This is a genomic window from Micromonospora sp. C28SCA-DRY-2 (assembly GCF_030519475.1).
Classification (GTDB): Bacteria; Actinomycetota; Actinomycetes; order Mycobacteriales; family Micromonosporaceae; genus Micromonospora.
This window is the reverse complement of the sequence record NZ_JAUMKD010000002.1, coordinates 761,066-874,492: the sequence shown is the minus strand read 5'-3', so window position 1 is coordinate 874,492 and position 113,427 is coordinate 761,066. Positions and strand designations below refer to the sequence as shown.

At 73.4% G+C, this 113,427-nt stretch carries 100 protein-coding genes and 3 pseudogenes (2 of these 103 only partly in view); 56 read left to right on the top strand and 47 right to left on the bottom strand.

Annotation, left to right across the window (positions count from 1 at the left end):
* Both Q3W71_RS12500 and guaA read left to right on the top strand, forming a co-directional pair.
* Nucleotides 1-1,147: the 3' portion of an FAD-dependent oxidoreductase gene (locus Q3W71_RS12500; RefSeq protein ID WP_302919449.1), read on the top strand. 551 nt of this gene lie to the left of the window's left edge; only the last 1,147 of its 1,698 coding nucleotides appear in the window; its start codon lies off the left edge, out of view; it ends in the stop codon at nt 1,145-1,147.
* Nucleotides 1,148-1,329: 182 nt separating this feature from the next.
* Entirely contained in the window at nt 1,330-2,883 is a 1,554-nt protein-coding gene (gene guaA, locus Q3W71_RS12495) for a glutamine-hydrolyzing GMP synthase (RefSeq protein WP_302919448.1), read from the top strand.
* 7 nt (nt 2,884-2,890) lie between these two features.
* Here the strand turns inward: guaA and Q3W71_RS12490 are convergent, their stop codons facing one another.
* The gene (locus tag Q3W71_RS12490; RefSeq protein ID WP_302919447.1) at nt 2,891-3,226 is read right to left on the bottom strand and encodes a PspC domain-containing protein; all 336 of its coding nucleotides are present in this window, start codon (nt 3,224-3,226) and stop codon (nt 2,891-2,893) included.
* Between the two features lie 144 nt (nt 3,227-3,370).
* Between Q3W71_RS12490 and Q3W71_RS12485 the strand changes: the two genes are divergently transcribed.
* The 3 genes from Q3W71_RS12485 to Q3W71_RS12475 all read left to right on the top strand — a co-directional run bounded on the left by Q3W71_RS12485 (nt 3,371) and on the right by Q3W71_RS12475 (nt 6,748).
* Nucleotides 3,371-4,318 (top strand): NUDIX domain-containing protein, encoded by a 948-nt coding sequence (locus Q3W71_RS12485; protein ID WP_302919446.1) that lies wholly within the window; start codon nt 3,371-3,373, stop codon nt 4,316-4,318.
* A 111-nt stretch (nt 4,319-4,429) separates the two neighbouring features.
* Nucleotides 4,430-5,341, top strand: coding sequence for an NUDIX hydrolase (locus Q3W71_RS12480; protein ID WP_302919689.1), 912 nt, complete (start codon nt 4,430-4,432; stop codon nt 5,339-5,341).
* Nucleotides 5,342-5,827: 486 nt separating this feature from the next.
* Nucleotides 5,828-6,748, top strand: coding sequence for a phosphatidylcholine/phosphatidylserine synthase (locus Q3W71_RS12475; RefSeq protein WP_302919445.1), 921 nt, complete (start codon nt 5,828-5,830; stop codon nt 6,746-6,748).
* A 56-nt stretch (nt 6,749-6,804) separates the two neighbouring features.
* Here the strand turns inward: Q3W71_RS12475 and Q3W71_RS12470 are convergent, their stop codons facing one another.
* From Q3W71_RS12470 to Q3W71_RS12460, 3 genes and pseudogenes are all read right to left on the bottom strand, one after another.
* Nucleotides 6,805-8,052, bottom strand: coding sequence for a phosphatidylserine decarboxylase (locus Q3W71_RS12470; protein ID WP_302919444.1), 1,248 nt, complete (start codon nt 8,050-8,052; stop codon nt 6,805-6,807).
* 592 nt (nt 8,053-8,644) lie between these two features.
* Nucleotides 8,645-8,836: pseudogene (locus Q3W71_RS12465) on the bottom strand (hypothetical protein); the annotation flags it as partial.
* Complete coding sequence (locus tag Q3W71_RS12460; protein ID WP_302919443.1) at nt 8,833-10,494, bottom strand: PspC domain-containing protein; 1,662 nt, start codon at nt 10,492-10,494, stop codon at nt 8,833-8,835. The pseudogene Q3W71_RS12465 and the gene Q3W71_RS12460, both read right to left, overlap by 4 nt.
* 195 nt (nt 10,495-10,689) lie before the next feature.
* Here Q3W71_RS12460 and Q3W71_RS12455 point away from each other — a divergent pair, with 195 nt between their 5' ends.
* The 3 genes from Q3W71_RS12455 (at nt 10,690) to Q3W71_RS12445 (ending at nt 13,953) form a co-directional block, all read left to right on the top strand.
* The gene (locus Q3W71_RS12455; RefSeq protein ID WP_302919688.1) at nt 10,690-11,931 is read left to right on the top strand and encodes an ATP-binding protein; all 1,242 of its coding nucleotides are present in this window, start codon (nt 10,690-10,692) and stop codon (nt 11,929-11,931) included.
* A complete protein-coding gene (locus tag Q3W71_RS12450) occupies nt 11,931-12,617 on the top strand; it encodes a response regulator transcription factor (RefSeq protein ID WP_302919442.1) in 687 nt (228 codons plus the stop codon). Before Q3W71_RS12455 ends, Q3W71_RS12450 begins: the two co-directional genes overlap by 1 nt.
* Before the next feature lie 187 nt (nt 12,618-12,804).
* On the top strand, nt 12,805-13,953 hold the full coding sequence (locus tag Q3W71_RS12445; protein ID WP_302919441.1) for a thioester domain-containing protein: 1,149 nt from the start codon (nt 12,805-12,807) through the stop codon (nt 13,951-13,953).
* 125 nt (nt 13,954-14,078) lie between these two features.
* Here the strand turns inward: Q3W71_RS12445 and Q3W71_RS12440 are convergent, their stop codons facing one another.
* Nucleotides 14,079-14,276, bottom strand: coding sequence for a PIG-L deacetylase family protein (locus tag Q3W71_RS12440; protein ID WP_302919440.1), 198 nt, complete (start codon nt 14,274-14,276; stop codon nt 14,079-14,081).
* Between the two features lie 428 nt (nt 14,277-14,704).
* On the opposite strand from Q3W71_RS12440, the gene Q3W71_RS12435 reads away from it, so the two are divergent.
* The 5 genes from Q3W71_RS12435 (at nt 14,705) to Q3W71_RS12415 (ending at nt 20,446) form a co-directional block, all read left to right on the top strand.
* Complete coding sequence (locus Q3W71_RS12435; RefSeq protein WP_302919439.1) at nt 14,705-16,348, top strand: ABC transporter substrate-binding protein; 1,644 nt, start codon at nt 14,705-14,707, stop codon at nt 16,346-16,348.
* 146 nt (nt 16,349-16,494) lie between these two features.
* Complete coding sequence (locus tag Q3W71_RS12430; RefSeq protein ID WP_088991976.1) at nt 16,495-17,421, top strand: ABC transporter permease; 927 nt, start codon at nt 16,495-16,497, stop codon at nt 17,419-17,421.
* On the top strand, nt 17,414-18,391 hold the full coding sequence (locus Q3W71_RS12425; RefSeq protein WP_302919438.1) for an ABC transporter permease: 978 nt from the start codon (nt 17,414-17,416) through the stop codon (nt 18,389-18,391). Before Q3W71_RS12430 ends, Q3W71_RS12425 begins: the two co-directional genes overlap by 8 nt.
* Before the next feature lie 26 nt (nt 18,392-18,417).
* Nucleotides 18,418-19,440 carry an ABC transporter ATP-binding protein gene (locus tag Q3W71_RS12420; RefSeq protein ID WP_302919687.1) on the top strand — a complete coding sequence of 341 codons (1,023 nt, stop codon included), beginning with the start codon at nt 18,418-18,420 and terminating at the stop codon, nt 19,438-19,440.
* The gene (locus Q3W71_RS12415) at nt 19,433-20,446 is read left to right on the top strand and encodes an ABC transporter ATP-binding protein (RefSeq protein ID WP_302919437.1); all 1,014 of its coding nucleotides are present in this window, start codon (nt 19,433-19,435) and stop codon (nt 20,444-20,446) included. Before Q3W71_RS12420 ends, Q3W71_RS12415 begins: the two co-directional genes overlap by 8 nt.
* A 78-nt stretch (nt 20,447-20,524) precedes the next feature.
* On the opposite strand, the gene Q3W71_RS12410 is transcribed toward Q3W71_RS12415, so the two are convergent.
* Nucleotides 20,525-20,935: a chorismate mutase gene (locus tag Q3W71_RS12410; RefSeq protein ID WP_302919436.1), complete on the bottom strand. Its 411-nt coding sequence runs from the start codon at nt 20,933-20,935 to the stop codon at nt 20,525-20,527.
* 287 nt (nt 20,936-21,222) lie between these two features.
* Here Q3W71_RS12410 and pcrA point away from each other — a divergent pair, with 287 nt between their 5' ends.
* A complete protein-coding gene (pcrA, locus tag Q3W71_RS12405) occupies nt 21,223-23,628 on the top strand; it encodes a DNA helicase PcrA (protein WP_302919435.1) in 2,406 nt (801 codons plus the stop codon).
* Nucleotides 23,629-23,708: 80 nt separating this feature from the next.
* On the opposite strand, the gene Q3W71_RS12400 is transcribed toward pcrA, so the two are convergent.
* Both Q3W71_RS12400 and Q3W71_RS12395 read right to left on the bottom strand, forming a co-directional pair.
* Entirely contained in the window at nt 23,709-24,404 is a 696-nt protein-coding gene (locus tag Q3W71_RS12400) for a M23 family metallopeptidase (RefSeq protein ID WP_302919686.1), read from the bottom strand.
* A gap of 337 nt (nt 24,405-24,741) precedes the next feature.
* The gene (locus Q3W71_RS12395; RefSeq protein WP_302919434.1) at nt 24,742-25,449 is read right to left on the bottom strand and encodes a M23 family metallopeptidase; all 708 of its coding nucleotides are present in this window, start codon (nt 25,447-25,449) and stop codon (nt 24,742-24,744) included.
* Between the two features lie 457 nt (nt 25,450-25,906).
* Between Q3W71_RS12395 and Q3W71_RS12390 the strand changes: the two genes are divergently transcribed.
* From Q3W71_RS12390 to sucD, 3 genes are all read left to right on the top strand, one after another.
* Nucleotides 25,907-26,311, top strand: coding sequence for a cobalamin B12-binding domain-containing protein (locus Q3W71_RS12390; protein WP_302919433.1), 405 nt, complete (start codon nt 25,907-25,909; stop codon nt 26,309-26,311).
* A gap of 469 nt (nt 26,312-26,780) precedes the next feature.
* On the top strand, nt 26,781-27,959 hold the full coding sequence (gene sucC, locus Q3W71_RS12385; RefSeq protein WP_302919432.1) for an ADP-forming succinate--CoA ligase subunit beta: 1,179 nt from the start codon (nt 26,781-26,783) through the stop codon (nt 27,957-27,959).
* 2 nt (nt 27,960-27,961) lie between these two features.
* Nucleotides 27,962-28,849 (top strand): succinate--CoA ligase subunit alpha, encoded by an 888-nt coding sequence (sucD, locus tag Q3W71_RS12380; RefSeq protein ID WP_302919431.1) that lies wholly within the window; start codon nt 27,962-27,964, stop codon nt 28,847-28,849.
* Nucleotides 28,850-28,897: 48 nt separating this feature from the next.
* Here sucD and Q3W71_RS12375 read toward each other — a convergent pair whose 3' ends face one another.
* Nucleotides 28,898-29,155 carry a DUF4190 domain-containing protein gene (locus tag Q3W71_RS12375; protein ID WP_302919430.1) on the bottom strand — a complete coding sequence of 86 codons (258 nt, stop codon included), beginning with the start codon at nt 29,153-29,155 and terminating at the stop codon, nt 28,898-28,900.
* Nucleotides 29,156-29,311: 156 nt separating this feature from the next.
* Here Q3W71_RS12375 and Q3W71_RS12370 point away from each other — a divergent pair, with 156 nt between their 5' ends.
* Nucleotides 29,312-30,601 carry a DUF6350 family protein gene (locus Q3W71_RS12370; RefSeq protein WP_302919429.1) on the top strand — a complete coding sequence of 430 codons (1,290 nt, stop codon included), beginning with the start codon at nt 29,312-29,314 and terminating at the stop codon, nt 30,599-30,601.
* A gap of 107 nt (nt 30,602-30,708) precedes the next feature.
* Here Q3W71_RS12370 and Q3W71_RS12365 read toward each other — a convergent pair whose 3' ends face one another.
* Both Q3W71_RS12365 and Q3W71_RS12360 read right to left on the bottom strand, forming a co-directional pair.
* Nucleotides 30,709-31,284, bottom strand: a complete 576-nt coding sequence (locus Q3W71_RS12365) for a DUF4190 domain-containing protein (RefSeq protein ID WP_302919428.1) — start codon at nt 31,282-31,284, stop codon at nt 30,709-30,711.
* A 27-nt stretch (nt 31,285-31,311) separates the two neighbouring features.
* Entirely contained in the window at nt 31,312-31,611 is a 300-nt protein-coding gene (locus tag Q3W71_RS12360; RefSeq protein WP_302919427.1) for a CD225/dispanin family protein, read from the bottom strand.
* Between the two features lie 180 nt (nt 31,612-31,791).
* On the opposite strand from Q3W71_RS12360, the gene purN reads away from it, so the two are divergent.
* From purN to mdh, 4 genes are all read left to right on the top strand, one after another.
* Nucleotides 31,792-32,412: a phosphoribosylglycinamide formyltransferase gene (gene purN / locus Q3W71_RS12355; protein WP_302919426.1), complete on the top strand. Its 621-nt coding sequence runs from the start codon at nt 31,792-31,794 to the stop codon at nt 32,410-32,412.
* Nucleotides 32,409-33,980 (top strand): bifunctional phosphoribosylaminoimidazolecarboxamide formyltransferase/IMP cyclohydrolase, encoded by a 1,572-nt coding sequence (gene purH, locus Q3W71_RS12350; RefSeq protein ID WP_302919425.1) that lies wholly within the window; start codon nt 32,409-32,411, stop codon nt 33,978-33,980. The genes purN and purH overlap by 4 nt, the downstream gene beginning before the upstream one ends.
* Nucleotides 33,981-34,135: 155 nt before the next feature.
* Nucleotides 34,136-34,996, top strand: a complete 861-nt coding sequence (locus Q3W71_RS12345; RefSeq protein ID WP_302919424.1) for a bifunctional methylenetetrahydrofolate dehydrogenase/methenyltetrahydrofolate cyclohydrolase — start codon at nt 34,136-34,138, stop codon at nt 34,994-34,996.
* Between the two features lie 133 nt (nt 34,997-35,129).
* Entirely contained in the window at nt 35,130-36,080 is a 951-nt protein-coding gene (gene mdh, locus Q3W71_RS12340; protein ID WP_302919423.1) for a malate dehydrogenase, read from the top strand.
* A gap of 173 nt (nt 36,081-36,253) precedes the next feature.
* Here mdh and Q3W71_RS12335 read toward each other — a convergent pair whose 3' ends face one another.
* Entirely contained in the window at nt 36,254-37,060 is an 807-nt protein-coding gene (locus Q3W71_RS12335) for an MBL fold metallo-hydrolase (RefSeq protein WP_302919422.1), read from the bottom strand.
* A gap of 161 nt (nt 37,061-37,221) precedes the next feature.
* Between Q3W71_RS12335 and Q3W71_RS12330 the strand changes: the two genes are divergently transcribed.
* A complete protein-coding gene (locus tag Q3W71_RS12330) occupies nt 37,222-38,439 on the top strand; it encodes an NADP-dependent isocitrate dehydrogenase (RefSeq protein ID WP_167179712.1) in 1,218 nt (405 codons plus the stop codon).
* A gap of 670 nt (nt 38,440-39,109) precedes the next feature.
* Here the strand turns inward: Q3W71_RS12330 and galT are convergent.
* The 4 genes from galT to Q3W71_RS12310 form a co-directional block, all read right to left on the bottom strand.
* The gene (gene galT / locus Q3W71_RS12325) at nt 39,110-40,186 is read right to left on the bottom strand and encodes a galactose-1-phosphate uridylyltransferase (protein ID WP_302919421.1); all 1,077 of its coding nucleotides are present in this window, start codon (nt 40,184-40,186) and stop codon (nt 39,110-39,112) included.
* Nucleotides 40,183-41,004 (bottom strand): DeoR/GlpR family DNA-binding transcription regulator, encoded by an 822-nt coding sequence (locus Q3W71_RS12320; protein WP_302919420.1) that lies wholly within the window; start codon nt 41,002-41,004, stop codon nt 40,183-40,185. The genes galT and Q3W71_RS12320 overlap by 4 nt, the downstream gene beginning before the upstream one ends.
* Before the next feature lie 118 nt (nt 41,005-41,122).
* A complete protein-coding gene (cysC, locus tag Q3W71_RS12315) occupies nt 41,123-42,652 on the bottom strand; it encodes an adenylyl-sulfate kinase (protein WP_302919419.1) in 1,530 nt (509 codons plus the stop codon).
* 163 nt (nt 42,653-42,815) lie between these two features.
* The gene (locus Q3W71_RS12310) at nt 42,816-43,376 is read right to left on the bottom strand and encodes a DM13 domain-containing protein (RefSeq protein ID WP_302919418.1); all 561 of its coding nucleotides are present in this window, start codon (nt 43,374-43,376) and stop codon (nt 42,816-42,818) included.
* 194 nt (nt 43,377-43,570) lie between these two features.
* On the opposite strand from Q3W71_RS12310, the gene Q3W71_RS12305 reads away from it, so the two are divergent.
* Genes Q3W71_RS12305 through Q3W71_RS12295 form a run of 3 tightly spaced genes read left to right on the top strand, consistent with a single transcriptional unit; the run spans nt 43,571 to nt 47,028 of the window.
* Nucleotides 43,571-44,518, top strand: coding sequence for a polyphosphate polymerase domain-containing protein (locus Q3W71_RS12305; protein WP_302919417.1), 948 nt, complete (start codon nt 43,571-43,573; stop codon nt 44,516-44,518).
* 6 nt (nt 44,519-44,524) lie between these two features.
* Entirely contained in the window at nt 44,525-45,202 is a 678-nt protein-coding gene (locus tag Q3W71_RS12300; RefSeq protein ID WP_302919416.1) for a DUF4956 domain-containing protein, read from the top strand.
* On the top strand, nt 45,202-47,028 hold the full coding sequence (locus Q3W71_RS12295) for a CotH kinase family protein (protein WP_302919415.1): 1,827 nt from the start codon (nt 45,202-45,204) through the stop codon (nt 47,026-47,028). Before Q3W71_RS12300 ends, Q3W71_RS12295 begins: the two co-directional genes overlap by 1 nt.
* Here Q3W71_RS12295 and Q3W71_RS12290 read toward each other — a convergent pair.
* Entirely contained in the window at nt 47,006-48,520 is a 1,515-nt protein-coding gene (locus tag Q3W71_RS12290) for a glycosyltransferase family A protein (protein WP_302919414.1), read from the bottom strand. The two genes, Q3W71_RS12295 and Q3W71_RS12290, sit on opposite strands and share 23 nt — an antisense overlap.
* 243 nt (nt 48,521-48,763) lie before the next feature.
* On the opposite strand from Q3W71_RS12290, the gene Q3W71_RS12285 reads away from it, so the two are divergent.
* The 5 genes from Q3W71_RS12285 (at nt 48,764) to Q3W71_RS12265 (ending at nt 53,084) form a co-directional block, all read left to right on the top strand.
* Nucleotides 48,764-49,678, top strand: coding sequence for an ABC transporter ATP-binding protein (locus Q3W71_RS12285; protein WP_302919413.1), 915 nt, complete (start codon nt 48,764-48,766; stop codon nt 49,676-49,678).
* Nucleotides 49,671-50,561, top strand: a complete 891-nt coding sequence (locus Q3W71_RS12280) for an ABC transporter permease (protein WP_302919412.1) — start codon at nt 49,671-49,673, stop codon at nt 50,559-50,561. Before Q3W71_RS12285 ends, Q3W71_RS12280 begins: the two co-directional genes overlap by 8 nt.
* Nucleotides 50,558-51,529, top strand: coding sequence for an ABC transporter ATP-binding protein (locus tag Q3W71_RS12275; protein ID WP_302919411.1), 972 nt, complete (start codon nt 50,558-50,560; stop codon nt 51,527-51,529). Before Q3W71_RS12280 ends, Q3W71_RS12275 begins: the two co-directional genes overlap by 4 nt.
* A gap of 1 nt (nt 51,530) precedes the next feature.
* Entirely contained in the window at nt 51,531-52,241 is a 711-nt protein-coding gene (locus Q3W71_RS12270) for an ABC transporter permease (protein ID WP_302919410.1), read from the top strand.
* Nucleotides 52,242-52,439: 198 nt separating this feature from the next.
* Entirely contained in the window at nt 52,440-53,084 is a 645-nt protein-coding gene (locus tag Q3W71_RS12265; protein ID WP_302919409.1) for a hypothetical protein, read from the top strand.
* Between the two features lie 48 nt (nt 53,085-53,132).
* On the opposite strand, the gene valS is transcribed toward Q3W71_RS12265, so the two are convergent.
* The 8 genes from valS to Q3W71_RS12225 all read right to left on the bottom strand — a co-directional run bounded on the left by valS (nt 53,133) and on the right by Q3W71_RS12225 (nt 65,788).
* Nucleotides 53,133-55,697 carry a valine--tRNA ligase gene (gene valS / locus Q3W71_RS12260; RefSeq protein WP_302919408.1) on the bottom strand — a complete coding sequence of 855 codons (2,565 nt, stop codon included), beginning with the start codon at nt 55,695-55,697 and terminating at the stop codon, nt 53,133-53,135.
* Nucleotides 55,698-55,866: 169 nt separating this feature from the next.
* A complete protein-coding gene (locus Q3W71_RS12255) occupies nt 55,867-57,432 on the bottom strand; it encodes a S1 family peptidase (RefSeq protein ID WP_302919407.1) in 1,566 nt (521 codons plus the stop codon).
* A gap of 80 nt (nt 57,433-57,512) precedes the next feature.
* The gene (locus tag Q3W71_RS12250; RefSeq protein WP_302919406.1) at nt 57,513-59,393 is read right to left on the bottom strand and encodes an ABC transporter ATP-binding protein; all 1,881 of its coding nucleotides are present in this window, start codon (nt 59,391-59,393) and stop codon (nt 57,513-57,515) included.
* Nucleotides 59,390-61,219, bottom strand: coding sequence for an ABC transporter ATP-binding protein (locus tag Q3W71_RS12245; protein ID WP_302919405.1), 1,830 nt, complete (start codon nt 61,217-61,219; stop codon nt 59,390-59,392). The genes Q3W71_RS12250 and Q3W71_RS12245 overlap by 4 nt, the downstream gene beginning before the upstream one ends.
* Before the next feature lie 37 nt (nt 61,220-61,256).
* Nucleotides 61,257-61,772, bottom strand: coding sequence for a methylated-DNA--[protein]-cysteine S-methyltransferase (locus Q3W71_RS12240; RefSeq protein WP_302919404.1), 516 nt, complete (start codon nt 61,770-61,772; stop codon nt 61,257-61,259).
* A complete protein-coding gene (locus tag Q3W71_RS12235) occupies nt 61,769-63,274 on the bottom strand; it encodes a DNA-3-methyladenine glycosylase 2 family protein (RefSeq protein WP_302919403.1) in 1,506 nt (501 codons plus the stop codon). The genes Q3W71_RS12240 and Q3W71_RS12235 overlap by 4 nt, the downstream gene beginning before the upstream one ends.
* A gap of 253 nt (nt 63,275-63,527) precedes the next feature.
* Nucleotides 63,528-64,892 (bottom strand): FAD-binding oxidoreductase, encoded by a 1,365-nt coding sequence (locus Q3W71_RS12230; RefSeq protein WP_302919402.1) that lies wholly within the window; start codon nt 64,890-64,892, stop codon nt 63,528-63,530.
* Nucleotides 64,889-65,788, bottom strand: coding sequence for an LLM class flavin-dependent oxidoreductase (locus Q3W71_RS12225; RefSeq protein ID WP_302919401.1), 900 nt, complete (start codon nt 65,786-65,788; stop codon nt 64,889-64,891). Before Q3W71_RS12225 ends, Q3W71_RS12230 begins: the two co-directional genes overlap by 4 nt.
* A 65-nt stretch (nt 65,789-65,853) precedes the next feature.
* Here Q3W71_RS12225 and Q3W71_RS12220 point away from each other — a divergent pair, with 65 nt between their 5' ends.
* Nucleotides 65,854-66,231 carry a helix-turn-helix domain-containing protein gene (locus tag Q3W71_RS12220; RefSeq protein ID WP_302919400.1) on the top strand — a complete coding sequence of 126 codons (378 nt, stop codon included), beginning with the start codon at nt 65,854-65,856 and terminating at the stop codon, nt 66,229-66,231.
* Between the two features lie 100 nt (nt 66,232-66,331).
* Nucleotides 66,332-66,766: pseudogene (locus Q3W71_RS12215) on the top strand (hypothetical protein); the annotation flags it as partial.
* Between the two features lie 227 nt (nt 66,767-66,993).
* Here Q3W71_RS12215 and Q3W71_RS12210 read toward each other — a convergent pair.
* Nucleotides 66,994-67,812, bottom strand: a pseudogene (locus Q3W71_RS12210) (EamA family transporter); the annotation flags it as partial.
* Nucleotides 67,813-67,907: 95 nt separating this feature from the next.
* On the opposite strand from Q3W71_RS12210, the gene Q3W71_RS12205 reads away from it, so the two are divergent.
* From Q3W71_RS12205 to ychF, 3 genes are all read left to right on the top strand, one after another.
* The gene (locus Q3W71_RS12205) at nt 67,908-68,411 is read left to right on the top strand and encodes a MarR family winged helix-turn-helix transcriptional regulator (protein WP_302919399.1); all 504 of its coding nucleotides are present in this window, start codon (nt 67,908-67,910) and stop codon (nt 68,409-68,411) included.
* An 88-nt stretch (nt 68,412-68,499) separates the two neighbouring features.
* Complete coding sequence (locus tag Q3W71_RS12200) at nt 68,500-69,234, top strand: peptidase E (RefSeq protein WP_302919398.1); 735 nt, start codon at nt 68,500-68,502, stop codon at nt 69,232-69,234.
* Between the two features lie 126 nt (nt 69,235-69,360).
* Nucleotides 69,361-70,446 carry a redox-regulated ATPase YchF gene (ychF, locus tag Q3W71_RS12195; protein ID WP_302919397.1) on the top strand — a complete coding sequence of 362 codons (1,086 nt, stop codon included), beginning with the start codon at nt 69,361-69,363 and terminating at the stop codon, nt 70,444-70,446.
* Between the two features lie 239 nt (nt 70,447-70,685).
* On the opposite strand, the gene Q3W71_RS12190 is transcribed toward ychF, so the two are convergent.
* Nucleotides 70,686-71,336 (bottom strand): HAD family phosphatase, encoded by a 651-nt coding sequence (locus Q3W71_RS12190; RefSeq protein ID WP_302919396.1) that lies wholly within the window; start codon nt 71,334-71,336, stop codon nt 70,686-70,688.
* A gap of 535 nt (nt 71,337-71,871) precedes the next feature.
* Here Q3W71_RS12190 and Q3W71_RS12185 point away from each other — a divergent pair.
* Together Q3W71_RS12185 and Q3W71_RS12180 are read left to right on the top strand one after the other, a co-directional pair.
* Nucleotides 71,872-72,030, top strand: coding sequence for a hypothetical protein (locus tag Q3W71_RS12185; RefSeq protein ID WP_302919395.1), 159 nt, complete (start codon nt 71,872-71,874; stop codon nt 72,028-72,030).
* Nucleotides 72,031-72,154: 124 nt separating this feature from the next.
* A complete protein-coding gene (locus tag Q3W71_RS12180; RefSeq protein WP_302919394.1) occupies nt 72,155-72,649 on the top strand; it encodes a GNAT family N-acetyltransferase in 495 nt (164 codons plus the stop codon).
* Nucleotides 72,650-72,744: 95 nt separating this feature from the next.
* Here Q3W71_RS12180 and Q3W71_RS12175 read toward each other — a convergent pair whose 3' ends face one another.
* The 6 genes from Q3W71_RS12175 to Q3W71_RS12150 form a co-directional block, all read right to left on the bottom strand.
* Nucleotides 72,745-73,629, bottom strand: a complete 885-nt coding sequence (locus Q3W71_RS12175; RefSeq protein WP_302919393.1) for a fructosamine kinase family protein — start codon at nt 73,627-73,629, stop codon at nt 72,745-72,747.
* 74 nt (nt 73,630-73,703) lie between these two features.
* Nucleotides 73,704-74,132, bottom strand: coding sequence for a VOC family protein (locus Q3W71_RS12170; protein ID WP_302919392.1), 429 nt, complete (start codon nt 74,130-74,132; stop codon nt 73,704-73,706).
* 106 nt (nt 74,133-74,238) lie between these two features.
* The gene (locus tag Q3W71_RS12165) at nt 74,239-74,598 is read right to left on the bottom strand and encodes a hypothetical protein (protein ID WP_302919391.1); all 360 of its coding nucleotides are present in this window, start codon (nt 74,596-74,598) and stop codon (nt 74,239-74,241) included.
* Between the two features lie 131 nt (nt 74,599-74,729).
* On the bottom strand, nt 74,730-76,562 hold the full coding sequence (locus Q3W71_RS12160; RefSeq protein ID WP_302919390.1) for a glycoside hydrolase family 15 protein: 1,833 nt from the start codon (nt 76,560-76,562) through the stop codon (nt 74,730-74,732).
* Nucleotides 76,563-76,663: 101 nt separating this feature from the next.
* Entirely contained in the window at nt 76,664-77,026 is a 363-nt protein-coding gene (locus Q3W71_RS12155) for a PH domain-containing protein (RefSeq protein WP_167179686.1), read from the bottom strand.
* Nucleotides 77,027-77,065: 39 nt separating this feature from the next.
* Nucleotides 77,066-77,968, bottom strand: a complete 903-nt coding sequence (locus Q3W71_RS12150) for a LysR family transcriptional regulator (RefSeq protein ID WP_302919389.1) — start codon at nt 77,966-77,968, stop codon at nt 77,066-77,068.
* A 206-nt stretch (nt 77,969-78,174) separates the two neighbouring features.
* Between Q3W71_RS12150 and Q3W71_RS12145 the strand changes: the two genes are divergently transcribed.
* A complete protein-coding gene (locus Q3W71_RS12145; RefSeq protein ID WP_302919388.1) occupies nt 78,175-78,570 on the top strand; it encodes a VOC family protein in 396 nt (131 codons plus the stop codon).
* A 131-nt stretch (nt 78,571-78,701) separates the two neighbouring features.
* On the opposite strand, the gene Q3W71_RS12140 is transcribed toward Q3W71_RS12145, so the two are convergent.
* The 4 genes from Q3W71_RS12140 to Q3W71_RS12125 form a co-directional block, all read right to left on the bottom strand.
* Nucleotides 78,702-79,409: a hypothetical protein gene (locus Q3W71_RS12140; RefSeq protein WP_302919387.1), complete on the bottom strand. Its 708-nt coding sequence runs from the start codon at nt 79,407-79,409 to the stop codon at nt 78,702-78,704.
* 223 nt (nt 79,410-79,632) lie between these two features.
* Complete coding sequence (locus tag Q3W71_RS12135) at nt 79,633-79,974, bottom strand: hypothetical protein (RefSeq protein ID WP_302919386.1); 342 nt, start codon at nt 79,972-79,974, stop codon at nt 79,633-79,635.
* A 104-nt stretch (nt 79,975-80,078) separates the two neighbouring features.
* Nucleotides 80,079-80,687, bottom strand: a complete 609-nt coding sequence (locus Q3W71_RS12130; RefSeq protein ID WP_302919385.1) for an HAD family phosphatase — start codon at nt 80,685-80,687, stop codon at nt 80,079-80,081.
* A gap of 16 nt (nt 80,688-80,703) precedes the next feature.
* The gene (locus tag Q3W71_RS12125; RefSeq protein WP_302919384.1) at nt 80,704-81,009 is read right to left on the bottom strand and encodes a 4a-hydroxytetrahydrobiopterin dehydratase; all 306 of its coding nucleotides are present in this window, start codon (nt 81,007-81,009) and stop codon (nt 80,704-80,706) included.
* Between the two features lie 183 nt (nt 81,010-81,192).
* On the opposite strand from Q3W71_RS12125, the gene Q3W71_RS12120 reads away from it, so the two are divergent.
* Nucleotides 81,193-81,633 carry a (deoxy)nucleoside triphosphate pyrophosphohydrolase gene (locus Q3W71_RS12120; protein ID WP_302919383.1) on the top strand — a complete coding sequence of 147 codons (441 nt, stop codon included), beginning with the start codon at nt 81,193-81,195 and terminating at the stop codon, nt 81,631-81,633.
* Between the two features lie 136 nt (nt 81,634-81,769).
* Here the strand turns inward: Q3W71_RS12120 and Q3W71_RS12115 are convergent, their stop codons facing one another.
* From Q3W71_RS12115 to Q3W71_RS12095, 5 genes are all read right to left on the bottom strand, one after another.
* Nucleotides 81,770-82,864 carry a succinate dehydrogenase/fumarate reductase iron-sulfur subunit gene (locus Q3W71_RS12115; RefSeq protein WP_302919382.1) on the bottom strand — a complete coding sequence of 365 codons (1,095 nt, stop codon included), beginning with the start codon at nt 82,862-82,864 and terminating at the stop codon, nt 81,770-81,772.
* Nucleotides 82,864-84,795 (bottom strand): fumarate reductase/succinate dehydrogenase flavoprotein subunit, encoded by a 1,932-nt coding sequence (locus tag Q3W71_RS12110; protein ID WP_302919381.1) that lies wholly within the window; start codon nt 84,793-84,795, stop codon nt 82,864-82,866. Before Q3W71_RS12110 ends, Q3W71_RS12115 begins: the two co-directional genes overlap by 1 nt.
* A gap of 12 nt (nt 84,796-84,807) precedes the next feature.
* Entirely contained in the window at nt 84,808-85,614 is an 807-nt protein-coding gene (locus Q3W71_RS12105; RefSeq protein WP_302919380.1) for a hypothetical protein, read from the bottom strand.
* A gap of 278 nt (nt 85,615-85,892) precedes the next feature.
* A complete protein-coding gene (locus tag Q3W71_RS12100; RefSeq protein WP_302919379.1) occupies nt 85,893-87,335 on the bottom strand; it encodes a TldD/PmbA family protein in 1,443 nt (480 codons plus the stop codon).
* 189 nt (nt 87,336-87,524) lie between these two features.
* The gene (locus tag Q3W71_RS12095; protein ID WP_302919378.1) at nt 87,525-88,961 is read right to left on the bottom strand and encodes a TldD/PmbA family protein; all 1,437 of its coding nucleotides are present in this window, start codon (nt 88,959-88,961) and stop codon (nt 87,525-87,527) included.
* 224 nt (nt 88,962-89,185) lie between these two features.
* Here Q3W71_RS12095 and Q3W71_RS12090 point away from each other — a divergent pair, with 224 nt between their 5' ends.
* From Q3W71_RS12090 to Q3W71_RS12070, 5 genes are all read left to right on the top strand, one after another.
* Nucleotides 89,186-90,292 carry an ABC transporter ATP-binding protein gene (locus Q3W71_RS12090; protein ID WP_302919377.1) on the top strand — a complete coding sequence of 369 codons (1,107 nt, stop codon included), beginning with the start codon at nt 89,186-89,188 and terminating at the stop codon, nt 90,290-90,292.
* Nucleotides 90,289-91,392: an ABC transporter ATP-binding protein gene (locus Q3W71_RS12085; RefSeq protein ID WP_302919376.1), complete on the top strand. Its 1,104-nt coding sequence runs from the start codon at nt 90,289-90,291 to the stop codon at nt 91,390-91,392. The genes Q3W71_RS12090 and Q3W71_RS12085 overlap by 4 nt, the downstream gene beginning before the upstream one ends.
* A complete protein-coding gene (locus tag Q3W71_RS12080) occupies nt 91,389-92,399 on the top strand; it encodes an ABC transporter permease (protein ID WP_302919375.1) in 1,011 nt (336 codons plus the stop codon). The genes Q3W71_RS12085 and Q3W71_RS12080 overlap by 4 nt, the downstream gene beginning before the upstream one ends.
* A gap of 10 nt (nt 92,400-92,409) precedes the next feature.
* Nucleotides 92,410-93,396 carry an ABC transporter permease gene (locus tag Q3W71_RS12075; protein ID WP_302919374.1) on the top strand — a complete coding sequence of 329 codons (987 nt, stop codon included), beginning with the start codon at nt 92,410-92,412 and terminating at the stop codon, nt 93,394-93,396.
* A 157-nt stretch (nt 93,397-93,553) separates the two neighbouring features.
* Complete coding sequence (locus tag Q3W71_RS12070; protein WP_368050537.1) at nt 93,554-95,296, top strand: ABC transporter substrate-binding protein; 1,743 nt, start codon at nt 93,554-93,556, stop codon at nt 95,294-95,296.
* A gap of 114 nt (nt 95,297-95,410) precedes the next feature.
* Here Q3W71_RS12070 and Q3W71_RS12065 read toward each other — a convergent pair whose 3' ends face one another.
* Nucleotides 95,411-97,552 (bottom strand): prolyl oligopeptidase family serine peptidase, encoded by a 2,142-nt coding sequence (locus Q3W71_RS12065; protein WP_302919372.1) that lies wholly within the window; start codon nt 97,550-97,552, stop codon nt 95,411-95,413.
* 86 nt (nt 97,553-97,638) lie between these two features.
* On the opposite strand from Q3W71_RS12065, the gene mshB reads away from it, so the two are divergent.
* The 3 genes from mshB to Q3W71_RS12050 all read left to right on the top strand — a co-directional run bounded on the left by mshB (nt 97,639) and on the right by Q3W71_RS12050 (nt 99,575).
* A complete protein-coding gene (mshB, locus tag Q3W71_RS12060; protein ID WP_302919371.1) occupies nt 97,639-98,565 on the top strand; it encodes an N-acetyl-1-D-myo-inositol-2-amino-2-deoxy-alpha-D-glucopyranoside deacetylase in 927 nt (308 codons plus the stop codon).
* Nucleotides 98,566-98,582: 17 nt separating this feature from the next.
* On the top strand, nt 98,583-99,023 hold the full coding sequence (locus Q3W71_RS12055) for a hypothetical protein (protein WP_302919685.1): 441 nt from the start codon (nt 98,583-98,585) through the stop codon (nt 99,021-99,023).
* Between the two features lie 81 nt (nt 99,024-99,104).
* Nucleotides 99,105-99,575, top strand: a complete 471-nt coding sequence (locus tag Q3W71_RS12050; RefSeq protein ID WP_302919370.1) for a hypothetical protein — start codon at nt 99,105-99,107, stop codon at nt 99,573-99,575.
* Between the two features lie 87 nt (nt 99,576-99,662).
* On the opposite strand, the gene Q3W71_RS12045 is transcribed toward Q3W71_RS12050, so the two are convergent.
* Entirely contained in the window at nt 99,663-100,625 is a 963-nt protein-coding gene (locus tag Q3W71_RS12045; RefSeq protein ID WP_302919369.1) for a GNAT family N-acetyltransferase, read from the bottom strand.
* 79 nt (nt 100,626-100,704) lie between these two features.
* Here Q3W71_RS12045 and fdxA point away from each other — a divergent pair, with 79 nt between their 5' ends.
* The 7 genes from fdxA (at nt 100,705) to Q3W71_RS12010 (ending at nt 106,228) form a co-directional block, all read left to right on the top strand.
* On the top strand, nt 100,705-101,031 hold the full coding sequence (fdxA, locus tag Q3W71_RS12040) for a ferredoxin (protein WP_088992046.1): 327 nt from the start codon (nt 100,705-100,707) through the stop codon (nt 101,029-101,031).
* Entirely contained in the window at nt 101,028-102,134 is a 1,107-nt protein-coding gene (dapC, locus tag Q3W71_RS12035; protein ID WP_302919684.1) for a succinyldiaminopimelate transaminase, read from the top strand. The genes fdxA and dapC overlap by 4 nt, the downstream gene beginning before the upstream one ends.
* A gap of 110 nt (nt 102,135-102,244) precedes the next feature.
* Nucleotides 102,245-103,219, top strand: coding sequence for a prephenate dehydratase domain-containing protein (locus Q3W71_RS12030; RefSeq protein ID WP_302919368.1), 975 nt, complete (start codon nt 102,245-102,247; stop codon nt 103,217-103,219).
* 3 nt (nt 103,220-103,222) lie between these two features.
* Nucleotides 103,223-103,834, top strand: a complete 612-nt coding sequence (locus Q3W71_RS12025; RefSeq protein ID WP_302919367.1) for a hypothetical protein — start codon at nt 103,223-103,225, stop codon at nt 103,832-103,834.
* The gene (locus Q3W71_RS12020; protein WP_302919366.1) at nt 103,834-104,868 is read left to right on the top strand and encodes a prephenate dehydrogenase/arogenate dehydrogenase family protein; all 1,035 of its coding nucleotides are present in this window, start codon (nt 103,834-103,836) and stop codon (nt 104,866-104,868) included. Before Q3W71_RS12025 ends, Q3W71_RS12020 begins: the two co-directional genes overlap by 1 nt.
* Before the next feature lie 74 nt (nt 104,869-104,942).
* Entirely contained in the window at nt 104,943-105,581 is a 639-nt protein-coding gene (locus Q3W71_RS12015; RefSeq protein ID WP_302919365.1) for an SIMPL domain-containing protein, read from the top strand.
* Entirely contained in the window at nt 105,581-106,228 is a 648-nt protein-coding gene (locus tag Q3W71_RS12010; RefSeq protein ID WP_302919364.1) for a nucleoside/nucleotide kinase family protein, read from the top strand. Before Q3W71_RS12015 ends, Q3W71_RS12010 begins: the two co-directional genes overlap by 1 nt.
* Here Q3W71_RS12010 and Q3W71_RS12005 read toward each other — a convergent pair.
* The gene (locus Q3W71_RS12005; RefSeq protein ID WP_302919363.1) at nt 106,205-108,883 is read right to left on the bottom strand and encodes a hypothetical protein; all 2,679 of its coding nucleotides are present in this window, start codon (nt 108,881-108,883) and stop codon (nt 106,205-106,207) included. The genes Q3W71_RS12010 and Q3W71_RS12005 overlap by 24 nt on opposite strands.
* Before the next feature lie 69 nt (nt 108,884-108,952).
* A complete protein-coding gene (locus tag Q3W71_RS12000) occupies nt 108,953-109,510 on the bottom strand; it encodes a sugar O-acetyltransferase (RefSeq protein WP_302919362.1) in 558 nt (185 codons plus the stop codon).
* A gap of 139 nt (nt 109,511-109,649) precedes the next feature.
* Between Q3W71_RS12000 and Q3W71_RS11995 the strand changes: the two genes are divergently transcribed.
* Nucleotides 109,650-112,994: a S8 family serine peptidase gene (locus tag Q3W71_RS11995; protein WP_302919361.1), complete on the top strand. Its 3,345-nt coding sequence runs from the start codon at nt 109,650-109,652 to the stop codon at nt 112,992-112,994.
* 51 nt (nt 112,995-113,045) lie between these two features.
* Here the strand turns inward: Q3W71_RS11995 and dapD are convergent, their stop codons facing one another.
* Nucleotides 113,046-113,427 carry the end of a 2,3,4,5-tetrahydropyridine-2,6-dicarboxylate N-succinyltransferase gene (gene dapD, locus Q3W71_RS11990; protein WP_302919360.1) on the bottom strand. 578 nt of this gene lie beyond the right edge of the window, so the window shows 382 of its 960 coding nt (coding positions 579-960); its start codon lies beyond the right edge, outside the window; its stop codon occupies nt 113,046-113,048.

Here is a 113,427-nt window from a genome sequence, read left to right as displayed (position 1 = left end):
CGCCGGGCCGGAGCGCACCGGCTGCACGCACTGCGGCTCCTGCATGACCGGCTGCCGCCAGGGTGCGAAGAACACGCTGGTGAAGAACTACCTCTGGCTGGCCGAGCGGCTCGGCGTCCAGGTGCACCCGCTGACCACGGTGACCGCGGTCCGGCCGGCGGCGGACGGCGGCTACGCGGTGCAGACCGTCCGCACCGGGGCCTGGCTGCGCCGGCGCCGCCAGGTGATCCACGCCGACCAGGTGGTCTTCGCCGCCGGCGCGCTCGGCACCCAGCGGCTGCTGCACGAGATGAAGGCCACCGGCGCGCTGCCCGCGCTCTCGCCCCGGCTCGGCGAGCTGACCCGGACCAACTCGGAGGCGATCCTCGGCGCCTCGGTGTCCCGCCGGCAGGCCCGGGAGCGGGGGCTCGACTTCACCGAGGGGGTGGCGATCACCAGCTCGTTCCACCCCGACCCGCAGACCCACATCGAGCCGGTCCGCTACGGCCGGGGCTCCAACGCCATGGGACTGCTCCAGTCGCTGCTGGTCGACGGCGGGCCGCACCGGCTGCGCCGGTGGCTGGGCATCCTGCTGCGCCAGCCCGGCACGGCGGCCCGGATGCTGAGCGTGCGCGGCTGGTCGGAGCGTACGGTGATCGCCCTGGTCATGCAGTCCGCGGACAACTCGCTGACCACCCGGTTCCGGCGCGGCCCGTTCGGCCGGCGGCTGGTCTCCGGGCCCGGGCACGGCACCCCCAACCCGACCTGGATCCCGGCCGGCAACACCGCCGCCCGGCTGCTCGCCGAGGAGATCGGCGGGGTGCCCGGCGGCTCGCTCACCGAGCCGTTCGACATCCCGATGACCGCGCACATCCTGGGCGGGGCGGTGATCGGCGCCACCGCGGCCGACGGGGTGATCGACCCCTGGCACCGGGTCTACGGGCACCCCGGGCTGCACGTGGTGGACGGCGCGGCGATCTCGGCGAACCTCGGGGTGAACCCCTCGCTGACCATCACCGCCCAGGCCGAACGCGCCATGTCCTTCTGGCCCAACAAGGGCGAACCGGACCCCCGCCCCCCACTCGGCTCCCCCTACCGCCGCCTGGACCCGATCCCCCCGCGCCACCCCGCGGTCCCGGCCACCGCCCCCGGCGCCCTCCGCCCCTGACCCACCCCGGCCCCGACCGCCGCGATCTTGCACTTGCCGCCCGGGCAAAAGCCGCACGTGCCGCAGAACGGGGGCGGAAAGCGCAAGATCGCGGCGGGGTGGGGCGCGGGGCGGGACCGGGTGGGGGTGGTGCGGCGGGGTGTGGGCGGGAAGGGCCGTGACGGTGGGTAGGCTTTCTGCGCATGAGCACGCCTCGCCCCGTCCTCGTGGTGGACTTCGGAGCCCAGTACGCCCAGCTCATCGCGCGCCGGGTGCGCGAGGCCAACGTCTACTCGGAGATCGTGCCGCACTCGATGCCGGTCGCCGAGATGCTGGCGAAGAACCCGGCGGCGATCATCCTCTCCGGCGGCCCGGCCAGCGTCTACGCCCCGGACGCCCCGCAGATCGACGCCGGCATGTTCGACGCCGGGGTGCCGGTCTTCGGTATCTGCTACGGCTTCCAGGCGATGGCCCAGGCCCTCGGCGGCACGGTGGCCCGCACCGGCAACCGTGAGTACGGCGGCACCCCGCTGCGCGCCCGCCCCGAGGCCGGCGTGCTGCTCCGCGAGCTGCCGGACGACCTGCCGGTCTGGATGAGCCACGGCGACTGCGTGACCGAGGCCCCGGCCGGCTTCACGGTGACCGCCGAGTCGGCGGGGGCGCCGGTGGCCGCGTTCGAGGACCTGGCCGGCCGCCGGGCCGGTGTGCAGTTCCACCCGGAGGTCGGGCACACCGCGCACGGCCAGGAGATGCTCCGCCGCTTCCTCTACGACATCGCCGGCATCGAGCCCACCTGGACGGCGGAGAACATCATCGACGAGCAGGTGGCCCGGATCCGCGAGCAGGTCGGCGACAAGGAGGTCATCTGCGGCCTGAGCGGCGGGGTCGACTCGGCGGTCGCCGCCGCGCTCGTGCACAAGGCCGTCGGCGACCAGCTCACCTGTGTCTTCGTCGACCACGGTCTGCTGCGCGCCGGCGAGGCCGAGCAGGTGGAGAAGGACTACGTCGCCGCCACCGGCATCAAGCTCAAGGTGGTCGACGCCGCCGACCGGTTCCTCGGCGCGCTGGCCGGGGTGACCGACCCGGAGCAGAAGCGCAAGATCATCGGCCGGGAGTTCATCCGGGTCTTCGAGGCCGCCGCCCGCGAGGTCGCCGCGCACGGCGACGTCGAGTTCCTGGTGCAGGGCACCCTCTACCCGGACGTGGTGGAGTCCGGCGGCGGCACCGGCACCGCCAACATCAAGAGCCACCACAACGTCGGCGGCCTCCCGGAGGACCTGAAGTTCGCCCTGGTCGAGCCGCTGCGCACGCTCTTCAAGGACGAGGTCCGCACGCTCGGCCTCCAGCTCGGCCTGCCCGAGGCGATGGTCTGGCGGCACCCGTTCCCGGGGCCGGGCCTGGCCATCCGGATCATCGGCGCGGTGGACCGGGAGCGGCTGGACGTGCTGCGCCGGGCCGACCTGATCGCCCGCGAGGAGCTGAGCGCCGCCGGGCTGGACCGGGGCGTCTGGCAGTTCCCGGTGGTGCTCCTGGCCGACGTGCGCAGCGTCGGGGTGCAGGGCGACGGGCGCAGCTACGGGCATCCCGTGGTGCTGCGCCCGGTCTCCAGCGAGGACGCGATGACCGCCGACTGGTCCCGGCTGCCGTACGAGGTGGTCGCGAGGATCTCCACCCGGATCACCAACGAGGTCGCCGAGGTCAACCGGGTGGTGCTGGACGTGACCAGCAAGCCGCCGGGCACCATCGAGTGGGAGTGACCCCGGCTCACCCGGCCGGGGGCGCGGCCGGCGGGTAGGCCGGCGGCACCACGGTGGTCGGCGCGGCGGTGGGCTGCGGCACGGTGGGTGGCGCGGCCTCCGCCGGGTGCGGCCAGGCGGGCGCGTCGGCCGGCTCCTCGGGCATCAGGAACCACATGATCGGGTACGCGAGCAGCGCGAGCCCGCCGGTGAGCAGACCGGTGACGGCGAAGACGACCCGCACCAGGGTGGGGTCGACGGCGAAGTAGCGGCCGAGGCCGCTGGCCACCCCGGCCACCATCCGGTCGGTGGTCGGGCGGCGGAGCTGCTTGTACGGGGCCTGGGGAGGGCTGGTGTGTGTCATGCCTCAACCCTCCGCGCGGGCGGCCGGATCGACCTCGGTGACCGCCCGGAGCCTTACCCTGACCGGCCCCTGATTCGGGAGACTTGAGTCAGGAATCTGACTCTTTTCGATGCCGGTAACCGGCGCCGGGGAGAATTTCCTCCCGTGACCACCACGCTCACGCCGCTTCGCAGGATCGCGGCATACGCAGTCTGTGCCGACCCGCTCGACCGGGTGTTGCTGGTCCGCGCGTCGGAGCGGTCCGGCACACCGGGCACGTGGTCGCTGCCCGGTGGGGCGGTCGACCACGGCGAGGACCCGAACCACACGGTGGTCCGGGAGACGGCCGCCGAGACCGGCCTCTCGGTCACCGTCGACGGCCTCGACGACGTGCTGGCCGACATGCGGGCGCTGCCCGAGCGGGGCATCACGATCCACACCGACCGGCTGATCTACCGGGTCTCGGTCCGCGGCGGGACGCTCACCGACCGGGTCGGCCGGCCGACCGACCTGGCCCGCTGGTTTACCCGCGAGGAGGCCGCCGAGCTGCCGCTGCGCTCGTTCACCGCGCGCGCCCTCGGCCTGCCCGCCTCCTCGGCCGACGTGGTGCCGGACGAGCCGCCGGAGTTCCCCTCGTTCTACGCGGTGCCCGGCCCGGACGGGCTGCACCGGGCGCAGCGCTTCGCCGCGTACGCGGTCTGCACCGACCCGGAGGGGCGGGTGCTGCTCACCCGGGTGGCCGACGGCTACCCGGGCGCCGGCTGCTGGCACCTGCCGGGCGGCGGCACCGACTACGGCGAGCAGCCGGGCGCGGCGCTGATCCGGGAGCTGGTCGAGGAGACCGGGCAGACCGGCCGGCTGGTCGAGCTGCTCGGGGTGGCCAGTCACCGGGACGCCGCCTCGCTCGGCCCGGAGGGCTATCCGATCGACTGGCACGGCGTCCGCGCGTTCTACCGGGTGGTGGTCGACCAGCCCGCCCCGCCCACGGTCGCCGACGTCGGCGGCTCCACCTGCGAGGCCCGCTGGTTCGCCCCGGCCGAGCTGGGCGCCCTGCCCACCGACCGCCTCACCGAGGTCACCGCCGAAGCCGTCCAGGCCGCCCGCCTCGCCTGACCCGGGCCACCCCCGCCCGTTGATCATGAGGTTGACCGGCCGGCACGCCGCCCCCGGTGCCGCTAACCTCATGATCGACGGGGTGGAGCCGGTGTGGGGGAGCGGCGGGTGGTGCGGGAAGCGCGGCGGGTGGGGGCGTACGGGGTGTGCGAGGACGCCGGGCGGGTGGTGCTGGCGCGGGGGTCGGCCGCGGGCCCGTACCCGGGGGTCTGGCAGCTGCCGGGCGGCGGGGTGGAGCACGCGGAGCACCCGGCGCACGCCGTGGTCCGCGAGTTCGCCGAGGAGACCGGCCTCACCGTCGAGGTGACCGGGCTGCGAGCCGTCCTGGCGGACGTGACCACCTTCCCTGACGCCGGTGTCGCGGTGCACACCGACCGGCTGGTCTTCGACGTGGTGGTGCGGGGCGGCGAGGCCCGGCCGGAGCCGGCCGGCGGCAGCGACGAGATCGGCTGGTTCACCCCGGCCGAGGCGGCCGAGGTGCCCCTGATGCCGTTCACCGCCGAACTGCTCGGCCTGCCCGTGTCGCCCCTGCCGCCCGACCTGCCCCGATCACTGCCGGCCGAGCAGGCCGGCCCGCCACCGGCGGACCGGCGGCTGCGCTTCGGGGCGTACGGGCTGGTGACCGACCCGGCCGGGCGGGTGCTGCTCACGATGATCGCGGACGGCTACCCGGGGGCGGGCCGCTGGCACCTGCCCGGCGGTGGCACCGACCACGGCGAGCAGCCGGTCGCCGCGCTGCTGCGGGAACTGGTCGAGGAGGGCGGCCAGCTCGGCCGGGTGGTCGAGCTGATCGGGGTGGACAACCTGCACAACCCCGCCGCCCTCGGCCCGGAGGGCCGCCCGCTGGACTGGCACGGCGTCCGGGTGATCTACCGGGTGGCGGTGGACGCGCCCACCGAGGCGCGGGTGACCGAGCTGGCCGGCGGCTCCACCGCCCGGGCCGCCTGGTTCACCCCCGACCAGTTGGCCGGGCTGCCGCTCACCGAGATCGCCGCCAAGGTGGTCCCGCGCCCGGGTCGCTGACCGGCGCGGACCGGGGCGCGGACCGGCCCGGTCCGGGGCGCTGACCGGGCGCGGACCGGCGCGGCCGGGGGCGCCCGGCGCGGCCGGGGGCGCCCGGCGGATCGTCGCCGGGCTGCGGGAACCGGACAACCGGGTGGACAGCACCCGCTCGCCGAGCTGAGGTGGGCACGCTCCGGTACAGTCGGGGTGGGGTTGGTGGAGGAAACGGGCGATGGAGCCCGGGATGGGAATAAGAGAGCGGTTCGAGCGGTTTAAGGGAGATATAAGTACCGCCGGCAGCTATCGCCAATCCCCGTTCCCCTATGCGATGGTGTACTCCGCAAAACGGCTGCCGGGCCGAAGCGGTCCGGCAAGAGACAGCCGGACGCCCCCGCCCTCGCGGCGGCCAGCCGATCCGGTGATGGAGGAAACGTGCCGAGAGCCCCATGGCGCCGGCGTCGTACGACTGACAGTCCGCGCCCCGCAGGGCGTCGCTGGGCGGGCCCGTTGCGCCGCAGCAGCACGTTCGCCCGCCAGGTGCTGCTGGTCCGGGTGGGTCGCCGGGACGGCGGCCCCCAGTCCGCCACCGACGTCGCGCTACCGGAGCACCGTTACGCCGATCGACCCGGTCGCCGTTACGGCCTGAGCCGGATCCGTCGAGCCCAGGTCGAGGCGGTGATGCCGGTCAGCCCGGCCCTCGCGCCCGCCGCGCCGGTCGACGAGTCGCCCTCGATGTCGATCCCGCTGCTGCCCGGCGAGCGGACGGCCGCCCGCCGGATGAAGTTCGCGGTGGTCAACGCGTGCACCCTGGCCAGCCTCATGCTCGGCATGCTGGCGATCTTCCTCGCCATGCAGGGCGAGGTGCGGGTGGCCGCGCTCTGCCTGATCGCCTGCGTCGCCTTCGACGGGCTGGACGGCGCGCTGGCCCGCAAGCTCGGCGTGGCCAGCCCGTTCGGCGCGCAGATGGACTCGCTGGCCGACATGTGCTCGTTCGGCCTCGCCGCCCCGGTGGTGGTCTACGCCTCACTCGCCGGGTCGGTCTCCACGCCGGCCGCCGCGGTGGCCTGCGCGCTGGTCGCCGCGTGTGCGGCGATCCGGCTGGCCCGGTTCAACGTCTCGCCCAAGGACGGCCGGTTCTTCTGCGGGGTGCCCACCACCATGGCCGCCGCGGTGCTCGCGCTGACCGTCGCCATCGGGCTGCCCGTGCCGGGCCCGGTGCTGGTGGCCGGGGTGGCCGTGCTGGCCTTCACGATGGTCTCCAGCTTCCCGTACGCCAAGCTCGCCCGGCTGGTCAAGCTGCCGCCGTGGGTGTGGCTGGCCCCGGTGATCGGCGCGCTGGTCGACGTGCGGCTGACCTTCGCCCTGGTCGTGGTCGGCTACCTGGTCAGCGGCCCGGTGCTCTGGCTGCGCCAGCGCCGTACCGCCTGACCCCTGACAAGCGAGAAGGGGGCGCCGCCACCAGCGGCGCCCCCTTCGTCGTCTGCTCAGCGCCAGCGGGCGATGACCGTCGACCCGCCGACCACCTTGTCGCCCGGGCCGACCAGTGGCTCGGCGGCCTCGGCGGGCAGGTAGACGTCGGTCCGCGAGCCGAACCGGATCAGCCCGAAGCGCTCGCCCCGGGCCAGCAGCGTGCCGACCGGTGCCCGCTGCACGATCCGGCGGGCGATCAGCCCGGTCCGCTGCGCCACCACGACCGTGCCGCGGGTGGTGTCCAGCACCGTGTACGCCGCCACGTTGTGCTCGGCGTCCGGCTTCATCGCGTTGACGAAGCCGCCGTCGGCGACGAAGTAGTCGACCACCTTGCCGGCCACCGGCGACCGGTTGACGTGCACGTCCAGCACCGACAGGAAGACCGCGACGCGCAGCCACTCGCCGTCGCCGAAGCGCTCGTCGTGCAGCCGCTGCACCGACAGCACCTGGCCGTCCGCGCTGGCGACCACGGCCGACGGGTCCTCGGGCACGTCCCGCTCCGGATCGCGGAAGAACGCCGCCACCGGAGCGGCGGCCAGCGCCGGCAGCAGCCAGAGCTTCGACTTCGGCCGCGCGACGCGGGCCAGCGCGGCCAGCCCGAGGGTGATGCCGGCCGCGGCCACCCCGTTCGAGTCGATGTGCATGGTCCGGGTCAGCGGCACGCTGGACGGGCGGTACGCCGGGGCCAGCCGCTCCGCCGCCGCGACGTCGGCCGGGGTGAAGCGCAGCCGGTGCACCCGCACCGGCGGGTTGTTCCGCAGCACCAGGTCGGTGCCGACGCCGTACAGCGCGCTCTGCCGGTCGAGTTCGGCGGTCGCGCCCGCGGTGCGGCCCGGGGCGGTGGCCACGCTGAGCACCCCGCCGTCGGCGAGGTACTTCGTCAGGGACTCGATGCTGGTACGGGCCTCGTCGGCGGTGCCGACGAACGCCTCGCCCGCGACCACCACGGCGGCGGGCTCGGCCTCGGCGAGCGTGTCCACCACCCGGACCCGCTCGGCGACCCACCGGCCCTGGGCGGTGACGTGCTCCCGCAGCCCCGCGGAGTCGGCCGTGCCGGCCGGCACGAGGGTGAGCGTGTCACCGGGCAGCAGCGCCTCGATCGCGGCGGCCAGCACCGCGGACTCCGGGGCGGCGCCGACCAGCAGGGCGGCCTTGGGGTCGTTGATCCGGGCGAGCTCGGCGACGAGGGTACGGGCGGCTCGCTCGCCGATGCGGACCGGACCGGACCGGCCGGGGGTGCGCACGGCGGGGGACTGGGTCATGTCGGACGGGCTCCTGACGGGGTAGCGACGGGCATCGCGGCGGGACCGCCACGGCGGCGCGGGCCGGCCGGCGGAGGCGAAATCTCCACCGGCCAGCATAGGCGGCCCCGGACCGGGGCGGCACCGGGCGCGGTCAGCCGCGCGACCGCTCGTCGCCGGCCGGCGGCCCGGTGACCGGCGCCCCGGCGGGCCGCTCCTCGGTGACCGGGTTCTCCTCACCCGGCCGGTCCCGGTCGGCGCGGCGGTCCTCGGTGCCCTCGACCGGCCGGTCGGCGACCGAACCGGTCGGCCACTCGTCGGCGGGGCGGTCCTCGGTGCCCTCCACCGGCCGGTCGGCCACCGCCTCGGTCGGCCACTCGTCGGCCTCGTCCCGGCCGGCCCGGCCGGGGCCGGACACCGGGGCACCGGACATCGGGGCGGACACCTCCCACTCGGAGCGGCCGGTCGGCCAGGCCGATCCGCCCGCCTCCGGCCAGCTCGGCTCGCCCGCGTCCGAGGTCGGCCGGTCGGCGACCGCCGGCAGGTCCAGGACCGTCGCGTCGGTGCCGGTCGCCGGCTCGCCCGTGGCGGGCGTGCCCGGCGGCTCCTCCCGGTTGGCGGAGCGGCCCGAGCGCAGCGCGCCGACCAGGCCGAGCAGGCCGACGAGGATCAGCGCGCCGGCCAGGAACCACCCCACCGGCGGCAGCGCCAACCCGAGCAGCTGGGCGAGCAGCCACCAGGCGGCGAGCCCGACGAAGATCAGCCCGAAGGCGAACGAGACGACGTCCGTGCGGTGGGCCTTCACCGGGTCACCTCCAGGTTGCCGGCGTTGACGTGGATGTAGAGGCGCAGCTTCCCACCACCGGGTCCGTCAGCGCCCAGGTCCGTGGTCTCCCGCAGCGGGCCGTCCAGCCCGCCCGAGCGCCGGCCGAAGACGTTCGCGTCACCGGCGTTGACGTCGGCCACCGTGGTGACGTCCACGTTCGGCGGCACCACCACCGTCGCCTCCCCGAAGTTGATCGACACGGTGATCTCGGTGTCCTTCTTGTCGAAGTCGACCGCCCGCAGGTCGAGCACGGCGTCGCCGAAGCTGTTCTCGTACCGCACGGCGAGGTCGCGGTAGTCGGTGGGCGACCAGGTCACCGCGCCGTCCACGCCGCGCACCCGGTCGTACGACTCGGCGACGGTGGCCACGGCCAGCGCGGCGGCGGTGACCAGGCCGAGCGCGATCAGCCAGCGGGCCCGGCCGAACCAGGTGCCGACCAGCAGGCCGAGACCGATGGTGGCCAGCGCCGCCGCGAAGTACGCGGACGCGCCGACGGCGAAGACGTCCAGCAGGTCGAGCACCGCGACCACGCCCAGGGCGAGGAAGATCAGCGAGAACGTCACCGCGCCCAGCGGGGACCGCTCGCGCGGCCGCTTCGGTGGCTTCGGTGGCTTGGGCGGCTTCGGTGCCGGCACCGGCTTCCCGGCGTACGGGCCGTGCGGGGCGAACGGGGGCCGGTAGCCGGCCGGGGGCAGCGGCGCGGTGACCGGCTGCCCGCTGGTCGGCGCGGGCCAGCCGGAGGTGGGCGCGGCCGGCGGCCAGCCGGTGGCCGGGCCGGCCAGCGGTGGCCCGACCGTCGGGGCGGCCGGCGGGGCCGGCGGCCAGGCGGGCAGCTCGGCGGTGGCCTCGGCCGGCTGGCCGGAGACCGGCGGTGCCGGCGGAACGCCCGGCGCACCGCTCACCGGGGCGGGTGTCGCGGCCGGTGCCACCGGGCCGGCCGCCGGCGCCGGGTACGCGGCCGGGGCGGGGTAGCTGACCGGCGGGACCGGACCGGGCGGCGGCGCCGGAGTGGGCGGAACCGGTGCCGCGGCCGGCCGGCCCTGGTTCTCCCGGTTCAGCAGCAGCGCGCCGCCGATCAGGATGGCCGCGCCGAGCAGCACCGCGCGGAACGCGTCGGTGACGATGTAGCCGAAGCTGACCGCGACCAGGATGCTGAGCACGATCACGGTGACCGGGGACATGCTGGAGCGCCCCCGGCCCAGCATCGACTCGACCGGGGAGGCGCTGTCGCCCTCGCCGGGGATGATCAGCCACGCGGTGACGTAGACCAGGATGCCGATGCCGCCGAAGAAGCCGAGCACCGCGAGCAGCACCCGCCACAGCACCGGGTCGGTGTTGGTGGCCCGGCCGATCGCCGCGCAGACGCCGGCCAGGTAGCGGCCGTCGCGCGGGCGCACCAGCCCGTACCGCGTGGTGAAGCCGGCGGCGCCCGGCGGTGGCGGCGCGCCCGGCCCGGGTGGCGGCGTCCCCGCGCCCGGCGGTGGCGTCCCCGTGGTGCCACCGGCGTCGCCCGGCGCGGCCACCGGCGGCGGCGTCCCGAACGTGCCGGACGCGGTCCCGCCGGCGGGGGCAGCGGGTGGCGGTCCACCCGGCTGCGCCGCCCCGGGACGGGGGGACTGGGCAGCTTCCTCGGTCATGCCCTCGATCCTGCTGCGTCGACCGCCCGGACGGCCTCAGGACCCGACCCTGACCCCACCCTGAGATCCCGGCGCCCCGAATGTCGGGGGCGTCCCCGTGGCCGGGCGGCGGCGCAGCGTGTGACGATCGAACCGGCGCCGGCAGCGGCCTGCCGCCCGCCCCGTGCCCAGCCGACCAGGGAGCCTGCGATCAGCATCGTGACCCAGCCACCGCGCCTCTACCGCGCCCCGGAGCACCGGATGGCCGCCGGGGTGGCCGCGGGCATCGCCGACCATCTCGGCATCTCGGTGGTCCGGGTGCGGATCGCCTTCATGGTGCTGCTCGGGCTGAGCGGGCTCGGCCTGCTGCTCTACGCGGCGTTCTGGGCGGTGGTGCCGCTGCGGCCGGGCGACACCGCGGTGCCACCCCGGCGCGACGTCGCCCAGCTGCTGCCGTTCGTGGCGATCGGCCTCGGCGTGCTGCTGGTCCAGGTGATGGTCTTCGACTCGGTCGGCGCGGCCGGCACCGCCGGCTGGCTGGTCGCGATCATCGCGGTCGGCGCCGGGGTGATCTGGCACCAGTCCGCTCCCGAGCGGCGGCAGCGGTGGGGCGAGTCGATGCCGGTGCCGTGGCTGGGCGCGGTGGTGGAGGAGAGCGACCGGCGGGCGTTCGTGCTCCGCTTCATCGGCGGCGGGGTGCTGGTCGCGGTCGGCATCATCGGCGTCGCCGCTGTCTACTCCCCGGCGCAGAACTTCGACGCCGTGCTCAACGGCGTGATCTTCGCGCTGGTCGGCCTGGCCGGGGTCGGTGTGGTGGCGGCGCCGGTGCTCTGGCGGACGTACAACCAGCTCCGCTCCGAGCGCGAGGGGCGGATACGGGAGCAGGAGCGCGCCGAGCTGGCCGCCATGGTGCACGACCAGGTGCTGCACACCCTCGCCCTGATCCAGCGCAACGCCGGCGACGTGAAGACGGTGCAGCGGCTCGCCCGGGGCCAGGAACGCTCGCTGCGCAACTGGCTCTACAAGCCGACCGGTTCGCCGACCGAGCGCTTCGCCGCGGCGCTGGAGCAGGCCGCCGCCGAGGTGGAGGACACCTTCGCGATCACCGTCGAGGCGGTGGTGGTCGGTGACCGGGAGACCGACGAGCGGGTCGGCGCGCTGGTCGCGGCCGCCCGCGAGGCGCTGGTGAACGCGGCCCGGCACGCGGGCGTGCAGACCGTCTCCCTCTATGCGGAGGTCGAGCCGGATCAGGTCAGCGTCTTCGTCCGGGACCGGGGGAAGGGCTTCGACCCGGATACGGTGGAGGATCACCGGCACGGCGTCCGAGGCTCGATCATCGGGCGGATGAAGCGGCACGGCGGCCGGGCGGAGATCCGGTCCGAGCCGGGGGAGGGGACCGAGGTCCGGTTGATCCTGCCGATCTCCCGGGACTCGTCCACGGCGGAAAGGGACAAGTGATGACCGAGCAGTCGATGGAACCGGTCGAGGGAGCGGGTGCCGGCGCGGAGCGGCTGCGGGTCTTCCTCGTCGACGACCACGCCATGTTCCGCGCGGGGGTCCGCGCCGAGCTGGGCGCGCACGTCGAGGTGGTGGGCGAGGCGAGCACCGTGGCCGAGGCGGTCAGCCGGATCGCCGCCGCCCTGCCCGACGTGGTCCTGCTCGACGTGCACATGCCCGACGGCGGTGGCCGCGCGGTGCTGGACGCGATGCGGCGTACCCACCCGCAGGTGAAGTTCCTGGCGCTGAGCGTCTCCGACGCCGCCGAGGACGTGATCGGGCTGATCCGGGCCGGCGCCCGGGGCTACGTCACCAAGACCATCTCGCCGGACGAGCTGGCGGCGGCGATCCGCCGGGTGGCCGACGGCGACGCGGTGTTCAGCCCTCGGCTGGCCGGGTTCGTGCTGGACGCCTTCGCCGCCCGGCCGGACGCGCCGGTGGCCGACCCGGAGCTGGACCAGCTGACCAACCGGGAGCGCGAGGTGCTCCGGCTGCTCGCCCGGGGGTACGCGTACAAGGAGATCGCCAAGGAGCTCTACATCTCGATCAAGACGGTCGAGACGCACGTGTCGAACGTGCTCCGCAAGCTGCAGATGTCCAATCGGTACGAATTGTCCCGCTGGGCGGCCGATCGTCGTCTGGTGTGACCTATTCCTCTTCCCCGTCAATCCGGACAGATGCGACGGATCTGACCCGCAGGGGCTGACAAACGATCAATTCGCGTTTGATAATGCCCCGTCGCGTTCTCGCGCGCGGGTGGTGCGCATCCCGCGGGAACGGCGGCCCACGCAACCCGCCCGGAGCGGGTCATCCCTGGGGAGAGGTACACATCTCATGATCGGACAACGAGGACGGCGCTGGGCCCGGATCGCCCTGGGCGTCGTCGCCGGTGGTGCGCTGGCGCTCGGCTTCGCCGCGCCGGCCGCCGCCGAGCCGGCCACCGGCGTGGCCAAGTCGGTTCCGGGCAGCAAGGTCACCCTGCTGCTCAACGGCAAGGCAAAGCCGGTCAGCGCCCTGGCGCTGAAGATCGACGGGAAGACCCTGCCCGCGTTCTGCATCGACTACCACACCAACGTGGCGATCAACGGCAAGTACGCCGAGGGCACCTGGGACGAGTCCCAGGTGAAGAACCTCGGCAAGGTGCAGTGGGTGCTCACCCACGGCTACCCGAACGCCGACCCGGCCAAGCTGCTGGCGGCCGCCGGCGCCACCATGCCGGCGAACCTGGACGAGGTCAAGCGGAACAACCTGCTCTACTTCGGCACCCAGACCGCCGTCTGGCACTTCAGCGACGGCATCGAGCTGGGCGCCTGGGTCAAGGACAAGGGCCTGCTCGGCAAGCAGCAGTACGACGTGGTCAAGAAGGTGCACGACTACCTGGTGGCCAACGCCACCGACCAGCCCGAGCCGAAGGCCGAGCTGACCGTGGACCCGACCAGCGCCAAGGCGACCGTCGGTGAGAAGGCCGGCCCGTTCACGGTGAAGGGCCCGGCCGGCGAGATCACCCTCAAGGTCACCGGCGGCGTGGCCGTCGACGCCGAGGGCAAGCCGGTCACCGCCACCGCCAACGGCGGCAAGTTCTGGCTGACCGCCGAGGACGCCGGTGAGGTCGAGGTCACGCTGTCCGCCAAGGGTTCGGTCTCCTTCGGCCGGGTCTTCCTGTACACCGGCGGCAAGGCGCAGAAGCTGATCCTGGGCGGCAGCACCGACGAGACGGTGACCGCCAAGGCGGCCGCCACCTTCACCGCCGCCCCGTCGTCGCCGAGCCCGACGCCGACGCCGAGCACGCCGGCCGAATCGCCGTCGCCGTCGGCTCCGGCCGAGAGCCCGGCGCCGTCCACCTCGCCGGCCTCCAACGGCGGCGACCTGCCGCTGACCGGTTCCCCGATCGCCACCGCGATCACCGCCGGCCTGGTGCTGCTGGCCGCCGGCGCGGTCACCGTCCTGGTGGTCCGCCGCCGCAAGGTCCGCTTCACCGCCTGACCGGACCGCGGCTCGATCCCGGCCCCGGCACCCGCCCACCCAGGCGGGCGCCGGGGCCGTCGACGTGCTGGTCGTCCGAGCGGGGGTCTCGCCTGCCCCATGTCAGGCGATCGGGGGTAACTCGGTCACCGGACGGTGGCGGCCGTGGCCGGCCGGCGGCCCGTGCCGCCCCGGGTGGCCGTGAGGTACGCCACCTCGATGCCCTCGTCCACCCAGCTTGCTATTGTGCCCGCACAGCCGAAATCTGTATCGTCCGGATGGGCAAATACGGCCAGCGCGGAGCTGACTCCGGAGCGCGCCGGAGCCGGGGCGGGGAAGGTCACAACCGCTCAGCGCGCGCTCGTCGCAGCGCCCGGCGTGGGTGTATCTTCGCTGCTCAGGGCGGTGCCACCGAGCTGTTTCATGATCTTTTCTCAAGTATCGGCAACGTGGCGACCAACTAACGGCTTGATAACGGCACCTTCACGTAACGGGCAAGTGAGTGTCACAGTGGCAGCACCTCACCCCTCGCGTGAGGCACTCCGTACGACCTGCGACCACCCTCCGGCACCGCGAGCGGTGCGGTTGGTGGTCGTGACGTGTGCGCGTGCCGAGCTCGATGGATGAGGTGGCCCGGCGGATCGGTACCTCAGGGTGTCCCGATTTCTCTGCGGTAGGACCGGCGGCCCGCGTGCGGAGCCGACGGCGGCGTCACCCCCCAACGTGCGTGAAACCCACGACGAACCAGGTTAGAAAGAGGAGGCCCCTCGGAATGAGAGTCTCGAAGCGGGCAACGGGCGCGGTCGCGCTGGGCGCGGCTTTCGCGCTCGTCGCGTCCGGCTGCTCGGGCAGCGACAGCGACGGCGGCGACGCCGGCGCCAGCACCGACGGCGCGATCACCATCGAAGGCACCCAGCCGGAGAACCCCCTGGTGCCGTCGAACACCACCGAGACCGGTGGTGGCAAGATCATCGACTGGATGTGGACCGGCCTGGTCGAGTACCCCAACGACGGTGGTGCTCCGCGGAACGCTCTCGCCGAGTCGATCGAGACGACCGACTCCAAGGTCTACAAGATCAAGATCAAGGAGAACACGAAGTTCCACGACGGCACCCCCGTCAAGGCCAAGAACTTCGTGGACGCCTGGAACTGGGGCGCGTACTCCCCGAACGGTGCCCAGAACGGCAGCTTCTTCGCCGACATCGACGGCTTCACCGACGTCCACACCGAGGACCCGGACGGCGCCGAGGGCCCGCAGAAGGCCCCCGAGCCGACGGCCAAGGAGATGAAGGGCCTCAAGGTCCTGGACGACTGGAGCTTCGAGGTCACCCTCGCGGCCCCGACCGCCGTGTTCCCGACCAAGCTCGGCTACAGCACCTTCATGCCGCTGCCGGACGCCTTCTTCACCCAGAAGCCGGAAGAGTTCGGCCGCAAGCCGATCGGTAACGGCCCGGTGAAGTTCGTGTCGTGGGAAGACGACGTCATGATCAAGCTGACGCGCTTCGACGACTACCAGCTGCGCGACAAGATGAAGATCAAGGACGTCAACGTCAAGATCTACCAGGACGACACGGCCGCCTACAACGACCTGCTGTCCGGCAACATCGACTTCATGCAGCAGGTTCCGGTCTCCTCGCTCGCGGGCGACAAGTGGAAGACCGACCTGGGCGAGCGGGCGATCTCCTCGACCACCCCGTCGACCGGCATCATCGCCTTCCCGATCTACGACAAGCGCTTCCAGAACGCCAAGCTGCGCAAGGCGATCTCGCTGTCGATCAACCGCCAGGAGATCAGCGACAAGATCTTCTTCGGTAACCGGAAGCCGGCCGACAGCTGGGCCAACCCGCTGACCCCGGGTGCCGCTCCGGGCAACTGCACCTCCTGCCAGTTCAACCCGGAGGAGGCCAAGCGGCTCCTGGCCGAGGCTGGTGGCTTCTCGGGCAAGCTGACCCTGGCCTACAACGCGGACGCCAGCCACAAGGAGTGGATGGAGGCCGTCGCCCAGCAGATCAAGACCAACCTGCAGATCGACGCCGTCGCCGAGGGTGTGCCGACCTTCGCGGTGTTCCGCCAGAACATCAACGCCCACAAGATGACCGGCATGTACCGCGCCGGCTGGCAGCAGGACTACCCGGACGTGGAGAACTGGGTCAACCCGCTCTACGTGACCGGTGGTTCCTCGAACGACGGCCTGTACAGCAACAAGGAGGTCGACCGCCTGGCCAAGGAGGCCAGCAGCGCGCCGAGCCTCGAGGCCTCGCACGCCAAGTTCGCCGAGGCGGTCAAGCTCATCGACCAGGACGTTCCGTCGGTGCCGATCTACTTCGGTGGCCAGCAGTCCGGCCACTCGGAGAAGATCAAGAAGCTCGAGCTGACCAACGTCGGCGAGCTCGACATCACCTCGGTCGAGCTCTGATCCGAACGGTCTGACCCCGGGTCGGGCTCACCTACCGGTGGGCCCGACCCGGGCCGTTCCGTGAGGAGGTGTTACAACATCTCCCCGCAAGGTCTGTCATCCCCGTGTCGGCCGTCCGACGCGCCCCCTGTCTGGAGGACCACCCCATGGGCCGTTATCTGTTGAGACGGCTGCTCCAACTCATTCCGGTCTTCATCGGCACCACGTTCCTCATCTACTGGCTCGTGTGGTCGGTGCCGGGCGACCCGTTCGCCGGCAAGTGCGGTGAGCGCGCTTGCCCGGACGCGTACGTCAACATGATGACCGAGAAGTTCAAGCTGAACGAGAACATTTTCGTCCAGTACGGCAACTACATGCAGAACCTGTTCCAGGGCGACTTCGGCACCACCTTCGGTGGCCGGCCGATCGGCGACATCATCGCCACGTCGTACCCGAACACGCTGAAGCTGGCCGTGGTCGCCCTCGCCATCGAGGCCCTCATCGGTCTCACTGCGGGCGTGCTGACCGGCCTGCGTCGCAACGGGTTCCTGGACAACCTGGTTCTCGTCTCCACCCTGTTCCTGATCGCGCTGCCGGTCTTCGTCATCGGCTTCGTGCTCCAGTGGGTGCTGGGTGTGCAGTGGGGCATCGTCAAGCCGACCGTCTCCAACGAGATGCGGATCTCCGAGCTGATCGTGCCCGGCTTCGTACTGGGCAGCGCCTCCATGGCCTACATCGCGCGGGTGTCGCGGACGAGCATCGCCGAGAACCGGCGGGCCGACTACGTGCGCACGGCGATCGCCAAGGGCCTGCCGATGCGCCGGGTGGTCGGGGTGCACCTGCTGCGCAACTCCCTCATCCCGGTCGTCACGCTGCTCGGCACCGACCTCGGCGCCCTGATGGGCGGCGCCATCGTCACCGAGGGCATCTTCGGCATCAACGGGATCGGTCGCCAGGTCTTCCGAGCGATCGTCACCAAGGAGAGCGCTACCGTTGTCTCCATCGTGGTGGTCCTGGTGCTGGTCTACCTGCTGATGAACCTGCTGGTCGACCTGCTCTACGCCGCCCTGGACCCGAGGATCCGCTATGAGTGACCCGAGCACCGCATCGATCGTCAGCACCCCCCGTGCCGAGCAGCCGAGCCAGATCGGCGCGCCGGCCGACGCGGGGCTGCCGGAGAACGCCCGCAAGGAGAAGCCGCGGGGTCTGCTCGGCGACGCCTGGCAGGATCTGCGTCGCAAGCCGCTGTTCTGGATCTCGGCCACGTTCATCGTGATCTTCCTGGTGATGGCGGCGTTCCCGTCGCTGTTCACCAACGGCGACCCGGTCAACGGCGCGCTGTCGCGCAGCCGGGTGGAGCCGGGGGCCGACGGCTGGTTCGGCTACGACGTGCAGGGCCGCGACGTGTACGCCCGGGTCATCTACGGCGCCCGCGCCTCGATCGTGGTGGCGGTGCTCTCGGTGGCCGGTACGCTGCTGATCGGCGGCACCATGGGGATCATCGCCGGCTACCGCGGCGGCTGGGTGGACGGCCTGCTGTCCCGGATCGCCGATGTCTTCTTCGGCCTGCCGTTCGTGCTCGGCGCTATCGTCATCCTGACCACCTTCAACGGTTCGGGCACCGACAACAGCACCCCGGAGATCATGGGTCTGGTGATCCTCTCCCTGACGGTGCTGAGCTGGCCGGTGGTGATGCGGCTGATGCGCTCCTCGGTGCTGGCCACCAAGGAGGCGGACTACATCGTGGCCGCGCGGGCGCTGGGTGCCGGCACCGGCCGGATCATCCTGAAGCACCTGCTGCCGAACTGCCTGGCGCCGCTGCTGGTGTACGGCACGATCATGGTGGGTTCGTTCATCGGCGCCGAGGCGACGCTGTCCTTCCTGGGCGTCGGCCTGAAGACCCCGGTGGTGTCCTGGGGCATCATGATCAGTGAGGCGCAGCAGTACATCCGCGTCTCGCCGTTCCTGCTCTTCTTCCCCGCCGCGTTCCTCGTCACCGCCGTGCTGAGCTTCGTGATGCTCGGCGAGGCGGTCCGCGAGGCCCTCGATCCGAAACTCCGCTAGGGGCGATTCAGTTGTCCGACATTCTCGTGTCCGAGCAGTCCGCGGCAGGCGCCTCCGGGCGGCCCGCCGGCCGGCTGCTGGAGGTCGACGACCTGCGCGTGGAGTTCCGTACCCGGGACGGCGTCGCCAAGGTCATCAACGGGGTCACGTACCACGTCGACGCGGGGGAGACCCTCGCCGTGCTCGGCGAGTCCGGCTCCGGTAAGAGCGTCACCGCCCAGACGATCATGGGCATCCTGGACACGCCCCCCGGCTTCGTCACCGGTGGTCAGGTCCGTTTCCACGGCAAGGACATGCTGACCATGTCCGCCGAGGAGCGTCGCCGCATCCGCGGCGAGGGGATCGCCATGATCTTCCAGGACGCGCTCTCCGCGCTCAACCCGGTTTTCACCGTCGGCTTCCAGATCGCCGAGCAGTTCCGGGTTCGGCGCGGCCTGGGCCGCGCCGAGGCCAAGAAGCGCGCGATCGAGATGCTCGACCAGGTCAAGATCCCGAACGCCAAGGGCCGGTTCAACAACTACCCGCACCAGTTCTCCGGCGGTATGCGGCAGCGCGCCATGATCGCGATGTCGCTGGCGCTCGACCCGGAGGTGCTGATCGCGGACGAGCCGACCACGGCGCTGGACGTGACGGTGCAGGCCCAGATCATGGACCTGCTGGCCGAGCTCCAGCGGGAGCGGCAGATGGGCCTGATCCTGATCACCCACGACCTCGGCGTGGTCGCCGACGTCGCGGACCGGATCGCTGTCATGTACGCCGGCCGGATCGTCGAGGAAGCCAACGTGTACGACCTGTACGCCAAGCCGGCGCACCCGTACACCCTCGGCCTGCTCAACTCGATCCCCCGGCTGGACGAGAAGGGGCAGCAGCTCCGGACGATCAAGGGCCTCCCGCCGAACCTGATGAACATCCCGCCGGGCTGCCCGTTCAACCCGCGTTGCCCCATGGCGCAGCCGGTCTGCCGGGAGAAGATCCCGCCGCTGCTGCAGGTGGGTGCCGGCCGGGCCAGCGCCTGCCACTTCGCCGAGGAGCTGGTGAACCGTGACTGAGAACATCCTCGAGGTCCGTGACCTGGTCAAGCACTACCCCGTCACCCGCGGCGTGGTGTTCAAGAAGACCATCGGTCACGTCAAGGCCGTCGACGGGGTCTCCTTCGACCTGCGGGCCGGCGAGACCCTCGGCGTGGTGGGCGAGTCCGGTTGCGGCAAGTCGACGCTGGCCCGGGTGCTGATGAACCTGGAGCGGCCGACCGCCGGCAGCGTGCACTACAAGGGACAGGACATCTCCAAGCTCTCCGGCGGCGCGCTGCGGCGGCTGCGCCGGCAGATCCAGCTGGTGATGCAGGACCCGTACACCTCGCTGAACCCGCGGATGACGGTCGGTGACCTGATCGGCGAGCCGTTCGAGATCCACCCGGAGGTGGCGCCGAAGGGCAGCCGCCGGAACAAGGTCAAGGAACTGCTCGACCTGGTGGGCCTCAACCCGGAGCACATCAACCGGTACCCGCACCAGTTCTCCGGCGGTCAGCGGCAGCGCATCGGCATCGCCCGGGCGCTGGCCCTGCGGCCCGAGATCATCGTCTGCGACGAGCCGGTGTCGGCGCTGGACGTGTCGATCCAGGCCCAGGTGATGAACCTGCTCGAGCAGCTGCAGAGCGAGTTCAACCTGTCCTACGTGTTCATCGCGCACGACCTGTCGGTGGTGCGGCACCTCTCCGACCGGGTCGCGGTGATGTACCTCGGCAAGATCGTCGAGGTCGGCACCGAGGACGAGATCTACGAGCGGCCGACGCACCCGTACACCCAGGCGCTGCTGTCGGCGGTGCCGGTGCCGGACCCGACCGTGCGGGACAACAAGGCGATCATCCGCCTCACCGGTGACGTGCCGTCGCCGGTGAGCCCGCCCTCGGGCTGCCGGTTCCGCACCCGGTGCTGGAAGGCACAGGACGTCTGCGCCGAGCAGGTGCCGCTGCTGGAGATCCGGCGGGGCTCGGACCACCCGAGCGCCTGCCACTTCGCCGAGAAGCGGGAGATCGTCGCCACCCACGAGGCGTGACACCGCCGGAACCGCCTGCCCGCGTCGCCACGACGCCGGCAGGCGGTTCCGCGTCTGCGGGGCCCGCTGGCGGACGACTCAGAGCGGCCCGCGGCCGGCGCGGAGCAGCAGCAGCGCCAGCTGCGTGCCGTCCGCGCCGAGGGCGACCCGGAAACGCTCCAGGATCTCCCGCTCGCGGGCGAGCACCAGGCGGGTGCCGCCGGAGGCCATCCGGGTCGCCCCGACCTCCTGGGAGAGCCGGGCGCGCTCCTGCCACAGCTCGATGAGCGCCCGGTCGATCTCGTCGATCCGCTCGCGGATCTCCACGATCCGGGCGGCGGCGGACGGTTCCAGGGTGCCGGTGCCCGGCACGGCCGCACCGGCCGGGCCGGGTTGGGCCGCCGTGCCGTTGGCGGCCGCGCCGTCGGCCGGGCTGTCGGCGTCCGTGCCGGCGCCGCCCGCGCCGGGCCGGGCCGGTCCGCCGCTCTGCTCCACCACGTCTGTCATCATCGGGTACCCCTCGCGCTGTGGTGCCCTGGTGCCGGGATCCCGGGACGGAAAAAGCCCCGGGCTCCAGGAGCCCGGGGCTTTTCGTAGGTCTGGTTGATCAGGCGCGACCTACGGCTGCCGGACTCCCGGGGCCGTAGTAAAAGTAGAAGCGCTGACCGAACACGCCGTCGAGTATGCCGCCCGGCGCGCGTCCGGCGCAAGGAAACCGGCGACCCCGGTCGCCGGTGGCGGCCCGCCGGGCGTCCACGGCGGGAAGTGTCCGGCCGGCGGCATAGACTCGCCGTGCGATGCATCCTCTCTTCGACATCCCCGCGTCCCCGCCCGCGCCGACGCCCACGCCGACGCCCGCGCGGCGCCCCGGGGCCACCGCTGCCCGCCTGGACCCGCAGGCCCTGCTCACCGGCCTGAACGGGCCGCAGCGCGACGCGGTCACCCACGCCGGCTCGCCGCTGCTGATCGTGGCCGGCGCCGGCTCGGGGAAGACCCGGGTGCTCACCCACCGGATCGCCTACCTGCTCGCCGCGCGCGACGTGCACCCGGGCGAGATCATCGCGATCACCTTCACCAACAAGGCCGCCGGCGAGATGAAGGAACGGGTGGCCGCCCTGGTCGGGCCGCGCGCCCGGCTGATGTGGGTGTCGACCTTCCACTCCGCGTGCGTCCGCATCCTGCGCGCCGAGCACGAGCACGCCGGGCTGAAGTCGACCTTCTCCATCTACGACGCCGACGACTCGCGCCGGTTGATGCAACTGGTCGCCCGCGAGCTGGATCTCGACCCGAAGCGCTACCCGGCGCGCGGGCTGGCGGCCCAGGTCTCCAACCTGAAGAACGAGCTGGTCGACCCGGAGGAGTTCGCCGGCCGCGCCAAGGGCCCCAACGAGCGGGCGCTGGCCGAGGCATACACGCTCTACCAGCGGCGGCTGCGCGAGGCGCACGCGCTGGACTTCGACGACCTGATCATGACGACGGTGCACCTGCTCCAGTCGCACCCGCACGTGGCGGAGACCTACCGCCGGCGGTTCCGGCACGTGCTGGTCGACGAGTACCAGGACACCAACCACGCCCAGTACGTGCTGATCAAGGAGCTGGTCTCCGGCACCGAGGGGCTGGAGCCGGCCGAGCTCTGCGTGGTCGGCGACGCCGACCAGTCGATCTACGCGTTCCGCGGCGCGACGATCCGCAACATCCTGGAGTTCGAGCGGGACTTCACCGACGCCCGGACGATCCTGCTGGAGCAGAACTACCGCTCCACCCAGACCATCCTCAACGCGGCCAACGCGGTGATCGACCGGAACACCTCGCGCAAGCCGAAGCGGCTGTGGAGCGACGCCGGGGCCGGCGAGCAGATCGTCGGCTACGTCGCCGACACCGAGCACGCCGAGGCGGACTGGGTGGCCCGGGAGATCGACCGGCTGGTCGACGCGGGCGACACCCGCCCCGGCGACGTCGCGGTCTTCTACCGCACCAACGCCCAGTCCCGGGTCTTCGAAGAGGTGTTCATCCGGGTCGGCCTGCCCTACAAGGTGGTCGGCGGGGTGCGCTTCTACGAGCGCAAGGAGGTCCGCGACGCGCTGGCCTACCTGCGGGCCGTGGTCAACGACGACGACACGGTGAGCCTGCGCCGGATCCTGAACACCCCGCGCCGGGGCATCGGCGACCGCGCCGAGGCGTGCGTGGAGGCGCTCTCCAGCCGTGACCGGATCTCCTTCGGCGCCGCGCTGCGCCGGGCCAAGGACGCGCCCGGCATCTCCACCCGGGCGGCCAACGGCATCGCCGAGTTCGTCGCCCTGCTCGACGGCGCGCGCGAGCTGGCCGAGACCGGCACCCCCGAGGAGGTGCTGGAGGCGCTGCTGACCCGCTCGGGCTACCTCACCGAGCTGGAGGAGAGCCTCGATCCGCAGGATGCCGGCCGGGTCGACAACCTCCAGGAACTGGTCAGCGTCGCCCGGGAGTACACCGAGCGGGTCGAGGCGCTCGGCGCCGAGGGGGAACGGGCCACCGTGGCCGGGTTCCTGGAGCAGGTGGCGCTGGTCGCCGACGCCGACCAGGTGCCCACCGACGACCCCGACCACCAGGGCGTGGTCACCCTGATGACCCTGCACACCGCCAAGGGGCTGGAGTTCCCGGTGGTGTTCCTGACCGGGCTGGAGGACGGCGTCTTCCCGCACCTGCGCTCGCTGGGCGACACCCGCGAGCTGGAGGAGGAGCGCCGGCTGGCGTACGTCGGCATCACCCGGGCCCGGCAGCGGCTCTACCTCTCCCGGGCGGTGACCCGCTCGGCCTGGGGTGCGCCGGCCTACAACCCGCCCTCCCGGTTCGTCGAGGAGCTGCCGCCGGAGCTGGTGCGCTGGGAGCGCACCGAGGGGTCGTACACCTCGTGGGGCGGCGGGGGCGGCGGCGTCGGCGGCCGCGCGGACCGCACGCCCGGCGGACGCGGCGGCTTCACCGGCGGTACGCCCAAGGCGGCGCAACTGGCCAAGCGGCTCGGGGTCGACGGCAGCCGGCTCGCCACCGCGAGCGAGCTGCCACAGGGGCCGAAGGTGGCCGCGGGTGACCGGGTCAACCACCAGCGCTACGGGCTGGGCCGGGTGCTCGCGGTGGAGGGGCACGGCCCGAGCGCCCGGGCGCAGATCGACTTCGGCGACCAGACGATGTGGCTGGTGCTGCGGCACGCGCCGCTCGACAAGCTCTGAGCCGGCGTCGCCCGGCCCGGGCGGGTGCCGGGCCGGGCAACGCCTCGGGGGAGCGCAGCGACGGGACTGGATGCCGTGGGTCAGCAGGCCACGTCGATACCCCGGGCGCGCAGGAACGGCGCGGGGTCGATCTGGTTCCACATCTGCCCCTTGTGCACCTCGAAGTGCAGGTGCGGGCCGGTGGAGTCGCCGGTGGAGCCCTCGTAGCCGATGACCTCGCCGGCGCCGACCCTGTCACCCACGCCGACCGCCGTGCGGCTCTGGTGCGCGTAGTGGGTCAGGTAGCCGTTGCCGTGGTCGATGAAGACCGAGATGCCGTACCCGTCGCCGGCGTCGCCGGCCTTGACCACGGTGCCGCCGAAGGCGGCGCGGATGGGGGTGCCGGCGGGCATGGCGAAGTCGATGCCGGCGTGCAGGGTGCCCCACCGCTGGCCGTAGCAGGAGGTGATCTCGGCGCCCTTCATCGGGATGACCCAGGTCGGCTTCGGCTTGGCCTTCGGCTTCGGCTTGCCGGTGGTCGCCTTCGGGCTGGGCTTCGCGGACGGGCTGGCCGTCGACGGGCTGGGCGTGGGGGAGGCGGTCGGGGTGGCCGGTGCGGTGGACTCGCGGGCGGACCGGTCGGCGCGGGCGGCGGCCTCGGCGCGGGCCTGCGCGTCCAGGGAGACGGCGGCCGGGGTGCTGTCGTCGGCGCCGGTGGTCGCCACGGCGACGCCGCCGAGGCCGAGGGCGACCAGGACACCCGCCCCGATGGCCACCTGCCGGGTGCGCCCGCCCATCCGCCGCCGGTGCCGGGCTGGGGCGTTCGGGGTCTTCTCGTTCTGGATGGAGCTGTCTTCCTGCACGGTTGACCTTCACAGTCGAGGGGCACTTGACCTCGAAATACTGGTGTCGGCCGGATCCGCGCGGGGTACCGGGACGGTGGCGGCGGCCTCCGGCGCGGACGGGCACCGACGGCTATGTCCGCTTACAGCCGAGCTTGTCCGAATAAGTGATCATGCAGCTCCGTGCCCTGCGTCACATCCGCAACTGTGACCCGGGAGACTTTCCGGCTCGACCGGCAACGAAAACCGCCCGGATCGGCAGATCCGGGCGGTCATCGGTCGATACGCAGCGTCAGGAAGCGGCTACCTCGTTGTAGATCGCCTCGACCTGTAGCTGGATGTCCACTCCGCGGTCCTGGAGGTAGGGCACCGGATCCTGCGGCTCGCCCTTGACATGGATCTCCAGGTGCAGGTGCGAGCCGTAGGAGTGGCCGGTGTTGCCGACCAGGCCGAGCTGGTCGCCGGCCTTGACCTGCTGACCCTCCTGGACGCTCAGCGCGGAGGAGTGGCCGTAGATGGCCTCGCTGCCGTCGGCGTGCTGGACGATCACGGTGTAGCCGTAGCCGCCCCACCAGCCGGCCTTCGTGACGGTGCCGTCGTGGATGGCGACGTACGGGGTGCCCTCGGGGGCGACCAGGTCGACGCCGGTGTGCAGCTTGCCCCAGCGCATGCCGTAGGGGGACTTGAAGTCGTAGCCCTGCAGGGGCAGCAGCCAGACCTCAGGTTCCGCGGCCTCCTCGCGCCCGCTGTCGCGGGAGGCGCGCTCGGCGGAGTCGGCGCGGGCGGCCGCGTCCTGGCTCAGCGTGGAGGCCGCCTTGAGCTCGTCGAGGACCGACGGGTTGACGCTCTTCGCGTCCGGCATGGCTCCCGCGCCGAGAGCCACCACACCGGCTCCGACGAACGCGGTGGTGACGACGGCCGCGTAGCGGCTCCGCGGGGGGGTGGGTACGCGGCGGCGGCCGCGATATCGATCGGGCTCAGACGACAGGCGCTGGCGCACGCACACCCTCCGTTGTCGGGGTCTCGAAGCGGTCGTGCCGGCGTTCGTGAAGCGGTGGTGAACGTCTGCTGACCGCGTCGCCACCCGTCCGTGGACCTGATGACAACCGTGGACACGGTAGCCAACCACCAGACGAGTCACAAGCCGGAGCGCCGAATTGGTGCTGCGTTCTGTCCAAATGCGTCCGCGATTGTCATGCCTCGTACCCGTCGATCGGCGCCCCCGTTACTGCCCGTTCGTCGCGGAGCGTGACCGAACGGCGGAGTCGTCCGGCTTGACGGCCGGTCGCGTTCCGGGCATGGGGCGCGGGATCCCGCTTCCGTGGGCCGGCACGGCCGCCCGGCCCACCCGGCGCCGGCGGGCGCCGGCGGCTTCGCGGCCCGGATTTCCCGGCGCCGGCCCGGCGGGTTACCGTTCGTTCAGGTGAAGCCGCGAAGCCGGTGAAAGGGATGCGCAGATGAGCTCTCGTGTTCGGGTCGTCGTCGCCAAGCCGGGCCTGGACGGCCACGACCGCGGCGCCAAGGTCGTCGCGCGTGCCCTCCGGGACGCCGGTATGGAGGTCATCTACACCGGTCTGCACCAGACCCCGGAGCAGATCGTGGAGACCGCGATCCAGGAGGACGCCGACGCGGTCGGCCTCTCCGTGCTCTCCGGGGCGCACATGACGCTCTTCCGCCGGGTGCTGGAGCTGCTCGCCGAGCGGGACGCCCGGGACATCGTGGTGTTCGGCGGCGGCATCATCCCGGACGCCGACATCCCCGAGCTGGAGCAGCTCGGCGTCGCCAAGATCTTCACGCCGGGCGCGACCACGCAGTCCATCGTCGAGTGGGTGCGGGCGAACGTGGCGCAGCCGGTCGGCTGACCCGCCGCCGCATCGACCGTGGTCGTCGGGCGGGCGACTGACGGAGCCGGGTGCCGGGCGAACGGCCCGGCGGGCGCCGGAGACGGGGGAGGGGCCGGACGCACCCCTCACACGTCCGGCCCCTCTATGCACGATGCCCCGCCGCCACCCCTCGACCGACAGGGCATCGGCCGTCTCCCGTCTTCGCGCTTGAGCAGCGCTCCGACACCTGACTCAACGACGCCCCCGGCGGGGGGTTACGCACTCGGGTGAACATCCCCCGGACGATTGACGGCCGCGCCAACCGGGCCCGCCCGGCGGGCGGCTGTGCATTACCGCACACCGCGCACCCGCTCGGTTGCCGGCGGTGCCCACCTCGCTAGGCTGCGCCCAATGGCCTGCTTCAACTGATGACAGGCGTCAAACTGTTTTCCATAACGCTGGTGGCGGCGCGACGGCGCGCCGCGGAGACGGGACGGGACGCGCAAACGTGGACCTGTACGAGTACCAGGGGCGGGACCTGTTCGAGCGGCACGGCTTGCCCGTGCTCGCCGGCGGCGTCGCCACGACCCCGGAGGAGGCCCGCGCGATCGCCGAACGCCTCGGCGGTCGGGTGGTCGTCAAGGCGCAGGTGAAGGTCGGCGGCCGGGGCAAGGCCGGCGGCGTCAAGCTGGCCGAGGGCGCGGATGAGACGGTGGCCCGGGCCACCGACATCCTCGGCATGGACATCAAGGGCCACACCGTCCACAAGGTCATGATCACCGTGACCGCGGACGTGGCCGAGGAGTACTACTTCTCCTACCTGCTGGACCGGGCGAACCGCACCTTCCTCTGCATCGCCAGCGTCGCCGGCGGGATGGACATCGAGCAGGTCGCCGCGGAGACCCCGGAGAAGGTCGTCAAGGCCCCGATCGACGCGGTCGAGGGCGTGGACGAGGCCAAGGCGCGCGAGATCGTCACCGCCGCCGGCTTCCCGGCCGAGGTCGCCGACCAGGTCGTCGAGGTCGCCGTGGGGCTGTGGAAGGCCTTCGTCGCCGAGGACGCCACCCTGGTCGAGGTGAACCCGCTGGCCAAGACCGGCGACGGCAAGCTGCTGCTGCTCGACGCCAAGATCAGCCTGGACGAGAACGCCGCCTTCCGGCACCCGGACCACGAGGCGCTGGTCGACCAGGCCGCGGTGGACCCGCTGGAGCAGGCCGCCAAGGAGAAGGACCTCAACTACGTCAAGCTCGACGGCGAGGTCGGCATCATCGGCAACGGCGCGGGTCTGGTCATGTCGACCCTCGACGTGGTCGCGTACGCCGGTGAGCGGCACGGCGGCGTCAAGCCGGCCAACTTCCTCGACATCGGCGGCGGCGCGAGCGCCGCGGTGATGGCGAACGGGCTGGAGATCGTCCTCTCCGACCCGTCGGTCAAGAGCGTCTTCGTCAACGTCTTCGGCGGCATCACCGCCTGCGACGCGGTCGCCAACGGCATCGTGCAGGCGCTGGAGCTGCTGGAGCAGCGCGGCGAGCAGGTCACCAAGCCGCTCGTCGTCCGGCTCGACGGCAACAACGCCGAGGCCGGCCGGGCGATCCTCGACGGCGCGAACAACCCGCTGATCGAGCGGGTCGACACCATGGATGGCGCGGCCGAGCGGGCCGCCGAGCTGGCCGCTGCGGGGGTCTGACAATGGCTATCTGGCTGACCAAGGACTCGAAGGTCATCGTGCAGGGGATGACCGGCTCCGAGGGTTCCAAGCACACCCGGCGGATGCTGGCCGCCGGCACCACCATCGTCGGCGGCGTCAACCCGCGCAAGGCGGGTCAGACGGTCGACTTCGACGGCACCGAGCTGCCGGTCTTCGCCGGCGTGGCGGACGCGATGAAGGAGACCGGGGCGGACGTCACGGTCATCTTCGTGCCGCCGCAGTTCACCAAGGCCGCGGTGATCGAGGCGATCGACGCCGGCATCGACCTGGCCGTGGTGATCACCGAGGGCGTGCCGGTGCACGACACCGCCGCGTTCTGGGCGTACAACGTGGCCAAGGGCGGCAAGACCCGGATCATCGGCCCGAACTGCCCCGGCATCGCCTCGCCGGGCGCCTCCAACGCCGGCATCATCCCGGCCGACATCACCGGCTCCGGCCGGATCGGCCTGGTCAGCAAGAGCGGCACGCTGACCTACCAGATGATGTACGAGCTGCGCGACATCGGCTTCTCCACCTGCGTCGGCATCGGTGGCGACCCGATCATCGGCACCACGCACATCGACGCCCTCGCCGCGTTCGAGGCCGACCCGGACACCGACGCGATCGTCATGATCGGTGAGATCGGCGGCGACGCCGAGGAGCGGGCCGCCGAGTTCATCAAGGCGAACGTGACCAAGCCGGTGGTCGGCTACATCGCCGGCTTCACCGCCCCGCCCGGCAAGACCATGGGGCACGCCGGCGCCATCATCTCCGGCTCGGCGGGCACCGCCGAGGCGAAGAAGGAGGCCCTGGAGGCGGTCGGCGTCAAGGTCGGCAAGACGCCGACCGAGACCGCGAACCTGATGCGGGAGATCATGTCCGCCGGCTGACCGGACGGCAGACGGAGCGAGGGGGTCGACCGGGTCCGGTCGGCCCCCTCAGTCGTTCCAGCCCGGGTAGTTGCCGGTGGCCCGCAGGATCGCGCTGCCGATGATATTGATCACGCCGAAGGTGATGGCCAGGTAGCCGAGCACCGGCGACTGGCCGGACCGCTTCGCGTCCCGGATGGACAGCCAGCCGAAGACGATGCCCAGGATGCCGCAGCAGAGCAGGCCGGTGAGGATGCCCAGGATGCCCCAGAGGGTGGTGCGGTCCCGGCCCCGGGCGGGCGGGGGCGGTGGATACGGAGCGTTCACGGCTTTCCTCCGGACGGTCGGTGCCGCGACTGCGGTCGCGCCCTGGGCCGAGGCTAAACCGGATCCGGGGCCGGAGGCGGTGGATCACCGAACTCGCCGCCGGCACGGGGCGGTATCGGACTGCCGTCACCCGCGCGGCATGCCAGAGTAGACGTGATGTCCTCCGTCACCCCTGACCAGCCCAGCCGTCCCGTCGACGTCGACCCCGACGCCCGGCCGTCCGGCCGGGCCGCTGCGGGTCCGCGGGTGCCCGCCCCCCGGGGCGGGGAGCCGCCCCGCAGCCGGGCGCCGCTCGCCGTCGCCGCCGGGGTGGCCGCCGGGTGGGCGGCGATCACCTCGTGCCTGCCCGTCGTCGTGGTGCTCTGGCTGTTCCAACTCAGCGAGGACGCCGCGTCCCTGCTCGGCGCCGTGCGCGCCGGGCTGGCCGGCTGGCTGCTCGGGCACGGGGTCCCGCTGGAGACCAGCGCCGGCCCGGTCGGGCTGGCCCCGCTGGCGCTGACCGCGCTGGCGGCCTGGCGGCTCACCCGGGCCGGGGTGCACACCAGCCGGGCGATCGGCGCCCGCGGCAGCCGCTCGGCACCCCGGGCGGTCGCCGCGGCCGGCGCGGTCGGTGTCGCGTACGCCCTGCTCGGCGTGCTCGCCGCGGTGGCGGTCGGTACCGGCGGTCCCGACGTGTCGCCGGTACGGGCGGGGATCACGCTGGGGGTGTTCGGCGCGCTCGCCGCCCTGGTCGGCGCCGCCCGCACCACCGGGGTGGCCGGCCTGCTCGCCGCGCGCGCCCCGGCGCCGCTGCGCGACGGGCTGCGCACCGGTCTGGTCGCCGGGCTGCTGCTGCTCGCCGCGGGCGGCGGCGCGGCCGGGCTCGCCGTGGCGACCGGCGGCGGGGACGCCGCCGACATGATCGGCGCCTACCGCACCGGGGTGGCCGGGCAGGCCGGGATCACCCTGGTCAGCCTCGCCTACGCGCCGAACGCCACGGTCTGGTCGACCAGCTACCTGCTCGGCCCGGGCTTCGCGGTGGGCACCGACACGGCGGTACGCACCAGCGAGGTCTCGGTCGCCGCGCTGCCGGCCGTACCGCTGCTGGCCGGCCTGCCGCGCGGCCCGGTCGACGGGCTGGGCGCCGGGCTGCTCGCGGTGCCGGTGCTCGCCGGGATGGCGGCGGGCTGCCTGCTGGCCCGCCGGCTGGTCCGGCTGGCCGCCGAGGAGCGGGCGACGCTCGGCTGGGGCGGGGTGCTCGGGCCGGCGGCGCTCGCCGGTCCGGTGGCCGGCCTGCTGCTCGGCGCGGCGGCCGCCGCCTCCGCCGGTCCGCTCGGCGGCGGCCGGCTGGCCGAGATCGGCCCGGTCGGCTGGCAGGTGGCCGCCGTGGCGACCGCGGTGGTCGGGGTCGGCGCGCTGCTCGGCGCCGCCACCACCAAGGTGCTCGCCCGCCCCGCCATGCGCTGAGGCCACGCCGGCGGCGTGCGGTGCCGCCCGACGGGTGCCGGGCGACCCGGGAAACGGCGAGGGGCGCCCCGGACGGATCCGGGACGCCCCTGCGTCGTGCGGTGGGGTCAGGACTGGGTCGGCAGGGCGACGTTGGCCACGACCCCCAGGATGATGAGCAGGATGCCCAGTCCGGCGCCGACGGCGCCGCAGATCAGGCCGGCCTTGGCCTGGCCGGCGTTGGACGCCAGCCCCTGGGTCGCCTTCTGCTTGCCCAGGTAACCGGTCACCACGGCGGCGATGCCGACCGGGATGCCCAGGTAGAAGCAGCAGACCAGCGGGATCGACGCGATGCCGAGGATCAGCGACACCAGGCCGAGGGTGTTCTGCTGCCCCTGCGACTGTGGGTAGCCGGCGCTCGGGTAGGTCGGCGCGGCGCCGTACGGCTGCTGCTGCTGGGCGTACGGGTCCTGGTACGGCTGCTGCTGGCCGTAGGGCTGGCCGGAGGTGGGCTGCTGGCCGTACGGGGCGGCGGGCGGCTGGCCGTAGGGGTCGTTCGGCTGGCCGTAGGGCTGGCCGGAGGTCGGCTGCTGGCCGTACGGGGCGGCCGGCGGCTGGGCGTAGGGGTCGTTCGGCTGGCCGTAGGGCTGGCCCGAGGTGGGCTGCTGGCCGTACGGGTCCTGACCGGGCTGTCCGGGTTGCATGTCGAAGAAGCTCCTCGGCTAGGTGTGTCAGTTGGTGCTGCTGGTGTCGGCGCTGAGCAGCCCGGCGAGGCCGCCGAGCAGGCAGCACACCAGGACGATCACGTACCAGCCGATGCCGACGATCAGGGCCCACTTGGACCACTTCTTCGACTCGGCGGCGGCGGCCTGCGCGCCGGCGTAGTCACCCTGCTGGAGCAGCGGGTTGACCTTGGAGGCGTTGATGATGGCCGGGATGGCCAGCGGCCAGAACAGGAAGATCGCGACGATCGACATCGCCATGTTGTTGTTGATCTGCGGCGGCTGCTGGGGCTGGTATCCGGGCTGCATCGTGCGGGACTCCTCTTCCACCGACACGACTCGCGTGCCGGGTTCACTGACGGGGTGCGGACCGGACGTGCGCCCAGCCCGAGCGACGGGCAGCGTACCTGGTTCCGGCGGGCTTGGCTGTCAGCGAATGTCGCGCCGCCCAACGGATGGGCGCGCTGACCTGCCGGATAGGGTGACCGGGTGACCGAGCCCGCGTCCGCAGCCCGCATCGTCGTCCTGGTCTCCGGCTCCGGCAGCAACCTCCAGGCGCTGCTGGACGCCTGCGCCGATCCGGCGTACGGCGCGCGGGTGGTGGCCGTCGGCGCCGACCGGCCCGGCACGGGTGGCGTGCGGCGTGCGGCGGCGGCCGGCGTACCGACCTTCGTGGACGAGCTGAAGGCGTACCCCTCCCGCGAGGACTGGGACGCCGCGCTCACCGCGCACGTCGCCGAGCACCGGCCCGACCTGGTCATCTCCGCCGGTTTCCTCAAGCTGGTCGGCCCGCACTTCCTGGCCGCGTTCGGCGACCGCTACCTCAACACGCACAACACCCTGCTGCCGGCGTTCCCCGGCATCCACGGCCCGCGCGACGCCCTCGCCTACGGGGTGAAGATCACCGGGGCCACCCTCTTCTTCGTCGACGCCGGGATGGACACCGGCCCGATCGTCGCGCAGGTCGCCGTGCCGGTACTCGACGACGACGACGTGGAGACGCTCACCGAGCGCATCAAGGAAGCCGAGCGGCGCCAGCTCGTCGAGCAGGTGGGCCGCCTGGTCCGCGAAGGTTGGACGATCACCGGAAGAAAGGTCACGGTCCCGTGAGTTCCACTCAGGACGAGCGCCGCCCGATCAGGCGGGCGCTGGTCAGCGTCTACGACAAGACCGGCCTGGTCGAGCTGGCCCGAGCCCTGCACGCGGCCGGGGTGGAGCTCGTCTCGACCGGCAGCACGGCGGCCACCATCGCCGGCGCCGGGGTGCCGGTGACCCCGGTGGAGACGGTGACCGGCTTCCCGGAGATCCTCGACGGCCGGGTCAAGACCCTGCACCCGAAGATCCATGGTGGACTCCTGGCCGACCTGCGCAAGGAGTCGCACACCGCCCAGCTCGACGAGCACGGCATCGCGGGCATCGACCTGCTGGTGTCCAACCTCTACCCGTTCCAGGCCACTGTCGCCTCCGGCGCCTCCGCCGACGAGTGCGTGGAGCAGATCGACATCGGCGGCCCGGCGATGGTCCGGGCGGCGGCCAAGAACCACGCCTCGGTCGCCGTGGTCACCGATCCGGCGGCGTACCCGGCGCTGCTGGCCGCCCTCGACGAGGGCGGGTTCACGCTGGCCCAGCGCCGCGCCCTGGCCGCCCGTGCCTTCGCCGACATCGCCGAGTACGACGTGGCCGTCGCCGAGTGGTTCGCCACCACGCTGGCCCCGCCCGCCGACGGGTGGCCGCGCTTCGCCGGGCTGGCCCTGCGCCGCGAGGCGGTGCTGCGCTACGGCGAGAACCCGCACCAGGAGGCCGCCGTGTACGCCGACCCGGCGAGCCCGCCCGGGCTGGCCCAGGCCGAGCAGCTGCACGGCAAGGAGATGTCCTACAACAACTACGTCGACGCGGACGCCGCCTGGCGGGCCGCCAACGACTTCCCGGACCAGCCGGCGGTGGCGATCATCAAGCACGCCAACCCGTGCGGGATCGCGGTGGGCGCGGACGTGGCCGAGGCGCACCGCCGGGCGCACGCCTGCGACCCGGTCTCCGCGTACGGCGGGGTGATCGCGGTGAACCGCCCGGTGAGCGTGGCGATGGCCCGGCAGGTCGCCGAGATCTTCACCGAGGTCGTGGTGGCGCCTGGCTACGACGAGGGCGCGCTGGAGCTGCTCCGGGCCAAGAAGAACGTGCGGCTGCTGCGCGCGCCGGAGTACGACCCGCTGCCGGCGGAGTGGCGGCAGGTCACCGGCGGCGTGCTGGTGCAGCTGCGGGACCGGATCGACGCCGCCGGCGACGACCCGGCGAACTGGCGGCTCGCCACCGGCGAGGCGGCCGACGAGGCGACCCTGCGGGACCTGGTCTTCGCCTGGCGGGCGGTGCGCGCGGTGAAGAGCAACGCGATCCTGCTGGCCAGGGAGGGCGCCTCGGTCGGCGTCGGGATGGGCCAGGTCAACCGGGTCGACTCCGCGCAGCTCGCGGTCAGCCGGGCCGGCGCGGACCGGGCGCGGGGCTCGGTCGCCGCCTCCGACGCGTTCTTCCCGTTCGCCGACGGCCCGAAGATCCTCATCGAGGCCGGCGTACGGGCGATCGTGCAGCCGGGCGGCTCGATCCGCGACGAGGAGGTCATCGCCGCCTGCAAGCAGGCCGGCGTCACCATGTACCTGACCGGCACCCGCCACTTCTTCCACTGACGCCCGCCCTCCGGGGTCGCCTTGATCATGGAGTTGTCGACCGTCCCGCCGGCGTGTCGTGCCACCAACTTCATGATCAGCGGCCCCGGGCGGAAGTCGTGGTCCGTTGATCGAGGTCACCGTTCGGGAGCCGTCCGCCGTGAGACGATCTGGGCGTGACGGCGACGCTTCTGGACGGTAAGGCGACCGCGGCCGAGATCAAGGACGAGCTGCGCGTGCGGGTGAAGGCCCTGGCCGAACGCGGCATCACCCCGGGGCTGGGCACGGTGCTGGTCGGCGCCGATCCGGGCTCGCAGGCGTACGTCGACGGCAAGCACCGCGACTGCGCCGAGGTGGGGATCGCGTCCATCCGCCGGGAACTGCCCGCCGACGCGACCCAGCAGCAGGTCGACGAGGTGCTCGCCGAGCTGAACGCCGATCCGGCCTGCCACGGCTACATCGTCCAGCTGCCGCTGCCGGCCCAGCTCGACACCCAGCGGGTGCTCGAGCTGGTCGACCCGGAGAAGGACGCCGACGGTCTGCACCCGGTGAACCTGGGCCGGCTGGTGCTCGGCTACGACGCCCCGCTGCCGTGCACCCCGCGCGGCATCGTCGAGCTGCTCCGCCGGCACGACGTGGCGCTGCGCGGGGCGAAGGTGGCCGTGGTCGGCCGGGGCAACACGGTCGGCCGCCCGCTCGGCCTGCTGCTGACCCGGCGCAGCGAGAACGCCACCGTCACGCTCTGCCACACCGGCACCCTCGACCTGGCCGCGCACACCCGGGCCGCCGACATCGTGATCGTGGCGGCCGGGGTGCCCGGGCTGCTCACCGCGGACATGGTCACCCCGGGCGCGGTGGTGGTCGACGTCGGCATCACCCGGGTGATCGGTCCGGACGGCAAGGGCCGCTACACCGGGGACGTGGCCGCCGAGGTCGCCGAGGTGGCCGGGGCGCTGGTGCCGATGCCCGGCGGCGTCGGCCCGATGACCCGGGCGATGCTGCTCACCAACGTGGTCGAGCGCGCCGAGCGGGGCTGACCGGCCGCGCCCGCCGGCCCGGCGAAACCGCCTTCCGCCCATCGAGGTCATAACCGTCCGCCCCTGGCCGGATCGGTGCCAGGATGACTGATACGGTCCGGAAAACCGACTGGTATCAGGGAGTGGGACGACCATGGGTAAGAAGGTCACTGTCGTCGGCGCCGGTTTCTACGGCTCGACCACCGCGCAGCGCCTGGCCGAGTACGACGTCTTCGACACCGTCGTGATCACCGACATCGTGGAGGGCAAGCCCGCCGGTCTCGCCCTGGACCTCAACCAGTCGCGCGCGATCGAGGGCTTCGAGACCAAGGTCGTCGGCGTGACCACCGGCCCGAACGGCGAGGGCTACGAGGCGATCGAGGGCTCGGACGTCGTGGTGATCACCGCCGGTCTGCCGCGCAAGCCGGGCATGAGCCGGATGGACCTGCTCGAGACGAACGCCAAGATCGTCCGTCAGGTCTCCGAGAACGTCGCCAAGTACGCCCCGAACGCCGTGGTCATCGTGGTGTCCAACCCGCTGGACGAGATGACCGCGCTGGCCCAGCTCGCCACGCAGTTCCCGAAGAACCGGGTGCTCGGCCAGGCCGGCATGCTGGACACCGCGCGGTTCACCAACTTCGTGGCGGAGGCGCTGAACGTACCGGTGAAGTCGGTGAAGACGCTGACCCTCGGCTCGCACGGCGACACCATGGTGCCGGTGCCGTCGAAGAGCACGGTGAACGGCAAACCGCTGCGCGACGCGATGCCGGCCGAGCAGATCGAGGAGCTGGTCGTGAAGACCCGCAACGGTGGCGCCGAGGTGGTCGCGCTGCTCAAGACCGGCTCGGCGTACTACGCCCCGTCGGCCGCGGCCGCCCGGATGGCCAAGGCCGTCGCGGAGGACTCCGGCGAGGTCATGCCGGTCTGCGCCTGGGTCGACGGCCAGTACGGCATCTCCGGCGTCTACCTGGGCGTCGAGGCCGAGATCGGCGCCGAGGGCGTGAAGCGGGTCGTCGAGACCGACCTGGACGCCGACGAGCTGGCCAGCCTGAAGGAGGCCGCCGAGGCCGTCCGCGCCAAGCAGGCCGACGTCGCCAACATGTGACCTGAGCACCACCTCCGGATGGGGCACGCCGCACCCGGCGTGCCCCTTCCGCCGTCTCCGCCCCCACCCATGCGGTTGACCATGAAGTTGTTGTCGCCCGCGTCGGCGTGTCGCGGCAACACCTTCATGATCAACGCGGCGACCCCGGCCAGCGGGGGAGGGGGCGGTGGGGGTTAGAGGGGGAGGAACGGGGGGTTGAGGTGGGGAGTGGCGAGGATGGTGGGGGTCTGGGCGGCGAGGGTGCGTAGCAGGGTGGTGCGGGAGGCGCGGGCGGTCTCCGGGTCCATCTCGTGGGCGTACGCCAGGTCCGGGTCGACCAGTTGCACGGTGTGGACCAGCAGGTCTCCGGTGAGCAGCAGGCGCTCGTCGCCGCCGTCGAGCAGCACGCACTGGTGGCCGGGGGTGTGCCCGGGCGTCGGCAGCAGCCGTACGCCCGATCCGACGGTGGCCTCGCCGTCGACCACCCGGAGCTGGCCGGCGGCGCGCAACGGCGCGACCAGCCCGGCCCGCAACCCCGGGTTGATCGACCCCAACGCGTCCAGCTCGGCCCGCTGGACGAGGTAGTCGGCGTTCGGGAAGTACGGCGTGCCCGGCGAGCCGGTGACCGCCCAGCCGATGTGGTCGGTGTGCAGGTGGGTGAGCACCACGGTGCGGACGTCCGCCGGGTCGATGCCGGCGGCGGCCAGCTCGGCCGGGAGCCGGCCGGGCACCGGAGCCCAGCTCGCGGCGGGGGAGTCGGCCGGGCCGATGCCCGCGTCGACCAGGGTGACCGGCCCGTCCCCGGTGCGGATGGCGAAGCTGCGAAAGCGCAGCCACCAGCGCCCGTCGGCGGTGACCGCGGCCGGGTCCCGCTGGTCGGCCACGCGCCAGTGCTCCGCCGTGGCGTGCGGGAACGCCTCCTCGCGGGGCTGGAAGAACGGCCCCTCGCCGTCGGTGAGCGCGGTGACCGTGATAGACCCGAGGGTGCGGTTCGGCGGCATCGGGCGATGGTGCCACCGATCCCGTTGGTCGGGCATCCCCGTTTTCCCGAGCCCGCATCCGGGCTGGTCAGCGCGCTGACGGAGGCCGGGTGGGGAACGCCAGCCGGTTCCAGTACGCTCGTACTGCTTGAGCACGTGTCCCCCGAGAGGAGCGCCGGCCGATGGCGAAGATCAAGGTAAACAACCCGGTCGTGGAGCTCGACGGCGACGAGATGACCCGGATCATCTGGAAGCAGATCCGGGAGCAGCTGATCCTGCCCTACCTCGACGTCGACCTGCACTACTACGACCTGTCGATCCAGCACCGCGACGAGACCGACGACCAGGTCACCGTCGACGCCGCCAACGCCATCAAGGAGCACGGCGTGGGCGTCAAGTGCGCGACGATCACCCCGGACGAGGCCCGGGTGGAGGAGTTCGGCCTCAAGAAGATGTGGCGGTCGCCGAACGGCACCATCCGCAACATCCTCGGCGGCGTGGTGTTCCGCGAGCCGATCATCATGTCCAACGTGCCGCGGCTGGTCCCCGGCTGGACCAAGCCGATCATCATCGGCCGGCACGCCCACGGCGACCAGTACAAGGCCACCGACTTCGTCGTCCCCGGCCCGGGCACGGTGACCATCACCTACACCCCGGCCGACGGCTCCGCGCCGATGGAGATGGAGGTCGCCAACTTCCCCGGCGGCGGCGTCGCCATGGGCATGTACAACTTCGACGAGTCGATCCGCGACTTCGCCCGCGCCTCCATGCGCTACGGCCTGGACCGCGGCTACCCGGTCTACCTGTCCACCAAGAACACCATCCTCAAGGCGTACGACGGCCGGTTCAAGGACATCTTCGCCGAGGTGTTCGAGAACGAGTTCAAGGCCGAGTTCGAGGCCGCCGGCATCAGCTACGAGCACCGGCTGATCGACGACATGGTCGCCGCCGCGCTGAAGTGGGAGGGCGGCTTCGTCTGGGCCTGCAAGAACTACGACGGTGACGTGCAGTCCGACACCGTCGCGCAGGGCTTCGGCTCGCTGGGCCTGATGACCTCGGTGCTGATGACCCCGGACGGCCGTACGGTCGAGGCCGAGGCCGCGCACGGCACGGTCACCCGGCACTACCGGCAGTACCAGAAGGGCGAGAAGACCTCGACCAACCCGATCGCGTCGATCTACGCCTGGACCCGTGGCCTGGCCCACCGGGGCAAGCTCGACGGCACCCCGGCGGTCACCGAGTTCGCCAACACCCTGGAGCAGGTCATCGTGGACACCGTCGAGGGCGGCCAGATGACCAAGGACCTCGCGCTGCTCATCTCGCGGGACGCCCCGTGGCTGACCACCGACGAGTTCATGAACGCGCTCGACGAGAACCTGGCGCGCCGCCTCGCCGCCTGATCGGTCGAACCGCACCACCCCGGAAGCCCGCCGGCACCCGCCGGCGGGCTTCCGCCGTTCCCGGTCGGCTGATCGACTCCGGGTCGGCGATCCGGGGGCGTCCGGGGCGGGTGGACACCGCCACATCGGCGATCCGGCGTGCCGCCCGCCGTCGGCCCGGCCGCGCGTACGGCGTGTCGCGGGACGACACGCACGTAGCGTCACCTTCCCCGGCGCGCCTCGTTGACCTGGGTGGACGAGATGCCAGTCGCGTCCAGGAGGGTTGACGCGGGTCGCCTCGCGGCAGAGTGCCGATCAGCCAGCCTTCCCGGCTGTCGTGCACAGCCAGCCGTCCCTTCCCTGCGGGGGGCCCTGTCCCGGGCCCCCCGCGCCCTGTCCGGGCCTTCCAGACTCGGGAGCCGTGTCCGGGCATCCCGCCTCCGACGCCCTGTCCGGGGCATCCCGCCTCCGACGCCCTGTCCGGGCTTCCGGCTCCGTGCCCGTGCTGCCCCGGCGTCGTGCCCCGGTCCGGCCCCGCGCCGTCGTGACGCGGGTTCGGCCTCGCGCTGGCGGCGAGGGTCCGTCGGGTGGCGAGGGTGCGTCGGGTGGCGAGGGTGCGTCGGGCGGCGAGGGCGCGTCGGGCGGCGAGGGCGCGTCGGGCGGCGAGGGTCCGTCCGGCGGCGGGGGCGCGTCAGGCGGCGCGGAGCAGTTCGGCGGCCCGCTCCGGGGCGATGTCGTTGATGAACACACCCATCCCCGACTCCGATCCGGCCAGGTACTTCAGCTTGTCCTTCGCCCGCCGGATGCTGAACAGCTGCAGGTGCAGGTGGCCCAGCTCGCGGTCGACCCGGACCGGGGCCTGGTGCCAGGCCGCGATGTAGGGCATCGGCAGGTCGAACAGCGCGTCGAAGCGGCGCAGCAGGTCCAGGTAGAGCGGACCGAACGCGTCCCGCTCGGCGTCGTCCAGCGCCGGGATGTCCGGCACCGGCCGGTGCGGGGCGACGTGCACCTCGAACGGCCAGCGGGCGGCCGCCGGCACGTACGCCGTCCAGTGCTCGTTGGTGGCCACCACCCGCTCGCCGGCGGCCCGCTCGGCGGCGAGGACGTCGGCGTAGAGGTTGCCGCCGCCGGTGCGCTCGGCGTGCCGGCGGGCGGCGGCCAGCAGCGACCGGGTGCGCGGCGTCACGAAGGGGTACGCGTAGATCTGGCCGTGCGGGTGGTGCAGGGTGACGCCGATCTCCACGCCCCGGTTCTCGAAGCAGAACACCTGCTCCACCCCGGGCAGCTCGCCGAGCGCGGTGGTCCGGTCGGCGAGCGCGTCCAGCACGGTGCGCACCCGGCTCGGCGGCAGGCTGGCGAAGGAGGCGTCGTGGTCGGCCGTGAAGCAGACCACCTCGCAGCGCCCCAGCCCCGGCCGGACCGGGGTGAACGGGGTGATCTCACCCGGCTCGTCGGCCACCCGGCCGCTCAGCGACGGAAAGCGGTTCTCGAAGACCACCACGTCGTAGTCCGGCGCCGGGATCTCGGTGAGCCGGTCGCCGACGGACGGGTCCAGCGGGCACTCGTTCGCCGGCGGCAGGAACGTGCGGGTCTGCCGGTGCACGGCGACCGCCACCCACTCGTCGGTGAGCGGGTCGTAGCGCAGCTGCGAGGCGGCCGGCAGCGGGGGCAGCTCCCGACGGTCCGGCTGGTCGCGGACCGCGTCGTCGCGCTCGTCGAAGTAGATCAGCTCGCGGCCGTCGGCCAGCCGGATCGCCGTGCGCTTCACTGCGCCACCTCTCCACTCGTCGGGGCGGTCGTCCGTCCCCCGCCCGTCCCGGTCACCACCACCAGCTCACCCACCCGCTCGCCGAGTACCCGGCGGGCGTCGGCCGGCAACCGGTCGTCGGTGACCAGCACGTGGGCGGCGGCGAGCTCGACGATGGAGGAGATGCCGACCGTGCCCCACTTGGTGTGGTCGGCCAGCACCACCAGCCGGTCCGCCGCCGCCACCAGCGCCCGGTCGGTCTCGGCCTCCATCAGGTTGGGGGTGGTGAAGCCGGCCCGCTCGCTGATCCCGTGCACCCCGAGGAAGAGCAGGTCCAGGTGCAGCGACCGGATCGCGGCCACGGCCAGCGGCCCGACCAGCGCGTCCGACGGCGTACGCACCCCGCCGGTGAGCACCACCGTCTGGTCGGACCGGCCGCCGGCGTGCAGGATCTCGGCCACCGGCAGCGAGTTGGTCACCACTGTCAGGCCGGGCACGTCGACCAGCCGGCGGGCCAGCTCGGCGGTGGTGGTGCCGGCGGAGAGGGCGATCGCCGCACCGGGCCGGACCAGCTCGGCGGCCCGGCTGGCGATGGCGGCCTTCTCCGGCAGCTGCCGCACCGACTTGGCCCGGAAGCCGGGCTCGTCGGTGGAGCCGGGGCCGGCGGCGGTCGCCCCGCCGTGCACCTTGGCCAGCAGGCCACGATCGTGCAGCGCCTCCAGGTCGCGCCGGATGGTCATGTCCGAGACGCCGAACTCGGCGGCCAGCTCGGTGACCCGGACCCCGCCGGTGCTGCGCACCCGGTCGAGGATGGCCGCCTGCCGCTGCTGCGCGAGCATCCCGCCGCACCTCCCGCGCCAGCCGCGCACTCTCACGCGGTCGAACGTGTTCCAACAAGAATGAACACTAGCGCGTACGGCTCGACAGCGGGAAGGAACCCCGGGGCGACGCCGGTGATCAGGTGGACTGGAGGCGGGGCTCGACCCAGCCCGTCTCGGTCAGGTGGTGCAGCACTGCCTGCACCGCCTCCTCGACGGTCAGGTCGGTGGTGTCGATGACCAGGTCGGCGTCGGTCGGCTCCTCGTACGGGTCGTCGACGCCGGTCATCCCGGTGAGCAGGCCGGCCCGGGCCCGCGCGTACAGGCCCTTGCGGTCGCGCTGCTCGCACACCTCCAGCGGGGTGGCGACGTGCACCAGCAGGAAGCCGGCCCCGGCCGCCATCGCCATCTCCCGGGCGGTCGCCCGCGCCTGCGCGTACGGGGCGATCGGGCAGCAGATGCCGACGCCGCGATGCCGGGCGATCTCGGCGGCGACCCAGCCGATCCGGCGGACGTTGAGGTCCCGATCGGTCTTGCTGAAGCCCAGCCCGGCGGAGAGTTCCCGGCGCACCACGTCGCCGTCGAGCAGGCTGACCGTCCGGTCGCCCTGCTCGCGCAGCGCGTGGGCCAGCCCGCGGGCGATGGTCGACTTGCCGGAACCGGACAGGCCGGTCAGGAAGACCACCAGGCCCCGGTGCCGGCGGGGCGGCCGGGCCCGGGCCAGCTCCTTGGCGACCGCCGGCGGGGTGTGCCACTCCGGCAGCGGGAAGCCCCGGTCCAGCAGGTCGTCGATCTCGGCCTGGGTGAGCGCGAGGCGGCGGTTGCGCGGCGGGATGTCCTCCCGCCAGCGCCACTGCCCGTCCCGGTTGTCGTAGGCCAGCTCGCGCGGCACCAGCACCCGCAGCCCGGCCCCGGAGAGCATCTCGCCGGTGGAGAGCAGGTGGGTCACCCCGTACGCGGCGGAGACCCGGGCCCGCAGCAGCGCGTCGCTGATCTCGTCGCGGCGGCGGGACAGCGGCACCGCCACCAGCGTGGCCGGCGGCATCCGGTCGCGGGCGGCGAAGATGCTGCGCACCAGCGACTCCGGCGGCAGCCCGCCGGTGCCGTCCTCACCGACCGGGATCATCACCAGCAGGTGCGCGGCCAGGGTACGGGCGGCGTGCGCGATCTGGGCCAGCTGCGGCCGGTGCAGTGGCCGGTCGGCCACCACCCCGAGCACCCGGCCGGGAGGCAGCAGCGCGCGGATCTCCTCCGGGGTGCGGCGCAGCCGCTGGAACGGCCCGTGGCCGCCGTCGCCGAGCCGGCGCACCGTACCGCCGACCCCGGCCACCCCGTCGCGCACCTGCCAGGCGTCGGCCACGTCCAGCGCGGCCACCGGGGCGCCCTCGCCGTCGGTGAGCACCAGCACCCGGCGCGCCGGGTCCCGGGGGTCGAGCCCCTGGGCCAGTGCCGCGGGCACCTGGAGGGTCACCGCGACCTGCCACGGGGTGTCGTCGGCGAGCCGGCCGCGGCGGCTGACCGAGACCAGGTCGGCGCGGGTCATGAAACCGGTGAGCGGGGCGTACGCCCCGATCAGCAGCAGTTCCAGATCGGCCAGCTCACCGGGCCTCGGTGTGTACGCCGGCGCGTCCCGCAGCACCTCGTCGGACAGCACCCATCCGTTGCTCATCAGACCCCCAACCCGCTGACCGGCACACAGTTTCTCAGTCGACCGTGAATCGGTCGAGAGCGCCACTCCACTCCCGTCCGGTCGGCGGCGCGACCGGCGGTGGGAGGCGGCGACCCGGGTCGGCGGGGGTGCGGCGACCCGGGGCCGGCTGCGGTGCGCGGGGTCAGGCGGCGGGTGCCAGCGGCGCGGCGCCGAACGAGACGGCGAACCGCTTGCACCAGATGGAGACGCTGGTCAGCCCGGTCAGGTCGACTCCGGCCGGTATCTCGTAGCCCTGGTCGCCCCGGTTGCCCTTGAGCCGGCCCAACTCGACCCAGCGGCCGTCGTCGAAGACCCGCCAGCCCGCGGTGCCGGTGCGCACCGGCTGGTCGGTGAGCCAGACCCGCAGGTCCGGCCCGTTCGACGTGGCCAGTCCGACGAGTTCCAGCCGGTGCCGGCCGTCCACGCCCCGGACGATCCGGGCGGTGCCGGAGGTGTCGTGCTCGTGGGTGACGAAGGCGCCGCTGCGGATCACCGTCGGGCCGGCGGGCGGGGAGGGCGGGGCGGCGGTGCCGGTCGCCGGGCCGCTCGGCGCGGCGGTGGCCACCACCGACAGGTCCTCGTCGACCTCGGCGTCGGTGACCAGCTTCCACGGCTGGAACCACCAGAGGCCGAGCGCGGCTCCGGTGCCGACGGCGGCGACCACCAGCCAGGTCAGGGGTGTACGGAACAGGCGGCTGCGCATGGCATCCAGTCTCGCCGCCGGCCGGCGGGCGGTCACCGGGCCGGCCGGTTACGGGACCCTTACCGATCCCGCCGGGGCCAATGCGCGGGTCGCCCGCTGTCCATAGCTCGTCCACAGGTCGTTCACACGGTCTTCGCATGCTGGTCGGTTTCCCTTCCACCGGTCCGCACCGAGTGACCACCGGAGGAAGGCCCATGGGTCCACGGTTCACCCGCTCCACCCGTCCGCCCGACCGGGCCGCCGAGCCCGACACCGCCCCGGCGGTCGAGCCCGGCACCGCCCCGGCGGCCGGACGTCCGGCGACCCCCCGGCGCGCCGCCGACCAAGCCGGTCACGCGCTGCGCGCGCCGAGCAAGCTGCACGCGTTCAACCGGTACGAGATCAAGTACCTGGTCGACACGGCGCGGGTGGCGGCGCTGCGGGAGCAGCTCGCCGCGCGGTTGGCGCCGGACAGTCACGGCGCCGACGGCGGCTACGGCGTGTGGAGCGTCTACTACGACACCGCCGGGCTGCGGTTCTACTGGGAGAAGATCGAGGGCCTGCGGTTCCGCCGCAAGCTGCGGATCCGGCACTACGGCGACCGGTCCATGGTGGACGACGACAGCACCGTCTACGTCGAGATCAAACAGCGGGTCAACCGGGTCACCCAGAAGCGCCGGATCGCGCTGCCGTACCGGACCGCCCGCCGGCTCTGCGACGAGCGGGTGCTGATCGAACACGACCGGTCCCAGCGGGGCTTCGTCGCCGAGGTGCTCGGTCTGGTCTCCGGCCTGGACCTGCGCCCGGTCGCGATGACCGGCTACCAGCGCGAGGCGTTCGTCGGGCAGGACGCCGACCTCGGCCTGCGGGTCACCCTGGACCACCGGGTACGCGGCCGGGATCGCGACTTCCACCTGGGCGCGGACGCCGAGAACCGGCTGATCGTCCCGCCGTCCCGGTCGATCGTCGAGGTCAAGGCCAACGAGCGGGTGCCGTACTGGCTCACCGACCTCGCCGCCCGCGCCGAACTCCAGGTGGTGCGGGTCTCCAAGTACTGCCAGAGCGTCGAGGCGTTCGGCCGGGCGCCGCGCTCGATCTTCCACATCCACGACCACGACCCGGCCGCCGACCTGACGGCGGCCGTCCCGGGAAGCGAGGCCTGAACTTTCATGGACATCACGTTCCAGGACCTGTCCGGCACCTTCAGCGTCGGCGACATCGCCCTCGCACTGTTGCTGTCGTTCCTGCTGAGCACCATGATCGGCCTGGTCTACCGGGCCACTCACCGCAACGTGTCGTACAGCCAGTCGTACGTCCAGACGCTGATCATCCTCGGCATGCTGATCTCGCTGATCATGCTGGTGGTGGGCTCCAACATCGCGCGGGCCTTCGCCCTGGTCGGCGCGCTGTCGGTGGTCCGCTTCCGCAACGCGATCAAGGAGACCCGCGACGTCGGGTTCATCTTCCTGGTGATGGGCGTCGGCATGGCCTGCGGCACCCGGTTCTACACCCTGGCCGTGGTCGCCGCCTTCGCGATCAGCCTGGTCATCGTGGTGATGTACCGGTTCAACTGGTTTGCCCTCCAGGTGCAGCGGCAGGTGGTGAAGGTGCAGGTGCCCGCCGGCGGTGATCACACGGCGGACATCCAGGACGTGCTGGTCCGGCACACCAGCGAGTTCGAACTGGTCAGCCTGGAGTCGATCCGGGCCGGCGCGCTCACCGAGCTGATGTACACAGTCCGGCTGAAGAAGGGCAGCGAGCCGGGCGACCTGATCGCGGCGCTGAGCGAGCGGACCTCGGGGCAGCGGGTCACCGTGCTGACCGGCTACGACCAGACGGACCTGTGATGCAGCGGCTTCCCCGTCCGGCGCTGCCGCGCCGGCTCCGGCGCCGGATCCCGGTCCGGGTGCGGCAGAACTGGCGGCTGCTGACCACCTGCGTGGCCTTCCTCGCCGTCCTCACCCTGGTGCTCGGCACCGAACGGATCCGACCGTACGTGGCCGGCGCCGGCGCTGCCGGAGCGGAGACGGTGACCGTCGACCTCGCCGGCACCCGGGACCTCTTCGACGCCGGGGCGTCCCACTCGATCAGCCTCACCTTCCGGGACGCGGACTACCAGCGGATGCTGGAGACGTACTGGAAGGAGGGGGAGAAGGAGTACGTCGAGGCGGACCTGGTCGTCGACGGCACCTCGATCCCCAGCGTGGGCATCCGGCTCAAGGGCAACTCGACCCTCGGCGCGTTGACCTGGAATGGGGAGACCCGGCCGCGCCAGGGAGGGGAGGCGGGCGGGCCGGCCGGCGGTCAGCCGCCCGCCGGCCAGCGGCAGGGCGCCCGTCCGCAGGGGGTACGCCCACCGGGCGGCGCGGCCCCGGACGGCGCGGCTCCGGACGGTACGGCCCCGGGTGGGCCGGCCCTCGACGGCGCGGTCCCGGACGGGACGGCTCCGGATGGGGCCGCTCCCGGTGGCGCGGCTCCGGGCGTCAGCGGTCCCGGTGCCGGCGGTCCCGGTGCCGGCGGTCCCGGTGCCGGCGGTCCCGGTGCCGGCGGTCCCGGTGCCGGCGGTGCCGGGACGGGTCGGGTCGGCCTGAAGGCGGAGGAACCGGAGACGCTGCCCTGGTTGATCAGCTTCGACGAGTTCGTCGAGGGGCGCCGCTACCAGGGGCACCGGGAGGTCGCGGTCCGGGTCGGCGGCATGGGCGGTGGCTCGACAGTGCTGAACGAGGCGCTGTCACTGTCCCTACTGGACGGCGTCGGCGAGACGACCCAGCGGTACGCGTACTCGTCGTTCACCGTCAACGACCGGCCGACCACGGCCCGGCTGCTGGTCGAGCACCCGGACGAGCACTTCGCCGAGCGGCTGGCCGGCGACGGGGTGCTCTACAAGGCGCTGGCCGGCGGCAGCTTCACCGACCAGGGTGACGACCCGACCGAGTACCAGGACGACTTCAAGCAGATCACCATGCGCGGCAGCCAGGATCTGCAACCGGTGATCAACCTGATCCGGTGGGTGCACTCGGCCAGCGACGAGGAGTTCGCCGCCACCCTCGCCGAGAAGGTCGACGTGCGATCCTTCGCCCGCTACGTCGCGCTGCAGAACCTGCTGCTGAACTTCGACGACATGGCCGGCCCCGGGCGGAACTACTACCTCTGGTACGACCTCGGCACGAAGAAGTTCAGCGTGCTCAGCTGGGACCACAACCTGACCTTCAGCGGCAACGCCACCCAGGGTCCGCACGACAGCGGCGGCCCGGGCCTGCGGGGCCCCGGCCGTGCCCCGGGAGACGCCACGACCCCGGACGCCGCCGGCACGCCGGGCACCGCCGCCGCCTCGGGGACCGGTGCCGTCCCGGACGCGGCCGCCGCCGGTGCCGCGCCCGACGGCGGGCGGCGGGGTGGCGCGATGGGCGGCCACCGGCTGAAGGAACGGTTCCTGGCCAGCGCCGCGTTCACCCGGGTCTACGAGGACGCGTACCGCGAGTTGTTCCAGGAGATCTACGGCAGCGGCCGGGCTGGCGGAGCGCTGGACGCGATCACCACCGCGCTGAAGACGGTGGACGGGGTGGACGCCGCGGCGGTGGACCGGGACGCCGGTCAGTTGCGCACGCTCATCCAGCAGCGCACCGCGAGCCTGCGCGCCGACGAGGTGGTCACCGGGGGAGGCGGCGGCTGACCGCCCAGCGAGCCCGCCACCACAACCCCGCCCGGTCGCGCACCACCGGCCGGGCACCGTCGGACGAGAAGTGCAGGACGAGCGCCAGGGGGGTGTCCACGGTCCACCCGGCGCTGGTGATCCGGGCCTTCAGGAACCAGGTGCCCCTGGTCCGGCCGGAGTTGAGCCGGTCGAGGTGGACCGTGGCGGTGGCGTGGTGGACGAGGTGCAGCGTGCCGTCGTCCCCGGTCACCTTCTCGGTGTGGCAGGTGACCGGCAGGAAGACCTCCTCGTTGGTCTCCCGGCGCCGGGCGATCAGGTCGAGCCGGCTCTTGTCGAGCGTGCCGGTCGAGTCGCTCAGTGCGGGGTCGACGCCCGCCACCGGCAGCACCAGCACCTCCCGGTCGCCGTCGGCGGCGAAGGCCACCGGCCGGCCCCCGGACTCCAGCCGGGCGGAGACGGCGACGGTGAGGGTCGAGCCGCGCAGCTCGCGGCGGTCCACGGCCCCGGTGGCCGAGATGCCCGTCTCCCACTCGGCCAGCCGGCGCAGGTCCTCGACCCGCCCCTGCTCGGCGAGGTGGGCGGCCACCCGTTGCAGGGGCGGCAGCCCGGCGGCGACCCCGGGCGCGAAGCGCTCCCGGATGATCTGCCGCACCTCGTGGGCGACCTGGTCGGTCCACTCCGGCGGGGCCTCCAGCAGGCGCCGCCGGCGCAGCCGGTGGAGCATCTCGTGGCGCAGCCACCGCCGGTGCAGCCGGTCCCGCACGTCACCCGGCGGGACGTGCGCGTCGACGATGTCGAGCGCCTCGCGCAGGCCGGCGAAGTAGCTGACCGGATCGAAGAACTTGCGGGCCGTGACGTTGCCGGCGTCCTGGCGTCGCCGGTGGTGGTAGCAGGTGTAGTCGGCCAGGACGCAGGTCCGCCGGGAGAGCAGGTAGGCCCGCACGACCATCCGGTGGTCCTCCAGCCGCAGGTGCGGCCCCTCCGAGAAGCGCAGCCGGTGCTCGTCGAGGAAGGACCGCCGGAACAGCTTGTGGCAGGTCAGGCTGTCGATCAGCGGGGCGTTCGCGAGCGTGGCGTCGAAGCGGTTGCGGCGGAACAGCTCCCGCGGCACGCGGCGGCCGTGCCCGGCCATCTTGCCGACCACCAGGTCGGCGTCGTGCGTCGTCGCGCAGTCGTGGAGCCGTTCGAGCGCCTCGTCGCCGAACCAGTCGTCGTCGTCGGCGAAGAAGACGTACTCGCCGCGGGCCCGCTCGACGCCCAGGTTGCGGGGCCGCGACGGCCAGCCGGAGTTCGGGATGTGCAGCACGTCGAAGTGCGGGTGCGCGGCGGCCAGTTCGTCCAGCCGGGCCGGCGTGGCGTCGGTGGAGCCGTCGTCGACGAAGATCACCTCGAACTCGCCGGGCGGCAGCGACTGGCGCAGCAGCGAGGCGACCAGCTTCTCGATGTGCGGCCCGCTGTTGTGGACCGGAACCACGACACTGACCCGGGGCGTCCTGGTGTCGAGGGGCATACGTCCTCCGGTGGGCTCGCGCGACGGGTTCGGACAGTCGACGCCGAACGGCACCATTCTGGTGGCGACGCCGCCCGCTGTGGGGGCGGGCATGGCGGGGCCGGGTGGAGCTGGCCGGTGACCGGCCGGTGGCCCACCGCGGCGGCGGGCGGGCGGACCCTAGGGGGCCCCGGCGGCAGAATCAGGGGAGCGCCAGGGGTCCACCAGGCCCGCGGCGGGCCCGGAATGCCTACGCTGGGCGGCGTGACACTCATCGCGACCGAGTCGCTGACCAAGACGTACGGGGGTGGGGTCACCGCGCTGGCCGACCTGACCGTCGCGGTCGAGCCCGGGATCATCGGCCTGGTCGGCGCGAACGGCGCCGGCAAGTCGACGCTGATCAAGATCCTGCTCGGCCTGCTCGCCCCGACCAGCGGCCGGGTGCGGGTGCTTGGCCTCGACCCCACCACCGAATCCGCGGGAGTCCGCGCCCGGGTCGGCTACATGCCCGAGCACGACGCCCTGCCGCCCGACCTCACCGCCGCCGAGCTGGTCACCCACCTCGGCCGGATCAGCGGGCTGCCGCGTACGGTCGCCCGCGAGCGGGCCTCCGAGGCGCTGCGGCACGTCGGGCTCTACGAGGAGCGCTACCGCCCGGTGGGCGGCTACTCCACCGGCATGAAGCAGCGGGTGAAGCTCGCCCAGGCGCTGGTGCACGACCCCGACCTGCTGCTGCTCGACGAGCCGACCAACGGCCTGGACCCGGCCGGCCGGGACGCCATGCTGGCCCTGGTGCACCGGATCGGCACCGAGTTCGGCATCTCCGTCCTGGTCTGCTCGCACCTGCTCGGCGAGGTGGAGCGGATCTGCGACACCCTGGTCGCCATCGACGGCGGGCGGCTGCTGCGGGCCGACCACATCTCCGCCATGACCTCGGCCACCGACGTGCTCGCCGTCGAGGTCAGCGAGGGCACCGAGGAACTGGCCGCGCGGCTCGCCGCGCTGCGCCTGCCGGTGCGCCGGGACGGGCGGCTGCTGCTCGTCGAACTCGCCGACGACGACACCTACGACCTCATCCTCGGCGCGGTCGCCGAGCTGGACCTGCCGCTGCACCGGCTGGACCAGCGCCGGCACCGGGTGGCCGAGCTCTTCGCCACGAGGGAGCCCAGCCATGCCTGAGCCCACCGGCGTCATCCACGACATCGGATACCAGCGCTACACCGGCCCCCGGTTGGGGCGCCGACAGGTCTTCGGCGCGCTCTACCTGCACGGCCTGCGCACCGCCTTCGGCCTGGGCCGCAGCGCCAAGGCCAAGATCTTCCCCTGGCTGGTGGTCGGCATCGTCACCGTGGTGGCCGCCGGCGCCACAGCGGTACGCAGCCAGATCGGCGAGGTGGTGATGACCTACGCCCAGTTCGCCGACAACATGAGCTGGCTGGTCATCTTCTTCGTCGCGGTGGTCGCCCCGGAGCTGGTCTCCCGGGACCTGCGCAGCGGGGTGCTGCCGCTCTACTTCTCCCGGCCGCTGCCCCGGTCGGACTACCCGCTGGCCAAGCTGCTGGCGATGGCGACCGCGCTCTGGCTGCTGCTGGGCGCGCCGCAGCTGGTGATGTTCCTGGGCGCCGCGTTCACCACCGGCGACGGCATGCGCGGGGTCTGGAACGAGCTGCTCGACCTGCTGCCGGGGCTGCTCTACGCCGGGCTGTGGGCGGTGGTCTTCGCCTCGATCGGCCTGCTGGTCGCCTCGCTCACCGGCAAGCGGGCCTTCGCCGCCGGCGGCATCGTCGCGGTCTTCCTGATGACCACGCCGATCGTCGCCACCCTGTCGGTCATGCCGTCCCGGGCGGTGAACGAACTGGCCTTCCTCGCCTCGCCGTCGACGCTGGTGCAGGGCGTGGGGGTCTGGTCCCTCGGCGACCTGCTGATCACCGAGAACGGCGCCGGCCAGACCGAATCGCTGATCGGCGACTTCGGTCCGGTCTACGCGGTCGCCGCCGTGCTGCTGGTGGCCGCCTGCGTCACCCTGCTGCTGGCCCGGTACCGGAAGGTGGCCGCCCGATGAGCGCGACGAGTGCCGACACCCGGCCCACGACGGCCGGCGAGCCGTCCGCCCCGACCGTGAGCACCCTGGAGCTGGCCGGCGTCTCCCGCTGGTACGGCAACGTGGTGGCGGTCAACGACGTCAGCATGAGCCTCGGCCCGGGCGTCACCGGGCTGCTCGGCCCGAACGGTGCGGGCAAGACCACGCTGCTGCACATGATGGCCGGCTTCCTGGCCCCGTCGCGCGGCGCGGTCACCCTGGACGGCCGGCCCACCTGGCGCAACCCCGAGGTCTACCGGCGACTCGGCCTGGTCAGCGAGCGGGAGGCGGTGCACACCTTCCTCACCGCCCACGAGTTCGTGCTGGCCAGCGCGAAGCTGCACCGGCTGCCGGACCCGGCGGAGGCGGCCCGGCGGGCGATCGCGCTGGTCGAGCTGGAGAGCGCGCAGGACCGCCGGATCGGCACGTACTCCAAGGGCATGCGACAGCGCGCCCGGGTGGCGGCGGCGCTCGTGCACGACCCGCAGGTGCTGCTGCTCGACGAGCCGTTCAACGGAATGGACCCGCGCCAGCGGCTGCACATGATGGAGCTGCTGCACCGCCTCGGCGACGCCGGCCGGACGATCCTGTTCAGCTCGCACATCCTGGAGGAGGTCGAGCAGGTCTCCGGCACTGTCCAGGTGATGGTCGCCGGCCGGCTGGCCGCCTCCGGCGACTTCCGTACCATCCGGCGGCTGATGACCAACCGGCCGCACGTGTTCGCGGTGCGCTCCACCGACGACCGGGCGCTGGCGGTCGCGCTGATGGCCGAGGCGTCGGTGACCGGGGTCGAGCTGGACCGCACCGGCCTGACCGTCCGGGCCGGCGACTACGGCGCGTTCACCCGGGCGCTGCCGCGGATCGCGCTGGCGCACGGCATCCGGGTCCGGCAACTGGTGCCCGAGGACGAGTCCCTGGAGAGCGTCTTCTCCTACCTGGTGGAGGCCTGACATGTCGACCGTTTCCTGGATCACCGCGCGGGGACTGTTCGGCCGTCGCCGGTTCCTCCTGCTGCTGCCGCTCCCGGCGGTGCTGGTGGTGCTCGCCGTGCTCTCCCGCGCGCTCGGGGTGGACCCGGGCGAGTGGGGCCCGGCGGTGCTGGTCGGTCTCGGCCTGGCAGTGGTGCTACCGGTGGTGGCCCTGATCGTCGGCACCGGCGTGCTGGGCGCCGAGATCGACGACGGCACCGTGGTGCACATCCTGACCAAGCCGCTGCCGCGCTGGCAGATCGTGCTGCCGAAGCTCGCGGTGGCCACCGGCGTCAGCGCGGTCACCGTCGCGGTGCCGCTCTACGTCGCGGGCGTGCTGGCCGATTCGGTACGCCTCGGCCTGGCGCTGGCCGCCGCCGCGTCGGCCGGGGCGCTGGCCTACTCGGCCCTGTTCGTGGCGCTCAGCCTGGTCACCCGTCGGCCGGTGCTGCTCGGCCTGGTCTACGTGCTGATCTGGGAGGGGCTGCTGGGCAACTTCGTCAGCGGCACCAAGGTGCTCTCCATCCAGCAGTACGTGATCGCCCTCGCCGACCGGCTGGCCCCCACCGGGCTGCTGGAGGCCGACGTCTCGGTGCCGGTGGCGGCGGTGATGACCGCGCTGATCAGCGTCGGCTTCACCGTGCTGGCGATCGACCGGCTGCGCTCGTTCAGCGTGGCGGGCGAGACGAGCTGAGCGCCGCCGGCCGGGTGCCCGTCACCCGGCCGGGCGGCATCGTTCCACGAGCGTGCTGCCGCGGAGTCACCACGACGACTCCGCGGTGTCACGCTCGACGCGGTACGGGCCGGCCACCAGGGGTTTCCGGTACACCGGTGGGCGGATGGTAGGGCTGGCCGGATGGACCGGGCCGGCCCGGTCGGCGAGGCTGGACGCGTGAGTGCAGGAGCGGGACACGTCCTGCCGCGCCAGCCGTACCCGGCCGCGCGGCACTGGCTGGTGAGCCTCGCGGTGGCCGGGCTGGCCGCCGCGGTGACCACGACGGCGGCGCAGGGCAGCGGCCACTTCCACTGGTGGGCCGGGTTCGTACTGATCCCGGGCGCGCTGATCGCGGCCACCGGCGGGCCACTGCTGGCCCGTGGCGGTGGGCGGGCGTTCGCCGGCTACGTGGTCGCCTGCCTCGGCACGCTGGTCTTCGCGGTCGGCGCGCTGCTGATGTTCGGCGTGATGGGTCGGGGCTGGCCGGTCATGATCATCCTGCCCTGCCTGGCGGTCGCCGGCACCTACCTGTGGCGGCCGGCGCACCCGCTGGCCCGGGGGCTGCACCGGGCCGCCGCCCTGCTGGCCCTCGCCGGCGCCCTGCTCGGCGGCACCTTCCAGCTGATCCGGGCCGGCCTGGTCGACTTCGGCGACACCGGCTGGTGGGGCGCCTACCTCATGCTGGCCGGGGTGATCGTGCTCGGCAACGCCGTCGAGCTGACCCGGCACCGGATGCCGTACCGGCTCCAGGCCATCACCCTGCTGGTCGGCCCGGCCGTGATCTCGTTCCTGCTCGGTCTGCGCTTCCTCCGCGGCTGGTGACCCCACCGCGCCCAGCCCGCCGCGGGGCGGGGCGCGGCGGGGTCCCGGTCAGAACGCGCAGGCGATGACGAGTTCGGGCGTACGGTCGGGGAGCAGGTCGAGCTTGCCGATCCGGCCGGCGGCCCGCAGGTCGTCGGAGACCAGGCTGAGCTTCTCCAGCAGCGCGGCCGGGCCGAGCGCCTCGGCCAGCGGCACCTCCGCCTTCATCGACAGCTTCCGCTCCGACTTGGCCCGCCGCACCTGGCTGAGCGCGTCACCGGCGAGCCGCAGCAGCTCCGGCTCGCCCTCGCCCCGGATCGCGCGGCCCACCTCGTGGGTGGTCGGCCACGGCGCCCGGTGCACCGAGCCGTACCGCCACCAGGACCAGACCTCCTCGGTCACGAACGGCAACACCGGCGCGAAGAGTCGCAACTGCACCGACAGCGCGTTGGCCAGCCCGGCCCGCGCCGACTCGGCCCCCGGTCCGGAGCCGTAGGCGCGTTCCTTGACCAGTTCGATGTAGTCGTCGCAGAACCGCCAGAAGAACGCCTCGGTGGCCTGCAACGCCGCCGTGTGGTCGTACGCCTCGAGCGCGGACGTCGCGGTGGCGACCAGGCCGGAGAGTTCGGCGAGCAGCGCGCGGTCCAGCGGCTCGGTCGCCGGGGCGCGCAACGCGTCGGCGGCGCCCAGCCCGAGGGCGAACCGGGACGCGTTGAGCAGCTTGGTGGCGAGCCGCCGGCCCACCTTGATCTGCGCCGGGTCGAAGGCGAGGTCCATGCCCGGCTTGCCGTTCGCCGCCCAGTACCGGACCGCGTCGGAGCCGTGCTGCTCCAGCAGCGCCATCGGGGTGACCACGTTCCCCTTGGACTTCGACATCTTCTTCCGGTCCGGGTCGAGGATCCAGCCGGAGAGCACCGCGTCCCGCCAGGGCAGCGCCCCGTGCTCCAGGTGGGACCGGACCACGGTGGAGAAGAGCCAGGTCCGGATGATCTCCTGCCCCTGCGGGCGCAGGTCCATCGGGAAGACCCGGGCGAACAGGTCCGGGTCGGTCTCCCAGCCGCCGACGATCTGCGGGGTCAGCGACGAGGTGGCCCAGGTGTCCAGCACGTCCGGGTCGCCGACGAAGCCGCCCGGCTGCCCGCGCTGGGACTCCTCGAACCCGGGCGGGGCGTCGCTGGACGGATCGACCGGCAACGCGGACTCCTCCGGCGTGAGAGGCTGGGTCCAGTCCGGCTCGCCAGCGTCGTCGAGCCGGTACCACACCGGCACCGGCACGCCGAAGAAGCGCTGCCGGCTGACCAGCCAGTCGCCGGTCAGGCCGCTCACCCAGTGCTCGTAGCGGTGCCGCATGTGCTCCGGCACCCAGCGCAGGCCGCGGCCCCGGGCGAGCAGCGCGTCGCGCAGCGCGGTGTCCCGCCCGCCGTTGCGCAGGTACCACTGCCGGGTCGAGACGATCTCCAGCGGCCGGTCCCCGCGTTCGTAGAACTTCACCGGATGGGTGATCGGTCGCGGCTCGCCGACCAGGTCACCCGCGTCGGCCAGCAGCTCGACGATGGTCCGCCGGGCGCCGTTGACGGTCTGCCCGGCCAGCGCCGCGTACGGCTGCGCCGGCACGCCGGCCGGCGGTTCGGGCAGCAGCCGGCCGTCCCGGCCGATCACCACCCGGGTGTCCAGCTGGAGCTCGCGCCACCAGGTCACGTCCGCGAGGTCGCCGAAGGTGCAGACCATCGCGATGCCGGTGCCCTTGGCCGGGTCGGCCAGCGGATGCGCGCGCACCGGCACCTCGACCGCGAAGAGCGGGCTGCGCACGGTGGCGCCGACCAGGTCGGCGTAGCGCTCGTCGCCGGGGTGGCAGACCAGCGCCACGCAGGCCGGCAGCAGCTCCGGGCGGGTGGTGTCGATCAGCACCTCGCGCCCGCCCGGCCCGGCGAACCGCAGCCGGTGGTACGCGCCGGGGCGCTCCCGGTCCTCCAGCTCCGCCTGGGCGACAGCGGTGGCGAACCCAACGTCCCAGAGCGTCGGCGCCTCCGCCTGGTACGCCTCGCCCCGGGCCAGGTTGCGCAGGAACGCCCGCTGCGAGGTGGCCCGGGCCGCCCGGCCGATGGTGGTGTACGTCAGCGACCAGTCCACCGACAGGCCGAGCCGGCGCCAGAGCGCCTCGAAGACCTGCTCGTCGGCGACCGTCAGCCGCTCGCACAGCTCGATGAAGTTCTGCCGGGAGATCGGCGTCGGGTCCCGGCGGGCGGCGTCGCTGACCGGGGTGGCCGGCGGCCGCCAGCCCGGGTCGTACGGCAGGGCGGGATCGCAGCGCACCCCGTAGACGTTCTGCACCCGCCGCTCGGTGGGCAGGCCGTTGTCGTCCCAGCCCATCGGGTAGAAGACCGCCCGGCCGCGCATCCGCTGGAACCGGGCCACCAGGTCGGTGTGCGTGTAGGAGAAGACGTGCCCCATGTGCAGCTCGCCCGATACGGTCGGCGGCGGGGTGTCGATCGCGTACACGTCGGAGCGCTGCTTCGAGCGGTCGAACGCGTACGTGCCCTCCTCCTGCCAGCGGCGCGCCCAGGTCGCCTCGAGCCCGTCCAGGGTGGGACGCTCGGGGACGCCGGCGCGGGCCGTCCTCGCCGTGTCGGTCATCCGTCGATCGTAGGCAGCGGGCGGTGGCCGGACCACGCGTTAAGCCGCGCGTGCCGCGCCGGAATTCCGGTCGCTCGGCCCGCCGGCCGGCGCCGCACGTCGCCGGGCCGGCACCCTCCTGGCCGGGTCGCCCGTGGACCGGGCCGGGAGGGTCGGTCGGCAGGGCCGGTCAGGGTGCGATCGGGCCGAGCAGCGGGCCGCGGGTGGGCAGTTGGAAGCCGAGCCCGGTGCGCGCGTTCACCCGGTCGAGGATGGTGGCGACCGGGGCGTAGTAGTTGCGCTCGTTCGGGTTGGTGCAGGCGCCCTGCCCCGGGTCGCCGGTGGAGAGGATGCCCAGTGCCTTGCCGGTCGACTCGACGAAGAGCGGGCCGCCGCTGTCGCCCGGCCGGGCGCAGATCCGTACGTCGATGCCGCCGCTGCCCCTGCCGAAGACCTCCCCGCACCGGGTGCCCGGCACGTAGCCCGCGCCGGCGCCCGAGTCGACGTAGGTCTCGCCCGCCTTCGGGGTGTACGCCGACCCGGTGGCGCAGACGATCCAGCCGACCTGGACCGCGCTCGCCGCGACGTACCCGGTGATCGGCACGTCCCGGCTGCCCTCCTCGTCGGTGCAGTTCGGGTTGTCCGGCACGCACCAGTAGTTGACCAGGTTGACCGGGTCGGTGGTGGCGCGGCGCGGGTACGCCCACCGGTCCACCGCCCCCGGCTGGTACGGGATCACCGCGTAGTCGTTCGGGTAGGCGTTCTCGGCCAGCACCGGGCTGGTCGACTCGACCCCGACCGGCACCTTCGGCCCGAGGAACTGGTGCCAGGTGCGGTCCTGCTCCTGGTGCCGGCCACCGACCACGCAGTGCCCGGCGGTCAGCACGTAGTACGCCCCGGACCGGGCGCGGAGGTTGAAGCCGGAGGTACAGCCGCCCACCGTGTCGTCGTCGCGCGGCACGTCGAGCCGGATGCCGCCGCGCATCGGCGCCCGGGCGCAGTAGCGCGGGTCGCACGCCTTCTGCACGGTGCCGGCCGGCAGGCGGGTACGCGCCTGCGCCGGTACCCCGGCCGCGCCGAGCGCGTCGGCCAGCCGCCGGTCGTCGGTGGCCACCACGTCGCCGGTGAGCACCGCGACCTCGTTCGCCTGCACGTCGACCACCACGTCGCTGCCGGCGGTGGCGTCCAGGGCCGCGGCGAGCCGGGTCGCCCCGGCGGCGAGCTGGCGCAGCGAGTGGCGCACCGGCACCACCTTGACGTGTGCCGCGTCCGGCAGGCCGGCCACCGCCGCGCGCAGCGGCGCGGGGTCGGTGGCCGCGATGGTGAGCACGCCGCCGCCGGCCTGGTCCAGCCACATGCCGGCGTACTGGTCGGGAAAGCGGGTGGCCAGCTCCTCGGCGAGCGGCGCGGAGAGCTCCTGGAGGGCGAGCCGGCGGGCCGCCTCGTCGGCGCTGACCCGGTAGCGGTCCCGCAGGTAGGAGGTGGACGCCGGGCCGTCCTTGGCGACCGCGTCGGCCGGGCGGGCGGCCGCGGTGGCCGAGCCCGGGGCCGGGGATCGGGGGGCCGCGCCGAGGCCGGCCGTCCCGGCCGGATCGCCCGGATCCGCGCCGGTCGCGCCGGGCGTCGTCGCGGCGACCGGTGTGCCGGCCGGCTCCCGCTCCGCCCCGGATCCGGACGCCAGCACCACCGCTGTCGTCCCCAGCACGCAGGCGGCCGTGGCCAGCCCCGCGATGATCATGCGTCGTCGTGTCCGCACGTCCACACCTTCCCCCGTGTGTCCGGCGCCGCGCCCGCGATCCTGCCGCAGGCGGCAGCGCAGTGGCGGGCCGATTCTAGTCAGAGCAGGGATTCCCGCCACTGCCGGTGCAGATCGGCGTACCGGCCGCCGGCGGCGGCGAGCCGCGCGGGCGGGCCGTCCTCGACGATCCGGCCGCCGTCGAGGACCAGCACCCGGTCGGCGATCTCCACAGTGGAGAGCCGGTGTGCGATCACCAGCGCGGTGCGGTCGCGCAGGATGGTGCCGAGCGCGCGCTGCACCAGCCGCTCGGTGGGCACGTCCAGCGACGAGGTCGCCTCGTCCAGGATCAGCACTGTCGGGTCGGCCAGGAACGCCCGGGCGAACGCGACCAGCTGCCGCTGCCCGGCGGAGAGCCGGCCGCCGCGGCGGTGCACCTCGGTGGCGTACCCGTCGGGGAGGGCGGCGATGAAGTCGTGCGCGCCGATCGCCCGGGCGGCGGCCTCGACGGCGGCGTCGTCGGCGCCCGGCCGGCCGAAGCGGATGTTCTCCGCGACCGTGCCGCCGAACAGGTGGGTCTCCTGGGTGACCAGCACCACCGCCCGGCGCAGCTCGGCGTCGGCCACGTCCCGCAGGTCGACCCCGTCCAGGCGGACCGTGCCGGCGAGCGGGTCGTGGAACCGGGCGAGCAGCTTGGCGATGGTCGACTTGCCCGCCCCGGTCGGCCCGATCAGCGCGACGGTCTGCCCGGCCGGGACGGTCAGGTCCAGCTCGGTGAGGATCGGCGTCTCCGGCCGGTAGCCGAAGGTGACCGCCCGGAAGGCCACCGCCCCGCGCGGCGGCCCGGCGGGCAGCGGTACCGGCCGGGCCGGCTCGGCCACCGCCGGCCGCTCGTCGAGCACCCCGGCGAGCTTCTCCAAGGCGGCAGTGGCCGACTGCAACGAGTTGTAGAACTGGCTCAGCTCCTGCATCGGTTCGAAGAACCGCCGCAGGTAGAGCAGGAAGGCGGCGAGCACGCCGACGCCGGTGGCGCCGTCCAACACCCGCCAGCCGCCGTAGCAGAGCACCACCGCCACGGTGACGTTGCCGATCACCTTGATCCCCGGCGAGTACGTCGCGATCAGCCGGAACGCGTCCCGGCTGGCCCGCCGGTAGTCGTCGTTCACCGCGTCGAAGATGCGCTGGTTGCGCCGCTCCCGGCGGAACGCCTGGACCGCGCGGATGCCCCGGGTCGACTCGACGAAGTGGACGATCACCAGCGCCATCGCCTCCCGGGTGCGTCGGTACGCGCCGGCCGAGGCGCGGGCGAACCAGCGGGAGAGCCAGAACAGGAACGGGAAGGCCAGCAGCGTCACGGCGGCCAGCGGCGGGTCCAGCCAGAGCAGGATGGCGGCCACCGAGACGATCGACAGCACGGCGAGGACCAGGCTGTCGATGCCGCCGTCGACGAGTTCGGCGATCGAGTCGAGGTCGCTGGTGAGCCGGGAGACCATCCGCCCCGAGGTGTACCGCTCGTGGAACGCCACCGACAGGCGCAGGAAGTGCCCGTACACCCGCTGGCGGAGGTCGAGCAGGACGGCCTGGCCGATCTGCGCGGAGCGGATGAGGAAGCCGCGCCGGGCCAGGAACTCGACGGCGGTGGCCGCGCCGAACGCGCCGGCGACGGCGACCAGCGGCCCGGCGTCGCCGGCCCGCAGCGGCGGGATGGCCCGGTCGATGCCGAGCATCACCAGGTACGGCCCGGCCATCGCTGCCGCGTTCTGGCTCAGCAGCAGCCCGATCGCCGCGCCGAGCCGGCGCCGGTGCGGGCGGAGCAGGTCGCGCAGCAGCGCCCGGCTGCGGGCCCGCAGCCGGGCGACCGCCTCGGGCGTGGCCTCCTCGGCCTGGCTGCGGTCGGCGTCCGGGTCGGTGGCGATCCCGCGCCACCGGGTCAGGTCCGGCCCGTCGTCGGCGTCCTCGCCGCGACCGGCCGCGGCGGTCACGACCGCACCAGGCCGCGACCGCCGGGCGCCGGTTCGGTGGTCGCCGCCGGCGGCTCGGCGGAGAGCACCGCGCGGTACGCCGGCACCGTGGCGAGCAGGTCGGTGTGCCGGCCGACCGCGGCGATCCGGCCACCGTCGAGCAGGGCCACCCGGTCGGCGAGCGCGATGGTCGACGGCCGGTGCACCACCAGCAGCGCGGTGGTCTCCCGCAGCACCCGCTTCAGCGCCGCCTCCACCAGCGCCTCGGTCTGCACGTCGAGGGCGGAGAGCGGGTCGTCGAGGACGAGCAGCGCCGGCCGGCCGAGCACCGCCCGGGCCAACGCGAGCCGCTGCCGCTGCCCGCCGGAGAGGGAGAGCCCCTGCTCGCCGACCCGGGTGGCCAGCCCCCACGGCAGGTCGTACGCGAAGTCGGCCTGGGCCAGCGCGAGCGCGGCCCGGACCTCGTCCTCGCCGGCGTCCGGCCGGCCCAGGGTGAGGTTCTCCCAGACCGACATGGAGAACAGCGTCGGCTCCTCGAACGCCACCCCGACCAGCCGGCGCAGCGAGGCCAGCCGCACCTGCCGCAGGTCGTGCCCGTCCAGCGTGATCCGGCCACCGGTCACCTCGTGCAGCCGGGGCACCAGGGAGAGCAGCGTGCTCTTGCCGCACCCGGTCGCACCGACCAGCGCCAGCGTCTCGCCGGGCTCGACGGTCAGCTCCACGTCGCGCAGCACCGGCGCGCCGGCCCCGGGGTAGCGGAAGCAGACCCGCTCGAAGCGGAGCCGGCCCCGCACCTCGGCGCGGGGCAGCGTCACCGCCCCGGGAGCGTCCACGATGGCCGGCGGGGTGTCCAGCACCTCCTGCACCCGGTCGGCCGCGGTCGCCGCCTCCTGCCCGTTGGCGATGATCCAGCCGAGCGACTGCACCGGCCAGATCAGCATCAGCTGGAGGCTGACGAAGGCGACCAGCTCGCCGATGGTGAGCACCCCGGCGGCGGCCGCCGCGGCCCCGGCCACCAGCACGACGCCCAGGGTCAGGTTCGGCACCAGGTCGAGCCGGGCGGAGGTGCGGGCCAGCAGCCGCCCCTTGCCCACGCCGGTGTCGTGCAGCGCCCGCGCGCCGGTGGCGAACCGGGCCGCCAGTTCCGGCCCCCGGCCGTACGCCTTCATGGTGCGCAGGCCCTGCGCGGTCTCCTCGACCAGCGTGGCGACGTCGCCCTGCTGGTCCTGCATCCGCCGGGACGCGGTGTGGTACGCGCGGGCGAAGCGGCGGCTGACCAGCAGCAGCGGAACCGCGCTCGCCGCGACCAGCAGCCCGAGCGCGGCGTGCAGCCGGATCAGCAGCACCACCACGACCAGGTAGGTGACCAGGTTGAGCACCAGGAAGAACAGGCCGAAGGAGAGGAACCGGCGGATCACCGACAGGTCGCTGGTGATCCGGGAGAGCAGCTGGCCGGACTGCCACCGGTCGTGGAAGCTGGCCGGCAGGCGTTGCAGGTGGGCGTAGACGTCCGCCCGGATGGCCGCCTCCATGGCCACCGACGAGGACGACTGCACCCACCGCCGGACGAAGATCAGCAGCGCCTCGGCCAGGCCGAGCAGCAGGGCCAACCCGGCCAGCCGGAACAGGCCGGCCGGGTCCTGCCGGGCGACCGGCCCGTCCACCACCCGCTGCGCCATCAGCGGGATCGCGATGCTGGCCCCGGTGGCGCCCAGCGCGGCCAGCAGCAGCCAGCCGAACTCGACAGCGTACGGGCGCAGGTAGCGGCGCAGCCGCCAGAGGTTGTGCAGCGGATGTCGGCCAGCCGCGACCCCGGGAGCCGGGTTGCCGTCGCTCTCCGCAGGCACTACCCGACGGTATCGGCAAACATGAGATCGACAGGTGTCAGCTTGCCGTCAACCGCCGCTCATGACCGAGAAGCCACTTCTTCACGTCCAGCCCCCAGCGGTAGCCGCCGAGCGTGCCGTCGGTACGCAGCACCCGGTGGCAGGGGACGAAGAGGGCGGCCGCGTTGCGGGCGCAGGCCGCCGCGGCGGCGCGTACCGCCTGGGGGCGGCCGGCCAGCCCGGCGAACCCGGTGTAGGTCACCGGCTCGCCCGGCTTCACCTCGCGCAGCACGTCCCAGGCGTGCGCCAGGAAGACGCCGCCGCTGTGCTGCCGTACCGGCACCCCGTCGATCGCTGTCAGGTCGCCGTCCAGGTAGGCCGCCACGGCGGCGGTGACCGGGCCGAGGTCGGACCGGTCCCGCAGCGGCGCCCGCAGGCTCGGGTGCATCACCGGCAGCAACTGCCGCGGGTCGGCGGTGAAGCCGGCCGCCCGGACCGCGCCGTCGGCGTCGACGAGGATGCTCAGCGGACCGGTCGGGGTGGTGAGGACCGCGCTGTCGATGGTCGTGCTCATGCTGCTCTCCAGAGTCTGATCACCGCGTACGAGCGCCAGGGGCGCCAGCGTTCGGCGTACGCGTCGAGGGTCTTCGGGTCGGTGGGCAGGCCGAGGGCGGCGGCGCCGCGGCGTACGGCCAGGTCGGTGGGGAGCAGGACGTCCGGGTCGCCGAGGGCGCGCATGGCCACGTAGCCGGCGGTCCACGGCCCGATCCCGGGCAGCGCCAGCAGTCCGCGCGCGGCGGCCTCCCGGTCCCCACCCGGCGCCAGGTCGAGCTCCCCGCTGGCGACCGCACGGGCCAGCGCCCGGATCGTCTCCCGCCGCCCGCCCGGCATCCCGAACGCCCCATCCGGCAGCCCCAGCACCTCCTCCGCCCCCGGAAACCCCCGCAACCCCCCACCCCCACCCCCGCTCCCGCCGGGCTGATCATGAGGTTGGCGGCGGTTTCGGAGATCCGGTTCGCCGTCAACCTCATGATCAACGGTGTCGGCGGGGGTGTGGGTGAGGAGGCGGGTGAGGGTGGTGCGGGCGGAGGTGACCGAGACCTGCTGGCCGACGATGGCGCGCACGGCCATCTCGAAGCCGTCGACCGAGCGGGGGAGGCGGATCCCCGGCTCGGCGGCGACCAGCGGGGCCAGCGCCGGGTCGGCGGCCAGCGTCTGGTCGACGGCGGCGGGATCGGCGTCGAGGTCGAGCAGGCGGCGGCAGCGGGCCACCGCCGGGGCGAGGTCGCGCATGTCGGTCAGCCGCAGCGTCGCCGACACGTGCCCGTCCGCCGGGGTCAGCGCCACCTCGCCGGTGCCGTGCGGCAGCCGCAGGCCGCGCCGGTAGGTGCCGTCGCGCACCTCCTCCATGCCCGGCAGCGCGCGCAGCGCGAGGAAGTCCAGCAACGCGCGGGCGTGCAACGGCGGGCGGTACGCCAGCCGCAGCGTGATCGTGCCCGCCCCGCCCGGCGCCGGCCGCCGGGCGGCCCGCAACTCCGACGGGGGCGCCCCGTACACCTCGCGGACCGTGTCGTTGAACTGCCGTACGCTGCCGAACCCGGCCGCGAACGCGATCTCGGCCAGGCCGAGGCCGGTGGTCTCGATCAGGGTGCGGGCGGTCTGCGCGCGCTGCGCCCGGGCCAGCGCGAGCGGCCCGGCGCCCATCTCCGTCCGCAGCATCCGGTGCAGGTGCCGCTCGGTGTAGCCGAGCCGGGCGGCCAGCCCCGGCACGCCCTCCCGGTCCACCACGCCGTCGGCGATCAGCCGCATCGCCCGGCCCACCACGTCGGCGCGGACGTCCCACTGCGGCGAGCCGGGTGCCGCGTCGGGCCGGCACCGGCGGCAGGCGCGCAGCCCGGCGCCCTGGGCCGCCGCGGCGGACGGAAAGAACCGGACGTTCTGCCGCTTCGGCGTCATCGCCGGGCAGGACGGCCGGCAGTAGATCCCGGTCGAGGTCACGCCGGTGTAGAACCACCCGTCGAACCGCTGGTCGCGGCTGTCGACGGCTCGGTAGCACCGTTCGAAGTCCAACTCCACGACACCGATGATGCTCCTGCTCGCGGCCGGCGGCTCGCGGGAATCGGACGTGACCGTGCGGCGGGCGCGCGGCGCTCCGCGGGCGGGACCGGGTCAGCGCCGCCCGGCCCGGCCCGGGGCAGCGCGCCGCCAGGCCGGCCTGGTCAGCGTCCCCGACCAAGCCCGGCCCGGCCCGGTCAGCGCCGCCCGCCCGGCCCGGTCAGCGCCGCCCGCCCGCCCGGCCCGGTCAGCGCCGCCCGCCCGGCCGGCCCGGTCAGCGCCGCCCGGGCCGCTCGGGCTGACCGCGCCGCCCGGGTCGACCGGAGCGCTCGGCCAGCAGCGCCGGCCGGAACACGCCGTCCGGGTCGTAGCGCCGCCAGGCCCGGGCCACCCGGCGGCCGGTCCCGCCCGGGTAGATCCGGTCGAACGCGGCCCGGTCGGGCCGGGACTCGAAGTTCACGTACGCCCCGTCGGTGTGCCGGGCGACGTCCCGGAAGGCCGCGTCCAGCGCCGCCCCGCCCTGCGGCGGGAAGACCGAGGCGACCACCAGCGTGCTCTGGTGCCGGTGCGGGTACGCGGTCGCCTCCGGCGCGACGTCGTTGACCGCGCCGCCGACCGACCGCAGCTGCACCAGGGCCCGGTGCGGGCCGGTCACCGCCCGCATGACCGCCCGCGCGCTGCCCTCGTCCAGCTCGGGCAGCAGCCCGTTGGTGGTGAGCGACGGCTGCTGGCCCACGTTCGGGTGCAGGTGTGCCGGTGGCACCAGGGCGGCGTACGGCACCAGGTCGCTGCGGTGGTCCAGCAGCTTGCCGATCTCCAGCAGCGGCGCCACGGCCGGCCGGACGCGGCGCATGCTTCCCGCCGCGACCACGGCGGTGATCTGCATGACGGCCGACGACCCGTACGGGAACAGCACCGCCGCCGTGCTGAGTTCCCGGGGCGCCTCGGCCAGCCGGGCCCCCCACTCCCGCAGCGTGCCGCCGTCCGGGCTCGCCTCGACGGCGAGCTGGGCCACACCGACGTCGCGGATCTCGGCCGCCTCGATCTCGAAGGCCACCACGATGCCGAGGCCCGCGCCGGCGCCCCGGACCGCCCAGAACAGCTCCGGCTCGTGCTCCGCGTCCGCGCGCAGCACGGTCCCGTCGGCCAGCACCACCTCGACCGCGCGGACGTGGTCGATGGTGAGCCCGTACGAGCGCACCAGCCAGCCGACGCCGCCGCCGGTGGCCAGGCCGCCGACGCCGACGTTGCCGTGGTCGCCGGAGCTGATCGCCAGCCCGTACCGGGTCAGCGCCGAGGCGACCCGCGCCCAGCGTGCGCCGGCCTCGACCCGGACCAGCCGGGTACGCCGGTCGAGCACCTCGACCCGGTTCAGCGCGGACAGGTCGACGACCACCCCGCCGTCGTTGCTGGCGGAACCGGACAGGCCGTGGCCGCCGCTGCGGACCGCTACCGGCAGCCCCTGCTCCCGGGCGTAGCGGACGGCGGCGACCACCTCCGCCGTGTTCTCCGGCAGCAGCACGGCCGCCGGGTTGGCCCGGGTGGTGTACGTCGAGCGGAGCATGGCGTACCGCCGGTCGCCGGGCGTGACGAGCTTGCCGGTCAACTGTTCCGGCAGGTTGGCGCGCGACTGGTTCATCGTTTCCCCCTGAGCTGGCTCACCTGGGCGCGGACGGCCGGCACCACCTGCGAGGCGAACACCTCGAGCTGGGCCCGATGGGCCGTGACCGGCCAGAAGACGAACGTGTCGAAGCCGAGGTCGACCGCCCACCGGGTGAGCGTGTCGACCCAGACGCGGGCGTCGCCGACCAGGCCGGTGGCGCCGCGGTGGGCACCGATCGCGCCGATCACGTTGTAGATCCGCCGGATGGACGCCGGATCCCGGCCGGCCGCGCGGGCCGCAGCGTCGATGACCCGTTGCCGGCTCGGCACCTCGGCCGGCGGCACGTAGATGTTCAGCGGTGAGATCCACCCGTCGGCGTACCGGCCGGCGACGCCGAGCATGCGGGGCCGTTGGCCGCCCAGCCAGAGCGGCACCGGACCCGGTGGCACCGGCCCGGCCTGGTAGCCCTCGACGGTGTGCTGCTCGCCGCGGAAGCGCACCGCGTCGCCGGCCAGCGCGCGGCGCATGATCTGCAACGCCTCGGCGGTGTAGGTAACGGTCGCCGGGCCGTCGCGCCGGGGCCCGCCCATGGCGGCGATGGCGTCCGGGCTCGGGCCGCCGCCGACGCCGAGGACCACCCGGCCGCCGGTCAGCACGCTGAGCGAGGCGGCCGACTTGGCGAGCACGGCCGGCGGGCGCAGTTGCAGGTCGGCCACGTCGGTGAGGAAAGAGATCCGCTCGGTCTCGGCGGCCAGGTGGCTGATCAGGGTCCAGGTGTCGAAGTGGCTGGGCTGGTAGGCGTGGTCCTGGACGGCCAGGTAGTCCAGGCCGCCCGTGACCGCCGTCCGGGCCAGGTGTCGGGTTTCGTGAAGGTTGTCGACTGACGGATCGAGGCTCACCCCGAAGGTCAGCGGCTGGTGGTAATCGGTCACGACCACCAGGTTGCGCCGGTCCGATCGGGTTGCCAAAACCGAGGTTAGTTACTAATCTTTGGTAAGTGACTGATCGACGACCGCCCATCGGTTGGGCGTACCAGGACATCGACGACGCGGGCTGCCGGGTCTTCCAGGACGCGCTGGAACTCGTCGGCCGCCGGTGGACCGGGGCGATCATGTTGGCCGCCGCCCGCGGCGCCCGCCGGTTCGGGGAGTACCGGGCGGCGGTGGCCGGGATCTCCGACCGGCTGCTCGCCCAGCGGCTCAAGGAGTTGGAGGCGGACGGGCTCATCGAGCGCACCGTGATCCCGACCTCCCCGGTGCAGATCCGCTACGCCCCGACCCGCGACGGCGCGGAGCTGATGACGGTGCTCCAACCCCTGGTCGACTGGGGTCACCGGCACCGCCGGAGGTCGTCCGGCGGCGCCGGCGGGAGCTGACGACGGCGGCCGGCGGTGCCCGGCCCGGCGCCGCCGGCCGCCGAAACTGTCGGTTGTGGTCGGTACCGTCCCGGCACCAACTCAAGAAGGGGTGCGAGCGATGGCGAGCGTGGCGGGTCCGGAAGCGGCGTCGACACGGGACGGGCACCCCGCGCTGGACCGGGCGGTGGTGCAGGGCTTCTACGACCGGATGCGCGCGGTCGCCCCGGCAGCGGTCGGCGCCATCGAGCGGGACCGGGCCGGCGACCCGGGCCACCGCTTCGGCGACACCGCCTGCGGCCGGCTGGTCCGCTCGCTCGACGCCCCGGGGCTCCGCGCGCTCGGCATGTGGGTGCACCACTGGTGCATGCGGTTCTACGACGACGACACCCGGGTGGGGCTGCGCCTGCTCCGCGAGATCGCCGGCCGCTCGGGCCTGGGCTGGACGGCCGACGAGGTGCGCTGGATGCTCCGCGAGTCGTACGCGGCCGGCCCGGCCGCCGACGCCCGCTTCACGCTGCCGCTGGTCGCGGCCGGTGAGTTGCCGCCGGGCTCGCTCGCGGCCGAGGAGCTGCCGGCGGGCCGACCGGTGACCGGCAGGGCGCCCGCGGCCGAGCCGTTCGCGCCGGCCACCGGGGAGTCGGCGCCCACCGCGACCCCGTCCGGGCCGCGTCCGGCGGGGCGGGTCGCGGCGATGATCCCTCGCCAGCCCGGCCCGGCCCACCGCGACTGACGGGTTCGGTCGACGGGCCGGCCCGGCAGTTGCCCGACCACGGTGGCGCCCACCGCCACCGCGAAGCCGGACAGTTGCCAACCGGTCATCGCCTGGCCGAGCACCACCCAGCCGAGCACCGCCGCGGTGAGCGGGCTGAGCGCCCCGAGCAGCGAGACCTGGGTGACCGGCAGCCGGGCGGCGCCGCGGAACCACAGCGCGTAGGCCAGTGCCGTGCCGACCAGCGTCAGCCAGGCGTATCCGGCGAGGCCGGGCAGCCCGGGCGCCGGGGGTCGCCCCTCGACGGCCAGGGCCAGCGGCAGCACCATCAGCCCGCCGGCGGTGAGCTGCCAGCCGGTGGCGGTGAGTGTGCCGACCCCGGGCGGTCGGCCCCAGCGGCGGGTCAGCACCAGGCCGGTGCCCATCGCGGCGGTGCCGGTGAGTCCGGCCGCGATGCCGGCCGCGTCGAGCCCGGCGGTCGGACGCAGCACCACCAGGGTCACCCCGACCAGCGCCGCCACCGCGGCGGCCAGCGCCCGGGGCCGGGGCCGCTCACCGAGCAGCAGCACTGTCAACCCGGCGACCAGCAGCGGTTGGGTGGCGCCGAGCACCGCGGCGGTGCCGCCGGGCAGGTGGTAGGCGGCGTAGAAGAGCAGCGGGAAGAACGCCCCGATGTTCAGCGCGCCGAGCACCGCCGACCGCCACCACCACGCGCCGTGCGGGCGGTGCCGGGTGAGCGCGAGCAGCAGCAGCCCGGCCGGGAGGGCCCGGATCACGCCGGACCAGAGCGGTCGGCCCGGCGGCAGCAGCTCGCTGGTGACCAGGTACGTGGTGCCCCAGGTGATCGGCGTGACGGCGGTGAGCAGGGGGTCGGCCCAACGACGGTCCATCGGTGCTCCCGAAGTATCTTGACGGTAAATAGCTTAGAGCTAAGCTACTTGAGGGCAAGCGAAGGGGGAAGGGCGGCGTGCGGCACAATCCGGGAGTGGTGGAGCGGGATGACGTGGACGGCATCGTCGAGCAGTGGCGGCGCGAGCGGCCCGGGATGCGGCCCGAGCCGATGGCGGTCTTCGGTCGGATCTACCGGATCGCCCGGCTGGTCGGCGACGAGCAGGAACGCACCTACGCGCGCTGGTCGATCAGCCGGGGGGAGTTCGACGTGCTGGCCACGCTGCGGCGCTCCGGTGAGCCGTACACGCTGGCGCCGAAGCAGCTCACCGCCTCGATGATGCTGACCTCGGGCGGGATGACCGGCCGGCTCGACCGGCTGGAACGGGCCGGACTGGTCCGCCGCTCACCCGACCCGGCCGACCGGCGCGCGCTCCAGGTCACGCTCACCCCCGCCGGGCGGCAACTGGTCGAGGAGGCCGCCGAGGCGGGGCTGGCCGTGCAGCGCCGGTTGCTCGACGCGCTGTCCCCCGAGGACCAGGACCGTCTCGCCGACCTGCTGCGTACGCTGCTCGGCGCGATCACCGACCAGGAGCGGTGACCGGCGCGCGGACCGCGCGCCCGACGGCCGCCGGGGCCGCCGCCTCGGGCAGGATGGGCAGCGCCAACCCTCGACGGAAGGACGACCCGTGCCCGCCAGCGAACCGACCATCCTCGCCACCAGCATGGGCATCTACGCGCCGCGCCGGGACAGCGAGCCGCGCCGGGTCAACCCGGTCTTCGACCTCGCCGCCGAGCTGGCCGGCGCCGGGCCGCAGCCGAGGATCTGCTTCCTCAACCAGGCCGAGGGCGACCAGCCGACCACGCTGACCCGGGTCTACGAGGCGTTCGCCGGCAGCCGGTTCCGGATGTCGCACCTGGCGCTGTTCCCGATGCCGAACGTGGACGACATCCGCGCCCACCTGCTCGGCCAGGACGTGGTCTGGGTGGGCGGCGGCAGCGTCGCCAACCTCTGCGCGGTCTGGCGGGTGCACGGCCTCGGCGAGATCCTGCGCGAGTGCTGGGCGGCCGGGGTGGTGCTCGGTGGCGTCTCCGCCGGCTCGATCTGCTGGCACGTCGGCGGGGCCACCGACAGCTTCGGCACCGACCTGCGCGGCTTCACCGACGGCCTGGGCTGGCTGCCGTACGGCAACGGCGTGCACTACGACAGCGAGGAGCAGCGCCGGCCGCTGATGCACCGGCTGGTCGGCGACGGCACGCTGCCGACCGCGCACTGCACCGACGACGGCACCGGGCTGCTCTACCGGGGCGAGCGCCTGGTCGAGGCGGTCGCCGACCGCCCCGGCGTCTCGGCGTACGAGGTCACCCGCACCTCCGATGGCACCCCCCGGGAAACCCCGATCGCGCCCCGCCTGCTCACCTGACCCAGTAGATCTTGGAGCGGTGGTGCCCCGCCCGGTACGGTCTCCGGCCACGATCCGACCGATCGTGGCCCGCGACACCGCACCGCGTTCCGGTCGGCGGGAACCGGCGGCGTAAGCTGGCTCGTCGTGAGTCTCACCATCGGCATCGTCGGCCTGCCCAACGTCGGCAAGAGCACCCTGTTCAACGCGCTGACCAAGAACGACGTGCTCGCGGCGAACTACCCGTTCGCCACCATCGAGCCCAACGTCGGCGTCGTCGGGCTGCCGGACGAGCGGCTGCACAAGCTCGCCGAGATCTTCAGCTCGCAGAAGGTGCTGCCCGCGCCGGTGTCGTTCGTCGACATCGCCGGCCTGGTGCGCGGCGCCTCCAAGGGGCAGGGCCGGGGCAACGCGTTCCTGGCCAACATCCGCGACGCCTCGGCGATCTGCCAGGTGGTCCGAGCCTTCTCCGACCCGAACGTGGTGCACGTCGACGGCAAGGTCTCCCCGGCCGACGACATCGAGACGATCAACACCGAGCTGATCCTGGCCGACATCCAGACGCTGGAGAAGGCGGTGCCGCGGCTGGAGAAGGAGGCCAAGCTCCGCAAGGACCGGGCCGCCGCGCTGACCGCCGCCAAGCAGGCCGTCGAGCTGCTCGACACCGGCGTCACCCTGTACGCGGGCGCCAAGGACGCCGGTATCGAGCTGGAGCACCTGCGCGAGCTGCACCTGCTCACCACCAAGCCGTTCCTCTACGTCTTCAACGTCGACGAGGCCGAGCTGGGCAACGCCGAGTTCCTCGACGAGCTGCGCGCGCTGGTCGCCCCGGCCGAGGCGATCTTCATGGACGCCAAGATCGAGTCCGAGCTGGTGGACCTGCCCGAGGAGGAGGCCCGCGAGTTGCTGGAGTCGATCGGGCAGAACGAGCCCGGCCTGGACCAACTGGTCCGGGTGGGTTTCCGGACGCTCGGGCTCCAGACGTACCTCACCGCCGGGCCCAAGGAGGCGCGGGCCTGGACCATCCCGGTCGGCGCGACCGCGCCGGAGGCCGCCGGGGTGATCCACTCCGACTTCCAGCGCGGCTTCATCAAGGCCGAGGTGGTCTCCTACGACGACCTGGTCGCGGCCGGCAGCATGGCCGCCGCCAAGGCGGCCGGCAAGGTCCGGATCGAGGGCAAGGAGTACGTCATGCAGGACGGCGACGTGGTGGAGTTCCGCTTCAACGTCTGAATTGGGCCTGTTCCCGCAGCTTAGGAGGTTTGTTCCTCGCCCTGGGGCACGCCGGTGGCACAACCCCACGCCGCATCGACCGCCCGGCGGGTGCGCTCCTCCGAGTCCGGCATCAAGTGGGTCGTGATGCTCTCCGGCAGGCCGGCCTTCCGGACGGCCGCGCCGAAGCTGAGCGTGCCGTAGTAGTCGTGCCGCTTCTCCGTCCGTGGTGCGGTTGATGCCGTGGTGGTCGCGAGTGGTCAGGCTGTGTTCAGCAGAGCCGGGAGTTTGCGCATGTCGTCGAAGACCACCGTGTCCGGGCCTTCCAGCCGGTGCGCGGGGGTCAATCCGCCCGCATAGCCGAAGCAGCGCATTCCGGCGGCGCGGGCCGCTCGGACTCCATACAGGCTGTCCTCGACTACGACGCACGCCGCGGGCGGGACACCCATCGTCGCCGCCGCGTGCAGGAAAAGGTCGGGGGCGGGCTTGCCGTGGGCGACCTCGGTCGCGCTGAAGATGCGGCCCTCGAAGCGGGAATACAGGCCGGTGCGGCCCAGGGTGTGGCGCATCTTCTCGTGTGTACCGCTCGAAGCCACGCACGTCGACTGGGTGATCTCATCGAGCGCGTCGTTGATCCCGTCGACGGCGGACAGTCCGGCGTCCACCGCTTGACGGTGTGCTAGATCGAATCGTTCAGCCCAGGTGGCAGCCACGCCCTGTCCGAGGCGGGCCGCGATCTGCTCACCAATGGACGTGCTGGACCGGCCGATGAAGCGCTCGACGACCTCTGCCTCGGTCAGGGGCCAGCCCAGTTCCGCGCCAAGCGCGATGTTGACGCGGACCGCGATGCGCTCGCTGTCTACCAGCACCCCGTCGCAGTCGAAGATGACAAGCCCGATCGGATTGATCATCCGGAAAGGCTAGTCGAGTGTGTGGGGCGAACCTGCCGGCACCCACGGTTCCGAAGGCACCGGATCGCCGTCACCGCCGAGGTGGTGGCCAACTCGGACAGGTCGACCACCACATTGCGCGAGGCAGCACCACCGGCCGGTGCACGACCGGAGCCGAGAAGGACGCCCGCTTCCGCTGACCGCGCGTCTTGACCCGCATCGGGGATCGCATGCCCCAGCGATAGGCGGCAGCCCAGTTACGCACTGTGACAGCCCGACCCGGAGAGAGCCGGCCAACTTGTCACGCTGCACGTGAAGCGTCGGTGGTGGGCGCTCAGTTGTGCTCGGGCCGCCCGGTCGCCGATGTGTCACGGATCAAGCGGAGCCCGATACCGACTGCCGGCGAATGTCGGACTCCACTTGATGCGTGACAGATTGGTGTCAGATGTGGGGTGACACGTCCGGTCAGACGTTGTGAGGTCAGCTGCCGTGCTCGAACCACGGCGCGGCGCAAGCGTCACCCGGATTGGTGGGTTCGGCGCGATAGCGTATCGGCATGAACGAAGCGCCCGGGAGCGACGAATACGAGGCCGAGCCCGAGCCGGTGCGGGCCCTGCCGGAGGCGACCGTCGCGGGGGACTGGTCCATCCTCGTCGCCATCGCGGCCGCAGTCGCAGGTCTGCTCATTTGGCGTCGACGGAGCCGACGCGGCTAGCAGCGACGCGTCGTGGCGGTTCGGGCTTGCGGGCTTTGAATCTGGCGACGCTCTCGTGGTGGTGCGGGGCCCATCGCCGGATACCAGGTTGCCTGCCCGGCACGCTTTGCGTGAACCTCTCCGAGTGATCGATACCTGGGTGCTCGGCGAGGGCGATTGGAAGTTGTGGCGGGAACTGCGACTCGCTGCCCTGACGGAGGCCGGGTACGCCTTCGGTGCCCAGCTGGCGGACTGGCAGGGCGACGGCGACCGCGAGGAACGCTGGCGCGCGCGACTGGCCATCCCCGGCTCGTACAACATCCTGGCGATGCTCGACGGCCAGGCCGTCGGGATGGCCAGCGGGGTGCCGACCGACCACGACGGGGTCGTCGAGCTGATCTCGATGTACGTGACGCCCGCGGGACGTGGCCACGGCGTGGGTGACCACCTCGTGGGGGCGGTCGAGCAGTGGGCCCGGCGGGTGGGGGCGCGGACGCTGCGGCTGGCGGTGGTAGCGGGCAACACGAATGCCTGGGCGCTCTACCAGCGGAACGGCTTCCGTGACACGGGTGAACTCGGCGACCGCATGCCCGACGGCGTGCGCCGCGAGCACATCCTGACCAAGGACCTCGTGGGTTAGGGCTGCCCTCGGCCGCTGGCCGGCGGATCGCACAATCGGTAGCCGGCGAACCGGCCATCGCGCGAGGTAGCCGCGGTCGATCGTCGGGCCGCTGGTCAGGTTCGGGTCCGGAACGGGGCGAGGGTGGCGCGGATCTGGTCGGCTGCGCCCCAGTCGTGGTCGAACTGGGCCAGCACGGCGAGGTGTTGTCGTAGCTGGACGATCGGCATGCGGGCCGGCCAGTCGCTGTCCAGGGAGGTCAGCTCCGCGTAGACGGCGAAGAACCGGTGCGCCTCGGGCGGGGGCGAGGTGGACCAGACGTGGGCGAGGTCGACCTCGGCCCACATGTAGGACACCGCCGGGTCGATCAGCGCGGGCCGCCCGTCCGGGGTGGCCAGGACGTTCTGTGCCCACAGGTCGCCGTGCGTCAGGCATGCCGGCCGGTCCGGCAGCAGGTCGGGCAGCCGGTGGCACAGCCGCTCCAGCGCCGCCCGGTCCTCGCGGTCGAGTGCCGCCTCGACGCGGGGCTCTGGGAGCCAGCGGAGCAGCCGGTGCTGGGCGAAGAAGGCGAAGCCGTCGTCAGCCCAGGTGTTGATTTGTCGGCGGCGGCCCAGCCAGTTGTCGCGGTGCCATCCGAAGCGAGGGTGGATGGTGTTCAGGTGCAGGCGGGCGAGCGCATGCGCGAACCGCTCCCAGAAGGTCTCGCTGCGCGGCCTCGGTTGCAGCACCGACAGCACGAGCAGTTCCCGGTCCGCCAGGATCACCTCGGGTGTCGCCACGCCACCGAGGTCACGCAGGGCGGCCAGCCCTTCGGCCTCCGCGGCGAAGACATCGTCGGCCGGAGTGCCGTCGAAGGCCTTGACGAACACCGACGGCGCGTCCCGGCGGGTGGCTATGCCCGCGAGCGCCGCGACCCCACCCGTCGCCGGCTCCACTGCGACCACATCGCGCATGCCGGCGTGGAGCAGGCACTCCAGCAGGAACGCTGCCGAGTCCGTCACGACACGCTCCTCCTTGGCCGGGTGCATGCTCGCAAGATCCTATGCGGAGCGAAGCGGGGACCGCGGGGCAGCGGCTAGGCGACGAAGACGCAGAAGGGATGGCCGGCGAGGTCGGCGTACACGCGGAGCGGCTCGTCGGGGTCGTCGATGCGGTCGTACAGCAGCCGGCCACCGAGGTTCAGGACGCGTTCGTGCTGGACCCGCAACTCCTCGACGGACTCCACGGTCAGATCCAGGTGCAGCTGCTGGGCCACCGGACCCTCCGGCCAGGTCGCTTCCGGCAGGTGATCCACCTGCTGGAACGCCAGCTGCGGGGCGCCGTCGGGCGTCCTCAGCACCAGCCAGTCACGACCGCGCTCATCGGCCTGTCCCGCCGCTGGCGGTTCGTCGCCGGGCCGGTAGACCAGGCCCAGCAGGCGTCGGTAGAACTCCGCCAGGGCCCTGGCGTCGGTGCAGTCGAGCACCACCTGACACAGCCTGGGCACGCTCTCCCGGTCGACCACCCTTGATCACCTCCGAGAGCCATTCTCGTGGCGGCAGGTGAATGCCGCACCTCGGGCGAGGTCGGCGACCGGCAGGGGGCTGTGCCGCCGTACCGGCGGCATCGGGCTACTGGCCGAACGTGCGGCGCAGGTTGCCGTTGATGAGTTGGTTGACCCGCTTGCGCAGGTGCCCGAGGAGCGAGGGATCCGGCAACGGCTCGGCCACGAGGAGGGTCCAGCGCAGGTCGGTCCCGTAGGTGCCGTCGAAGGGCAGGTCGAACCGCACCACGGCGTCGGGCCGGGTGACCCAGATCGAGGACCACACCACGAGGTGGGGCATCTCGGTGCGCAGTGTCCGCGGCCAGCGCTCGTCGTCAAGCAGCAGGAGCCACGGACGGGCGGGGTCACGGTTGGGTTCGGTCAGCGCCTCGAAGAGCACGTGCGGGGGCGCTGGTTGGTTCCGCTTCCGGCTGCCGGCTTCGAGCACGCCCAAGGCTAAGGCCGCCGCGGGCCGCCGTCACCCTGCTGGTGCCGGTCGAAGGTGGGCCGGGTCGGCGGCGGGCGGCGGGTCGGACGGATCAGCTCGACCTCGACTCCGCGGTCGGCGTCGCGGGGTTGCTACCGGCGGCGCTCGTCGAGGAGCCGGTTGAGGGCGAGGGCGGTGTTGATCAGGGCCAGGTGGCTGAACGCCTGCGGGAAGTTGCCCAACTGCTCCCCGGTGGGGGCGATCTCCTCGGCGTAGAGGCCGAGGTGGTTGCTGAAGGTGAGCATCTTCTCGAAGGTGAGCCGGGCGTCGTCGAGGCGACCGGCCTGGGCGAGGGCCTCGACGTACCAGAACGTGCACATGTTGAAGGTGCCCTCGTCGCCGGGCAGCCCGTCCGGTGACTCGGCCGGGTCGTACCGGTAGACGAGGCTGTCGGAGACCAGGTCGTGTTCGATCGCCCGGAGGGTGGACCGCCACATCGGGTCGGTCGGGGCGACGAAGCCGACCACCGGCATCATGAGCAGGGACGCGTCCAGCACGTCCGTGCCGTAGCTCTGCACGAAGGAGCGGCGCCCGGGGTGGTAGCCGCGTTCCATGATCTGGTCGTACACGGCGTTGCGCTGCTGGATCCAGCGGGCGATCTCGCCGGGTCGACCGTGCCGCTCGGCGAGGCGGATCGCCCGGTCGAAGGCGACCCAGGTCATGACCCGGCTGAAGGTGTGGTCGCGGGGATGGTGACGGCTCTCCCAGATGCCCTTGTCGGGCTGGTCCCAGTTGCGGCAGAGCCAGTCGACGAGCCGTACCGTGCTGAGCCAGACATGGTGCGGCGCGCGGATGCCGTGCCGGTCGGCGAAGTACATGGCGAACAGCACGTCGCCGTGGATGTCGAGTTGGAGCTGGTCGGCGGCGCCGTTGCCGATCCGGACGGGCGCCGAGCCCCGGTACCCCGTCAGGTGGTTCAGCGTCTCCTCGTGCAGGTCGGACGAGCCGTCCACGCGATACATGATCTTCAGAGGCACCCGGCTGTCGCCGGCCCGGCGGACGCGCTCGTCGAGCCAGTCCACGTACCGGTGGGCCTCGTCGGTGAAGCCGAGCCCGAGCAGGGCGTGCACCGAGAAGGAGGTGTCCCGGATCCAGGTGTAGCGGTAGTCCCAGTTGCGGGTTCCCCCGATCTTCTCGGGCAGCCCGGCGGTCGGCGCGGCGATCATCGCGCCGGTCGGCGCGTACGTCATCAGCTTCAGGGTGATCGCTGACCGTTCCACCATCTCCCGCCACCGCCCGGTGTAGCGGGAGCGGTCCAGCCAGCGTCGCCAGTAGTCGCGGGTCTGCTCGAACATCGCCTGGATCTCGGGCACCGGGATGGCGTGCGGGCCGTCCGGGGCGGCGGTCTCCAGGACGATGGCCCCCGTCTGGCCCTCGTGCAGGTCGGCGAAGGCGACCGCGTCCCCGCCCTCGCTCCTGATGTTCTCCTCCGGAAACAGCCGCCCGGGCGACCGGGCGGTGTGCAGGGTCAGGCTCATCGAGGCGGTGCGGAAGACACTCCCGTCCGGGTGCCGCTCCAGCTGGTGCGGTTCCCGCCCGTAGTCGAACCGTGGGCGGCACTCGGCCCGGAACCGCATGCGGCCGCGTACCACCTTGATGATCCGTACGATCCGGTGCCGGTCCGTCACCTGGTCGCCCGCCACCGGCATGAAGTCGATGATCTCGCCGACGCCGTCCGCGCTGATGAACCGGGTGATGAGCATCGGCGTGTCCGGCAGGTAGAGCTGCTTGGACAGGTAGTGGACGCCTTCCGGGGCGACCCGGAAGTATCCGCCGCGCTGGGGGTCGAGGAGTCCGGCGAAGATGCTGGGCGAGTCGAACCGGGGAGCGCAGAACCAGTCAAGGGTGCCGTCCCGGGCGACCAGCGCGGCGGTCTGCAGGTTGCCGATGATCCCGTGATCCTCGACCGCCGGATGCTCCTCCACGCCCGTCCCTTCCGTCAGCGGCCGTCAAGAGTTGAACGGCCGTGACCGGGAAAGGTGATGTCGGCGCCGGGGCGGGGGAGGCGGCCGCCCGGCCGCGCTGGTCAGCTGATGTAGTGCAGGATGACGTTGTGCACGTGGTGGCTCTTCTGGGCGCCGCGGAACTCCACCTCGTAGGTGTGCGTGCCGACGTGGATGGCGATGGCGCCGGTGGAGAAGAACGACCCGCCCCACGACTTGTTGCTCACCACGCTCACGCTGGTGATCTTCGAGTACGGGATGCTGGTGATGGCGTACCGCTTGCCGATGAAGGAGCGGTCCTGGATGATGACGCGCCGGTCGGTCAGCCCGATGAAGCCGGTGCCGGTGCCGACCGCGTCGTAGACGGCGATGATCTGTTCCCCGTCCAGCAGCCCACTCTGGATCTGCTGGAACTGCTCCTTGCGGTCATAGGTCGCGTTCGCCATGACCTTCACGGTAGGTCCGGCGCGCCACCAACAAGATCATCACTCCCGGCCCGCCGGCCGGACCGCGTTCGCGTCGGTGGCGGCGCGGACGAACTCGCGGACCCGGGCCGTGGTGTTGGCCTCCCGCCAGACCAGGCCGCGCCGGATCGGCGGTGCGTCGTGGATCGGCACGTAGGCGACGTCCGGCCGGGGGTAGTAGGTCCGGGTGTGCTCGCCCACCGGCAGCACGCCCCGACCCAGCGCCACCAGGGTCAGCATCTCCGAGAAGGTGTTCCCGGTGGGGCCCTTCGGCACGGGGCGGCCGGACGGGGTGTGCTCGGGCGTCCGGTCGCGCTTGAACTCCGCCGAGGTCACCGCCGGGTACTGCACCACCGGGTGGTCGGCGAGGATCTCCAGGGAGACCGACGCCGCGCGGGTCAGGGGGTGCCCGGCCGGCACCGCGAGCACCCGGCGCTCGGTCAGCAGCGGCGGGCCGCAGGCCATGCCGTCGAACGGGTACGCGGCGATGAGCAGGTCGATCGAGCCGTCCTCCAGGCTCGGCCGGGAGTTGTAGAGCTGCACCTCGTGCACCTCGACCTGGCATTCCGGGTGCCGCTCGGTGAACAGGGCGACCGCCTTGAGCAGCACCGGCGCGGTCCACTCGCCGAGGAACGCCACCCGCAGCCGCCCGGTGACGCCGCGGCCGGCCTCGACGGCCCGGCGTACCGCCTCGTCCATGCCGGTGACCAGCGGGGCGAGGTCGTCGGCGAGCTGCCGGCCGATCGCGGTGAGCTGGACGACCCGGCTGGTGCGGGCGAAGAGCGGGGCGCCGATGCGGCGTTCCAGCTTCTTCACCACGTGGCTGATCCGCCCGGTGGTCACCCCGAGCCGCTCGGCGGTGCGGCCGAAGTGCAGTTCCTCGGCGAGGGTCAGGAAGGTCTCCACCTCGTACCGTTCGAGCACGCCACGTCCCATCGTTGAACCGGAATCAACGATCGTAGCCCGATCATGCCTTGGTCGTGCTCGCGCGGCGGGGGATCGTGAACGGCATGACGACGACGACAGTCTCCGACCACCTGACCGGCCTCGACGGCCCGGCTGCGGGAGATCGGCGAGAAGTTCCAGCCGGTCACCGGCCGGCTGCGGCAGGCGTACGAGCGGGAGGCGAAGTGAGCGCGGTGCGGGTGACGGGCTTCGACCACCTGGTGATCAACGTGGCCGACGTCGAGCGGGCCCTCGACTTCTACTGCCGGGTGCTCGGGCTGGCCCCGGTCCGGGTCGACGAGTGGCGGGCCGGCCAGGTGCCGTTCCCCTCGGTACGGGTCAGCCCGGAGACCATCATCGACCTGGTCCACCGCCCGCGGGGCGAGTCGAACGTGGACCACTTCTGCCTGGTGGTCGAGCCACTGGACTGGGCCGAGGTGGTCGCGTCCGGAGTCTTCGAGGTGCTGGAGGGGCCGGTCGGCCGGTTCGGGGCGCGGGGGAGCGCCACCTCGATCTACGTGCGCGACCCGGACGGCAACTCGGTCGAGTTGCGCTGGTACCCGCAGGACGCCGCCGGCTGAGCGCCGCTGCCGGTCGGTCGTGCTCGGCTGGGGCAGTACGGTGCCCCAGCGGAGCACGACCTCGCGGATGACCCGGCTCGGGTCGGCCCGCCTGATCCGCTCCCGGCCGGGCCGGGACGCGGCGCCGGGGATCAGCGCGACGGCTGGCGCGTCCAGTCCGGCGACCGCCCGGTCTTGTCCCCGCCGTCGCCCGACAGCAGGCCGGCCCAGTCCGAACGGCCGGCCCAGTCGGTGCGACCGCCGGCTTCCGGGCCGCCACCCCAGCCGGCGCCGCCGGCCGCCACCGGCTCCGGCGTCTCCGACGGCTTGCCCAGGCCAAGGCCGTCCGCGCCCAGCGGGCGGTCCCGTCGCGGCAGGGCCGGGATGACCTCGTCCGGCACCAGCGCGGCGGGCGTCTCGTCGGCGGTGGTGGGCTGGGGCCAGCGTTGCCAGCGGCGGATGCTCACCACCCCGACGAGCAGCAGCGCGCCCATCAGCAGGGTGGTCCCGTTGCGTACCGGGGCGGCCAGGTCCACCTGGTGGCCGACCAGGGTGGGTTCGTGGTCGACCAGGTTCAGCACCGCGCTCGGGCTGAGCAGCAGACCCAGGTAGCTGGCCGAGTAGACCAGCCCGGTCACGGCCGCGCCGAGCGGCGAGAACCGGAGCGTGGCGATGAGCCCGAGCAGGAGCCCGGCAGCGGCCAGCACCAGCGCCGGTCGTACGAAGTCACCGCCGTCGAGCGAGCCGCCGTCCTCCGCGTTGGCGAACGCCTGCGCCGACCGATCCTGGCCGAGGGCGAACAGGACCCAGGCCAGCGGACCCACGACGGCGGCGGCGATCACGGTTCCGATGTGTCGCATTCGGGCAAGGTACCGATCTTGCCGAGCGATCAGCAGACCCCATAAGCAAAACTTAAGTCGATTCGTCGCCGCGCCGGTGCCTCGACCGCGCCGCCCCGGGGTCGGGCCGCCGGCGGCCGTCCCGACCCGACGGTGGCCGCGTGACGGGCAGCGGGTAGCCGGACACCACCCACCAGCAGGGCCCCGCCGGCAGCCGGCGGGGCCCGATCGAGGTCGCTGGTGATTACCGGTTGGTGCGCGGGTCGTGGTCGCGGGACCGGCTGCCGGACTTGGCCAGACCCCGGCTGACCAGGTAGCCGATGGTCAGCAGGGTGATGTACCACCAGGCCTTGTCGGCCGCGAAGTAGTCGCCGCCGTTGTCGGCGGCACCGTCACCGACGGCGTTGGACGCGATCAGCACACCGATGACGGAGAGCAGGTAGACGGCGAGCTCGGTGGTCTTCCAGGAGGGCTTGGTCTCGTCGCCGTGCCGGTGCGGGTGGTGCCCGACGTGCCCGACGTGGTCGCCGTGCTCGGCGTGGTCGGCGAGCCGGTCGGTGGCGCGGTTCGAGGTGGGCGTCGTCATGTCAGCTCCAAAGTGCAATGTGAGGGGGTAAGTCCCTTGCGCTCCGGATGTCCGGCGGCGCGCGGAATTGATACCCTCGCACTTTTCCGGGAAACCTGAGCTTTTCAGCTTTCTCTCAGCCACTGTTCGATCTCCGCGACGGCCTGCGCGTTCGTCGTGAACAGCACGCCGTGCATCCCGACGGCGCGGGCGCCGTCCACCGCCGCCGGGACGTCGTCCAGGAAGAGCGCGTGCTCCGGCGGCACGCCCAGCCGGTCGCAGGCCAGCTGGTAGATGCGCGGGTCCGGCTTCGACAGGCCGACCTCGTGCGAGTAGACGAGCACGTCGGTCAGGTCGGCGAAGCCGTACCGCTCCTGTTCGCGTTCCCGGGCGCCGACGAAGCTGTTGCTGATGATCCCGGTGCGGCACCGGGAGCGCAGCGCCCGCACGTACTCGATGAGTTCCTCGTTGGGGCTGCCCAGGTACTCCACCCACATGTCGGCCATCAGGGCGGTCACCCGCTCGGGCGGGAGGCTCAGCAGCGCGGCGAGGCCGGCGTGCACCTCGTCCAGGGTGATCTCGCCGACGGCCCCGGCCGCCCAGGCCCCAGCCGCGCGTTCGTCCAGTTCGCCGGGGCGCAGGCCCAGGGTGGTCTCCCACCGCTCGGTCACCCCGAGCGAAGGGGTGATCTCCAGAACGCCGCCGATGTCCACCAGGACCGCCCGTGTCGTCATGGCGGGCGAGCGTACGTCAGGGCTCGGTGACCGCGCGGTACGCGTCCTCGATCCGGGCGGCCAGCAGGACCTCGCCCTCGGTCAGCGGCGCGTTGCCGTGCCCGACGCGGATCTGGGTGTGGTCGGCCCGCCGGCTGATCTCCGGGCGCAGGTGCAGGGCGTCGGCGACCACCTTGACCCGCTCGGTCAGGGCCGCGTGCTGCGAGTCGTCGATCACGAGAGTCCGTCGGATCTGCTCACCCTCGCGGACCCATCCGCTCAGCAGGGCGAGGGCGTCGCTGAGGTAGTCGCGCTTCGCACGACCGCTGAACAGCGCGCGCATCACCGCACCTCCCAGGCGCCGTTGCCGGCTTGTGGCCAAATCGTCGCCATCCCGTGTCTTGTCGGTGCCCTCTAGTCTGTCGTCGCACGGATGGTGTGTCCACGCCCACACTTCCGTGTCTTCCTGGCCTGACGGTCGGCCAAGGTACCCAAACCGCCGATTGATCTGGCACGCTGGACGCCCGTGCGGACCGAACGGGCTAACGACGGCGGGCAGATCGAGCGACGGGACCTGAAGGTGATCGTCGGTGCGGCGATCATCGAGGACGGGCGGGTGCTGGCCTGCGCCCGGTCCGCCCCGCCGGAGGTCGCCGGGATGTTCGAGTTCCCCGGCGGCAAGGTCGAGCCGGGGGAGAGCGAGACCGCCGCGCTGGCCCGCGAGTGCGCCGAGGAACTCGCCGTACGCGTGGAGATCGGTGAGCGGGTCGGCCGCAACGTCCGGATGGCCCACGGCCGGTCGGTGCTCAAGGTGTACACGGCCCGCCTGCTGCACGGCGACCGGCCCCAGGCGCTGGAGCACTCGGCGCTGCGCTGGCTTTCGGCCGCGGAACTGGACGACGTCACCTGGCTGCCGGCCGACGCCCCGATCGTCGCCGCGCTGCGCCCGATGCTCGCCCGCGGCTGACCGCCCTGACCGCCCGCCGCGCCGCGGGCGGCCGGGCGGCGCCCGGACCCGCGCCTGGCCGGGGAACCGGACAGCCGGGCGAAAACGGGACGGGGGCCGGCGGCAACAGCCGCGGCCCCCGTCGTCACTGTGGTGCTCAGTGCTTGTCCTGCTCCGGGTGGGCGAAGTTCAGGTGCTCCGGCGGCAGCGGGAACGTGACGTCGTCGCCGAACGGCGAGGGCGCCGCCGCGCGGTCGAAGGTGAGCTCGGTCAGCGGCAGCTTGCCGCGGTCGTCGACCGCCGGCGCGGTCGGCTTCGGCACCTCGCGGTGCCAGTTGACCCCGCGCTGGGCCTGCGCCTCGGCGCGCGGGTCGTGCGAGCCGCCCGCGTGCGAGTGCACCCCGGCGGGGCTGCCGGAGTGTGCCGCCGAGCCCGAACGGGGGGTGGTCACGCTGGTCTGGGGCGTCTCACCCCGACGGAAGATCTTGCTACCAAGCCACACAAGGGGATCGTACCTGCGGTCGACGACCCGCTCCTTCATGGGGATGATCCCGTTGTCCGTGATCTTGATGTGCTCGGGGCAGACCTCGGTGCAGCACTTGGTGATGTTGCAGTAGCCCAGCCCCTGCTCCCGCTGTGCGTACTCCTTGCGGTCGCTCTTCTCATCCAGCGGGTGCATGTCCAGCTCCGCGGCCCGGATGAAGAACCGCGGCCCGGAGAAGGCCGGCTTGTTCTCCTCGTGGTCCCGGATCACGTGGCAGACGTTCTGGCACAGGAAGCACTCGATGCACTTGCGGAACTCCTGCGAGCGCTCGACGTCGACCTGCTGCATCCGGTAGTCGCCGGGCGCCAGGTCGGCCGGCGGCGCGAACGCCGGCGTCTCCCGGGCCTTCTCGTAGTTGAACGAGACGTCGGTGACCAGGTCCCGGATGACCGGGAAGGTGCGCAGCGGGGTGACCGTGACCGTCTCGTCCGGCTCGAAGGTCGACATCCGGGTCATGCAGCTCAGCCGGGGCTTGCCGTTGATCTCCATCGAGCACGAGCCGCACTTGCCCGCCTTGCAGTTCCACCGGCAGGCCAGGTCCGGGGCGTCGGTGGCCTGGAGCCGGTGGATCACGTCGAGGACCACCTCGCCCTCGTTCACCTCGACCATGTAGTCCTGGAGGTCGCCGCCGCTCTCGTCGCCCCGCCAGATGCGGAACTGGCGCTTGGTGCCGGACTTGCCGGCCCCGGTGGACTTCTGCTCCGCCATTACTTGCTCGCCTCCTCGGCCTCGGCGTCGGTGACGAGGGCGTCGAACTCGGCGAGCTCCTCGTCGGTGAGGTACTTGGCCAGCTCGGCCCGGTCGAAGAGGCGGATCAGCTCCGCGCGGATCTTCGGCAGCGGCTTGCGCTCCAGGCGTACGGTGTCGCCGTCGAGCGAGCAGACCAGGTTGACCCGGCGCCACGACGGGTCCATCGCCGGGAAGTCCTCCCGGGTGTGGCCGCCGCGCGACTCCCGCCGCTCCAGCGCCGCCTTCGCGGTGCACTCCGACACCAGCAGCATGTTCCGCAGGTCCAGCGCCAGGTGCCAGCCCGGGTTGTAGCGGCGGCCACCGGACGCGCTGACCTTGGCCACCCGCTCGCGCAGCTCGGCCAGCTTGCCCAGCGCGTCGACCAGCTCACCCTCCCGCCGGATGATGCCGACCAGGTCGCCCATCACCGCCTGGAGGTCCTGCTGGAGGGTGTACGGGCTCTCGCCGGTGTCCCGCTGCAGCGGGGCCAGCGCCGTCTCCACGGCGGCCTCCACCGCGCCCACGGACACCTTCGGCCGGGCGGTCAGCCCGTCGGCGTACGAGGCGGCGTGACCGCCCGCGCGCTTGCCGAAGACCAGCAGGTCGGACAGGGAGTTGCCGCCGAGCCGGTTGGAGCCGTGCATGCCGCCGGAGACCTCACCGGCGGCGAAGAGGCCGCGGACGTGACCGAACGCGGCACCGGAGTCCGGGTCCACCTCGACGCCGCCCATCACGTAGTGGCAGGTCGGGCCGACCTCCATCGGCTCCTTGGTGATGTCGACGTCGGCCAGCTCCTTGAACTGGTGGTACATCGACGGCAGCCGGCGGCGGATCTCCTCGGCCGGCAGCCGGCTGGCGATGTCCAGGAAGACGCCGCCGGCGGGGGTGCCCCGACCGGCCTTGACCTCGCTGTTGATCGCCCGGGCCACCTCGTCGCGGGGCAGCAGCTCCGGCGGGCGGCGGTTGTTGTCCGGGTCGGTGTACCAGCGGTCGGCCTCCTCCTCGGTCTCCGCGTACTGCTTGCGGAAGACGTCGGGGACGTAGTCGAACATGAACCGCTTGCCGTCGGAGTTCTTCAGCACGCCGCCGTCACCGCGGACCGACTCGGTGACCAGGATGCCCTTCACCGAGGGCGGCCAGACCATGCCGGTCGGGTGGAACTGGAGGAACTCCATGTTGATCAGGGTCGCCCCGGCGCGCAGCGCGAGCGCGTGCCCGTCGCCGGTGTACTCCCAGGAGTTCGAGGTGACCTTGTAGGAGCGGCCGACGCCGCCGGTGGCCAGCACCACCGCCGGCGCCTCGAAGAGGACGAACTCGCCGGACTCCCGGTAGTAGCCGAAGGCGCCGGCGACCCGGTCGCCGTCGAGCAGCAGCTCGGTGATGGTGGTCTCGGCGAAGACCCGGATCCGGGCGTCGTACGAGCCGTGCTCGCGCTTGTCCTCCTGCTGGAGCGAGACGATCTTCTGCTGGAGGGTGCGGATCAGCTCCAGGCCGGTCCGGTCGCCGACGTGCGCCAGCCGCGGGTACTCGTGGCCGCCGAAGTTGCGCTGGGAGATCTTGCCGTCCTTGGTGCGGTCGAAGAGCGCACCGTAGGTCTCCAGCTCCCAGATCCGCTGCGGCGACTCCTTCGCGTGCAGCTCGGCCATCCGGAAGTTGTTCAGGAACTTGCCGCCGCGCATGGTGTCGCGGAAGTGCACCTGCCAGTTGTCCCGGCTGTTCACGTTCCCCATCGCGGCCGCGGCGCCGCCCTCGGCCATCACCGTGTGCGCCTTGCCGAAGAGCGACTTGGAGATGATGGCCGTCTTCTTGCCGGCGAGCCGGGCCTCGATCGCCGCGCGCAGGCCGGCGCCGCCGGCCCCGATCACGACGACGTCGTAGTGGTGTCGTTCGATGCGAGTGGTAGTCGTCATGTCCAGGGCCCTCTAGTTGATGAACCGCAGGTCGTTGAACCAGCCGGCCGCTACCGCCATCACGTAGAAGTCGGTCAGCGCCAGGGTGCCGAGCGTGATCCAGGCGAGCTGCATGTGCCGGACGTTCAGCCAGGACACGCCGGTCCAGGCGCGGTAGCGCAGCGGGTGCTTGGAGAAGTGCTTGAGCCGCCCGCCGATGATGTGCCGGCAGGAGTGGCAGGAGATGGTGTACGCCCACAGCATCACCACGTTGCCGAGCAGGATGATGTTGCCCAGCCCGAACCCGAAGCCCTCCGGCGAGTGGAAGGCCAGGATCGCGTCCCAGGTGTTGATCAGCGAGATGATCGCGGCGGCGTAGAAGAAGTAGCGGTGCAGGTTCTGCCCGAGCAGCGGGAACCGGGTCTCCCCGCTGTACGCCTTGTGCCCGTCCGGCACGGCGCAGGCCGGCGGCGAGAGCCAGAACGACCGGTAGTACGCCTTGCGGTAGTAGTAGCAGGTGAGCCGGAACAGCAGCAGGAACGGCAGGGTCAGCGCGGCGTCCGGGATGATCCACCAGTCGGGGAGGAACCGTCCGAAGTGCGCGGCCTCGGGCAGGCACCGGTCCGTCACGCACGGCGAGTAGAACGGGGTCAGGTAGTGGTAGTCCTCGACCCAGTACCACTTGTGCATGAAGACCCGGACCGTCGCGTACGCGACCCAGGCGCTGAGGCCGACGACGGTGATCAGTGGGGCGAACCACCAGCGGTCGGTGCGCAACGTCTTCGCCGCGATGGCGGCGCGGCTGCGCACGCCCCCCGGCTTCGTTGCCGTTGATGTCATTCGAGTCGTCTCCCTGACGGGGCCCGCAACAGGCGGGCGGATCTTCCTCCGGTCGGCACGCGGACCGCGAACCCGCACCCGCTTGCCACGTCATGCGCACACCAACGACCACGCCGGGCGAACCGGCGCAGCTAAGTGACACACGTTACGCCGATCTCCGCGGGCCGTCCGCGCAAGGCAGTGTCCCGTGTGTCCTGGCTGGTGGAAAGCCCTGTATGAAGATCGATGTCGCGATGTTAAGAACTTCACTGCCCGCCGCCCGGCGCGTCGGGACGGGCTCACCCGGACGCGCCGCCGGTGAAGTTCCAGGACGCCAGCCGCAGCGGCGGGGCCTCCCACCAGACCCCGTCGACGCGGTCCGGCTGGCGGACCGCCCGGCGGCCCAGGCCGAGCACCGCGCCCGGGCCGAGCGCCCGCGGGTACGACTCGGTGAAGCGCAGGTCGCGCACCGCGCGGGTGACCGCGCCGTCCTCGACCAGCCAGACCCCGTTGCGGGTCAGCCCGGTGACCACCAGGCTCTTCGGGTCCAGCACCCGGGTGTACCAGAGGTCGCTGACCAGCAGCCCGCGGCGCACCCCGGCGACCAGCGCCGCCGTGTCGGCGTCGGCCACCGCCCCGGCCACGCCGGCCAGGCCGGCCACGCTGGTCGCGGGCGGTGCACCACCGCCGGCCACCGTGCCGCCGTCCGGGGCGCCGCCGGCGACGGACGGGGCGAGCAGCCGGATGTTGTGCGGGATCGGGCCGAAGGTGGCACCACCGGGCGAGGCGTGACCGGTGGAGCTGGCGCCGACGCCGGCGGCGCTGCGCCGGTCGTGCGCCACCGCGCGGGTGACCCCGGCGTCCACCAGGGTCAGCTCCCGGCGCGCCGTGCCCTCCAGGTCGTACGGCAGGCCGGAGCCGTGCAGCGGATCGTCCACCAGGGTCACCGAGCGGTCGAACTGGGCCCGGCCCGGCTCCGCGAAGGACTGCCGCTCGGCGTACCGCTTGCCGTTGAACCCGAACCAGGAGAGGTTCTGCAGCAGGTCGGCGACGGCGGCCGGTTCGAACACCACCTCGTAGCGGCCCGGGGGCAGCTCCACCGGCTCGGCCGCGGCGCGCGCCTTGGCCGCCGCCCGGGCGCCCAGGTCGGCGCCGTCGAGATCGGCGAGGCGGTCCGCGCAGCGGCGTGCCACCCCGTCCGAGCCACCGGTGCGGGCGATCCCGTCCATCGCCGCCTCCGCCGTCCGCCCGTGGGCCGAGTGCCCGGCCGAGTTGGCGAACGCCCCGGACCGGTACGACGTGCGGCAGTACCCGGCCGCTTCGAGGCCGCCCACCGCGTCCACGAAGGCGCGGACCCGGGCCGCCCGCTCGTCCGGCTCGGCGTACGCGGTGGCCTCGTCGACGGCGGCGCCGGCCGCCACCGGTGCCGGCGGGGACAGCCCCGGCCAGCCCGGGTCGGGTGGGCAGAGCCGGGCGGCGGCCAGGGTGCGCTCGACCAGCGCGCGCAACCCGTCGGCGGTGACCAGGCTGCCGCTGCCGGCCGCGGTCCGGCCGTCGACGTGCAGCCGCAGCCGGACGCCGACGGTCGACTCGGCGACGTTCTGGTGGACGAACGAGTTGGCGAACCGGGTCAGCGCCAGGTCGCTACGGGTCACCACGGCCTCGGCCTGCGCGTCCGGCCCGGCCAGCCGGCGGACCAGCTCCACCACCTGTCCGGCGAGGTCCAGTTCCGGCGCGGTCATGCTGCGACCCCTTCGTTCGCGACTGCGGGACTCGCTCGCTGCGCTCGCTCATTCCTCGCGCTCACCGCGTTGCCTTTCGTTCGCGACTGCGGGACTCGCTCGCTGCGCTCGCTCATTCCTCGCGCTCACCGCGTTGCCTTTCGTTCGCGACTGCGGGACTCGCTCGCTGCGCTCGCTCATTCCTCGCGCTCACGCACGTACCCCCACCCGGACGTTGCGGAAGCGGGCCGGCGCGGCCGGGTGGCCGGTGTGCCCGATCTGGCCGGGCTGGCCCTTGCCGCAGTTCGGCGTGCCCCACGCGACGACCTCGGAGGAGAGCATGTCCATCGACCGCCAGAACAGCGGGCCGATGCCGGTGTAGGTGGGGTTGCGCAGCATCCGCCCGCGTCGGCCCTTCCTGACCTCCCAGCCGATCTCGCAGCCGAACTGGAAGTTGAGCCGTTTGTCGTCGATGGACCAGGAGCGGTTCACGTCCATCAGCACGCCGTCGTCGGTGGCGGCGATGATCTCCTCCAGGGTGTGCGGGCCGGGCTCCAGGCCCACGTTGGTCATCCGCACCATCGGCAGCCGGGCCCAGCCGTCGGCCCGTACGCTGCCGCCGTAGTCCAGGCCGGCGACGGCGGCCGAGTCCCGGCCGGCGAGCACGCCCACCCAACGCCCCTCGCGCACCGCGTCCCGCCGCACCGCCGGGGAGCCCTCGTCGTCGTAGCCGAAGCTGCCGAGCGCGCCGGGGATGGTCGGGTCGATGGTCACGTTCATCAGGTCGGAGCCGTAGCGCAGCGAACCGAGCTGAGCCAGGTCGAGCCAGGAGGTGCCGGCGAAGGCGGCCTCCCAGCCGAGGATCCGGTCCAGCTCGATGGCGTGCCCGACCGACTCGTGGATCTGCAACGCGAGTTGCTCACCGCCGAGGATCAGGTCGGTCTCGCCGGCCGGGCAGAGCGGCGCGGTGAGCAGCGCCCGGGACTCCTCGGCGATCCGCGCCGCGTGGGCGGCCAGGTCGAGCGAGTCGACCAGTTCCCAGCCGCTGGTGCCGTACTGGCCGCGGTAGCTGGGATAGGACCGGCGCTGCGTCTCGCCGTCACCGATCGAGGTGGCGGAGATGCCGCCGCCGCACTCCCGGATCCGCTGGTCGATCCGGTGCCCCTCGCTGGAGACGAACCACTTGGCGGTGTCCCAGACCTGGTAGAGCCCCTCGGCCACGTCGGCGCCGTGCTCGGCCATCGTCCGGGTCGCGCCCACCAGCAGGTCGCCCTTGCTGGACAGCGGGACGCCGAGCGGGTCGACGGTGCACGGCGAGGCCCAGCTCGCGGTGGCCGCTCCGGTGGGCACCAGGTCGACCGCCGGGCCGGGCACCCGGGCGCTCGCGGCGGCCGTCCGGGCGGCGCGCCGGCCGGCGTCGCGGGCCGCGGCGTCGGAGAGGTCGGGTACGGCGTGGAAGCCCCAGCTCGACCCGACCAGCGCGCGTACGCCCAGCCCGATGCTCTCGTCCTGGGCCAGCTCCTCGATCTCGCCGTTGCGGGCCGACATCGACTCGTAGCGGCGGTGCATCACCCGGGCGTCGGCGTACCGGGCTCCCGCGTCGAGCGCGGCCTGCACCGCGGCGGTCGCCGCGTCGAACTCGGTCATGCGACCGACCCTAGGCGAGCCGACCGACCAGCAGGTACCACTCGATCAAGTGGATTCGAGCGCCGGTGTGGCGGGCAGCGGAGTCCATGGATGTGCTGGTGGGGACTGTTCACAGCCGTTGCCGACTCGTTACTCTGAGGCCCGCTGACAGCCTCCGGCTCTGTAGCTTATTTTCGCCCTCAGGAATTTGCTGTAGGTTCTCTTCACTACTGAGGGAGGCGGTCGTGGACATGCCGGAGTCGGCGCCGTCCGGGCAACTGGACGACCGCCCCAGCGTGCCGGAGCAGCGCGGTACCGACGGGCCCTACCTGCGGGTGGACGACCTGCGGGTGCGCTTCGACACCGAGGACGGCGTGGTGCGCGCGGTCGACGGGGTGTCGTTCGCGGTGGAGCGCGGCCGCACGCTCGGCATCGTCGGCGAGTCCGGCTCGGGCAAGAGCGTGACCTCGCTGGCCATCCTCGGCCTGCACAACCCGAAGCGCACCACCGTCTCCGGGGAGATCCACGTCGGCGGCCGGCAACTGGTCGGCCTGCCCGAGGCGGAGGTACGCCGGCTGCGCGGCCGGGACATGGCGATGATCTTCCAGGACCCGCTCTCCGCGCTGCACCCGTACTACACGGTGGGCAAGCAGATCGTCGAGGCGTACCGGGTGCACCACCCGCGGGCCGGCAAGCGGGAGGCCCGGCAGCGCGCGGTGGACATGCTCGGCCGGGTCGGCATCCCGCAGCCGGCGCGCCGGTTCGACCAGTACCCGCACGAGTTCTCCGGCGGCATGCGCCAGCGCGCGATGATCGCGATGGCGCTGGTCAACGACCCGGATCTGCTCATCGCCGACGAACCGACCACCGCGCTGGACGTCACCGTGCAGGCGCAGATCCTGGACCTGCTGGCCGACCTCCAGGCCGAGTTCCACTCCGCGATCATCATGATCACCCACGATCTCGGCGTGGTCAGCCAGGTCGCCGACGACGTGCTGGTGATGTACGGCGGCCGGGCGGTCGAGCGCGGCAGCGTCGAGCAGGTGCTGCGCCGGCCGCAGCACCCGTACACCTGGGGGTTGCTCTCCAGCGTGCCGTCGCTGCACGGCGACGCGGACGCGGAGCTGGTGCCGATCCGGGGCAACCCGCCCAGCCTGATCAACCTGCCGCCCGGCTGCGCCTTCCACCCGCGCTGCCGGTACGCCGACCGCAACGGCGACCGGTCCCGCACCGAGGTGCCGCAGCTGGGGCCGGCCGGCGAGGACGGCCACCTGGTCGCCTGCCACCTCTCCGCCGACGACCGGACCCGGTTGTACGCGGAGGACATCGCGCACGTGGGGGTCGCCCGATGAGTGTGGAGACCGTCGAACCGCTGCTGCGGGTGCGCGGCCTGACCAAGCACTTCCCGGTGCGCAGCGGGTTCCGCAACCGGAGCGTGGTGCGGGCCGTGGACGGCCTGGACTTCGACGTGCGCCCGGGCGAGACGCTCGGCCTGGTGGGGGAGTCCGGCTGCGGCAAGACGACCACCGGTCGGATGCTGGTCCGCCTGCTGGAGCCCACCGCGGGGAGCATCGAGTTCGCCGGGCGGGACATCACCCACGCCGGCCGGCGTGAGCTGCGCCCGCTGCGGCAGGACCTGCAGATCATCTTCCAGGACCCGTACGCCTCGCTGAACCCCCGGCACACGGTCGGCCGGATCGTGGCGATGCCGTTGCAGGTCAACGGGACCAACCCGCCGGGCGGGATCAAGGCCCGGGTGCAGGAGCTGCTGGAGCTGGTCGGGCTGAACCCGGAGCACTACAACCGGTACCCGCACGAGTTCTCCGGCGGCCAGCGCCAGCGCATCGGCATCGCGCGGGCCCTGGCGCTGCGGCCGAAGCTGATCGTCGCCGACGAGCCGGTCTCCGCCCTGGACGTGTCGATCCAGGCGCAGGTGGTCAACCTGCTCCGCGACCTGCAACGCGACCTCGGCCTGGCGTTCGTCTTCATCGCGCACGACCTGGCGGTGGTGCGGCACTTCTGCCAGCGGGTCGCCGTCATGTACCTCGGCAAGATCGTCGAGATCGGTGACCGGGACGACATCTACGAGCGCCCGCAGCACCCGTACACCCGGGCGCTGCTGTCGGCGATCCCGGACGTCACCAAGCTCGGCCCGGCCGGCCGGATCCGGCTGGCCGGTGACGTGCCCACCCCGCTCGACCCGCCGTCGGGCTGCCGGTTCCGCACCCGCTGCTGGAAGGCGCAGGACATCTGCGCCACCGAGGAGCCGGCGCTGGTGTCCCGCGACGGCGGCAACCAGGCCGCCGCCTGCCACTTCCCGGAGCGGGGACCGGTCGAGGCCACCCCGGGCGGGCAGCCGGCCGCCGCGCCGGCGGGCCGGGGTGCCGAGCCGGCGGGCCAGGGTGCCGAGCCGGCGGGCACGGGTGCGGGCGTCGAGGAGGTGTCGAGATGAGCATGTCCCCGGTGGAGGGCGTGGCGCTGGCCGAGATCGACTCGGGCGGCGGCGGTGCCGACGCGCCGAAGGAGAAGGGCTTCGTCGGCCGCTCGCCCGGCCAGCTCGCGATGCTCCGGCTGCGCCGCGACCGGACGGCGATGGTCAGCGGGGCGATGCTGGTCTTCTTCGTGCTGGTCGGGCTCGCCGCGCCGCTGATCGAGGCGCTCTACGGGATCAGCCCGCGCGACCAGTTCCAGGCCAAGCTGGACGGCTTCGGCATGCCGCTGGGCTACGCCGGCGGCGTGTCCGGGGACCACTTCTTCGGGCTGGAGCCCAACCTCGGCCGGGACATCTTCATCCGGCTGGTGTACGGCCTGCGTACCTCGCTGCTGATCGCCTTCGCGGCGGCCGTGATCACGGCGGTCATCGGCATCGCGCTCGGCGCGCTCGCCGGCTACCTCGGCGGCTGGCTGGACGCGGTGATCAACTGGATCACCGACCTCACCCTGGCCATGCCGTTCCTGATCATCGCGCTGGCCCTGACCCCGACCCTGACCCTGCGCTTCTACGGCGAGCGCGACGCGGTCTCCCCGGCCTTCGGCGTCGGGGTGCTGATCGCCGTCTTCGCGATCTTCGGCTGGACCGGCACCGCCCGGCTGGTCCGCGGCCAGGTGATCGCGCTGCGCGAACGGGAGTTCGTGGAGGCCGCCAAGGCCAGCGGCGCCGGGCTGGCCCACATGCTCTTCCGGCAACTGCTGCCGAACATCTGGGCGCCGATCCTGGTGTCGTTCTCGCTGGCCGTGCCGCAGTTCATCACCAGCGAGGCCGCGCTGTCGTTCATCGGCGTCGGGCTGACCGAGGAGACGCCGAGCTTCGGCCGGATGATCTACCAGAGCCTGGACTACCTCCAGACCGACCCGGCCTTCGTCTTCTTCCCCGGCATCACGATCTTCGCGCTCGTGTTCGCGTTCAACCTCTTCGGCGACGCGCTGCGCGACGCGCTCGACCCGAAGTCGTCCCGGTAGGGGTTATCCGATGGCGCGCTTTCTCATCAAGCGGCTCTTCTCCGCCGTGCTCACCCTCTTCGCGGTGAGCGTGCTGACCTTCCTGATGTTCTTCGCGCTGCCCCGCGACCCGGTCAGCGGCATGTGCCCGAAGAACTGCAACCCCGAGCGGCTGGAGCGGGTCCGTCAGGAGCTGGGCCTGCGCGACCCGCTGGTCACCCAGTACGCCGGCTACATGAAGGGCATCTTCACCGGGCGGGACCTGGGCAGCGCGCAGGGCGGCAGGTGCGACGCGCCCTGTCTGGGCTGGTCGTACGTCAACAACGAGGCGGTGCTGGACACCATCACCCGGGTGCTGCCGGTGACCCTGAGCATCGTGATCCCGGCGGCGATCCTCTGGCTGCTGCTCGGGGTCGGCCTCGGCATGGTCTCGGCGTTGCGCCGGGGCACCTGGCTGGACCGGGCCGCGATCGGCTTCTCGCTGACCGGCGCCTCGCTCCAGCTCTACTTCGTCGGCGCGGTGCTGCTGCTGGTCTTCGTCTACAACCTGCGCCTGCTGCCCGTGCCGAGCTACACGTCCATCTTCGACAATCCGCTGAAGTGGGCCAGCGGCCTGGTGCTCGCCTGGGTCGCGCTGGCCTTCCTCTTCTCCGCGATCTACGCCCGGCTGTCGCGGGCGCAGATGCTGGAGACGCTCTCCGAGGACTTCGTCCGCACCGCGCGGGCGAAGGGCCTGGCGAAACCGAAGGTGTACGGGCGGCACGCGCTGCGCGCCGCGATCACCCCGGTGGTCACCATCGCCGGCCTGGACGTCGGGGCGGCGCTGGGCGGCACGGTGATCACCGAGACCACCTTCGGCATCCAGGGGCTGGGGCGGACCGCTGTCGATGCGGTGCGGGCCGGCGACCTGCCCACCATCATGGCCACCGTGCTCATCTCGGCGGTCTTCGTGGTAATCGCCAACGTGCTGGTCGACCTGCTCTACGCGGCCATCGACCCCCGCGTACGGCTGGGGTGACCAGCCCGTCCCGGCCGGCGCGCGCTCCCGAACGCCCGCCGACCGGGCGGCGGTGAAATTTATCGACAACTGTTACACAACTCGTAGGTTTTCTTCTTTACGATCCTCGGGACGTCGGCGTTCACGCCCGGCGGCACCTGGGTGGAGGAGGTAGGAGATGCGACCACGCGTGGCGGCCGCCGCAGGCGGCGCGATCGCTCTGGTTGTGGCATTGGGTGCGTGCTCGGAGAACACGGGCGAGGGCACCACGGTAGACACGAACCGGCAGCAGACCGGCGTCATCGCGACGGACCCGAAGGACTCCAAGGGTCCGGCGGCCGAGGTGCCGGGCGCCCAGAAGGGCGGCACCTTCACGATCATCCGGGAGACCCCCATCTCCCACCTGGACCCGCAGCGGACCTACTCGTTCGCCGGCCTGATGGCGTCGCCGCTGTTCTCCCGTTACCTGACCACGTGGAAGGACGACGGCAAGGGCGGCCTGGTCCTCGTCGGCGACCTGGCCGAGACGCCGGGCACCAACGTCAACAACGACTGCAAGGTCTGGGAATTCAAGATCAAGGACGGGGTCAAGTTCGAGGACGGCCGGCCGATCACCTCGAAGGAGATCGCGTACGGCATCGCCCGCTCCTTCGACCCGGACCTGTCGGGCGGCCCGACCTACATCCAGGAGTGGCTGGCCGACAGCCCGCAGTTCGACACCAAGTGGGACTTCAAGGCCAACAAGACCTCGCTGCCCCCGGGCCTGACCACCCCGGACCCGAAGACCCTGCGCTTCGAGTTCGCCAAGCCCCGCTGTGACCTGCCGTTCGCGGTCTCGCTGCCGACCACCGCGCCGCTGCCGGCGGACAAGGACACCGGCGTGAACCTGGACAACCAGCCGTTCTCGTCGGGGCCCTACAAGATCGCCAAGAACCAGGTCGGCGTTCAGCTCACCCTGGACCGCAACCCGCACTGGGACCCGAACACCGACCCGGTGCGGCACCAGTACCCGGACCAGTTCGTCTGGAGCTTCGGCCCGACCGCCGACGCCGCCAACAACCGGGTGATCGCGGACAACGGCGCCGACCAGAGCGCCATCGCCTGGAACTTCGTGCCCGCCTCGCTGGTCGCCAAGGTCGCCAACGACCCGGCGCTCAAGCAGCGGACCATCCTCTCCCCGACGCCGAGCGCCAACCAGCTCGTCATCAACAACCAGCGGGTCAAGGACCTGAAGATCCGCCAGGCGCTGAACTACGCCATCGACCGGGAGGGCCTGATCAAGTCGGTCGGCGGCCAGACCGTCGCGTCGCCGCTGACCACGCTGATGCCGCCGTCGACGATCGGCTTCAAGGCGTACGACGCCTACCCGGCCGGCGCGAACGGCAACGTCGAGAAGGCCAAGGAGCTGCTCGGCGGCCAGACGCCGGAGCTGGTCCTCGGCGTCGCCGACAGCACGACCGAGCAGCAGATCGGCACCCAGCTCAAGGGCAACCTGGAGCGGGCCGGCTTCAAGATCACCGTCCGCAACATCCCGGACGACTCGAAGCTCGACGAGGTCAAGAAGAAGGACAACCCCTGGGACCTGTACATCGGTAACTGGGCCGCGGACTGGCCGAGCGGCGCCTCGATCCTGCCGGTGCTCTACGACGGCCGCACCATCAAGCCCGAGGGCAACAGCAACAGCGCGTTCTTCAACGACCCGGCGATCAACGCCGAGTTCGACCGGATCCTGGCCCTGCCGCCGGCCGAGCAGGGCCCGGAGTGGGCCAAGCTCGACGAGCGGATCATGAAGGAGCACGCCCCGGTGGTGCCGCTCTACGTCGACGTGGCCTACCTCGTGCACGGCTCCAAGGCCGGTGGCGTCTTCGTCTCCAGCGTGTTCGGCTACCCGTCCTTCGTGAACGCGTACGTCAAGCAGTAACCACAGGCACAAGCCGCACGGACGGGCCCCGGTCGACAACGTCGTCGACCGGGGCCTCCGTGATTCCGCCGGGCGTGGTCCCGCCGCGCCGCCGTCGCCGCGCGGGCCGCTGGCTCACAGGTGGGTGCGGAGGAAGTCCAGCTCCAGCTTCAGCAGCCGCTCGGCGGTGCCGCCGGCGGCCATGTGGGTGGCCCCGGTCAGCGGCAGCACGCTGTGCGGGCGACCGGTGGCCAGCAGCGCCGCCGAGAGCCGCAGCGTGTGCGCCGCCACCACGTTGTCGTCGGCCAGGCCGTGCACCAGCAGCAGCGGTCGGGCCTGCTCCGGGCCGGTCACCGGCTCGCCGGCCAGTTCCACCAGCGAGTGGTGCGCGTAGACGTCCATCCCGTCGTCGGGCAGGCCCAGGTAGCGCTCGGTGTACGCGGTGTCGTAGAGGGCCCAGTCGGTCACCGGCGCACCGACGATGCCGCACCGGAACAGCTCCGGATGCCGCAGCACCGCCAACCCGGCCAGCCAGCCCCCGAACGACCAGCCCCGCACGGCCACCCGGCCCAGGTCGAGGTCGGGATGCTTCTCCGCCAGCGCGGTGAGCGCGTCCACCTGGTCGAGCAGGACCACGTCGGCCACCCGCCGGTGGATCGCCTTCTCGAACGACGGGGCCACCCCGGGCGTGCCCCGGTTGTCCACCACCACCACCGCGAAGCCGGCGTCGGCCCACCACTGCCGCTCCAGCCAGGCCGCCCGGGCGGCGACCACCTCCTGATGCCCCGGGCCGCCGTAGATGTCCAGCAGCACCGGCAGCCGGCGACCGGTGACGTGGTTGTCGGGGTAGAGCACGGCGCTCGGCAGCCGCCGGTCGGTCACCCGCTCCAGCAGCGGCAGCGGCGAGTACGGCGGGGTGGCGGCCAGCGAACGGAGCACCGCCACCTCCCGCTCGCCCTGGTACACCGTCCACCGGACGCCCGGATGGTCCAGCGTGGCGCTCCCCACCACCAGCACGTCCCCGCCGACCGCGCCGGTGTGCCAGCCCGGGTCGGTGGTGAGCCGGCGGGCGTCCACGCCGCCGCCGATGGTCGTCCGGACCCGGAACAGGTGCCGCTCGCTCGGCTCGCCGTCGCTCGCCTCCACCAGCAGGTCGGCCGGGCCCGAGCCGCCCGGCAGCCGGCCCACCACCCGCCGCACGTAGAGCGAGGGCGGGGTGAGCAGGGTGCCGTCGGCGAAGAGGCAGCGCGCGTCGTACCCGTCGTGGGCCAGCTCGCCGCCGACCAGCACCCGGCCGTCCGGCAGGTGCGCCGGGGTGCCGGCGATCGGCTCCACCCAGCGCGGGTCGGCCAGCTCCGCGTGCACCTGGGTCTCCCCGGTGCGCGGGTCGACGGCCAGCACCAGCCCGTGCTGCTGGGAGCGGCGCAGCACGGTGATCAGCGGGCCGCCGTCGGCCCACTGCACCGAGGTCAGGTAGGGGTAGGTCTCGCGGTCCCAGTGCACGTCGACCCAGCCGCCGTCGAGGTCGAGCAGGTGCAGGCTGACCTCGGCGTTCGGCCCGCCGGCCCGGGGGTACGCGACGGTGCTGGGCGGGCTCGCCGGCTCGGCCGGGTCGTGCAGGTGCCACCGGGCCAGCCGGGACTCGTCCACCCGCGCGGCCAGCACCGAGCGGCCGTCCGGTGCCCACCAGTAGCCGCGGAACCGGTCGAACTCCTCGGCCGCGATGTGCTCGGCCAGCCCCCAGGTGACCCCGGAGTCCTCGCCGGCCAGCAGGTTGTCGGTACCGTCCGGCTCGACCACCCGCAACTGCCCGCGGCGGACCCCCTCGGCGGCGTCGGTGACGTACGCCAGCCGCTGCCCGGTCGGGTCGGGCCGGGGGTCGAGCACCGGCCCGACCGCGGCCACCTCGACCACGTCGCCGTGCACCAGGTCGGCCCGGAACAGCCGGCCGGCCAGCGCGAACACGGCCACCCGGCCGGCCCCGTCGAGGGCGTACGAGCCGATGCCGGCGGCGCTGAGCCGCAGCCGCTCGCGCAGCGCCCGCTCACCCGGACCGAGCGCGGCGCCGTCGGCGTCCGCGCCGAGCAGCGCGGTCGGGTCGGCGACCAGCCGTTCCTCGCCGCTGGCGACGTCCAGCAGCCAGAGCGCGTCGGCGGGATCCTCCGGGCCGGCGGAGCGCAGGAAGACCACCCGGGAACCGTCCTCGGTCACCGAGACGGCACGCGGCGCACCGTGGCTGAACCGGCGGGTACGGGCGGCCAGCTCCGGAAAGTCCACAGGCCAGATCGTAGAGCGGCGTCCGGGGTGATGTGGCCGACCTGCCTGGACGCGTACCGGCCGGCGGGGGAGAACCGCCGGTTAGAGTGACCGTCGTGACGACGCTGCCCGACCGACGCCTGCTGCTGGTCCACGCGCACCCTGACGACGAGTCCATCGGCACCGGATCGACCATGGCCCACTACGCGGCCACCGGCGCCCACGTCACCCTGGTGACCTGCACCCTCGGCGAGGAGGGTGAGATCCACGTGCCGGCGCTGGCCCAGCTCGCCGCCGCCGAGGCCGACCAGCTCGGTGGCTACCGCATCGCCGAGCTGGCGGCCGCCTGCGCCGCGCTCGGCGTCACCGACCACCGCTTCCTCGGCGGGGCCGGCCGCTACCGCGACTCCGGGATGATGGGGCTGCCGACCAACGAGCACCCCCGGGCCTTCTGGCAGGCCGACCTCGACGAGGCCGCCGGGCACCTGGTGGAGGTCATGCGGGAGGTCCGCCCCCAGGTCATGATCACGTACGACGACAACGGCTTCTACGGCCACCCGGACCACATCCAGGCGCACCGGGTGGCGATGCGCGCGCACCAACTGGCCGCCGCGGAGGGCTTCGCCCCGGCGAAGGTCTACTGGACGGCCATGCCGCTGAGCGTGCTGGAGGCCGGCATGAACCACTTCGTCGAGTCGTCGGACAACCCCTTCGCCGGCATCGAGGACCTCTCCGAGCTACCCTTCGGCACCCCGGACGAGGAGATCGCCGCCCGGATCGACGCCACCGAGCGGCACGCGGCCAAGGAGGCCGCGATGCGCGCGCACGCCACCCAGATCCCGGCCACCTCGTGGCTCTACTCGATCGCCGGCAACTTCGGCAGCGAGTTCATGGGCGTGGAGTACTACACCCTCGCGGTGGGGGAGAAGGGGCCGGGCTCCGGGCCGTACGGCTGGGAGGACGACCTGTTCGCCGGGCTGGACGTGGCCGACGGCCCGGACCGGTCCCCGGTCGCGGCGGCCGGTCTCCGGTGACCCTGCCCGCCGCGCCGATGTCGGTCGCCCCGGACGAGACCGTCCCGCCGCCGCCCGGGCGGCCGAATCCGCTGCTCGACCTCGCGCTGCGCTGGGCCGGCGGCCTGGTGGCGGTAATCGCCGGGGTGGTGACCGCGGTGCTGGAGCTGCTGCTCGCCACGGTCCGGGTCGGCGGCCAGCTGATCGGCGTCTCGGTGCTCGTCGCGATCGGCGCCAACATCGCGCTGAGCTGGTTCGCCCACGAGACGGTCGGCCGCCGCTGGGCGGTGGCGCTGCCCGCGGTGCCCTGGTTCCTGCTGATGGCGGTCGCCGCGGTCCGTACCGACGAGGGTGACCTGCTGGTCGCCGGCGACAACTGGGTCGGGCTGGCGATGATCGTGGCCGGCGCGATGACCTTCGCGGTGATGGGCTTCCGGCAGATCCTGGCCGCCCCGCCGCCGGCACCCGAGCGGGACTGACGACACACAGCTTCCGGTGGTAAGTATTCCTGCCAGGAAGCCCGCCGCCGCGGCGGGCGCGAGTACGGCGGGAGGCGTGCGATGAGGGAGCGGTGGCGCGCGATCGGTTTGCTCGCGGTCGCGCTGTTCGCGGTCAACGTGGTCGCCCGGCTGATCATCCGGTTCGGCTTCGACGGTGCCGACGACACCGCTGCCGCCGACCGGGTGTCGCTCGGGATGTTCGTGGTGATCGGCCTGGTGCTGGCCGGGCTCGCGTTCGTCTGGGGCCGGCGCCGGCCGGTGGGTCGCTGGGGGGCCGACATGGCCGCCGGGGTGGGCCTCGCGTTGCTGCTGACCGTGCTGGTCGGGCCGCTGCTGGTGGGGCAGAACCCGTTCGGCGGGGGCGCGGGCACGTTCTTCGCGCAGATCTGGCTCTACCTCGCCGCCGCCGCGGCCGGAGTGCTGCTCGGCTACCTGGTCCTCACCGCGCTCGGCCTCGACCACCGCTCGCAGACCCTGAAGCGGTACGCCGAGATCAAGACCGCGAAGCCGCGCCGCCCGGTCCGGCGCTGACCCGCGCCCGGCCTGATCCACTCGCCGTCCGGGATGTCGCGGTGTCCTGGTCACCGGGACACCCCGATAGCCCGGATCCCGTGTCGGTCAAGCTTCCGGGGCGACCCGGGTCAGGTAGGTGTGGTGGGTGGTGAAGCCGAGCCCACGGTAGAGCGCCACCGCCCCGGTGTTGCGCTGCTCGACCTGGAGGAAGGCGTGGCTGGCCCCGGTCGCCGCGCCCCAGGCCGCGAGCGCCCGGATCACCCGGCCGGCCAGGCCCTGCCGCCGCGCCTCGGGCAGCACCTCGATCAGGCTCAGCCCGAGCCACCGCCCGCCGCCGGTGACCGTGCCCCGGCCGACCGCGACCAGCGTGCCGGCGGCGTACACCTGGGCGAAGCGGACCTGGTCCACGGCGGTGAGCACGTGCCGGGCGGCGTCCGGCAGGCCGCCCTTGCGGCCGGCGGCGATCGCCAGCCAGTCGTCGGAGGGCGAGCCGGCCAGCTCGACCGGCGGTGCCCCGGCGCGCTCCGGCGGGCCGGGCGGCAGCGCGGCCAGCGGCACCGTCTGCACCAGCACCGGCGGGCGGCTGTGCCAGCCCCGCGCGTCCAGTTCCGCGCCGACCGGCGCGGCCAGCGGCAGCGGGGTGTTCACCAGGGCGGGCTGTCCGCGCTCGGCGTACCAGCGGACGACCGCGTCCACCGCCGCCGGCAGCGGGCGGTCCGGGTCGCCCACCGGCAGGGCGCTGTTGGCCCGGCCGGTCCAGCCGTCCGCGCTGCGCAGCAGCCAGCCGCCGAGCCGGCCCCGGGTGGGCGCGGGCCAGGCCTCGTCGGCGGCCAGTTCCAGGGCGCTCACCGCGGCGGCGGTCGGCCGGCGCGACGGCGGCACCCGCTTGGCCCGGTGCACCTCCGACCGGGGCACCTGGAGCCGCCCCTGCGCGGTGGTGAGGGTGAGATGGGTCTCGCTCAGCTCGACCAGCTCGCCGAGGGCGTCCGAGAACAGGGGTCTGCCTTCGCGAATCCCCACAATCCGGCGTACCACCACGCGGTGGCCCACATCCTGCTGACCGAGCACGATCGACCCCCTCCCCGGCGAGATACTAGGCTCTAACCGTCGCGGGTGATCGCGGCGTGTCTTGCGGAGGAGAAGATCGGTGACCTACATCATCGCCGAGCCGTGCGTGGATGTGCTCGACAAGGCATGCATCGAAGAGTGCCCGGTCGACTGCATTTACGAGGGCAACCGGATGCTCTACATCCACCCCGACGAGTGCGTCGACTGTGGTGCCTGTGAGCCGGTCTGCCCGGTCGAGGCGATCTTCTACGAGGACGACGTGCCGGAGCAGTGGAAGGACTACACCGCGGCCAACTACGAGTTCTTCGAGGACCTCGGCTCGCCCGGCGGCGCCTCGAAGATCGGCAAGGTGGAGAAGGACGCGACCTTCGTCGCCGCCCAGCCGCCGCGCGGAGAGGGCCACTGAACCGGCCCGGGCCGGTCTCGTCGCGGCTGCCCGAGTTCACCTGGGACGCCCTGGACGCCGCGGCCGCGCTGGCCGCGGCGCATCCGGCCGGCATGATCAACCTCTCCATGGGTACGCCGGTCGACCCGGTCCCCGAGGTGATCCGGCGGGCGCTGGCCGACGCGTCGGACGCGCCCGGCTACCCGCTGACCGCCGGCACCCCCGCGCTGCGGGACGCGATCGCGGCCTGGGTCGCCCGGGCCTGCGGCGCCGGCGTCGACGGGCTGGGCGTGCTGCCCACGATCGGCTCCAAGGAACTGGTGGCCTGGCTGCCCACGCTGCTCGGGCTCGGCCCCGGCGACGTGGTGGTGATCCCGTCCGTCTGCTATCCCACCTACGAGGACGGGGCCCGGCTCGCCGGCGCCACCACGGTGCGGACGGACTCGCTGACCGCGGTCGGCCCGACGCCCCGGGTGCGGCTGGTCTGGGTCAACTCGCCCGGCAACCCGACCGGCCGGGTGCTGCCCGCCGCCCACCTGCGCAAGGTCGTCGACTGGGCCCGGGAGCGCGGCGCGGTGGTCGCCAGCGACGAGTGCTACCTGCCGCTGGGCTGGTCCGCCGAGCCGGTCTCGGTGCTCTCGCCCGAGGTCTGCGGCGGCTCGTACGACGGCGTGCTGGCGCTGCACTCGCTCTCCAAGCGGTCCAACCTCGCCGGCTACCGGGCCGGTCTGGTGGCCGGCGACCCGGCGCTGGTGGCCGAGCTGCTCAAGGTCCGCAAGCACGCCGGGATGATCGTGCCGGCGCCGGTGCAGGCCGCCATGGTGGCCGCGCTGGGCGACGAGCGGCACGCCGACGAGCAGCGGGAGCGCTACCGGGCCCGGCGGGAGCGGCTGCACGCCGCGTTCACCGCCGCCGGGTTCACCATCGAGCACTCCGAGGCGGGGCTCTACCTCTGGATGACCCGGGGTGAGGACTGCTGGCAGACGGTCGACTGGCTGGCCCGCCGGGGCATCCTGGTCGCCGCCGGCGCCCTCTACGGGCCGGCCGGCGGGCAGCACGTCCGGGTGGCGCTGACCGAGTCGGACGAGCACGTCGCGGCGGTCCCGGGCCGGCTGCGCGACTGACCGCTGATCGCCGTCGATCGCGGCGGGCTCCGCGAGCGCGGCGGCGGACGCTAGTCTGCACCCTCGGGTGGACGCGCCCCGTGGGCGGACGGTGTGGGGGGAGTGCGGTGGTGGACGGCGGCATCGTCAGTGCCGGCAGCGGGCGGACGACGGTCGGCTTCCTCGGCCCGGAGGGCACCTTCACCCACCAGGCCGCCCGGAACCTGCCCGGGGCCGAGCTGGTGCCGGAGGCGACCATCGGCGCCGTGATCGCCGGCGTCACGCAGGGCCGGTACGACTACGGCGTGGTGCCGATCGAGAACACCGTCGAGGGGATCGTCACGGCGAGCCTCGACCAGATCGTCTTCCGGGCGGACCCGCTGCTCATCCGCCGGGAGAGCTCGGTGCGGATCACCTTCGACGCGTACGCCGCGGCCGGGGACGCCCCGCCGACCGCGGTCGGCAGTCACCCGCACGGCCTCGCCCAGTGCACCCGTTACGTGGCCGGCACCGGCCTGCCGGTGGAGCACTTCCCGAGCACGGCCGCGGCGGTGCGGGCCGCCGCCGAGCGGCCCGGGCTGGTCGCGATCGGCGCGCCCGGGCTGGACGAGGTGTATCCGGTGCGGGTTCGCGACCGGGCGGTGGAGGACCACCCCGGGGCGTACACCCGGTTCGTCTGGCTCGGCCGGGCCGACCGGCCCGAGCCGCCACCGCCGCCCGACGACGCCGGGCTCACCTGGAAGACGACAGTGGCGTTGACCCCGAGCTGGTCCCGGCCGGGGGTGCTGGCCGAACTCTGCACCCAGTTCGCCGACCGCGGGATCGACATCGTCTCGCTGGCCTCCCGGCCGCTGCCGGGCTTCGCCGGCCGCTACGTCTTCGTCGCCACGGTCGACCAGCACCGCCGCTCGGCCAGCCTGGCCCGCGCGGTCACCAACCTGCTCTACGAGGGCATCCGGGTGAAGCACCTGGGCAGCTACCTCTCCGACCACCTGAGCGCCGGCGCGGACGCCCAGCGGGTCCTCCAACCGCCGGCCGGCAGCCTCGGGCTGGCCGACCTGGAGGCGCTCGGGCGGATCTTCCCCGGCGACGTGCGGGTGGGCTGAGGCGTGCGCTACCTCCACCCGCTGCTGCGGGACCGGAACATCGACGGGGTGCGGCAGGCGTCGCTGGCCACCGCTGCGGTGGTCTTCAGCGTGCTCAACGTCGCCGTGCTGCAACGCGCCGACCTGCCCGACCTGCGCAGCAAGGCCACCGCGGTGCTCATCTCGGCGCTCAGCCTGGCCCTGATCGGCGGCGTGGTGCAGCGGCTGTTCCTGCTGATCTGGGCCTGGCCGGTGCTCGGCCAGTGGGTCTACGAGTCGTCGTCGGGCAACTGGGGCCTGGCCCGGATCGACCTGCGCGGCGGCGAGCTGACCTACTCGGTGCAGCTCTACCGGACCGAGGCGGACACGCTGGCGGCGGTGCGCGGCGAGCCCGGTTTCGTGGCCCGCTGCTTCGCCACCGTCTCGTCGGTCGGCGTGACGTACGACAAGGGCCAGGTCGAGTTGATCTACAAGGTCGCCGGTTCGCACGCGGACTACGAGCCGCGCAGCGGCATGCTGACCCTCACGCCGCTGAGCGAGTGGGCCATGAAGGGGTACTGGAAAAGCGATATCCTCGGCGCCGAACCGAGTCGGGGTGTCCTCGACTTGTACCGACCGAAACGCCGAGGTGCGTGATGGTGGACAGGCCCGGTGGGCAGTTGCGGGCCGCCGTGGTGGGCACCGGTCTCATCGGCGGGTCGATCCTGCTCCGGCTGCACGAGTCGGGCGTGCCGGTCACCGGCTGGGACCCGGACGCGGCGACCCGGGTGGAGGGGCGCCGGCACGGCGTGAGCTTCCCCGACGACCTCGGCGAGGCGCTCCGGGACCGCGACGTCGTGTTCCTCTGCGGGCCGCTGCCGACCCTGCCGGAAACCCTGCTCACCGTCGCCAAGTACGCCCCCGACGGCTGCGTGGTCACCGACGTCGGCAGCACCAAGGGCTCGGTGTCGGCGTTCGCCGTCGAACACGGGCTGACCGACCGGTTCGTGCCCGGCCACCCGATGGCGGGCACCGAGCGCTCCGGGCTGACCGCCGCCGTCCCGGCGCTGTTCGAGGGGGCGGCCTGGGTGCTCTGCCCGGCCGCCGAGGGGCTGCCGGCGTTCCGGCTCCTGGTCGACCTGGTGCTGGACGTCTTCGCCGCCCGGGTGGTGCCGATGTCCCCGTCGGTGCACGACTCGGTGGTCGCGCTCTCCTCGCACGTGCCACACCTGCTGGCCGGCGGGCTCGCCGGCGCGGTCGCCGGCTCGGCGGTCCGCGACGCGGTGCTCGGGCTCGCGGCGGGCAGTTTCCGGGACGGCACCCGGGTGGCCGGCACGCCGGCGAAGCGTACGGCGGACATGCTCTTCAACAACCGGGAGCAGGTGGTCCGCCAGCTCGACCAGGTGACCGCCGTGCTCGGCGAGTTGGCCGCCGCGCTGCGCGGGGACGACATGGACGCCCTGGTCGGGTACTACCGGCGGGCCCGGGAGCTGCGCACCGCCCTGCTCGACCGGGACCTGCACCCGCACCACCGGGACTTCCCGGTCGACGGCGACCACGCGGCCGAGCTGGCCTACCTGCTGGAGCTGGGCGCGGCGGGCGGCTACCTGACCCGGTGCCGGGTCGACGCCGGCACGGTGTCGTACACCGGCCACCGCCCCGACGAGCCGGCGGCCCCCGGGCCGCCCTGAACCCGGCCCGGCGGCCGGGCGTCGGCGGTCGGGCATCGGGCGCACGGCGGTCGGGTCGCCGTTAGGGTGAGGACATGGTGGACGGGCCGGTGGTGGCGGTACGTGGCGAGGCGTACCGGGAGGTGCCGCCGGAGATCGCCCGGTTCGCGGTGACCGCGCGGGCCCGCGACCGCGACCGCGAGGCCACCCTGGCCCGGCTGGCCGAGCGGGCCGCCGCGATCCGGGTGCTGCTCGACGGGTACGGCCCGACCATCGAGCGCCGGGAGACCGGCGAGCTGCGGGTGCGGCCGGAGACCCGGCGCGCCACAGAGCGGGTGGTGGCCTGGCACGGCAGCGTGACCACCACCGTGACGCTCAGCGACTTCACCGCGCTGGGCGAGCTTATGCTCCGCCTGGCCGACCAGGACCAGGTCGAGGTGGCGGGGCCCTGGTGGTCGCTGCGCCCGGACAGCCCGGTGCACCGGGAGGCCCGGCACGCCGCGATCGCCGACGCGCTGCTGCGCGCCCGCGAGTACGCCGAGGCGCTCGGCGCCCGGGTGACCGCCCTGATCGAGCTGGCCGACGCCGGCGCGACCGAGCGGCCGATGTTCGCCCGGGCCGCGTACCAGGAGGCCGCGGGCGGCCCGCCGGAGCTGGAACTCGACCCGCAGCCGCAGCCCGTCCAGGCGACCGTGCAGGCACGGTTCGCGATCAGCGAGCCGGTACTGGGCTGATGCCGGCGGCCCGGGTGCTCCCCGTCGACGAGCTGGTGGCGCGGGCGCGAGCCCTCGCCGAGGCCGGTCCGCGGCAGCTGCTCGGCATCGCCGGCGCGCCCGGCGCGGGCAAGTCGACGCTGGCCGAGCGGATCGTCGCGGCGGTCGGCCCGGCCGCCCGGCTGGTGCCGATGGACGGCTTCCACCTCGCCCAGTCCGAGCTGCACCGGCTGGGCCGGGCCGACCGCAAGGGCGCGGTGGACACCTTCGACGCGAACGGCTACGTCTCGCTGCTGCGCCGGTTGCGCCGGCTGGAGCCGACCTCGGTGTGGGCGCCGGCGTTCCGCCGCGACCTGGAGGAGCCGATCGCCGGTGCGATCGAGGTGCCGCCGGAGGTGCGGCTGGTGGTCACCGAGGGCAACTACCTGCTGCTGCCCGACTTCCCCTGGGAGGAGGTGCGGGCGCTGCTGCACGAGGCGTGGTTCCTCGACCTGGACGCCGAGCTGCGGCTGCGCCGGCTGACCGCCCGGCACGTGGCGTACGGGCGGTCGCCGGAGCAGGCCCGGGCCTGGGCGATGGGCAGCGACGAGGCCAACGCCAGCCTGGTCGTCGGCACCGCCGACCGGGCCGACCTGGTGGTCCGGCTAGCCGAACCCCCGCCGGGGTGACGGCACCGCCCGCCGCAGCAGCCAGGCCACCCGGGACCGTTCCCGGTGGAACTCGGACGACTCCGGGTAGCCGCTGTGGTTGCGGATCGGCGGGTCGGCCACCTCGCCGGCACTCGGGTGCAGCGCCTCCGGGTCGCGGACGGCCACGTCGCGTTCCCCGGCGGTGACCGGCCAGCCGAGCGGGTCGGTGTCCCGCCAGAAGTTCGTCCAGCCGGTGCCCCCGCCCGGCCGGCGCAGCGCCTCGGCCAGCGCCGGCAACCGCTCCGGCCCGAAGTACGCCGGGAAGACCCGCCCGTAGAGCCGGGTGAGCTGGCAGCCGTAGGAGAAGAACCAGATCCGCCGTCGCCACCGGGCCGGCAACTGGAGGATCACCGCCGCGCAGAGCACGGTGCCCTGGCTGTGTCCGGAGAGGATGATCCCGTCCATCCGGCGGGGATCGTGCGGGGTCAGCGCCAGCAGCCCGGCGGTGCGGGTCTGCAGTTCCGGCACGGCCCGCTCGGCGTAGCTCGGCGGGGCCAGCGGGTGCGCGGCGCGGGGCCAGAAGGTGCCCACGTCCCAGATCACGCCGACCGTACGGCGCACCGTGTCGTTGCGGTAGACCAGCAGGCCGATGGTGGCGACCAGCGCCGGCAGCCAGCCGAGCAGGGCGTCGCCCGCGTCGGCCACCGCCCGGACCACCGCCGCGCCGCCGGTCGCGGTCACCGGGTGCGGCGGGGACCGGGTGAGCACGGCGGCGCAGCCGAGCGTGACCAGCACCGTGGCGGCGACGGCGTACCCACCGACCAGCCGCAGGCCGTGCTCGCCGACGAGGCGGTGCAGCGCCCGGAAGGCGCTGACGTCCCGGCCGCGGCGCAGGTCGTGGTCGGAGAGCGCGTGCCCGGTCGGCGCCAGCGCGGCGTACTCCTGGCGGCGCAGCCGGTGGAAGAGCAGGCCGGCCACGGCCACCGTGCCGGCCAGGGCCAGCAGCGCGACGGCGAAGGCCAGCCCGGCCCACATCACCGGCACCGGCGGCACCACGGTGGGCGGGGCACCGGACGGGGCGGTGTCGAGCCGGTCGGTGACCCAGTAGAGCAGCCCGCCGCTGTAGGAGACGCAGAGCACCCAGCCGAAGCCGGCGATCACCGCCGGTGCGCGACCGCCCCAGGCCAGGTCGGTGTGCGCCGCCAGCGGCTGGGTGTCCGCGGCGGACCGGGTCCGGGGCAGCAGCAGGCCGGTGCCGGCCAGCCCGATCGCCACCAGGGCGACCAGCCAGATCTCCAGCCGCCGCGGGGCGGCCGGCAGGCCGGGCAGCCATCCGGAGATCCAGCCGGTGCCGAGGGCGAGCAGCAGGCCGGCGGCGAGCGGCACCGCCAGCGCCCGCCGGCCGGACCGGGACACCGCGCCGATGGCGATCAGCAGCAGCAGTTGGCCGGTGCCCAGCCAGGTGATGATCCAGTCGAAGCCGGGCAGCGAGCGGTCGGCGCCGCAGCCGGGTCCGGCGGCGTCCCGGGCGCAGCCGGCCGGTGGGCGCAGCGCGGCCAGCGGGGTGCCGGCGGGGCCGTCCGGCAGCAGCAGGAGCAGCACGGTGCCGGCCAGCCCGAGCCCGGTGAGCGCGATCAGGCCGCCGCTCAGCCGGCCCAGCGGGGTGTGTCCCGCGCGCCGGGTCAGCCACGGCCGGCCGAGCACCACCACGGTGGCGAGCAGCACCGCGGCGAGGCAGGCGACCGTCGCCCAGGCGAGCGCGGCGCGCGGCCCGCGCGGCGGGTCCAGGGCGAGCACCGCGCCGAGCGGCACGGCGGCCGCGACGGCGGCGCCGGTGCACAGGTGCAGCAGGCCGGCCCGGCGCAGCTGGCCCTCGCCGGACCAGAAGGTGGGGTCCTGCAAGGGGTTCACCGGCCGGGTCGGGGGCGGCTCCGGCGGGGGCGCCGCCGTCTCCGGCTGCGGCACGGCGGGCGCTCCGTCGGCCGGTCCGTCCGCCGGCGCCTCGGCGGGTGTCCGGCCGGTCACCGGGGCGGTCGGGGCGGCCGGCATCTCCGCCTCGTACTGGTAGGTCCGCCAGGCCACCAGGCCCAGCACGGTGAGCAGGCCGAGCGGTACGAGCAGGCCGACGGCGAGCGACCGGGCGCCCTCGCGCCACCAGCCGTGGGCGAGGAACTCCCAGGGGCCGGGGACCCGGGCCAGGCACTCCCGGTCGACGCACTGCCAGCCGATCAGGTCGACGCCCACGCCGGACAGGGTGAGCATCAGGGTGCCGGTCATGCTGAGGCAGAAGAGCCGGATCAGCCAGGCGGTGAGGCCGGCGCGGCTGCGCCAGCGCTCGGTGTCCGGGTCGGCCGGGATCTCCGGCCGGGCGTGCAGCGCGACGTTGGCCAGGGTGAACGGGAGCAGCAGCGTCCACAGGGCCCGCTCGACGTCGCGCGCGGTCCGCGCGCCCGAGGTCAACTGCCCCCAGCTGTACGCCTCGACGACCACCGGGTCGTCCGGGCCGGTGGCCGAGGAACGGTAGAAACCGGTGACCGGGCCACCGGCGACCAGCCACGGCCGGGGCGGTTCGGCGCCCGCCTCGCCGCGCAGGCCGAGGGTCTGGTGCGGCGGGGTGTTGGACACCCCGTGCACGCGCAGTTCGAGGACGCGACCGACCATCCCCGCCTCCCGGGTGACGACGTCACCACCCACAGTGCCTGGTTCCGGGGCGGTCCGCCATCCACCGAGGGGCTGTTTGTGCAGGTAGAGACCTTGATCGCGTCAGTCGAGCTGGCGTACCGGGCGGGCTGGGTTACCGACCGCGACGACGTTGGGCGGCAGGTCGCGGGTCACCACCGCGCCGGCGCCGACCACCGTGTTCTCCCCGACGGTGACCCCGGCGAGCACGATCGCGCCGCCGCCGAGCCAGACGTTGTCGCCGATGGTGATCGGCTTGGCCGACTCCCACTTCGCCCGCCGGGGCTCCGGCTCCACCGGGTGGGTCGGGGTGAGCAGTTGCACGTTCGGTCCGACCTGGACGTCGGCGCCCACCGTGATCGGCGCGACGTCGAGGAAGACCGCGTGGTAGTTGACGAAGGTGCGCGGCCCGAGCCGGATCTGCCAGCCGTAGTCGCAGTAGAACGGTGGCCGGACCCAGGCCCCCTCGCCCACCTCGCCGAGCAGTTCGCGCAGCGCGGCGAGGCGGAGTTCCGGGTCGGCGGCGGGGCTGGTGTTGAAGCGCTCCATCAGGCGGGCGGCCCGGTCGAGGTCGGCGGCGATGGCCGGGTCGTCGGCGATGTACGGCTCGCCGGCGAGCATGCGTTCCCTCATGGACGTCACCCGCCGATCATGCCCGCCCGCCCGGTCGACGTGTTGGCAAGTCCGTCATCTTTCCGACTTCACTATGCATACCCGGTATGTAATTCTGACGGTTGTCAATGTATCTCTCAGTGGCTGAACGCTTCACGAGGAGGATCCGTTGCACCGAATCAGAAAACTGGCCGGCCTCGGCCTCGCGCTCGGTCTGGTGCTGGGCACCCCGGGCCTGGCCGTGGCGCAGACCCCGACCGCTCCCACCACGGCCGGGCCGGACGCCGCCGCCCGGCCGGGTGCGCCGACCGCCGGGCGGTCCGCCACCGTCACCCTGCTCACCGGCGACCGGGTCACCGTCACCGCGACCGGCTCCGCCAGCGTACGGCCGGGCCCGGGGCGTGACGGCGTCCGCTTCCTCACCGGTCGGGAGCGGGGGCACCTCTCCGTCGTGCCGCACGACGCCCTGCCGCTGATCCGGGCCGGCCGGGTCGACCGGCGGCTCTTCGACGTCACCGAACTGGTCGCGGCCGGCTACGACGACGCCCGGCGCGGCGACCTGCCGGTGCTGATCGCCGGTGCCACGGGGACCGCCCGACGGGCCGCCGCGCCCGCCGGCGTGACGGTCACCCGCGACCTGCCCGCCATCGGCGGGGTCGCGGCCCGGGCGGCCAAGCAGCGCACCGGGGAACTCTGGGCGGCGCTCACCGGCGCCGGCGCCCGGGTCGACACGGCGGGGGGTGTCGACCGGGTCTGGCTGGACGGCCGGCGGCGGATCACGCTGGAGCACAGCGTCCCGCAGATCGGCGCCCCGGCCGCCCATCAGGCCGGCTTCACCGGCCGGGGCGTACGGGTCGCCGTGCTGGACACCGGCGTCGACGCCGGGCACCCGGACCTGGCCGGCCGGGTGGCCGAGGCGCGCAACTTCACCGAGGAGGCGGAGCCGGGCGACGTGATCGGGCACGGCACCCACGTCGCCTCGATCATCGCCGGCGGCGGCGCCGCCTCCGGCGGACGCTACCGGGGCGTGGCGCCGGACGCGACGCTGCTCTCCGGCAAGGTCTGCGAGACGGACTGGTGCACCGACTCGGCGATCCTGGCCGGCATGCAGTGGGCCGCCGTCGAGCAGCGGGCCGACGTGATCAACATGAGCCTCACCGGCGGTGACACCCCAGAGGTCGACCCGCTGGAGGCGGCGGTGCAGGCGCTGACCGCGCAGACCGGCGCGCTCTTCGTGGTCTCCGCCGGCAACGACGGCGGGTTCGCCCCGGTGGGCTCGCCGGGCACCGCCGACGCCGCCCTCGCCGTCGGCGCGGTCGACCGGGACGACGCACTCGCCCCCTTCTCCAGCCGTGGCCCCCGGGTCGGTGACGACGCCCTCAAGCCGGACCTCACCGCGCCGGGCGTGGCGATCGTCGCGGCCCGTGCCGCGGACGGGGTGATCGGTGACCCGGCGGGGGAGGGGTACGTCTCGCTCTCCGGCACCTCGATGGCCGCCCCGCACGTCGCGGGCGCGGCGGCGCTGCTCGCCCAGCGGCACGGCGACTGGACCGCCGGTCAGCTCAAGGCGACCCTGATGGCCGCGGCGAAGCCGCACCCGGAGCAGACCGCCTACGAGCAGGGCGCCGGCCGGGTCGACGTGGCGCGGGCGATCGACCAGCGGGTGACCAGCGAGCCGGCGAGCGTCTCGTTCGGCCGGGCGCTCTGGCCGCACGCCGATGACACCCCGATCAGCCGGGAGGTGACCTGGCGGAACGCCGGCCCGGGCGAGCTCACCCTGGACCTCACCGTCGAGGCCACCGGTCCGGCGGGCGCGCCCGCGCCGGCCGGCATGTTCACCCTGAGCGCGAACCGCGTCACCGTGCCGGCCGGCGGCACGGCCACCGCCACGGTCACCGCCGACACCCGGCCCGACGGCCCGGACGGCCACTACACCGGCCGGATCGTCGCCCGCGCCGGCGACACCGTCGCGATCACCCCGCTGGCCGTGAACCGGGAGGTGGAGAGCTACACCCTCACCGTCCGGCACCTGGGTCGCGACGGCGCGCCCACCGGCCAGCACAGCACCACCCTGGCCGGGCTGGACGGCTTCGTCACCCATGACCTGTACGACCCGGACGGCACCGCCGAGCTGCGGGTGCCCAAGGGGCGGTACGGCCTGTCCAGCTACCTGTTCGTGGTGGACGGCGACCAGGTGACCGAGTCGGCCCTGCTGGCCCGGCCCGAGCTGGTGCTCGACCGGGACACCACGATCACCGTCGACCTGCGACGGGCGAAGCCGGTGCGCACCACCGTGCCGCGCCGGGACGCCACCCCGGCGCTGGTCGACGTCGGGGCGAACTGGACCGCCACCGACGGCAGCTCCTACAGCTTCGGCCTGCTGGGCTTCGACTTCGCCGGGATGGCCAGCGGACAGGTCGGCCCGGCCGGCTCGGCCGAGCGCTTCGTCGGCACGGTGAGCAGCCAGTGGGCCGACCGCGAGGCGGCCAGCAGCCCGTACCTCTACGCGCTCAGCGAGGGGTTCCCCGGCCGGATGCCGACCGGCTTCGACCGGCACTACCGGGCCCGCGACCTGGCCACCGTCACCCAGCGGTTCCGCGGCGGCTACCCGGGGCTGGACGCGGAACGGATGGTCTACCCGCACCTGGAGCCGGACGTCGGCGGCTGGGCGGTGGTGCTGCCGACGGCGGTGCCGGGGCAGCGGGTCGAGCACTACAACACCCGAGGCGTGCGCTGGTCGTCGGAGCTGCTGTTCGGGGTGCGGACCGACGACGGCTGGCTCGAACCCCGGGCCGCGCTGGCGTCCGAGCCGCGGGCCCACCGGGCCGGCCGGCACCTGCGGGAGAGCTGGAACAGCGCGCCGTACGGCCCGTCCTTCCCGGCGCCGCGCTGGCCCGGGCAGGGGGTCACCCGGCAGGGTGACGTGATCGTGCTGGACGTGCCGCTGCACAGCGACGCCGAGGGGCACGCCGGCGGGTCGGTCGCCGACGCCGCCCGGACCGCGCTCTACCGCGACGGGGTGCTGGTCGGGGAGAACGCCGAGCCGGGCTACGGCGAGTTCGAGGTGCCGCCGGGCGCCGCCGCCTACCGGCTGGAGACGCTGTCCCGGCGCGGCTTCACCGACCTCAGCACCGAGGTGGCCACCGCCTGGACGTTCCGGTCCCGGCACGTGGCCGGCGACGACTTCGCCCGGCTGCCGGCGATGGCGATCCGGTTCGCGCCGCGGCTGGACGCCGGCAACGCCGCCCCGGCCGGCCGGCAGTTCGTGATCCCGGTCCAGGTGCGGCGGCAGCCCGGCGCGCCGGGTGGACGGGTCGCCGCGCTGACCGTCGAGGTCTCCTACGACGGTGGGGCGACCTGGCAGCGGGCCCGGGTCCGGCCGGCCGGTGACGGCTGGACGGCCGGCGTGCGGCACCCGGCCGGTGCCGGTCACGTGTCGCTGCGGGCCACCGCCCGGGACACCGCCGGCAACACGGTGACCACCCGGATCATCCAGGCGTACCGGCTGCGCTGAGGCGTACCGCCTCCGGGTCCGCGGCGCACCGCGGACCCGGAGGTGCGGCCGTCAGTCGTTGGCGTGCAGCGCCGCGTTCAGCTCGATGCCCCGGCCGGTACGCGGCCGGGCCTCCAGCGCGCCGGTGACCGAGTTGCGCCAGAAGAGCAGGCCGTCCACGCCGGAGAGTTCGCGGGCCTTGACCACCCGGCCGTCCGGCAGGGTGATCTTGGAGGCGGCGGTGATGTAGCAGCCGGCCTCGACCACGCAGTCGTCGCCGAGCGAGATGCCGACGCCGGCGTTGGCGCCGATCAGGCTCCGCTCGCCGATGCGCACCTTCTCGGTGCCGCCGCCGGAGAGCGTGCCCATGATCGAGGCGCCGCCGCCGATGTCCGAGCCGTCACCGACCAGCACGCCCTGCACGATCCGCCCCTCGACCATGGAGGTGCCGAGC

What these genes read in the sequence shown, in the direction of transcription:
- guaA (WP_302919448.1), top strand. Translation starts at nt 1,330, where the DNA reads ATGAGCACGCCTCGCCCCGTCCTCGTGGTGGACTTCGGAGCCCAGTAC.
- Q3W71_RS12490 (WP_302919447.1), bottom strand. Translation starts at nt 3,226, where the DNA reads ATGACACACACCAGCCCTCCCCAGGCCCCGTACAAGCAGCTCCGCCGC.
- Q3W71_RS12470 (WP_302919444.1), bottom strand. Translation starts at nt 8,052, where the DNA reads ATGACCCAGTCCCCCGCCGTGCGCACCCCCGGCCGGTCCGGTCCGGTC.
- Q3W71_RS12460 (WP_302919443.1), bottom strand. Translation starts at nt 10,494, where the DNA reads ATGACCGAGGAAGCTGCCCAGTCCCCCCGTCCCGGGGCGGCGCAGCCG.
- Q3W71_RS12450 (WP_302919442.1), top strand. Translation starts at nt 11,931, where the DNA reads ATGACCGAGCAGTCGATGGAACCGGTCGAGGGAGCGGGTGCCGGCGCG.
- Q3W71_RS12445 (WP_302919441.1), top strand. Translation starts at nt 12,805, where the DNA reads ATGATCGGACAACGAGGACGGCGCTGGGCCCGGATCGCCCTGGGCGTC.
- Q3W71_RS12435 (WP_302919439.1), top strand. Translation starts at nt 14,705, where the DNA reads ATGAGAGTCTCGAAGCGGGCAACGGGCGCGGTCGCGCTGGGCGCGGCT.
- Q3W71_RS12430 (WP_088991976.1), top strand. Translation starts at nt 16,495, where the DNA reads ATGGGCCGTTATCTGTTGAGACGGCTGCTCCAACTCATTCCGGTCTTC.
- Q3W71_RS12425 (WP_302919438.1), top strand. Translation starts at nt 17,414, where the DNA reads ATGAGTGACCCGAGCACCGCATCGATCGTCAGCACCCCCCGTGCCGAG.
- Q3W71_RS12410 (WP_302919436.1), bottom strand. Translation starts at nt 20,935, where the DNA reads ATGATGACAGACGTGGTGGAGCAGAGCGGCGGACCGGCCCGGCCCGGC.
- pcrA (WP_302919435.1), top strand. Translation starts at nt 21,223, where the DNA reads ATGCATCCTCTCTTCGACATCCCCGCGTCCCCGCCCGCGCCGACGCCC.
- Q3W71_RS12400 (WP_302919686.1), bottom strand. Translation starts at nt 24,404, where the DNA reads ATGGGCGGGCGCACCCGGCAGGTGGCCATCGGGGCGGGTGTCCTGGTC.
- Q3W71_RS12390 (WP_302919433.1), top strand. Translation starts at nt 25,907, where the DNA reads ATGAGCTCTCGTGTTCGGGTCGTCGTCGCCAAGCCGGGCCTGGACGGC.
- sucD (WP_302919431.1), top strand. Translation starts at nt 27,962, where the DNA reads ATGGCTATCTGGCTGACCAAGGACTCGAAGGTCATCGTGCAGGGGATG.
- Q3W71_RS12370 (WP_302919429.1), top strand. Translation starts at nt 29,312, where the DNA reads ATGTCCTCCGTCACCCCTGACCAGCCCAGCCGTCCCGTCGACGTCGAC.
- Q3W71_RS12365 (WP_302919428.1), bottom strand. Translation starts at nt 31,284, where the DNA reads ATGCAACCCGGACAGCCCGGTCAGGACCCGTACGGCCAGCAGCCCACC.
- Q3W71_RS12360 (WP_302919427.1), bottom strand. Translation starts at nt 31,611, where the DNA reads ATGCAGCCCGGATACCAGCCCCAGCAGCCGCCGCAGATCAACAACAAC.
- mdh (WP_302919423.1), top strand. Translation starts at nt 35,130, where the DNA reads ATGGGTAAGAAGGTCACTGTCGTCGGCGCCGGTTTCTACGGCTCGACC.
- Q3W71_RS12335 (WP_302919422.1), bottom strand. Translation starts at nt 37,060, where the DNA reads ATGCCGCCGAACCGCACCCTCGGGTCTATCACGGTCACCGCGCTCACC.
- Q3W71_RS12330 (WP_167179712.1), top strand. Translation starts at nt 37,222, where the DNA reads ATGGCGAAGATCAAGGTAAACAACCCGGTCGTGGAGCTCGACGGCGAC.
- Q3W71_RS12320 (WP_302919420.1), bottom strand. Translation starts at nt 41,004, where the DNA reads ATGCTCGCGCAGCAGCGGCAGGCGGCCATCCTCGACCGGGTGCGCAGC.
- cysC (WP_302919419.1), bottom strand. Translation starts at nt 42,652, where the DNA reads ATGAGCAACGGATGGGTGCTGTCCGACGAGGTGCTGCGGGACGCGCCG.
- Q3W71_RS12310 (WP_302919418.1), bottom strand. Translation starts at nt 43,376, where the DNA reads ATGCGCAGCCGCCTGTTCCGTACACCCCTGACCTGGCTGGTGGTCGCC.
- Q3W71_RS12305 (WP_302919417.1), top strand. Translation starts at nt 43,571, where the DNA reads ATGGGTCCACGGTTCACCCGCTCCACCCGTCCGCCCGACCGGGCCGCC.
- Q3W71_RS12300 (WP_302919416.1), top strand. Translation starts at nt 44,525, where the DNA reads ATGGACATCACGTTCCAGGACCTGTCCGGCACCTTCAGCGTCGGCGAC.
- Q3W71_RS12295 (WP_302919415.1), top strand. Translation starts at nt 45,202, where the DNA reads ATGCAGCGGCTTCCCCGTCCGGCGCTGCCGCGCCGGCTCCGGCGCCGG.
- Q3W71_RS12290 (WP_302919414.1), bottom strand. Translation starts at nt 48,520, where the DNA reads ATGCCCCTCGACACCAGGACGCCCCGGGTCAGTGTCGTGGTTCCGGTC.
- Q3W71_RS12280 (WP_302919412.1), top strand. Translation starts at nt 49,671, where the DNA reads ATGCCTGAGCCCACCGGCGTCATCCACGACATCGGATACCAGCGCTAC.
- Q3W71_RS12275 (WP_302919411.1), top strand. Translation starts at nt 50,558, where the DNA reads ATGAGCGCGACGAGTGCCGACACCCGGCCCACGACGGCCGGCGAGCCG.
- Q3W71_RS12270 (WP_302919410.1), top strand. Translation starts at nt 51,531, where the DNA reads ATGTCGACCGTTTCCTGGATCACCGCGCGGGGACTGTTCGGCCGTCGC.
- valS (WP_302919408.1), bottom strand. Translation starts at nt 55,697, where the DNA reads ATGACCGACACGGCGAGGACGGCCCGCGCCGGCGTCCCCGAGCGTCCC.
- Q3W71_RS12240 (WP_302919404.1), bottom strand. Translation starts at nt 61,772, where the DNA reads ATGAGCACGACCATCGACAGCGCGGTCCTCACCACCCCGACCGGTCCG.
- Q3W71_RS12230 (WP_302919402.1), bottom strand. Translation starts at nt 64,892, where the DNA reads ATGAACCAGTCGCGCGCCAACCTGCCGGAACAGTTGACCGGCAAGCTC.
- Q3W71_RS12190 (WP_302919396.1), bottom strand. Translation starts at nt 71,336, where the DNA reads ATGATCAATCCGATCGGGCTTGTCATCTTCGACTGCGACGGGGTGCTG.
- Q3W71_RS12185 (WP_302919395.1), top strand. Translation starts at nt 71,872, where the DNA reads ATGAACGAAGCGCCCGGGAGCGACGAATACGAGGCCGAGCCCGAGCCG.
- Q3W71_RS12155 (WP_167179686.1), bottom strand. Translation starts at nt 77,026, where the DNA reads ATGGCGAACGCGACCTATGACCGCAAGGAGCAGTTCCAGCAGATCCAG.
- Q3W71_RS12140 (WP_302919387.1), bottom strand. Translation starts at nt 79,409, where the DNA reads ATGCGACACATCGGAACCGTGATCGCCGCCGCCGTCGTGGGTCCGCTG.
- Q3W71_RS12135 (WP_302919386.1), bottom strand. Translation starts at nt 79,974, where the DNA reads ATGACGACGCCCACCTCGAACCGCGCCACCGACCGGCTCGCCGACCAC.
- Q3W71_RS12130 (WP_302919385.1), bottom strand. Translation starts at nt 80,687, where the DNA reads ATGACGACACGGGCGGTCCTGGTGGACATCGGCGGCGTTCTGGAGATC.
- Q3W71_RS12125 (WP_302919384.1), bottom strand. Translation starts at nt 81,009, where the DNA reads ATGCGCGCGCTGTTCAGCGGTCGTGCGAAGCGCGACTACCTCAGCGAC.
- Q3W71_RS12115 (WP_302919382.1), bottom strand. Translation starts at nt 82,864, where the DNA reads ATGGCGGAGCAGAAGTCCACCGGGGCCGGCAAGTCCGGCACCAAGCGC.
- Q3W71_RS12110 (WP_302919381.1), bottom strand. Translation starts at nt 84,795, where the DNA reads ATGACGACTACCACTCGCATCGAACGACACCACTACGACGTCGTCGTG.
- Q3W71_RS12105 (WP_302919380.1), bottom strand. Translation starts at nt 85,614, where the DNA reads ATGACATCAACGGCAACGAAGCCGGGGGGCGTGCGCAGCCGCGCCGCC.
- Q3W71_RS12100 (WP_302919379.1), bottom strand. Translation starts at nt 87,335, where the DNA reads ATGACCGCGCCGGAACTGGACCTCGCCGGACAGGTGGTGGAGCTGGTC.
- Q3W71_RS12095 (WP_302919378.1), bottom strand. Translation starts at nt 88,961, where the DNA reads ATGACCGAGTTCGACGCGGCGACCGCCGCGGTGCAGGCCGCGCTCGAC.
- Q3W71_RS12085 (WP_302919376.1), top strand. Translation starts at nt 90,289, where the DNA reads ATGAGTGTGGAGACCGTCGAACCGCTGCTGCGGGTGCGCGGCCTGACC.
- Q3W71_RS12080 (WP_302919375.1), top strand. Translation starts at nt 91,389, where the DNA reads ATGAGCATGTCCCCGGTGGAGGGCGTGGCGCTGGCCGAGATCGACTCG.
- Q3W71_RS12075 (WP_302919374.1), top strand. Translation starts at nt 92,410, where the DNA reads ATGGCGCGCTTTCTCATCAAGCGGCTCTTCTCCGCCGTGCTCACCCTC.
- Q3W71_RS12070 (WP_368050537.1), top strand. Translation starts at nt 93,554, where the DNA reads ATGCGACCACGCGTGGCGGCCGCCGCAGGCGGCGCGATCGCTCTGGTT.
- Q3W71_RS12055 (WP_302919685.1), top strand. Translation starts at nt 98,583, where the DNA reads ATGTCGGTCGCCCCGGACGAGACCGTCCCGCCGCCGCCCGGGCGGCCG.
- Q3W71_RS12050 (WP_302919370.1), top strand. Translation starts at nt 99,105, where the DNA reads ATGAGGGAGCGGTGGCGCGCGATCGGTTTGCTCGCGGTCGCGCTGTTC.
- Q3W71_RS12020 (WP_302919366.1), top strand. Translation starts at nt 103,834, where the DNA reads ATGGTGGACAGGCCCGGTGGGCAGTTGCGGGCCGCCGTGGTGGGCACC.
- Q3W71_RS12015 (WP_302919365.1), top strand. Translation starts at nt 104,943, where the DNA reads ATGGTGGACGGGCCGGTGGTGGCGGTACGTGGCGAGGCGTACCGGGAG.
- Q3W71_RS12010 (WP_302919364.1), top strand. Translation starts at nt 105,581, where the DNA reads ATGCCGGCGGCCCGGGTGCTCCCCGTCGACGAGCTGGTGGCGCGGGCG.